We start from the raw sequence: 115,343 nt of genomic DNA on the forward strand, positions 1-115,343 counted from the left end.
GATTCTTTTTCAAAAGCAGCACCAGCTCCTTCAAACTTCAACAAAAGCTTTTTACCAGCGACTGGCGAAAATACTTTAACTTTAAAAACTTTATTAGTTGAGAAATCAACTGTGCTTCCCATCAAAAATTTGCTTCCGGCCCATGGTTGACCTGCACCTTTTACCATTTTGGCAACTTTAGAACTTGTATTAATTCCTGACATTTGTGGATTTGCAACTACTGTTGCAGCACCTCCATCGAAATCAGTGAATGCATAAGTCACAGTTGACGATTCAAAATCTAAAGGCAGTGTTTGTGAAAATCCTATCGAATAAACCAACAGGAAAATGATTAGAGTAATTTTCTTCATAATTTTGAGTAAATAGTTATTCTCAAATTTATGAATGTATTATGATGTAAGTTAAAATGTTACCTATCTAAAAACTATACAACATCCTAAAGAAATACCACAGTTAAAAATAGCCCTAAATCCTGCTATAACTGCTACTTACTTTTATTAAATGAGCTGCAAAGAAAGATTTGTACATCTGTTTAACGCGACAATGTTGTGGTAATGTTATGGTAAATCCTCGCTATAAGACCATTATTTTTAAACAAAATCTAATTTATTATAAAATAAAAAATCATAATCATAAAAAAAAGTAAAAATAATTACATATTTCTAAGTCAAGAATTGACCAAAAAAAATCCCGCCATGTTTCTGAACAAGGCGGGATTAAAATATTTCTCAGTAGGTTTGATAAATATCAATATTACAACTCTAATGCTTTTTTAGGATTGTTATCCATCAATAATTCTAATGGATTTTCTAACGCTTCTTTTACTGCAACTAAAAAACCAACAGACTCACGACCATCAATAATTCTGTGGTCGTATGAAAGTGCCACATACATCATAGGATGAATTTCCACTTTTCCGTTTACGGCAATAGGACGCTCGATAATGTTGTGCATTCCAAGAATTCCAGATTGTGGAGGATTGATAATCGGCGTACTTAACATACTACCAAAAACACCACCATTAGTAATCGTGAAAGTTCCACCAGTCATATCATCAACCGTGATTTGTCCGTCACGTGCTTTGATAGCTAATCTTTTAATATCAGATTCTACACCACGGAAAGTCAAGTTCTCCGCATTACGAACTACAGGAACCATTAAACCTTTAGGTCCGGAAACTGCAATTGAAATGTCGCAAAAATCGAAAGCAATCTTGTGATCACCATCCATCATTGAGTTTACATCCGGGAATAATTTTAAAGCTCTAGTTACGGCTTTAGTAAAGAACGACATGTATCCTAAACCAATTCCGCCATGTTTCGCTTTGAACGCATCTTTGTATTCATTACGCAAGTTGTTGATTGGCGTCATGTTCACTTCATTGAACGTAGTCAACATAGCTGTTTCATTTTTGGCAGCGACCAATCTTTCCGCTACTTTACGACGCAACATAGATAATTTAGTACGTTCAGTCCCACGAGATCCTCCTGTAGGAGTTCCCATAGATGGAACCGCATTTACGGCATCATCTTTAGTGATTCTTCCGTCTTTTCCTGTCCCTGATATGGAAACAGGCGCTATATTTTTTTCGTCTAATATTTTTCTTGCTGCTGGAGATGGTGTTCCAGAAGCGTAAGTTGTTGCTGCAACTGGAGTTGCTTTTGGTTCCGAAGTCTCGGGAGCTGCTTTAACTTCCGGTTTAACTTCCGCCTTTGGTCCCGAAGTCTCGGGATCAACTGCTTTTGTAACCTCTGCAGCTGGCGCATCACCAGATGGTTTAGCAGCATCTGTATCGATAAGACAAACCACTGCCCCAACTGCTACTGCATCACCTTCTTCTGCTTTTAGTGTAATAATCCCACTAGCTTCAGCTGGCAATTCCAGTGTTGCTTTGTCAGAATCAACCTCAGCAATTGCTTGGTCTTTTTCTACATAATCTCCGTCTTTCACTAACCATGTTGCAATTTCAACTTCTTTTATTGATTCCCCTGGTGATGGAACTTTCATTTCTAAAATCATCTTTTATAATTTTATTTGTGTGTTATTTTATTCTAATAAATTTTCAATTGAAATATCTTCATCAATCTCTTCCCAATGAACGCCTTCTCCTTTGCCGATGAATCTCCATTTTTTTAGTTGCTCTTCGGTTGCTTTTCTTAATCTTGGAAACCATTCTAACGGCACAGCTAATTCACGTCCATCTTCTAAAAAAACAATCATTTTAGATTCTGAAAAAACAATGTCTATTGCATTTTTTGATTTGCTAATTACTGAAAAACTCATCCCATTTATATATTAAAAGTTCTTGATTTCGTTCTACTAAATTACGTATTGTTTTTAATTGAGTGGAATTAAATCCTGATGATTTTACTAATTCTATATTTTCTAAATTAAATTTTGCTATTTTTTCGGCGTTTTCAACATGAATATGCTTTGGCAAATGTTCATTACTGTAAAAGAAAAAACGGAACCCATCAGTTATTAATACAGTTGGCACTACCTAAATAAATTTTTATCAAAAACCATTCGTATTGCATCCGCCTGACGACGTTTTGCTCTTGTATAACTTCCTGCAGCTGGAGCAGCATATGCTTTTAGCGAAGCCAATCTCCATTTTACTAAATTGAAGTTCATCAACATAAAACTGTAGGCTCCCATGTTTTTTGGTTCTTCCTGTGCCCAAACGTAATCATCGGCATTTGGATATTTCGCAATAATGGCGCTTAATTGTTCTACTGGTAGAGGGAACAATTGTTCAATTCTCACCACAGCAACATCTTTACGACCATTGATTTCTCTTTCGGCAGTAATATCATAATAGAATTTACCGGTACAAAAAACCAATGTTTTTACATCCGCTTTATTCACCGTTTCATCATCGAATGTTTCTTGGAAAGTTCCATTTGCAAATTCTTCAACAGTAGAAACTACTCTTGGATCACGCAACAAACTCTTTGGAGTAAACACAATAAGTGGTTTACGGAAAGTCGTTTTCATTTGTCTTCTAAGCAAATGGTAAAAATTCGCTGGCGTTGTACAATCGGCGACAAACATATTTTGTCTGGCGCAAAGTTGTAAATAACGTTCCATTCTGGCAGAGGAATGTTCCGCTCCCTGTCCTTCATATCCGTGAGGCAATAATAAAACAATTCCGTTTTGATTGTTCCATTTATCTTCCCCACAAGAAATATATTGGTCAATCATAATTTGGGCTCCATTACTGAAATCCCCAAACTGCGCTTCCCAAATTGTTAATGCATTTGGGTTAGTCAAGGCATATCCATAATCAAAACCTAAAACACCATATTCTGATAAAAGTGAGTTGAAAATATTGAATTTCCCTACTTTACCTTCTAAATTGTTTATCAAGACTACTTCCTCTTCGGAGTCTTCTACCTTAACTACAGCATGACGATGGGAGAAAGTACCACGTTCTACGTCTTGTCCGGAAATACGAACATCATATCCTTCTTGTAATAATGATCCATAAGCTAAATGTTCGGCCATTGCCCAATCCAACTTATTAGTTTCGAAAAACATTGTTTTTCTATCGTTGATTAGTTTTTGAATTTTACTAATAAACTTTTTATCCGCAGGCAAGTTACAAATCGCATTGGCCACTTGTGTAAGTCCTTCAATTGAATAAGTTGTATCTACTTTTTCAAGCATTTGTACGTCTGTAACCTGTTCAAAACCTCTCCATTCATTTTTCATAAATGGTGTGATAATAGTCAGGTCTTTTTTACGCGATTCTTCAAGATTTACTTCCAGATTAGATTTATATTCTTTCTCTAATCCGTTTACATAAGTAACGTCGATCACTCCTTCTGACAACAATTTTTCAGCATAAATATCTCTAGGATTTTGATGCTTTGCTATCAGTTTGTAAAGTACAGGCTGTGTAAAACGAGGTTCATCTCCTTCATTATGCCCGTATTTTCTATATCCTAATAAATCTATAAACACATCACGGCCAAATTGCATTCTAAAGTCTAATGCAAATGACATCGCATGCACCACAGCTTCCGCATCATCTGCATTCACGTGCAATACCGGTGAAAGTGTTACTTTGGCAACATCCGTACAATACGTTGATGAACGAGCGTCAAGATAATTAGTGGTAAATCCTACTTGATTATTTATTACAATATGAATCGTACCTCCCGTTTTGTATCCATCCAACTGAGCCATTTGAACAATTTCATAAAGAATTCCCTGACCAGCGATCGCTGCATCTCCGTGAACGGCAATTGGCAATACTTTTGAAAAGTCATTAGGGAAATATTTATCTTGTTTTGCTCTTGTAATTCCTTCGATTACAGCACCTACTGTTTCAAGGTGTGAAGGGTTTGGAGCCAAATTAATGTTTATATTTTTTCCTGATCTGGTTACTTTTTCAGCGGTAAGTCCTAAGTGGTATTTTACGTCACCATCAAAATATTCCTGATCGTAATCTTTACCGTCAAATTCTCCAAAAATATCTTGAGTAGATTTTCCGAAAATATTTGCTAAAACATTCAAACGACCACGGTGAGCCATTCCCATAACAAATTGTTCCACTCCTTTTTCAGCTGCTTTTTCAATTAAAGCATCAAGTGCAGGAATTATTGATTCTCCACCTTCAAGCGAAAATCTTTTTTGACCTACATATTTAGTGTGTAAGAAATTTTCGAAAGAAACGGCTTGATTTAATTTACCTAGAATTATTTTCTTTTCATCAGCAGAGAAGTTAGGTAGGTTGTCATTTATCCCTAATTTATCTTGCATCCATTGAATAACTTCCGGCTTTCTTATATACATGTACTCCACCCCAATATGTTGACAATAAATATTATCAAGGTGAACAATAATTTCTTTAAGCGTACATGGTTGAATTCCAATTACTTTTGCTGCGTCAAAAACAGTATTTAAATCTGCTGACGAAAGTCCGAAATTTACAATATCCAACGTTGGTGATGAAGTTCTTCTTTCTCTAACGGGATTTGTTTTTGTAAACAAATGTCCGCGCGATCGGTAGCTATCAATTAATTTCAATACGTTAAACTCTTTTTGAAGTTTATCAGAAACAGGAGCATGTTCAACATTACCAGCGGCAACATTTGCTATATAAGCAACTGGATTTTCATCATTATAGGTGGTCATTCCAAAGTCGAAACCTTGAAAAAAACTTCTCCAACTTGGCTCGACGCTATCTGGATTTTCTAAATATTGATCGTATAATTGTGCGAAGAATTCGGTGTGTGCTGCGTTTAAAAATGAAAACCTATCCATAATATTTGTGAATGTTTTTTTTTGTCAAATCGAGGGACAAAAGTACAATAAACCAATATATTTAATTCAGTTTTTTACGTACTTTTACGTTAATATTTGTTAAATTAACAACATAATCATGGAAAAGAATCAATTTCAGACTATTTATAAATATATTTTGATTTCTACAACCTTATTGTTTTCGAGTTTATTATTTGCACAGCAACAAACAGCATCTCCAAAAATGCAAAGTGATTTCTGGCGAAAAGTACAATTTGGTGGTGGAATTGGTTTGAGCTTTGGTTCTGGCTACACCGACATTTCTTTAGCACCAAGTGCCATTTATAATTTCAATCAGTATGTCGCTTTAGGCCTTGGTGCACAATATACCTACATAAAGCAAAAAAATTATTACGCGTCAAACTTATATGGTGGAAGTGTTATAGCACTGTTTAATCCAATAGAAGAAATCCAACTTTCGGCGGAACTGGAAGAACTGAGAGTTAATATAAATTTGATTGGCTCCAATAGCAATTCTCAAGATTACTGGAATACCGGTTTATTTCTTGGTGCAGGTTACAGAACTGGAAATGTGACTATTGGCGCACGCTACAATGTATTACGAGACACTAATGATGTTTATGGCAATGCATTCATGCCTTTTGTACGGGTTTATTTTTAAAAAACAAGGAAATTGGAGAAATGAAAAAAAATTCTCAATTGCTACTTCTAATATTATAACAGTTAATACTTATTGCGAAACCAAACTTTCTGCCATTCTCTTTTTAAAATTAAAAAAGCAACTTGCTCAGCCAAAACCACTAAATCCGAACCATCCAGCTTTTTTATTTGTTCTTCAGAAACATCAATTATATATAGCAGATTAAGATATTCGGCAAATTTATACTCAATCAGGCGATATATTTTGTCGTGTAATTGCAGTTTCAATTCAGCGGGAGAAATGCTTAAAGGAAAATCAATCGCTTCGTTGGCGAGGTTAAAATCCTTATTAAGTTGTTCAACTAACTTTAGATATAAGGTTTCTTTTCCGGCTTCCGATAGTAGTGAATCTGTATTTATTGGCGCTATGAACATTAGATTTCAGATTTTTGATTAACGAATTTAGATTTTTGATTTTAAGAAATTGCTCTAAATGTTTGATTTTTTTTTAAATTATACTGATTTTTGAAATTAACCATTATATATCCGAAGTAAAATTTCTGCAATCAAAAAATCTCTAATTTGAAATCAAAAATCTACACTTTTCGTCCCATTAAATTCTCCCCGAAGGCTCTCAATATTACTTTTTTATCTTCGTCAATATTCATTTTATCCACTATTTCAAATGCTTTAAAAGTGAATTCCTGTATAGCATCTTGCGTTGCTTTTGAGGCTCCAGAACTATTAAAAATTTCTTTTACTGCATTAATTTTATTTGAATTTTCGATAGGTTGATTGGAGAATAAATCTAATAATTGTTGGGCTTGCTCTTTTTTCGAAAATTCCAATGCTTTTAAATACAAATAGGTTTTTTTATTTTCAATAATATCTCCACCTACTTGTTTTCCAAAAGTTTCAGGATCACCAAAGGCGTCCAAATAATCATCTTGCAATTGAAAAGCCAAGCCTAAATTCAACCCAAAATCATAAATTAAATTAGCATTTTCTTTAGAAGTTTCGGCAATTATCGCACCCATTTTCATTGCTGCCGCTACCAAAACTGCCGTTTTATATTCAATCATTTTTAGATAATCGGCAATTGTAACATCGTCACGCGTTTCAAAATCAACGTCCCATTGCTGTCCTTCACAAACTTGAAGAGCCGTTTTGCTAAACAATTTTGCTAGTTTTCGAAATATCTTTGGTTGATATTGTTCAAAATACTGATAAGCCAGAATGAGCATCGCATCGCCAGATAAAATCCCAGTGTTTATATTCCACTTTTCATGAACGGTCGCCTGCCCTCTTCGTAGGGGTGCATCATCCATAATGTCATCATGAACCAACGAGAAATTATGAAAAACTTCAACGGCCAAAGCAGCCGGCAAGGCTTTTTTATAATCTGCACCAAAAATTTCAGTGGTCATCAAAGTAAGCACCGGACGGATTCTTTTTCCTCCAAGATCTAAAATATAATGTATTGGTTCATACAAATTTTTTGGCTCTTTAATTTCATATTGGGATTGCAAATAAGCTGAAATGAATTCCTGATACTGGTAAATGGTATGCATCATTTTTTTGTTTAAAGTTTAAAGTTTAAAAAGTTTTCATGAAAGTTCTGGCTTTTCGGACTTTATATACCACAAAGAAACTCAAAAAACTTTAAACTTTAAACTTTAAACTTTCTCAAATGTTAAATAAAAATAAAAACATTGGAAACTATTTTGGTATTCAAAGTTTCCGCTTTACATTTGCACTGAAAATTTTAACATCCTCTAACATATAATTATGACATTTCGAATCAATGCGAAATGAAATAATAATTACAAAATAATACTTAACCCATTATGAAAACAAAATGGACAATTGATTCAAGCCAATCCGATGTATTAATTAAAAACAGACACTCCACAATTGCGTTTATGGACGGTACAATCAACAAATTTACAGGTCACGTAGATATTGAGGATAATGAACTTGAAGATGCCTCGATCGAATTTGCTTTGGACGTAAATAATAAGCCAACAAAACTGGATCAAATTGACAGCTACTTGAAATTGAATGATTTTTTCAATACAAATGAATATCCAGTTATTAGTTTCAAGTCGACCTCATTTCAAAAAGTAAATAGAAACATTAATTTTTTGAAAGGGAATCTAACTATTAGAAACATCACCAAAGTTGTTGAATTAGATGCTGCATTTATTGGGATTAACACAGAAAATGGCGTTCAAAAAGCTGCTTTCGAAATAATTGGAAAGATAAATCGCAAAGATTTTGACTTACCGTTCAATTCCTATACACAAACCGGAGGTTTAGCAAAGGGACAAGATATCAACCTGATTGCTAATTTAGAATTCACCGCTTAAAAGACAAGGTTACAGAATTGTTAAATTTATGTCAATAATTTGGAAACTATTTTGGTGTTCAAAGTTTCCAAGTTATATTTGCATTCATAATTTTACTTATTTCTATAATTAACAGCAACTTACAAATCCCGGAATATTGGGAAAAGCACAAAAAAATGAAAGAAAAAATTATATCAAAAGCAAGCGACATGTTTTTAAAACTTGGTTTTAAAAGCATTACCATGGATGATATTGCAGGAGAAATGTGCATTTCTAAAAAAACAATTTATAAATATTTCTGTAATAAAGAAATCCTTATTGAAGAAAGTACAGAAGCAATTCACAAAGAAATTCATCAAATTATTGATAATATCATAGTTAAAAATTACAATGCCATTGAGGAAAATTTCGAGATAAGAAAAATGTTCAAAGAGATGTTTCAATCCTCTGATAATTCCCCTATTTATCAATTAAGAAAACATTATCCTGAAATATATGATAAGGTAATGGCACGAGAAATAAGCGAATGCAACAGTGTTTTTAGAATTAATATTGAAAAAGGAATTGAACAAGGACTGTACCGAGAAAGCATTCATATTGATCGCTACACCAATTTTTATTATCATCTTATTTTTAGCATTAAAGAAAGCACCAGTTCCGAAAAAGAATCACAAAAAATAGAACTTGAAGCTTTAGAATATCACACTAGAGCCATGGCTACACCAAATGGAATTATTGAATTGGAAAAAAATTTACTAAACCTTAATATATCATAATGAACAGATTAATATTAATAACCATCTTAGCTTTTGCGATTACAGCAAAATCTCAAGAAGCAAAGCCGTTGACATTGAAAGATGCAATCACCTATGCTTTAGAAAATAAATCAGATGCGAAAAAAGCGAAACTGAAAGTAGAAAACGGAGAATACCAAATACAAGAGGTACGATCTAGAGCATTACCTCAAATTTCGGCAAACGGAACATTAACGTACAACCCGATTTTGCAAACGACTTTTCTGGATGCAGGTTCTTTTGGTGGTGAAAAAGGAAAAACAATTCAGGCTACTTTTGGACAAAAATGGACTTCAACCGCCGGATTATCATTGACTCAAGCACTTTTTGATCAATCTGTTTTTACCGGTTTAAAAGCGGCAAAATCAACGAGGGAGTTTTATCAAATAAACGAACAGTTGACGGAAGAACAAGTAATTGAAAGAGTGGCGAATAACTATTATCAAGTATATGTTCAAAGACAAAAATTGACTGTTCTTGACAGTAATTATGTTAACACCAATAAAGTTAAGAACATTATTAAAGGACAATTTGATAATGGTCTGGCTAAAAAAATAGACTTAGACCGAATTTTAGTAAAAATATCGAACATCAGCACCCAACGCCAACAGGTTTTGAATGCCGTTCAGTTACAAGAAAATGCTTTGAAATTTTACATGGGAATGCCAATTGAAACAAAAATCATAATTCCCGTATCTCAATTTGAAGTTTCACCTCAAGCCTTATCTCAAGCCCCAAATACAGAGACTAGAACAGAGTATTTGCTTTTGAAAAAACAAGAACAGTTATTAACCTATCAGAAAAAAGCAGATCAAGCGGCTTATTACCCATCGCTTAACCTTTCTGCTGGTTACAATTACATAGGTCAAGGTCCAAAAATGCCTTGGGGTGCAAAACCAGCTGATGGCGTTTATTGGTCTGATTTCTCTTCGATTGGTTTGAACTTAAAAGTGCCGATTTTTTCAGGATTTGCAACACGAGCAAAAGTGAGACAAGCAGATGTAACTTTGAGATCTTTGAAAGAAGACATCGACGACACAAAATTAGGTCTTGATTTGGCTTATGAAAATGCCAAAATACAAATTGACAATAGCATAACTATCATTGCAAACCAAAAAGGTAATGCTCAATTGGCTCAAGATGTTTTAAACAATACCCGAAATAATTACGTGCAAGGATTGGCTTCTTTAACTGATTTATTGGATGCCGAAAACTCATTGACAGAAGCACAAAACAATTACACGTCTGCAATATTAGATTACAAACTAGCCGAAATTCAATTAATCAAATCAAAAGGAGAATTAAGATCACTTATAAATAACTAAGAAAATGAAAAAAAATATACTAACCGGAATAATCATATTAGGAGTACTGGCAATTATTGCTTTTACTTTAATGAATAATAAAAACGAGAATGAAGCAAAAACAGCCATTGTAGCAGAGAAAAACGCTACTGTTTCAGTTAAAACCGAAACCGTTAAAACGGAAGAAGTATCTCTGGATTTTACTGCTAATGGGAATTTTGAGCCACTACAGGAATTAAATTTTTCCGCAGAAAAACCAGGGAGAGTGGTTCGCGTTTTGGTTAAAGAAGGTGACAATGTTAGAATTGGACAAACTTTGGCAATTGTAAGAAGTGAACAAATTTCATCGGATTTGCAAACTGCTCAAGCTTCTTATCAAAATGCAGTAGCGGATTACAACCGTTTTGAAAATGCATATAAAACAGGTGGAGTTACAAAACAACAAGTAGATCAAGCCAGATTAGGCTTAGTGACTTCAAAATCAAGATTGCAACAAGCTAAAGTTAACATTGGCGATACAAACATTAAATCTACAATTAATGGGGTTGTAAATAAAAAATATATTGAGCCTGGTTCTGTACTGGGTGCTGCAACCCAAATGTTTGACATCGTTAATGTTTCAAAATTAAAATTGAAAGTTACCGTTAATGAAAATCAGGTTGCTCGTTTGAAAATAGGAAACAACACAAAAGTTACTGCCAGTGTCTATCCTGACCAAATATTTTCAGGTAAAATTACTTTCATCGCTCCAAAGGCGGATACTAGCTTGAACTTTCCTGTAGAAATAGAAATTGCAAATAATTCATCTAATGATTTAAAAGCCGGAATGTACGGGACAGCTGAATTTGCATCCAATCAACAAAAACAATCTTTGATGATTGTTCCTAGAAATGCATTTATAGGAAGTGTAAGCAGCAACCAAATTTTTGTAATTGAAAATGGAACTGCAAAACTGAAAACGGTAACAGCAGGTAGAATTCTTGGTGACAAAGTAGAAATTTTAAGTGGACTTTCTGAAGGGGAAACGGTTATTATTACAGGACAAATCAACTTGACTGACGGTACAAAAGTGGATGTTATTAAATAAGTCTTAAAGTCGAAAGTCTTAAAGTCATAAAGAAACAGCTTAGAGCTTAAAGCTTGAAGCCTAAAGCCAGATAAAAATATGAAATTAGCAGAAATATCCATAAAACGCCCTTCATTAGTTATCGTATTATTTACGATTCTAACATTGGGGGGACTGTTCAGTTACAGCCAATTAGGCTATGAGTTGATACCGAAATTTGAAACAAACGTAATTTCGATTGCAACTGTTTATCCAGGTGCATCGCCTAGTGAAGTTGAAAACACGGTTACTAAAAAAATTGAAGACGCGATTTCCTCCTTAGAAAACATCAAGAAAATCGACTCTAAGTCATTTGAAAGTTTATCCTCGGTTTCTATAACATTAACATCGAATGCTGATGTTAATATTTCGATGAACGATGCGCAGCGAAAAATAAATGCAATCATAAACGACTTGCCAGATGATGCGCAAGCCCCTTCCTTAAACAAATTTTCCTTAAGCGATTTACCAATTATGACAATTGGTGCCAATGGAAAAATGGACGAAGTTGAATTTTACGACTTAGTTGATAAAAAATTAGCACCAGTACTATCACGAGTGCCAGGAGTAGCACAAGTAAACATTACGGGGGGACAAGAAAGAGAAATACAAGTTAATCTCGATGCGGTAAAAATGCAAGCCTACGGACTTTCGGTCCCACAAGTACAGCAAAATATTTTATCCTCAAACTTGGATTTTCCAACAGGAAATATTCAAACCCGTGAGCAAAAAATATTAATCCGATTAGCCGGAAAATACAAGAATGTTGAAGAACTGAGAAACTTAATTGTTTCTTCTAGAAACGGTATTCAGATTCGTTTACGCGATATTGCTGATGTTCAGGATACTCAAAAGCTTACTGAAAAAGTAGCACGTGTCAATCAGAAAAGTGCCATTATTTTACAAATTATAAAGCAATCTGATGCCAATGCGGTTGCAGTAAGTGAAGAGTTAGTTAAGACAATTGCTAAATTAGAAGCGGAGTACAAAACGGAGGAATTAAAACTAAAAATTGCTAAAGACAGTACCATTTTCACCCTTGAAGCTGCTGATGCTGTAGTGCACGATTTGCTTATTGCCGTTCTTTTAGTGGCTTTTGTGATGTTATTTTTCTTGCACAGTATTCGAAACTCCTTGATTGTAATGGTTTCTATTCCTGCATCGTTAATTGCCACTTTTATTGGGATTTACTTAATGGGTTATACCTTGAACTTAATGAGTTTATTAGGATTGTCACTCGTTGTAGGTATTCTTGTGGATGATGCGATTGTGGTTCTTGAAAATATTTACAGGCACATGGAAATGGGCAAAAACAAAGTTCGAGCTGCCTATGATGGTACAGCCGAAATTGGTGGAACTGTAGTATCGATTACGCTTGTAATTGTGGTTGTATTTTTACCAATTGCATTGAGTTCTGGTCTGGTTTCTAATATTATTACGCAATTTTGTGTAACTGTAATTATATCTACTTTATTGTCATTAGTTGCTTCGTTTACTATTATTCCTTGGTTATCATCCAGATACGGAAAATTAGAACACATTGAAGGTAAAAACCTTTTTGGAAGAATCATTCTTGGTTTTGAAAGTTATTTAACCCGTTTCATCAACTGGATCTCTGGATTACTGACATGGTCTTTGGATCATTATAAAACAACACTTGCCATTGTTTTAGTTTTATTCTTCAGTTCAATTGCATTGGTACCAGCAGGATTTATTGGGGGTGAGTTCTTTGCAGCATCGGATAGTGGTGAGTTTTTAGTTCAAATCGAAATGCCAAAAGATGCTTCGCTAGAACAAACCAACTTCATGACGCAAAAAGCAGAAGCCTTTTTAGAGAAAGAAGATTTTGTTCACAGTCAATTTACTATTGTGGGTCAAACTAGTGGTGGTATGGGGGCTTCACAATCAACTGCATATAAATCAGAGATTAACGTAAAAATGGTTGAATTAGACCAGCGCGATGAACCTGCAAATGTGTATGCCGCAAAAACAAAGCGCAAATTACAAAAAATATTAGTTGGAGCCAAAGTAAAAACGGTTCCAGTAGGTATTTTAGGAACAGCTGAAGATGCTACTTTAGGACTTATTGTAACGGGTCCAGATGTAGAAAGTGCTATGAAATTTGCTATTGCTGCCGAAAAGGAATTGCGCACAATTCCCGGTGCAACAGAAATTGAACTATCGGTAGAGGACGGAAATCCTGAAGTAAGCGTAAAAGTAGACAGAGATAAAATGGCCGCACTTGGTTTGAGTTTACAAACCGTAGGTATGACTATGCAAACTGCTTTTAGTGGAAACACAGACGGGCGTTTTAGAGCTGGAGAATACGAATACGACATCAATATTAAGTATAATGCTTTCGACAGAAAAAGTATTGCTGATGTAAGCAACTTGATATTCATAAACGACTCTGGTCAACAAATCGAGTTAAATCAATTTGCAACTGTAACTGAAGGTTCTGGTCCAAGCCAATTAGAGCGAAGAGACAAAACAGCATCAGTAACGGTTAAAGGCCAAAATGTAGGTATTTCTTCTGGAACGATTGTATCACAATGGGAAGAAAAAATTAAAAAACTTAAAAAACCAGTTGGTGTAGACTATATCTGGGGTGGACAAAAAGAGAATGAAACCGAAGGTTTTGGAACATTAGGAATTGCTTTATTGGCTGCTATTATCTTGGTTTACCTAGTAATGGTTTCGTTGTACGATAGTTTTGTACACCCATTCGTAGTATTATTTGCTATACCGCTTTCGTTTATTGGAGCATTATTAGCCTTGGCATTGACGAATAATACGTTGAATATATTTACTATTCTTGGGGTGATTATGTTAATTGGTCTGGTTTGTAAAAATGCGATTATGCTTGTGGATTATACCAATCAGCGAAGAGCCGCCGGGGAAACAATACGAACTGCTTTGATTCAAGCGAATCACGCTCGTTTACGTCCAATTCTTATGACAACTATTGCGATGGTATTTGGTATGTTCCCAATTGCGTTAGCTTCAGGAGCCGGGGCCGAATGGAAAAATGGTTTGGCGTGGGTAATCATTGGAGGATTGATCAGTTCACTATTCCTTACCTTGATCATTGTTCCTGTGATTTATGAAATCATGGAGAAATTAATTTACAAATTCACAAAAGGAGAAAAAACAGATTACGAAGCTGAAATGGTAGCTGATTATGACCATAAAGAATTGAGCGAAGATGGATTTAATCCAAAACACACGATTTAAAAACTGAATTTATTATCAAAGACAAAACCTGTTCATTAATTTGAACAGGTTTTTTTGTTTTAACGTAATGCAGAAAAGGAATTAGAGCTAATAAACAAGATACTATAATTTTTTAAAACCGACGTTAAGCATCTTCTTTTTCCTTTCATATTAAAGCGAAAATCTAATTTTAATCAAAACTTGTCTTGGTCTTAGATCAAAGTTAGTTGCTACAAAACTAAAATCATTTGCGTTTACGGTTCTAAAATTCTTGGTGTCAAAAATATTAGAAACTTGCATTTCAAGATCAATCTTTTTCTTCTGAATTGTGTACCTGTATATCAAATCTGCAAATACGTTTTCATTTTTAACATTGAGCAGACTACTACTAATGAATTCTGATTTTAAACCAAGATATTGTTTGCTTTTCAGGTTAAAATTTAGATTCAAATGATGATTTTGTTGCGTAATATTAGCTTGTTTTTGGCTTTGAATTTGGTTGTGAGATAACGTCCAAGAACTCTCGTATTCTACATTGAACCAATCGGTAATATCGGTGTCTATTTTATTCCCAAAAACCCAATTTTGATTGGTGATAGTCGTTAGTTGGGAATTAATAATTTGCTGAAACTCTTGCATAGCAAAACTACCATTGAGCGTCACATTAGTCTTTATTTCAGAAATGTATTTGCCCATACGCGTAGAGAAATTATCTGATTTTCTGGTATTAGTTTGTTCAATTGCCTCTAGTGTGGTTGCTCCGTTTGCCATAATCGAGCTTTGATAAAGCAAATTATACTCACTTTGTACACGACCGTAACTCGCATTAAAAAAGAGCGCTTTTACAGGATTTCTATACGATAATCCAATGGAGTAATTCGCGACAGTTGATTGTGGAAGCGGAGAATTTACTCGCTTGATACTGCGGTAATTTTGCAAAATGTAACCATAATGCAATTGATTTATGGTGCCAAATTGATTCGAAATTCCTGCGGAAGTAGTAATTTTCCAATACGCACTCCAATCATACACTACTAATAAACGAGGTTCGAAAGTGGTTTTGTTGACATTTTCAGCTTCTTGCAATGGGCTGTCTTTTATTTTGTACGAATGCAAATTTATTGGGGTCGAAAGTTCGATACGCCAATCGTCTTTTTTAAACTGCGTTTGTAAATCAACATATCCTTTAGAACGCATCCAATTTAAGGTATTTGAAAATTCAGTACTTAAATCCCTATTCTCTGAGGTGAAAATGTCACTTTCTAGCTTTTGATTTTCTAATTGCAACCCCACTTTTGACTCGAATGTAAAATGTTTTACCGCCTTGGCCACCGAAAAAAAGTTGTTACTGTAATAAGTTAGTAAATCTATGTTTTGCGTTACAGCTTCGTACGGTATATTAGAATTGAGTAAATCTTCAAACTGTCCCGGATTTACCTGAAGTACTTGTGGTGTTTTGTTGAGTCCAACATACGAATTTAGTGTAACCATTTGTTTGCCAACAGGAAAAACCGATTTTAAGGTATTCGACAATCGAAAGAATTCATTGCTTAATTCTTGCTGAATCCCTTGGCTGTTTAAAACTATATTTCCGCGCTGACTATCCCAAAAACCTTGAAATTCGATACTATTCTTGAAGTAATTTTTAGAAACGTTTTTTTGTACAGTAAAATTGGTTTGCACCGAATTAAAAAAGGTTTGATTGTACTTTTCTTCCAATAAATCAATCCTGCCAGTTGGCGTTACAAACTGCGTATTGGTAAATCCTTTTTGTTGCTGATAATCATTTAAATAAGAGGTATTAATTCGCAGTTCATAGTCTTTTTTCAACCGCTGTAAATAGTTTGAAGACAGCAAATGAATGGAATTATCCAACCATCTTTTTTCATAAAATTTAGGATTCGTTATTTCTTGAATGGCAAGCCAATCTATTTTTTCGGAATTATTTTCAAATTGGTTTAGTACATCTTCAAGTGTTAATTTTTTGAGTTGCACAGCCACATTATCTCCCATATTATTCGTTTGATAGGTGCTTAACATCTGCCTTTTTTTTGTAAAAAGCATTGGCGTAACATTGACATCCCAAAGCAACGGATTAAAGCCACTACCCACACGTGCTTGACCTGTAAAAGTATAGGCTTTCCTAAGTTTGATATTAAGCGCCGTTCGATCCGAAAACTGCAAACTATCTAATGCTTTTATTGGTTGATGATTTTCTAGAATTTGCACTTGACTTACGGCCTGCAAAGGCAAGTTATCATTGGCTAGATTGTATTTGCCTTCTAACAAATCTAAACCCTCGATATAATATTTGTTGATGGCTTTGCCTTGATATAAAATTTTACCATCAGGAAGCACTTCAATTCCAGGCATTCTTTTTAACACATCACCAATACTTCTGTCCTGCACTTTCGAAAATGCATTTACGGAGTATTGCAGCGTGTCGCCTTTTTGAGTTATGGGCGCCGCTTTTACGGTAACTTCCTTAAGAATAAATGACTTTTCAGCAAGAACAAAATTCTTGGTTTGCGATGTATTTGTAATGGTATTCAAAGCAGTTTCGTAACCCATACAGCGTATCTGTAAATCCAGTTCAGCTTCGGGACTGTTGAACGAAATAGTGTAGAACCCATTACCATTCGTTATGGAATAAGCAATAATTGAAGTTGATGATTTTTTTTGAATCGAGACACTGGCGTTAGCAATTACTTTACCTCGCACATCTGCAACTTGTCCTTTGACAATAGATTGAGCATAAATACTTTTGCCAAGAAATAAAAGCAGCCAAATGATATTTCTCATTAATCAATCAGTTCCATCGGATTGTTCTCAAACTTCATTTTTTCTTTCGCTCGTTGATCGGCTAAATCAAGCATTTCCTTTGGAAAAGTCATTCCACCCGAATTAATCAAGGTCGATGGTTTTTCTTTATATCTCTTTCTTAGTTGTTTATACTCCTCGTAAGTTATTTGAGTAGGTTTTGGTAATTGTTCCCCTATATTACAAAAACTGGAACTATTTTTTATACTCGAAACAGTAAACTGAAAATGTTTATTGGTATCATAAATTGACAAAATTAAACCCGGTAAACCATGAAATTTGTATGGCCCATCGGCTATACTAATTTCTGTGGTATACCATGCCACATAGGTTCTGCCGGCAAACTCAGTAGTTGCTTTTTTACAGTTATAACCCAATATTTCTTTTTGCTCTTCTGTAAGTTTCCAGTCAAACTTATCTAAATTTTGATTGTATCTGTAAGTAATTTGTCCTATTTTATCACAAAAAATAATTTGGTCCTTAACATACTCTTTTACAATAGTATAATACAGTTTTGTTTTAGGTAACGATTTTCTATCAGGAAGACCATCGGACTCTTTCCAATTTTTCTCCAAATCCATTAATTTCATGCTATTCAAACTAACGTAAAAAGAAAAATTTTTAGCAACTTTCAATACCATTTGCTCCTTTTGTTTGCTGAGAGTATCCTCCTTGTTAACTTGATATGAATAATCATAGGTAATTTCATAGCGTAAAGTATCTTTTGGGAAATTTTGAGCGAACATTAAGTTTCCTATACCCAGATAAATAATTACTAGCAAAAGTGATTTTATCTTCATTTTTTTATTTTTTAAAAAATATGGCTGAAAAACAGCCATATTTCATCTTCTTTTCTTAACAACCTGAGATTTCAAAAATTAACTCTGACGCAGCACGGAACGCTGTGTATGGGGTATAATAAGTACTGTCATAACTTACTATCCACTCATTTCCGCAATCGTCAATAAACAAAAAAGATTTATCAAGTCTTACTAGAGAAACAATTTTTAATTTGCCCCTGTTTACCATTTCTGTAAATGTTATGTAATCAATTTTTGTAGAAGTTTTAGAATCTAAACTTTTTTCATTTTGTAAACTACTAACTAGTTTTTCATTGATTGTGCCATTATTTGCAAAAGCAAATGATCCGATCATAGCAAATGCTAATGTAAAAATTAATTTTTTCATAATGTATAGTTAAATAGATGCTCCATTAAGGACTTGAGCGGTTAGTTTGCGTCCTCGTAGGCAGTTTTTCGTGCTTTCCTCTCACTATTTTATTTTTATTTTCTTTGGAGAAACAAACAAACCTCCGCAATTCGTAGCTACTGAATATTTTTAAAACACTATAATTTAATATAATAGCGCCTTATTTGTCAGACAAATATGAAAAAAAAAAAAAACGATTTAAAAGATTAATGTAAAAATTAACAAATATTTAACAAGTTTAATACTTCTTTATATGTAATTGCCTTTTATAGAAAAGCCTACTATTTTAGTTTATGTGGAGGGGACTGATCCTGAAATAACATTACACAAAAAGCTTTTTAAAGAATAAGTGATTTCTCTTCTCTTGGAACTTTTTCTTGGTCAAAACCAAAAGAAAAACCATAAAACAAAACAGCAATCGTTTTAAAAAAATCTTACTATTAGCTGCTCAAAAAAATATTTTTTTTCTTTTTTTAATGAAATAAAATATTGGTTTTTAGCACTTTGAAAACAAAAAATCATTCCGTAATCCAAAAACCTAAAACCACACTATAAAACTTTGGCATACTACTTGAATATACCTAATCAAATAAGTAAAAAAGCGTAAGCCGAAAAGCTAAAGAGTAGGCAAAAAACACAAAATACATTTATCATGAAAAAAATTACCTTTTTAGTAGCTAGTATCCTTTTATTTGGAGGTGGTGTAGCGAATGCAACAGAGAAAAATAATTTTTCTCACGAGAGAAGATCTCCTGTTGATGTTAGAAATGCTGAGCCAATTGTGTTTACTGAAAGAGGAGTCGAATTCTTCGTGTTTCCTGACGGACAATTTGATTTTAATACGCGCCCTTCAACCGGCAACATGTACTACAAACAAAGTAGAACAAGTAATGTAAACAAGACCTATGGTGCGCCTTCCTCTTTTCGAGACCGAAATTATGGTGTGAAAGTGGAGCACGATAATATGGGTAAAGTAAGACGAATTGGAAATGTGTTTATCAACTATGATTCGGATGATAGGATTAAGCGAGTTGGTTCTGTATACATGACTTACAACCGTTACGCCTTGGAACAAGTTGGTGGATTGCAAATTATCTACAACCGTCGTGGTCAAATTATTGATATGATTGGAAATGTAAAAGGTGGAAGAGGTTATGAAAACGGCCCAAACAACAACTACAATAACGATTGTGATGATGATCATAACCACAATTCAAACAATCACAATAGTGATTATGATAGCGATCACAACTCAAACGACAAGGATCAATACTATTATAAAAACAACGGTGCTAAAGACCAAAAAGAAGAGGTTAAAGTAGTAGGAAGTTTAGATACACGAATAGATAGAAGAAATTAGTTTGTTATAAATGGTTGGTTAGAAAAAATCCCGTTGGTATTCGTATTAACGGGATTTTTGTATGCCAATAACAACTTTTATTTCATTTTAGTCACAACCATTAATGTCGCAACTATTCCCGGATGTAGTATCCAGCAAAGTCACTTTCGAATCAAATTTTCCTTCTTGCCATACTTTTTCTAAAGTTTCTAAAAAGGAAGTTGCCGGTTGCGCTCCGGAAATTGCATATTTATTATCGAAAACAAAAAACGGAACACCTTGAACGCCGATGGCATTTGCTTCTTCTTGGTCTTCTTTTACTTCTTCAGCATACTTATCAGAATTTAATACCTGCGCAATAGCTTCTGAATCTAATCCTACTTGTATCCCCAGTTCCGTTAAAGTATTGATATCATTAACATTTTTCCCTTCTGTCAGATAAGCTTTGAAAAGTAATTCTTCTAGATCATTAGCCAGACTGTGCTTTTTCGCCAAATGCAACAATCGGTGTGCGTTCAAAGAATTGGCAAGAACGGATTTTTCAAAATGAAAATCCAATCCAGCAGTTTTTGCGTTTTGGGTCATATTATCAAGCATATTTTGAGCCCAGTCATTATCTTTTCTGTATTTCGCTGCTAAATGTTCGACCATATTATCGTCCGTAGAGGCGATAAAGCTGGCATCCAGTTGATAACTTTTCCATTCAATTTCGACAGCCTCCTTATGTTCAAAAAGGTTCAGTGCTTCTTCAATTCTTCTTTTTCCTATATAACAAAACGGACACATAATATCCGACCAGATTTGTACTTTTAATTTATTATCCATTTTTAGTATTTATTTTGAAATTCTCAGTTGATTCTGTGATGCAAAAATAATCAATTCGGTTTTTAGCTGTTTTGGATTTAGGTTTTTATTGGGAATCCATTGAAACATCATTTAAGAACAGAACGGAATTCCTTACGATATAGTGAAGCGCTTTTTCCAGTAAATTCTTTGAATGATTTATTGAAATAGCTAAAGTTGTTGAAACCGCTTTCAAAGCAAATTTCAGTTATACTCACGGGTTTTTCTGCCAATAGTTTTGAAGCATGCACTAAACGATACTCATTTACGAACTTTGTGAGTGTTTTATGAGTTATCTTTTTGAAATACCTGCAAAAAGAAGGCACCGTCATACTTACCAAAACGGCTACTTCATCTAGAGTTATTTGTTCTTGAAAATTATCTTTTACATAATTAAAAACCATGTTGATGCGGTCATTATCCTGCATTTGCATTTCCAAAGAAAACCCTACAGCATTTAACACTTTGAATTCCTCGGATAGTTCTAATTCATTAAGAATATCTAACATAGTCAGCAACCTTTCGAATGGAGACTGTTTGTCCATGATTTCTATTTTACTGCCTATTCTCTTTTTTGTTTCGCCTTCAAAGGCAATTCCTGCTTTGGCTTGACTAAAAAGATTATTAATATTTTTCATTTCAGCAATATCAAAAAACCCATCTCCTAGGAAATCAGGTCTCATCTGGATAACCGTTTCGTTTTTATTTCCAGTTTGTTCATTGGTAAACCCGCAGTGCGGCAGATTACTTCCTATTAATATCAAATCACCCTCCGTGTAATAAGAAATATGACTTCCTACTTGACGTTTTCCAGACCCGTCGTTTACATATACCAACTCTATCTCAGGATGGTAGTGCCATAAATGAGATTTACTATTAGCATTCTCTACATATTTAGAAAAAGAGAAAGAACTTCCGAAAGAAGGTTTTATAATTTCAAACGTAGGAAGTATCGTTTTCATAACAACATGCTTTATAATTAGCACAAAATTAACCTATTTAGACACTTAATTATCTTTTTTAACCTCTATCGATTTCGTAAAAGGTAATATAGAACACAAATTGGAAAATCCTGTGCCGTCCAACAACAGTGTGTTAGCGTAAATTTACCACAGATAAATATTATTATAAATCTAAAAACTACAATTATGAAAAAGATTTTAAAAGTAAGTTTAATACTAGCAGGAGTATTAGCTGCAATGAATGTAAGTGCAGGTGAAATAGATTTTTCACTTAATGTAAAAAAAGAACAAGGAAAGACTGTAACTTTTGTTTTAAATGACATAAATAAAATCGATTTATCTATTTATGATGCAAATGAAAAATTAATTCATACTGAAAAGGTAACTTCAAACGGCACAATCAATAGAACATATGATCTAAATGCCTTACCCGAAGGAACTTATTTCCTAGACGCTGAATCAGAAATGAAAATTGCGAGATATGAAATTTCAGTTGTTGGTAAAACGGCTACTTTAACCTCTAAAGCAATTTCCGAAGTGTACAAGCCAGTATTTTTGAACAAAAACGGTTTAGTATCAATAAGTGTATTAAATTTAGATAAGTCTCCAGTGAGCATTAAAATTTATACTGAAGACGGAACGGAGGTCTATGCTACTACTGTGTTACAAGAACAGAATGTGGCTAAGTTTTTTGATATTAAAAACTTTCCAAATGATAAATACGCTTTTATAATGACGTATGACAATAAAGTATTTGAAAAAATCGCTGCGGCCAAATAACAATTAAGCAAACCTAATAGTTTAAGCCAGTTCCACTTTTTGGAGCTGGTTTTTTTTTGCTTTCCTTTTAACAAAAAAAATATACCAATTAAAAAAAGAAAGCACGACTCACATTAATTTCATGAATTCCATTGATAAATGATCAAATCTTCTGTTTCTTACTATCTTTCCAAAAAATTAGGACTAATAAATTACCAATGATAAAGAAGAAATTCACAGAATGGTTTCATCGCTATAAATATCCCGAATTAGCTGCTAGTTCTACGATTATTTTCATGGCTTTTCTCACCGGATTCTTACACATCAACAAGGTTGTAGAAGCTTTTATGATAACCTGGTCTGAATACCTGGCTTTTTACGCTACCGTTTTATATTTTAGATTGAAAGAAAGTAAAACAAAAAATCTAATCTTAACTCTCAAAATTTTACAACAGGAAATAACGGGTCTATTGATTGAATTTGGTCCTTCGGCTATCACTGATGCTTTGTTTATTCGTCCATTTTTTATGTATTCGGCTCCTATATGGATTGGAAGTCCAATTTTGGGAGTTATAGTTGGTAAACTCTGTGCAGATTTTTTCTTTTATGCCCAAACTATTATGAGTTATGAATGGTTGAAAAGACGAAGAGCTAAGAAGAAAGCAATAGAAAAAGAAAATAACGAATAGCAACTTTCAATTTAGATAGAAAAAATTCCTTACTCCAACCTGATTATTAAAATTTTGAATGGAGTAAGGAACAATATCCAATAATTAATTATTGTGAGAACCGTCGCAATATGGCGGGTTTTTTGTTTGCTTGCAGGCACATAAATAAACCTCTTTGGTTTCTTCTTCTGAAAATCTCAATGGAGATCCTCCTTCAGTTTTGTGAGCTCCATTGCACATCGGTTGGTTTTCTGCATGCCCACAAGTGCACCAGCCGTATGTTTTCCCTCCTTCTAATGTCATTTTTATTGGCGCGTCGCCTGCTCTTTTTGGTGTACTCATTGAATCAGTTTTAAAATTAACTCCAAATGTAAAGACAATTTTCTTCTAAATAATAAAAACGAACATCTGTAAATTAAAAAACCATCAAGATTGCTCTTGCTGGTTCTTCTATAAATTACTGAAAAGATATTATGCTAATAAATCCAAAACTAATGACGGAAACAAACCTAATGCGATATTCAAAACAATCGCTAGAATTGCAACCGCGTAAATTAAAAATGGTGTTCCTTTTCTTTCTTCATTTGGTTCTTTAGAATACATCGCCAAAATCAATTTAAAATAGTAACCAACGCTTATAATTGAGTTGATAACCGCAACAATTACTAATGCTAAATAACCTGCCTGAATCGTTTGATTGAACAAAACCAATTTAGCGAAGAATCCAGCGAAAATTGGAATACCAGCCATTGAAAGTAATGCTGCAGTAAGAATAGCTGCTAACAATGGATTAGTTTTTCCCAGTCCATGGAAGTTAGTAATATCTTCGTTATTTCTATTTTTGCAAACGTATAAAATCACACTAAAAGCAGCAATTCCAGATAAGGAATATGCCGAAGCGTAATACAATAAACTTCCTGCAGATGTGGAAAGACTCAATAAGGTCATCAGCATAAATCCAGCATGAGAAATACCTGAAAAAGCAAGCATACGTTTCACGTTAGTTTGTCGCAATGCCATAATATTTCCAACCGTCATCGAAGCCATAGAAATGACAACTACAACTATTTTAAATGCTTCTGAAACATCGGCATTCATAACGGATAACAATTTGTATAAAGTCGCCATTGCCACCACTTTTGCCAAAGTACTCATTAAAGCCGTTGTCAACGCTGGAGAACCTTCGTAAACGTCCGGTGCCCAGAAATGAAAAGGAACTGCAGCAATTTTAAATAACATTCCAATGGTTACCAATACTACTCCAATAGGAAACCAAACCGGCAGTTCAGCAGATTGTGATAATGCACTAATTTCGGAAACATCAAAACTTCCCATGGCACCATAAATCATACAGATACCAAACAAAATAATTCCTGAAGCAAAAGATCCCATAAGGAAATACTTCATTCCCGCTTCGTTACTTTTTAAGTTCATTCGGTCACTTGCTGCAAGAATGTACAGTGAAATCGATAATACTTCTATTCCTAAAAAGAACATCGCTAAGTTCCCAAAGGAAACCATCGCAACAGCTCCTGACAATAGGAAAACTTTTATGGCAATGAAATCAGAAATTTTAGATTGATGATTTTCGTAAAAATTATGACCTAAAGCCACTAAGAAAATAGTAAGTACAATAAACAAGCAGGAAAATGTACTTGAAAATTTACTCACAACAATCATATTGTTATAGTAACTTTCTGTCGAATTAAATTCAGATATGGTTAGACCAAGAACCCCCAACAACCCAATGATTGTTATAGGCACAATGGCTTTTCTTAAATTAAAAATTTCAAATAAAAGGCATAAAACACCTAATCCTATTATAGCTATTAATGTATTCATTTTTTGATTGTTTGATTTAGGATTTAGGAATTAGGATTTAAAAACCACTAATTCTTTATATCTGAAACCTAATTTTTAATATTATTTTTTTCTTTTATTGTTTTTATTCCTGCTGAAAAAATAGAAACCAATTCATTCGCTTCCTTGATTAATTTCTCAAGCTCACTTTTATCGCACTCTATTTCTAAACCTTGAATGAATTCTAACCAAAATAAACTTTCATCTGCTTCTTCATCTACCACTTTTAATTTATTCAGAAAATCGGCAGTAGATTTTCCTCTGCAAACCGCCCTGTAATTAGCTGCGACTGAAGAAGAGGATTTAAAAAGCTGAAATGATATTACATCAACTGCTTTATTTTTCTCTATCGACATTAGAAATTTGAAAATATTTAGAGCAAAGGTTTTCGTTCTGTTTTTAAGTTCTTCTTTTGTCATATCGGGAAATCCTAATTCACAAATCGTAATTCCTAAATTATTTTAACGATTAATTTGAGTTAAAATTTCTTGAAGACTTGGTGTGATCAAATCTATAATTGGTTTTGGATACATTCCAAAAAAGAATAAAACAGTAATGACAATTACCAAAGTTATTCCTTCGTTGATGGTTACATCTGCGAATATTTTCGAATTAGTTTCACCTAACATCACATGTTGAAACATTTTCAACATATAATAAGCTCCCAAAATTATTGTAGTTCCTCCTAAAATGGCAAACCAAATATTGATTTGAGAAAGGCTATATAAAACGGTGAATTCTCCAACAAAGTTAAAAGTAGATGGCAACGCAACCGACGCCAAAACCAAGATTAAAAACATCGAAGTGAACTTTGGTGTCTGAGAACGAATCCCTCCCATTTCAGCAATTACTCTAGTTTCAAATCTTCTGAAAATAATTTCAGCAACAAAAAACAAACCGACTACCACAAAACCGTGCGCAATCATTTGTAAAACAGCTCCACGAAATCCGTCTAATGTTAATGTATACGTTCCTGCAGCAATTAATCCTACGTGAGCAAGAGAAGAATAGGCTAATAATTTCTTTAAATCCTTTTGTCTCAATGCTACGATTGAACCGTACATCACTCCCGCTATTCCAATGGCAATAAAAATGCACCTGTATTCTTTTGCTGCAAGCGGAGCAAGCGGTAATTGCCAACGAATAACGCTGTACAATCCCATTTTTAACATGATACCTGATAAAAGCATGGTTCCAACAGTAGGTGCTTTTTGATACACATTTGCCTGCCAAGTATGGAAAGGAATTAATGGAATTTTGATGGCATACGCCAAGAAGAAAGCCAAAAATATCCATAATTGTTCAGTTGCAGATAAATTTACTTTATATAAATCTTCAATTAAAAAGCTTCCCGCTTTTTGATACAAATAAACAAAAGCGACCAGCATAAATAAAGAACCTGCAAGCGTATAAATAAAGAATTTAACAACTGCTTTTTTACGTTCTTCCGCATCTCCATTTCCCCAAATTAAGGCAATGAAGTAAATAGGTATAAGAGATAATTCCCAGAAAATATAATATAAAAGACCATCCGATGCTAAAAAGGTTCCCGCCATAGCAAATGACATGAAAAGGATTAACGCATAAAATGATTTTGAATTTTTATAGTCATTCCCAAAAGAAGAGAAAATGATGACAGGAGTCAATACCGTAGTCAATAAAAGCATTGCCATAGAAAGTCCGTCTGCTTTTAAAGCAACAGAAATATTAGGTTTTGAAATCCATTGGCAAACGAAACTAATGTTTTCACCTAAATTATAATGATTCAACAAAACAATCGAAAAGCCTGCAGCAGCCAAGCCAAAGAACAACGCTACTTTTGAAGCTAGTTTATCACCTGCGAGAAACGTGGCAAAGGCACCAACAAAAAGTATAATTAATATTAGAGATACATTCATAGTATATGATTATTGAGCTAAAAATAAATAAGAAACAATGGCACAAAGTCCTAAAACGAAAGCTAAAAAGTAAAGACCAATACTTCCATTTTGTATTTTTTTCCCTTGAAAACTTATTTCGTTGGTTACTTTTCCAAATCCAAAAACCAAAGCTGACAATGCAGTTTCAACATCATCTCTGAAAAATTTGGACATTTCATTCACTGATTTTACGAATAAGTAATTGTAGATTTCATCTACATAATATTTGTTGTAAAGTACTTTAGAAAAGCCTGTAATTGCAGCATCTTCACTCTGAACTGTATTTTGCTTGATGTATTTGGCATAAGCCAGACCAATTCCCACTAATCCGCCAACAACAGCAATTGCCATCAAGATATATTCAGTAGTACCTAAATGATGTTCTGCATTCGCTAAACTCGGTAAAATTGGAGTTAAATAGTCATTCAACCAACTGTTCCCCGGTAAACTAATCAAACCACCAATAGTTGCCAAAATAGCTAAAACTATTAAAGGGAATGTGATTAATGATGGGCTTTCATGCAAATGATGTTTTTGTTCGGCTGTTCCTCTGAAGTCATTGAAGAAAGTTAAAAACATTAACCTGAACATATAGAAAGCAGTCATTATAGAAGCTACAGAAGCAACAACCCAAAGCGGAATTGTATGCTCGAAAGCCACTAACAAGATTTCATCTTTTGAGAAAAATCCAGAAAACAATGGAACTCCAGAAATAGCTAATGAAGCGATTAACATCGTGAAAAAAGTAATTGGCATTGCTTTTTTCAAACCTCCCATTTTTCGCATGTCTTGTTCTCCGTCCAAAGCGTGAATTACAGATCCCGAACCCAAGAACAAACAAGCTTTAAAGAAAGCGTGTGTGATTACATGGAAAACGGCAACTTCGTATGCTCCCAAACCTAAAGCCAAGAACATTAATCCCAATTGTGAAACAGTAGAATAAGCCAATACTTTTTTAATGTCATTTTGAACCAATCCAATTGTTGCGGCTACCAAAGCGGTAACTGCTCCAACAATGGCAATAATAGTATTCACCAAATGCATACTTGGCAAATCAAGACTGTATAAAAAGTTTAATCTCGTAATCATAAATATACCCGCGGTAACCATGGTCGCAGCATGAATCAATGCCGAAACAGGTGTTGGACCCGCCATCGCGTCCGGTAACCAAGTGTACAAAGGTATTTGTGCTGATTTTCCACAAGCTCCTATAAATAAAGCAAAAGCAGCTAATCCAATCCAATAATTATTTAAAGAAGTTGTACCGGCAATCGCTGTTTTTAATGTAGCAAAATCTAAAGTCGAGAATAACATCCCCAAAATAAAAATCCCAATCAACAATCCTAAATCACCAATTCTGTTCATGATGAATGCTTTCTTTGCTGCATCATTAAATTCTTGGTTTTTATACCAAAATCCAATTAACAAATACGAACAAAGTCCAACGCCTTCCCAACCAATGAACATTACTAGTAAGTTACTTCCAATTACCAAAGTAATCATGAAAAACACAAACAGATTCAAATACGCAAAAAAGGAATGCACTTTCTTATCATCATGCATATAGCTAATCGAATATAAGTGAATCAAAGATCCAATCCCAGTTACAAATAGCAGCCATAAAATCGATAATTGATCTAAAAGAAAACCGAAACTTACTTTGAAGTTGCTGATTTGAATCCAATCAAACAAATCAATACTAATGGCCTGTTTGGTTTGGTTTATTTGAAAGAAAAAATAAAGTGTTACAACAAAAGAAACCGCAACAGAAAGGGTTCCAATAATTCCAGACAGCGATTTTCCTAAAGTCTTTCCGAAGAAAACATTTAGTAAAAATCCTAAAAAAGGAGCAAATAATAAGACTAAAGCTAAATTGGTATCCATTGAAATTTATCCTTTTAAGTTTTTTAGATTATCGATAGTAATTGAGCCTAAATTTCTAAATATTGAAACTAATATGGCTAATCCAACAGCAACTTCAGCAGCGGCAACTGCCATCGAGAAAAACACAAAAACTTGTCCTTGCGCATCTTGATGATAAGTAGAAAATGCTACGAACAAAAGATTCACTGCATTCAACATTATTTCGATTGACATAAATACGATAATGGCATTTCGTCTGTATAACACTCCAAAAACGCCAATACAAAAAAGTATTACGCTAAGGAATATATAATTTTCAATACCAATTTGGTTTAAAATATTGTTCATATTACTTTTCTAATTTTTCTTTTTTAGACAATAAAACAGTACCAATCATAGCAACCAAAAGTAATATAGAAGCAAATTCAAAAGGAACCATATATTCATTTAGGAGTATTTTTCCCAATACTTTTATAGATTGGTAATCTTCGCCCGTTGAAGTGTATTCACCAACAATAGGTTTTGAGTTGATAAAAATCGTGATCAAAACTAAACAGATCAAACAAAAAGAAACAATGGCACCCAGTCTTGTAATCCTAGGTCTGTGAACTTCTTTTTGCTCATTTAAATTCATCAACATAATGGTGAATAAAAACAGAATCATAATCGCACCGGAGTAAACAATAATGTGAACTATTGCCAGGAATTGCGCATTCAACAATAGATAATGACCTGCAATCGAGAAAAAACAAATCACTAAATAAATGGCGCTATGGATTGGGTTTTTACTAAAAATGGTCAAAAATGCCGTTATTAATGTTATAAATGCTAAAACACAAAATATAATTTGTATCGTTGTTGCATTTGCAAAATCAGGTATGTGTATCATTAATTAGCGTTTTTTAATTGAGCATTTTTCATTGCGATATCTAAAGGCATGACCAATTTATCTTTTCCAAAAATAAAATCTTCTCTTTCATAACTGGAAGGAACCAATACTTTCGATGTAGTTAAATAAATCGCATCTTTCGGACACGCTTCTTCACACAATCCACAGAAGATACAACGCAACATATTAATCTCATATATCGAAGCATATTTTTCTTCTCTATATAAATGTTTTTCATCTGCTCTGCGTTCTTCAGCCGTCATGGTAATAGCTTCTGCAGGGCAAGACAAGGCACATAAACCACAGGCGGTACAGTTTTCACGACCTTGTTCATCCCGTTTCAACTGGTGTTGACCGCGATAAACAGGACTCATCTCCCGCACTTGTTCTGGATATTGAATCGTAACTTTTCTGGTGAATAAATGCTGAATCGTAATTATCAAACCTTTGACAATCGCAACAAGATACATTCTTTCCCAAAAAGTCATCTCCTTGTTAGAGACTTGCTTTTTTCTTCCCGATAAGGATATACTTTCTATTGACATTTTTTATTTTTATTTTAAGCTTAATCCTGCTATCCGTTTCAATCTTATATGTTTTTAAAGAAAAAACATATAAGGATTTCCACTGCTATCAGGGCTAGGGCTTTTTCGGTACTAATTAAAATCCTAAATAAGCAGCGATATCTGCTCGCAAAATTACAATTCCGGTAATTATGATATTAATGATTGACAATGGAATTAATATTCTCCAACCCAAATGCATCAATTGATCGTATCTGAATCTTGGAATAGTCCAACGAACCCACATATAGAAAAAGATGAATCCGCATAATTTGATGAACAAAGCACCAAATCCCATAACATTCGCAATATTCACACCCCAATTTTCAACTACCCAGCTCATTCCAGGATAATTATACCCTCCAAAGAATAAAACCGCTAAAATTGTGGATGAGATAAACATATTCGCATATTCAGCAAATAAATAGAATCCCATTTTCATCGATGAATATTCCGTGTGATACCCTCCAATTAATTCACTTTCGCATTCTGCTAAATCAAATGGAGTTCTATTCGTTTCTGCAAAAGCACAAATTAAAAAGATAATAAAAGATAAAGGCTGATAAAAAACATTCCAATTCATCCCTGATTGTTGCGCTGAAATCTCTCTTAAACTCAAAGTTCCAGTCATCATCAACAAAGCAATCATCGAAAGTCCCATGGCAACTTCATAAGATACCATTTGCGAAGCAGCACGAACCGCTCCCATCAAAGAGAACTTATTATTTGATGCCCAACCACCAATCATGATTCCGTAAACACCCACTGAAACAACTCCAAAAAAGTATAACAATCCAATGTTTAAGTCGGTAGCTTGCAATAAAATATCTCTTCCAAACAAGTGTAACCTGTCTCCCCAAGGAATCACGGCGCTAGTCATTAATGCCGTACTCATTGCAATTGCCGGACCTACAAAAAACAAAAATCTGTTTGGTGTATTCGGTTCAAATTCCTCTTTCGAGAATAATTTTAAACCATCGGCAAGCGGTTGAAACAATCCAAAAGGACCCGCTCTGTTAGGACCAACACGATCTTGAAGCCAAGCGGCAACTTTTCGTTCAGCCCAAGTGGAATACATTGCCATCAACATTGTCAAAGCAAAAACTGCTACAATAATGATGCTTTTCTCTATTATAATAGTACTATCCATTATTGCCCAAACTTTTTTGATTTATAATATCTTCTTCGGTCAATGGAATTTCGGCCATACTAATTTTCTTACGGTCTTCCTCTCTACCAAGAAGAATATGTTCTTCGGTAGCGATTTCAACTTTCTCTAATTTTCTGTTGTATTTATTTTGGTTGATAACCGAATCTTTTTCGAATGCTCTCGGTCCTTCAATGGTCCAATCTGAAATTTCTTTGTGATCAAAACGACATCCATTACAAATAAATTCATCTACTTCATGGTATTCGTCTTTTCTTCCGGTAACACGCTGGATTTCATCACCAAACATCCAAACTGTAGTTTTTCCAGAACAAGTAGGACAATTTCTGTGTGCATTATAAGGCTTGCTGAACCAAACTCTAGATTTAAATCTAAACGTTTTATCCGTCAATGCTCCTACAGGGCATACGTCAATCATATTTCCAGAGAACTCGTTGTCGATTGCCTTAGAAATACAAGTCGATATATTTGAATGATCTCCTCTATCCATTACACCGTGCACGCGATCGTCAGTCAATTGATCTGCAACCATAACGCAACGATAGCAAAGGATACAACGATTCATGTGTAATTGAATGTTATCACCAATGTTTTCAGGCTCAAATGTTCTTTTTTCTTCTATAAAACGAGTTTCTGATTTCCCGTGTTCAAAGCTTAAATTTTGCAAATCACATTCACCAGCTTGGTCACAAACAGGACAATCTAATGGGTGATTGATCAATAAAAACTCTGTTACAGATTTTCTTGCTTCGGTTACCCTTGGCGAAGATTTGCTGTTCACTTCCATTCCGTCCATACAACCGGTTACACACGATGCCATTAATTTTGGCATTGGTCTTGGGTCGGCTTCACTTCCTTTTGCAACTTCCACTAAACAACAACGGCATTTTCCACCGCTTCCTTTTAGTTTAGAATAATAGCACATCGCAGGGGGAACTACTTCTCCACCTATCATACGTGCTGCCTGTAGGATTGTTGTTCCTGGTTCTACTTCTATTGACTGTCCGTCTATTGTTACTTTCATTTTCTGAAATTCTTGACTTTATACGATTACTTTAGAAACCAAATGCTTTACTTTTTCAAAAGGTTCAGCAACGAAATGATCTCTATTTTTTATTTTTTCCGGGAAACGAATGTGGTATTCAAACTCATCTCTAAAATGACGAATTGCTGCTGCTACTGGCCAAGCTGCCGCGTCACCTAATGGACAAATTGTATTTCCTTCAATTTTACTTTGAATACTCAACAACAAATCGATATCTTCTTCACGACCGTGACCATTTTCTATTCGGTGCAATACTTTTTCCATCCAGCCTGTACCTTCACGACATGGAGAACATTGTCCACAGCTTTCATGGTGGTAAAAACGAGAGAAATTCCAAGTATTACGAACAATACAAGACGTATCATTATAAACGATAAATCCACCTGATCCCAACATAGAACCAGTTGCAAATCCACCGTCACTTAACGATTCGTAGGACATTAAACGATCTTCACCGTTTGCCGTTTTATAAATTAAATGCGCAGGTAAAACGGGAACAGAACTTCCTCCCGGTACAAAAGCTTTCAAAGGTCTGTCAGAACTCATTCCTCCTAAATATTCATCAGAATTCATGAATTCGTAAACACTTAAACCCAATTCAATTTCATAAACACCAGGGTTTTTAATATGTCCTGAAGCCGAAATTAATTTGGTTCCTGTTGAACGTCCAATACCAATTTTAGCAAATTCAGCACCTGAATTATTTACAATCCAAGGCACAGCAGCAATTGTTTCGACATTATTTACAACCGTTGGATTTGCCCACAGCCCTGAAATAGCAGGAAATGGTGGTTTGATGCGAGGATTTCCTCTTTTTCCTTCCAAGGATTCAATCAAGGCTGTTTCTTCACCACAAATGTAAGCTCCGGCACCACAATGAACATAAAGTTCTAAATCATATCCTGAACCCAATATATTTTTACCTAAAAATCCAGCAGCTTTTGCTTCGTTTATGGCTCTTTCTAATATTTTATAAACCCACATGTATTCTCCACGAATATAGATGTAGGATAGGTTTGCACCCAAAGCATAACTGGAAGTAATCATTCCTTCGATCAATAAATGAGGAATAAATTCCATCAAATACCGGTCTTTGAAAGTTCCTGGTTCTGATTCATCTGCATTACAAACTAAATGTCTCGGTTTTCCTGACTTTTTATCAATAAAACTCCATTTCATTCCTGCAGGGAAACCTGCACCACCACGACCACGCAATCCTGAAGTTTTTACTTCTTCGACCACTTCGTCCGGTGTTAATGTTTTTAGGGCTTTTTCTACTGAAGCATAACCACCGTTTTGACGGTATACTTCGTAAGTTTTAATTCCTGGAATATTTATTTTATCTAATAATATTTTTTGTGACATATTATTTATCGTGTAATATTATTGTATCGTTTTTGCAATCTTCAATTAGCTGGTCGATTTTTGCTGCAGTCAAATGCTCTTTGTAAAAATCGCCTAATTGCATCATTGGAGCATAACCACAAGCTCCTAAACATTCAACACCTCTCACTTCAAAAAGACCGTCTGGAGTAGGCTCACCCACTTTTACACCTAATTTTTCACAGGTATAATCCATTAAATCCTCCACTCCATTCAAACAACAAGGAGAAGTTTGGCAAAATTCGAACATGTATTTCCCAATTGGTCTTTGGTTGTACATCGTGTAAAACGAAACAACTTCATATACCTCGATTGGCTTAATTTGAATAATTTCGGCTACTTTATCCATCAATTCGATACTCAACCAATTCTCGTGAGCATCTTGAACTTCATGTAAAACAGGCAACAAAGCCGATTTTCTTTTATCTTCAGGATAATGACTAATCAATTCATTGATGCGACTCATCAATGCTTCGGTTATATTTATTTCTTGTTTGTGATAGGTTCTTTCCATTCTTTAATTTTAGATTTTAGATTTTGGATTTTGGATTTTTCAATCCGCCTTCTTAAATCTGTATTCTGCAATCTTAATTTTTATGCGTCCAATTCTCCGGCAATAACATTTAAACTTGATAAAATAACAATCGCATCCGAGAGCAATGATCCTTTTATCATTTCTGGATACGCTTGGTAATAAATAAAACAAGGTCTACGAAAATGCAATCTATAAGGTGTTCGACTTCCATCAGTTACCAAATAGAAACCTAATTCTCCGTTTCCACCTTCTACAGGATGATATATTTCAGCAACTGGAACAGGAACTTCTCCCATTACAATTTTGAAATGATAAATTAAAGATTCCATATTGTGATATACATCTTCTTTTGGAGGAAGATAATAATCAGGAACATCAGCATGAAAGTCATTTCCTTCCGGCATTTTTTCCAATGCTTGACGAATGATACTCAAACTCTCCCAAACTTCGGCATTACGAACACAAAAACGGTCGTACGTATCGCCTGATTTTCCAACAGGAATAATAAAGTCAAAATCTTCGTAAGAAGAATACGGTTGCGCAACACGAACATCATAATCAACACCGGCAGCACGTAAATTTGGACCTGTAAACCCGTAAGCCATTGCTTGCTCAGCAGTGATTGCACCTACATTTACAGTTCTATCAATAAAAATTCTATTTCTTTCGAATAAGTTTTCAAATTCTTTCCAAGCAGCAGGAAAATCTGCTAAAAATGTATTTAATAATTCAAATGCTTTAGGTGACCAATCTCTTTCGAAACCACCAATTCTTCCCATATTAGTAGTCAAACGCGCTCCACAAATTTCTTCGTAGATCTCGTACACTTTTTCTCTAAATTGGAACACATATAAAAATCCGGTATAGGCTCCGGTATCCACACCAAGAATGGAATTACAGATGATATGATCTGTGATTCTCGCCAACTCCATTACAATTACTCTTAAATATTGCGCTCTTTTAGGAACTTCAATATCTAACAATTTTTCTAATGTCATCCACCAACCCATATTGTTTATAGGAGAGGAACAATAGTTCATTCTATCGGTAAGAGGTGTGATTTGGTAAAAAGGACGATTTTCAGCGATTTTTTCGAAAGCTCTGTGAATGTAACCAATGGTCGGCTCCGCTTCCAGAATTCTTTCTCCATCCATCAACAAAATATTTTGAAAAATACCGTGTGTCGCTGGATGCGTAGGCCCTAAATTAAGAATCGAAAGTTCGCTTCCGTCTTCGTTTAGTTGGGCTGCAATTCTTTTAGCATATCGATGCTCTGGTGGTAATAATAGTTCTGACATTTATTTAATGTGAAAAATTATAATAGTTTTTATTTAATAATTGTCGGTCGTTCTTCCAAAGAAACGGTCATCTTTATCCGTTCTTCCGCTGTCTTCCATTGGAAATTCTTTTCGCATTGGAAAAGAAATCATTTCATCCATATTCAAAATACGTTTCAATTGTGGATGTCCAATAAAATCTATACCATAAAAATCAAATGTTTCTCTTTCCATCCAATTCGAACTTAAGAAAATATTAGATATGGTTCTAATTTGAGGCTTTTCGCCATCAATAAACGCTTTGATTTTTATACGTTTGTTTTCATACCAATTGTGCAAATGATAAACCACCGCAAATTGTCTATTTACTTCATTATCTGGATAATGAACACCACATAAATCAGTTAAAAAATGAAAACGCAATTCTGGATCGTTTTTCAAAAAAAGAATTACCGCAGTGATGTTATCAGCTGCCACTTCAAATGAAAAAATGTCTTTTTCTTGATTGTAATGAGAAACATTTTCTCCAAATGTTTCCGTTAGTTTATCTTGAATTTGTATCGTTTCTAAAGCCATTATTTATTTGATATTATAAGACGCTAATAATTCTTGATATTCAGGAGAACTTCTTCTTCGCACAGATTCGCTTCTTACTAATTCTTGCAATTTCATAACGCCATCAACTATTTGTTCTGGTCTAGGAGGACATCCAGGAACATAAACATCTACCGGAATTACTTTATCTATCCCTTGTAAAACAGAATAGGTATCAAAAATACCACCTGAACAAGCACAAGCACCAACAGCGATAACCCAGCGAGGTTCTGACATTTGCTCATAAACCTGACGTAAAATTGGCGCCATTTTTTTCGAAATTGTTCCCATTACCATTAACATATCCGCTTGACGAGGAGAAAAACTCACTCGCTCAGAACCAAAACGTGCCAAATCGTAATGCGAAGCCATTGTTGCCATAAATTCAATTCCACAACAAGAGGTTGCAAAAGGCAATGGCCATAATGAATTAGCACGAGCCATTCCCACAACATCATTCAGTTTTGTAGCGAAGAAACCTTCCCCAACAACACCTTCTGGCGGCTCAACCATTTTTATATTTGAATCACTCATTTTAATTTTAGATTTTAGAATTAGAATTTCAAACTTTTAAAGTCTAAAAAATTAATTCAATTTTAAAAATCAATATTTATCAATTTGAGAAATCGTAAATCATAAATCTCAAATCGTAAATCCTTTTATTCCCACTCTAAGGCTTTCTTTTTGATAATGTAGAAAAAACCTACCAAAAGCAATAGCATAAAAATCACCATCTTAACCATTCCTTCCATTCCTAACTCCTTGAAATTGATTGCCCAAGGATAAAGAAAGATTACCTCAACATCGAACAAAACAAATAATATAGCTACAAGAAAATATTTTACTGAAAATGGAATTCTAGCGTTTCCAACAGATTCTATACCGCATTCGAAGTTTTTATCTTTGATTTCCGACGATCTTTTAGGACCTAATTTTCCAGAAACTATAATTGTACCAACTACAAATCCCACAGCCAAAATGAACTGCATTAAAATTGGGATATAATTAAATTGATCGGATTGCATATTACGTATATTTATGAATGAGAATAAGCCACAAAGATAGGTTTCAAGTATTTAAAACACAAGTTTAAAACAATTTTTAGTTTAAACGAAAATACAATTGTTAACTAATTTTTATTGATTATAAATAAGGCAATTTGTTGTTAAATTCTCCTCAGCTACTTCCCAAACTAGTAAAAATAAAAAAAACGTTTCGAAATAAATCGAAACGTTTTAAACATTCTTAACAAAAAAATAAATTTTTCTGCTTAGATAACTGCTACTTTCGCAGCAACTTTTCCTTTTCTTCCTTCTTCTTCTTCATAGCTAACTCTGTCACCTTCGCGCAATTCTTCCGCGTTGATTCCTGATGCATGAACAAAAATGTCTTTTCCTGTTTCTTCGTCTGTAATGAATCCGTAACCTTTAGATTCATTGAAAAATTTAACTGTACCTGTACGCATTGTAATAGTAATAATAATTTATAATGGAGCAAATGTAATCTTTAATGTAATACGAAAGATACTATTCTATTTTTTTTTTGTAAAAATATTGATATTCAACGTTTTCTAACAAATTTTATCGACAAACTACAGAATGTCTAATTTAATATGCAGCTCATTTAATTGTGATTCATCAATTATTGATGGCGCGTCAATCATTACATCTCTTCCGGAATTATTTTTTGGAAAAGCAATAAAATCACGAATAGTCTCTTGTCCCCCAAGAATAGCTACCAATCTATCCAATCCAAAAGCTAATCCTCCATGTGGTGGCGCACCAAACTGGAAAGCATCCATCAGGAATCCAAATTGTGCTTTAGCTCCCTCTTCGGTGAAACCTAAATATTTAAACATCAATTGTTGTGTTGCTTTATCGTGAATACGAATAGAACCACCACCAATTTCATTACCATTCAAAACCATATCGTAGGCATTGGCCCGAACTTTTCCTGGATCAGTCTCCAATAAATGCATGTCTTCTGGTTTTGGAGAAGTAAAAGGATGATGCATCGCATGATAACGACCACTTTCTTCATCAAATTCCAATAACGGAAAATCAACAACCCAAAGTGGTGCAAATTCCGTTGGTTTTCTCAAACCTAATCGTGTCGCCACTTCCATACGCAAAGCACTTAACTGAGAACGGGTTTTGTCAGCCGGTCCCGAAAGAACAAAAATCATATCTCCCGGCAAAGCTCCAGTTGTTTTTGCCCAATTGCTTAAATCAGCCTGGTCGTAAAATTTATCTACGGATGATTTATAGGTCCCGTCTTCATTACATTTCACGTACACCATTCCTGATGCACCCACTTGAGGACGCTTAACCCAGTCAATTAATCCATCTATTTCTTTACGAGTGTAGTTACCAACTCCTGGAACAGCAATTCCCACCACTAATTCAGCCGCATTAAATACAGGGAAATCTTTGCTTTTTGCTACTTCATTCAACTCTCCGAATTCCATTCCGAAACGAATATCTGGTTTGTCATTACCGTATGTTTTCATCGCATGCTCATAGGTCATTCTTGGGAATTTATCTAATTCGATACCTTTTATTTCTTTTAGTAAATGTCTTGTCAAGCCTTCAAAAATATTTAATATATCTTCTTGTTCCACGAAAGCCATTTCACAATCGATTTGTGTGAATTCAGGCTGTCTGTCTGCACGTAAATCTTCATCACGGAAACATTTCACGATTTGGAAATATTTATCCATTCCACCTACCATCAATAATTGTTTGAAAGTTTGTGGTGATTGCGGTAAAGCATAAAACTGTCCTTCATTCATTCGAGAAGGAACAACAAAATCTCTGGCTCCTTCCGGAGTAGATTTTATCAAGTAAGGCGTTTCCACTTCACAAAAATCTAAATCCGAAAGATATTTTCTAACTTCCATAGCTACTTTGTGACGAAAAAGCAAACTGTTTTTTACAGGATTTCTTCTAATGTCAAGGTAACGGTATTTCATTCTGATATCTTCACCACCATCGGTCTCGTCCTCAATTGTAAAAGGAGGCGTAAGCGATGCATTAAGAATATTCAATTCAGTAACTAAAATTTCGATATCACCCGTGGCCATGTTTTTGTTTTTGGCTTCACGCTCAATAACAGTTCCTTTTACCTGAATAACGAATTCACGACCCAAAGTTTTTGCTAATTCAAATACTTCTTTTTTTGAACGCCCTTCGTCAAATATTAATTGTGTAATTCCATATCGATCACGTAAATCGACCCAATTCATAAATCCCTTATCGCGAGATTTCTGAACCCAACCGGCAAGTGTAACTTCTGTATTAATATGTGAGGCATTCAATTCGCCACAGTTATGACTTCTATACATGATCCAAATTTTAGATTATTTAGCCCTTTGGGGGCGGGTGCAAATTTAAGACTAATTATGAATAATGAATTGAGAATAGTAAATATTTAGTACATATATATAGTTTCCGTTTCTTTCCAATGTTAAGTTTTTATTCAATGTTATTAAATTGTTATGTAAATGTGTTGTAATTGTAAAATATTTTATAATTTTGAAGAATAAATATGTAAAACATTAAAAACTAACGATATGAAAAATTATGTAATTTTAGTTGCAATATTATTCACAGGAATACTATTTGCTCAAGAATCAAAACCAGTTCTTGAACCTTTCGGTAAAAAAGTAAAAGCGACTTATTTTTATGAAAATGGTCAAATGCAACAAGAAGGTTTCTTTGAAAACGGAAAACTAGAAGGATTTTGGGTTTCTTACAATGAGGATGGAAGTAAAAAATCATCGGGGTTTTATGATAAAGGAATTAAAACTGGGAAATGGTTTTTTTGGAATGATAACAATTTAAGCGAAGTAGATTATTCCAAAAGCCAAATTGCTTCCGTAAAAACTTGGAAACGAGAAAGCATTGCGAATGTTGATTAACACATATCCAATAATAAACGCAAAGAAAACATACCTTTAAGTTATTCGCATTTATAAATACAATCCACAAAAGCAGAGCCACTAATAAAAATTAGTGGCTCTGCTTTTTTAAAATCAAGAAATTAATAGCTATTAAAGCAATAGAATCAACCAATACGATTTATGTTAAACCAAAAAAAACCGCTTCTTTCGAAGCGGTTTTTGTACCCGGAGCCGGAGTCGAACCGGCACGGTTTCCCACAGGTGTTTGAGACCAGCGCGTCTACCAATTCCGCCATCCGGGCTTAGCAGACATGAAATAACGACAGTTATTTCAACGCAATAAAAGATGTGATTGTGTTTAAATCAACCATCAATTCCTTTAACACGGTGCAAATGTAAAAAATAATATTAAATGTTCAACTAAAAATACTTAATTTTTTCCTTTCAGAGTTGAATAAATTTTATAAATTTGCACCTCGTTAAAAACACAACACACAACTAACTACAAAACAACAAATTAAATGTCACACCTAGAACCAGAAGCTAAAATTTTTGCTTGTTCACAAAGTGTATATCTTGCTGAAAAAATAGCGGAACAATACGGAATTCCATTAGGGAAAATAAGCATGTCGAAATACAGCGACGGTGAATTTCAACCTTCTTATGAAGAGTCAATCAGAGGATTACGGGTTTTTATTGTTTGTTCAACTTTTCCTACCGCAGATAATTTGATGGAATTGTTACTTATGATTGATGCAGCAAAACGCGCTTCGGCTCGACACATAACTGCAGTAATACCTTACTTTGGTTGGGCGCGACAAGATAGAAAAGACAAGCCAAGAGTGCCGATAGGAGCAAAATTAGTAGCTAATTTATTGGACGCTGCTGGAGCTACTAGAGTAATGACAATGGATTTGCACGCAGATCAAATTCAAGGCTTCTTTGAAAAACCAGTAGATCATCTTTTTGCATCGACTATCTTTTTACCTTATGTAAAAAGTTTAGGATTAGATAATTTAACGATTGCTTCTCCAGATATGGGTGGTTCCAAAAGAGCGTATGCCTATTCTAAATTTTTGGAATCTGATGTGGTTATTTGTTACAAACAAAGAAAAGAAGCCAATATTATTGACACCATGGAATTGATTGGTGAGGTAAGAGGTAAAAACGTGATATTAGTAGATGACATGATTGATACCGGAGGAACTTTGGCGAAAGCCGCTGATTTAATGATCGAAAAAGGAGCATTGAGCGTAAGAGCAATTTGCACCCACGCTATTTTATCAGGAGATGCCTACGAAAAAATAGAGAATTCTAAATTATTAGAATTAATAGTTACCGATTCTATTCCGTTGAAGAAAGAATCAAACAAAATAAGAGTGTTGAGTTGTGCACCACTTTTTGCAGAAGTTATGCACATGGTACACCACAACAATTCCATTAGTGGGAAGTTTATAATGTAATACACAAGTCTTAAAGTTGTAAGTCATAAAGTCGAAAGCCTTCATGTCCTAACGCTTAAAGCAATTAACAAGTAATATTATTTAATAACTATATTTTTTTTACAATGAAATCGATTACAATTAAAGGATCAGAAAGAGAAAGCGTGGGTAAAGTTGCGACTAAAGCCCTACGTAATGCTGGATTGGTTCCTTGCGTATTATACGGAGGAAATCAGGCAGTTCATTTCTCAGCAGAAGTTATGGCTTTCAAAAACTTGGTTTACACTCCAAACGCTCACACAGTTGAGATCGATCTTGGAAAAGGAAAATCATTTAACGCAATTTTACAAGACATCCAGGTTCACCCGGTGTCTGACAAGATTTTACACATTGACTTCTTTCAATTATTTGATGACAAAGAAATCACTATGGAAGTTCCTGTTAAAGTTGTTGGAACCTCTAAAGGTGTTCTTGCAGGTGGTGTTTTACGTTTGAACACTCGTAAACTTAAAGTAAAAGCTTTACCAAAAAATCTTCCAGATTTTATTGAAGCTGACATTACTCCACTTGAAATGGGGAACAAATTGTACGTTACTAAATTAGCAAACGACAATTACAAATTGATTCACCCTGACAACACTGTTGTTGCTCAAGTAAGAATCTCTCGTGCCGCTATGAAAGCAGCTCAAGAAGCAGCCAAAGCAGCGAAAGCTCCAGTAAAAGGAAAGAAAAAATAATCTTTTTTCCATCAAATTTAAAAGCATCAGTTGTAAAACTGGTGCTTTTTTTATTTAATCTGTCCCGAAAGCAATCGGGATTTTTCCCCATTCTTGAACTCGTTTCGCATTCTTGAATTTATTTCCCATCCTTAATAATTAGGAGCACAAACCCTCGTTTTACCACAGCAGTTGTCCCGCTTTCCATTGCAATCTTTTCATCTCGTTTTGACAACGAGATAAAAAGGATTTCCATTTCAATCGCGGCTAGTTTAGAACATTTAGTTTGGTCAAGACAATTTCAAATATCGTAGCGACACAAAAAAAGGCATCTTTGTCAAAGTTTCGAACTTTGACAAAGATTAAAAAACCAAAACCTTTTATGAAAAACAAGGAAGAAATACATTTTAGGCAAAAACATAAAATATTTCACTAATACCAAATTATCTAATTGACTAATTATCTAATTAAGTTTACTTTTGCAGCATGATAAAATGGATATACAACCTGTTTTCATCAAAGAAAATAGAAGACAATACAGATTATATGAAACCGGAGGTTCACGAACACCAAAAAAACAATATAAAAAACGTGAGTAATAAATTTTTAATAGTTGGACTCGGCAACATTGGTGCCGAATATGTAAACACCCGACACAACATCGGGTTTAAAGTAGTCGATTTCCTAGCCCGAAAGGAAGGAGTCACTTTCGAAACCGTAAAACTGGGTTCCCTTGCCGAATATAAGTTTAAAGGCAGAACACTTCTACTTCTCAAACCCAACACTTATATGAATTTGAGCGGTAAAGCGGTACAATATTGGATGGAGAAAGAGAAAATTCCGCTGGAAAACATCTTAATCATTGCCGATGATTTGAATCTTTCTTTTGGAAGTATTCGCATTAGATCTAAAGGAAGCGACGGCGGTCACAACGGACTCAAAAATATCAATTTGGTTTTAAATACTCAAAACTATGCTCGATTTCGTTTTGGAATTAGCGACGAATTCAAAAAAGGAAAACAAATCGATTACGTACTTGGAGAGTGGGATGATGCTGAAAAAACTGCACTTCCGGAAAGACTGGAAGTAGCTTCGGAGATTATAAAATCTTTCGGGACTGCCGGATTAGAAAATACCATGACGGCATTTAACGGGAAATAAAAAAAGGGAAACATGAACTCATGTTTCCCTTTTTGGTTATGTACTGTTTTTTATTTATTCGACCACTATTTTCTTAATTTGTTTTCGTTCTCCATCCACAACTGTCAATAAATAAATACCCGCTTGCGCATTTTTTAATTGAATATTTTCATTGAAATTAGCGTTGTTTTCAAACTCTTTTTCAAATATTTTTCTGCCCAACAAATCATTAACAAGGACTTTTATTCCAGTAGAAGATTTACTTGTAAACTGTACATTAAAATTTCCTTTGTTGGGATTTGGATATAAAACAAAATCATTGATTTCAAATTCAGGCGCCGCAAGCGTATAGGTTTGCGTGCAAATAGTTATCGATGCTGAATTTAAGGTTCCGACATCCCCTTTGAACGCATCACGAATTCTGAAAGTCCAAACTCCCGCGGGGTTTTGTCCATTAAAAACTGCTAAAGGCTCGTAGGGAGTTACATTTTGAACTGCAGTTTCGCTACAAGAAAGTGCGTTTCCTTGATCATCATAATTCAATAGTAATGTATTACTAGTGGTTCCACAACTTCTTTCAAACAATTTTACGGTTGGACCTTGTGGGCCGACAACATCAATTTGTACATCTGACAAATAGGAGTGAGTAAAACCAACAGCCAAACTTACGTTAGCTATTGCGCCCGTGGAAGCAGGAACAGTAATCGCTCTTGTTGTGTAACTTGCAGATTCCGGTATTGCAAAAGGAGCATTGAAAGTATATGTATTACAAGAAGAAGTTACCGAATATCCAATAGCAAAAGCTTTGCTGTTTAAAGCATAAAATATATTCCCCGTTGGCTCAATCAAAATTCTACAATTTTTAGCAATAAAATTTGGCACGGTGATAGTTTGAGAACCATCATTGGGCGTGGCCCCAGCCAAAGTAGTTGGAAAAGTCAAACCACCATCAGTAGAAAGTTTGATATTTACCGTAGAAGATCCGGTCAAAGCAGCTGAACCATTTACACTCCAAGTTACCGTTTGTGAGGTACCTTGAAACCAACTTAAATTATCGGTGTTTTGTGAAGTAACGGCAAATGGACCTACCGTTCCACTAACATTTACGATCATTTCATCGGTATTGGTTTGTGCATTGCCTTCTGCAGCATTATCTCTCCCGGTCAAAGTAAAATGCAATGTTCTTGCTACTGTAGCAACCGATTCCCATATTGTGGTTAATTTATTAGACAATACGGAACTGTAGGCAGGCATGTATCTAATTTTAGAACTGCTAGGCAAGATTGATCTAAATAATGGACCGTTAGGTTTAGTGGGTATTGCTGTACTGTTCGCTCCGCTTTGCGTAGTAGCAGAATCATTTTCTTCCCAGCAATAAGTCAATACATCACCATTAATGTCAGACCCAGTACCTTTTAAAATAAATGGAGTGCCATAAGGAATTGTCCAATCAAGGCCTGCATCAATAACAGGAGGACTATTTGTCGTTATTGTACTTACTGGACATGTTTTGGTTAAAAGATTCGTCTGGATTTGATTAATACTGGCATATGCAAAATAATCATCTGAATTAGGTTGAACATCATAATCAGTGGTAATTCCGGCATAACCCATAATAGTAGATCCACTTCCTGGTTCTACACTTACCCCAGTGTCTTCAATACTATATGAAAAAGTATGATTTGCACCTAATTGATGTCCCATTTCATGAGCTACAAAATCAATATCAAAGGTATCTCCTTCCGGTTTTGAATCACTGGGTGAGGTAAAAGCACTTCCTTTCCCTAAGGGTACGTCCAATGAAGGATTAACACAAACGCAACCAATACAACCCGCGTTACCGCCCCCACCTGCTGCGCCAAATAAATGACCTATATCGTATCCACCATTGCCTATAACGTTGCTTAAATTATCTTGCAATTCTTGATTCCAGGCCCCTCCAACACCTGCTGTTGAATCAGAATATGGATCTGTAATTGCATTTGTATACATTATGGAAGCATTATTGGAAATGATTTCTAATTTTACAGCTAAGTCTTTATTTAAGATTGCATTTACTCTAGTCATGGTTTTATTCATACCAGCCAAAGCCCCTGAGACGGTTCCTCCAAAATAAGTAGCATATTCTCCAGTGCAGGACAAAGCAAGTCTTAAGGTTTTAAAAACTCTATTATTTGCTGATATTTCGCTCGCTTTATTTAGCAGTTCCTTGCTCAAAGCCTTATCTTCAGTTGTACAACTAAAAGGCAAATCTCCTCTATTTCTGTTTTTAGAATAAAAAAGCACATACATACTCTTGTTCTCAGGATATGGTTCTATAAATTCAGAACCTTCATCAGCTCTTAAAACCATGGTTTGAATCCCATTTGGAGAGAAACTAAAATTTATCGAGGCTTTTTTGTCTGTGATACCAACTCCCGCATACGCTCTAATATCGGGATATTTAGCTTGCAATTCTGGTGCAAAATTAGAAGATTCCCACACTAAGAACTGTTCTAAGACTCCTTTTTTGTTCGGAATTAGTATCGTAATTCTATTTCCTTTCGCTATTTTATCCTGCAACGGAAGCAATGACTGCTTCATCGCCACCTCATCTAAAGAAAATAACAATTTATTATCGAGATTTGGCTTAACACCATTTCGATTTGAGATGGACAGCTTGTTCTGGTCCACTTTTTTCCAAGGAGAGTCGTTTTGAGCGTGGATTGTTGAACTAACAACTACAATCATCAGTAATAGTATAGTTTTTTTCATGGCCAAAAAATATTTAAACGTCAAAATTAAACCATTTATGTTAATGTATTAGTCCAAAGCTTAATAATTTAAAAGAATTAATACATTCGAACCGATGATTTTTTGTTTTTAAAGACTTTTTTGAAAATTCTATGCCAAATTCTATCGAAAATCAATTCCATTAGCGGTTGCATTTAAAATAGATAGTATAAATTTGCAGCATTATAAAAACAATTGCTTTGAAGATTTTTCATTCCATAAACGATTTCGCTTCCACAAAAAAAACAATCTTAACTTTAGGAACTTTTGATGGAGTTCATATTGGGCATAGAAAAATTCTGGAAAAAATAATTCAAAAATCACAAAACGGTACTTATGAAAGTCTGGTTCTTACTTTCTTTCCTCATCCCAGAATGGTTTTACAGGAACATTCCGATATAAAATTACTCAACACCATTGACGAAAAAATAGATTTGTTAAACCAAATTGGAATTGAGAACCTTGTTATCCATCCTTTTGACGAACAATTTTCCAGACTGACAGCAGAGGAATTTGTCAGTACTATTTTAGTTGATCGATTTCACATTCAAAAAATAATTATTGGTCATGACCATCGTTTTGGAAGAAATCGCACTGCAGATATTCAAGATTTGATCGCTTTTGGAGAACAATATGGTTTCGAAGTGGAACAAATATCAGTTCAGGAAATAAATGAGATTTCCGTAAGTTCGACCAAGATTAGAAAGGCATTATTACAAGGAGACATGGTTTTGGCAAATGAATATTTAGGATATGAGTATTTCTTGACCGGAATCATTGTTAAAGGAAAACAATTAGGCAGAACGATAGGTTTTCCAACTGCCAACTTAAAAGTTGAAGAAGATTACAAACTTATTCCACAAAATGGAGTTTATATTGTGAAAAGCCTAATCAATAATAAAACTGTTTTCGGAATGATGAACATTGGTTTCAATCCCACTGTTAATGGTCAAAATCAAACGATAGAAGTCAATTATTTTGACTTTAATGAAGATTTGTATGGTCAAGAAATCACCGTTTCTATTTTAAAAAGAATTCGTTCAGAACAAAAATTTGAATCTGTTTCTCTTTTACGAGAACAATTGCAAAAAGATGCAACAACCGCAAACACTTATTTGAACCAGCTATAATTTTAGTGAAAATTCTTTTAACACATTTTACGAAATATTACTATATTTTCTGTAAATTTGACATAATGTGATGTTTATCATACAGATATTTTTTTAATTGCTTAAAATCTAATCATATGAAACTACCAAAAGAAATTTCCAATGGCTTAATTATCTTCATCGGAATCGGAGCTTATTTTTTATTAATGGAGCTTTTGGGTTTAGCAGATCTGATTTTCTTACGATTATTTAATGTTTTATTTGTTATTTATGGTACCAATAGGACTTTACAATCCAATTTTATGGAAGGTGAAATAGCTTTGGTTTCCAATGGTGTTGCAGCACTTCTCACCTCTCTATCCGGAGTTTTTTTAAGCATCCTTGGACTCATTGGCTATAGTTATGCAAAAGGTGGCGACGCCTATGTGCAATCCTTATCTAAGACTTTTTTATTTGGTGGTAACCCGTCCGTTATGACGTATTCTATTTCTTTATTTTTTGAAGGAATCGTATCTGCGGTAATTGTTACCTTTATTTTGCTGTTAATCTGGGAGACCAAATACTCTTCTGATAAACATAAAATTTAAATATAAAATTCTTGTCTTTTTGGTCACTTTAAAAAAACAAGACGTTATTTTCTTGAAAATTTTCTTCATAAAATAAAAAAAGCACCATCTATGAAACTACCAAAAGAAGTATTAAACGGAAGCATTATTTTTATTGGAATTGGAATCTTTTTTTTACTAATGAACGTTTTAGGACTCGCTAATTTGTTTTATCTACGTTTGTTAAACGTTGTCTTCATTTTTTACGGTGTCAACAAAACCATCGAAATGAATATTGTTGAAGGCAAAAAAGAATTTGTTGCTAACGCTGTATCGGCTATGAAGACTTCTCTTGTCGGCGTGTTTTTAAGCATTTTGGCATTAATTATTTATAGCTACTCAAAAGGAGGTGATGCCTATGTTCAATCACTTTCAAAAACTTTTTTGTTTGGAGGAAACCCATCGGTAACTACATATTCCATTTGCTTGCTTTTTGAAGGAATGGCATCGTCAGTAATTGTCACCATGTTATTAATGTTATACTGGAACAATAAGCTTTCAACTGACTAATTTCCTCTTATAAAATTATTTTACATTGTCTTTTAAAAACTATTAAATTGATTCTTGGAACAATTTAACTACTTTTGGCGCATTAAAAAATTTGTATCAATGAGCATTACAAAACACAACTGGACGAAAGACGAAATTATCGCAATATATAAGAAACCTATGATGGATTTGCTTTTTGAAGCAGCTTCTATACACAGGGAACATCATGATCCTAATGTAGTTCAAGTATCTACCTTATTATCTATAAAAACTGGAGGATGCCCGGAAGATTGTGGCTATTGTCCGCAAGCAGCACGATATCATACTTCAGTTGAAGGGAATGACCTAATGTCTGTGAGTCAAGTAAAAGCTCAGGCTTTGCGCGCGAAATCAAGTGGTTCATCACGTGTATGCATGGGAGCGGCTTGGAGAAATGTAAAAGACGGACCTGAATTTGATCAAGTCCTTGAGATGGTTCGTACAATCAACAAACTGGACATGGAAGTGTGTTGCACGCTTGGAATGATTACCGAAAACCAAGCTCACCGTTTGGCAGAAGCTGGTTTATACGCTTATAATCACAATTTAGACACTTCAGAAGAATATTATAAAGAAGTAATCTCAACACGTGGATTTGAAGACCGTCTACAAACTATTGAGAATGTTCGTAAAACGAATGTTACGGTTTGTAGTGGAGGAATTATTGGGATGGGAGAAAGCATCGAAGACAGAGCAGGAATGCTAGTGGCACTTTCTACATTAAACCCGCAACCGGAATCAGTACCAATTAATGCTTTGGTTGCCGTAGAAGGAACCCCAATGGAAGAAGAAAAACCAGTGGAAATTTGGGAAATGATTCGAATGGTAGCGACTACCCGAATTATCATGCCCGAAACGCAAGTACGATTATCAGCTGGAAGAATGAATATGAGCCGTGAAGGTCAAGCGATGTGTTTCTTTGCTGGTGCCAATTCAATTTTTGCTGGAGATAAATTATTAACTACCCCAAATCCTGATGTAAATGAAGACATGAAAATGTTTGAAATGCTAGGTTTAAATCCTCAAAAAGCATTTACAAAGGTTTCTCAACCGCAAACAATCGAAGCGGCAGATTCACAATTTGCACCACTTGGCGAAAAACCAAAATGGTCAAGACCAGGGCATGAAATAGAAAGAAATGTGGAAGCATCAATAAAAGGAAAGTCATTATAAAAACTATTCCTGAATATTTCTTTACATTAACGTAAAGCTTTATTAACTTTGCTCCCAGTTTAAATACTGGGAGCAATTTTTTTTTAATACATATAATTTTTATTATGCCATTACAACTGAAAGAAATTGAACGTGTTAAAACTATTTCAAAAAAAGATTTCTACACCAATTTCGTCAAAAAACAAAAACCTGTTGTGGTAGAGCAGTTAACATCTGATTGGCCTGCTTACGAAAAATGGAATTTAGATTATATTAAAAAAATGGCTGGGGATAAAACAGTCCCGTTATATGATGACCGTCCCGTTTCCTTCAAAGATGGATTCAATGAAGCGCATGCCAATATGAAAATGGCAGATTACATTGACCTTCTCAAGTCTAAACCGACAAATTTTCGAATTTTTCTATATAATTTAATGAAAGAAGTTCCTTTATTAAAAAAAGACTTCAAATGGCCGGAACTTGGATTAAAACTTGTCAAACAGCTGCCAATGTTGTTCTTTGGAGGCGAAAATTCAAGAGTTTTCATGCATTATGATATTGATTATTCTAATATTCTACATTTTCAATTCAATGGAAAAAAGAGATGTGTTTTATTTGCACCAGATCAAACACCTTATTTATATAAAGTTCCATTCTCTTTAATTTCAAGAGAAGACATCGATTTTGACAATCCTGACTTCGATAAATTTCCCGCTCTAAAGCAATCCCAAGGATATGTTACTGAGTTAAAACACGGAGAAATGCTTTATATGCCGGAAGGCTATTGGCATTACATGAAATACCTTACTCCTGGTTTTTCTATGAGTTTAAGGGCTTTTCCAAGAAGCATTGTTAAACTGTCAAAGGCCGCTTATAATGTGTTTATTATGCGACACTTTGATAATTTCATGAAAAAAAGAAAAGGACAAGAATGGATTGATTACAAAAATGAAAAAGCTTTAATTACAACCAATAAGAATCTTTCTTAAGAGTTTATCTACTTTTATAAATATCATTAAACACTAAAAAATCCCATCCTGTTATAAACAAAATGGGATTTTTTAATGCATTATTAAATTTTCAATTATTTTTAATAAATAACTTTTTTTGAAATCACCTTACCATTGTTCAAAGTTACTTTTACTACTACTGTTTGATTATTCAAAGCAATACTTGAGGTATGAAACTCATTACTATTTATAACATCTTTCTCAAATATTTTTCTACCCAGAATATCAAAAACAGTGATTCGTTTTATTGTTTCCAGTTCTGATTTTATTTTTAATTCATTTTTATCTTTCGAAATAACAATTTGGTTATCCAGTTTGTCAAAATTATTCGTTCCTAAAGTTTTATTGGTGTAACGCAATACAAAACGGTCGTTGAATGTTCCTGCAACGGTAGAAAAAGTGTAGTCTCCGCTTTTCAAATCAAAAAGGGTATTATTTAATTTATCTTCAATAAAAACAGCCTGATCGTAAAGAAAACCATCAGCTTGACTAATTCTTATGGTAAAATCTCCATCAATAATAGTGCGATAACCTAAAGGAACCGCATCTGTTTCATCAAATGGCAAAGCCCTACCTTGAATCACTAAGTTTTTATCTTGGTTGATACTATAAAAATCGACATACTTATTACCATCAAAACTTTCACCATCAAAATTGTTATCATAATTATTTGTGGCATCAGAAATATAGCCAATTAAAGCTTGCTTAAAAGCGCCTTGCTCATTGAAAAAATCCAACCAAATCCGATTTTTCTCCATATCAATGGATGTTTTTGCTTTGGTATTGTTAAGTTTAAAAAACTGAGAGTTATTTAATGTCCCATCTGGCCCTGTCCCAAACACTCGCATATCATTAGTGAATCGAACTGTCCCATTATCAATTGCTGTTGCAAAAAAACCTTGCCCTGCCGCAATTATACCAGAAGGAACAGCACCTATTGGCCCAATTCCAACTGATCCAGTCGTGTTATACGACGCATAATCAGCATCCGTATAAATATTATTAGCAATAGCGGGACTATGGGTCCAAAAGTAAAGAGTTCCATCTAAAATGGTATTTGCAGCTAAAAACAAATCTGCATCAATGGCAGATGGATAAGGGTTCCCTAGAAGATATAATTTTCCTGCATTTGGATCAGTTACAGGTAAAGGTGGTACACCTGTAATTGCGATAGGATAAGATCCATTATTTGGCGTCCCGATAAATGAGGCCTGGAAGAGACTTGGCGCCGAATTACTTTTAGGTCCAAGAATACTATAGCCCACACCTATGTCCATTAGCTTTGTTGGTGATTCTTGTTTCCAATTTTCTGTGGTATCAAAAGAGTAAAAAAGATTTGTATTAGGGGATACATCAGATAATTTTGGGCCTGAAAAGCCCGAAACTGTAACTGGTGAAGACCAAAAGACAGAATCACTATTAAGGATAGCGGTATTAGTTAGTCTTTTGTAGGTTATATTTCCCGTATTTGCTCCCGTATAAGTTGTTTGCACTAAACTGGCACTGTTTTCGAACGTAAGGCTTCCAGGAACCGTTACAGTGATTACATCATCTGCTGTAGTTACAACACCATCTTTTACTGTAACAGCACCATTAGTCACCGTAAGTTTGGTAACATTTATATCGTTAGCAATACTATAACTACCTCCAAGGCCCGAGAACAAAAGATTATTATAATCACCCCCAGCAACTGTTTGCGCTGCACCATAATAGTCAACCGTACCTGTAGGAACATAAAGTCCGTTTGTTGCACCAGAAAAGCGTACTGTTCCATTCATAGTAGATGCAGATAATACACTATTATCATATAGTAAATTTCCTGATTGCATGTCCAATACCGCATTTGTGGGCGTCATATTTAAAATCCCCGCAGCTAGATTAAATCCATTCATATTAAAAATAGGAGCACCTCCATTATCTATATTCAATTGATTGCCAACTGTTATATGGCCGGAAGCGGTTTGGGTCCCAGAAATATTATTGAGTTGCAGAGAAGGAATGGCATTATAAATTCCACCTACGATGGTTTGTCCTCTTGTTGAACTAGCATAATTGATGGTATTGGTCCAAATTTTACCTGAAGGAATTGGATTAGTTGAAAGGTTCGATGATATAATTTGTCCTGAACCTGAATTAGTAAAAGCAGCTCCTCCTGTCAATGCAAAAGTGGAGAGGTCAAATACAGAAGTGGCAGAACTGTTATTGAGTATGCCATTTACTATTATATCCTTTGTTGTATAAAGAGTAGAAAGAACATTGGAGTTACTAAGATTATTGAATGTATTGGTTGACAAACCTCCAATTGATTGATCTGCAGTCCCTGTAAAATTTACTGTACCAATACCTGCTGTAAAAATCCCATTGTTAATCCAGTTCCCGCTTACAGCTAGTGTAAAATTAGCTAAAAAGCTTAAAGACGCCCCATTATCAATAGTGATAGTTTGACACAAAGCATCGGCAAGAGTTATTATTGGCTTTCTAGTAGGTGCGGCTGGTATAATTACATCAGTCGTAGCGTTTGGAATGCTTAGTCCACACCAGTTATTAGCAACATTCCAATCAGAACTAATAAGACCAGTCCATGTGCCTGGAACACAAATTACACCAACATTTAACACACCAGTTGTTGTGTTGCCAAAGTAAGTCACGTTTTTATTGCTAGCTGAAGATAATGCTCCTCCATAAGAACCTAAAGGTTGAGAAACTGCTATAAAAGTAAGCGCTGTGGAAGTCGAAACAGACCCACCAGACAAAATCGATACTGTGCCAGTACCTAAAGACAAATTACCCGAAATAACAGTTGCCCCTGCAAAAGTCTTATTGCCAATACCACTAAGTGCAAGATTCCCATAATTTTGGATGGCGACTGTTTGTCCTGTACCACTATACTTAACCGTACTCGTTGCGCCTAATGCATTTGTTGCAAAACCTGAGGGAAAAGTACTTGTTCCACTCAAATTTAAGGTTCCTCCATTAGCAAGGCTAAAAGTTCCTACTCCAGATAGTAAAAAACCACCATTATCTAAACTTCCGTTTGTGCCATTTCCAACAGTGAGAGGTACTGAAGCATTAAAAATTTTAGCACTATTAGCTGTGATTGTTCCTGTACTGATGACACGAACCCCACCAGTTGCTGTAAATGGAGTAATCCATTCAAAGCTTGATAATCTAGGTGTAGTTGTATTGTATTGTAGTTTAGCGGCAGGTCCATAAGTAGGCGCTGCAGAAACCGTAGCAGTTCCCTCCATAGAGAGCGTGCCATTAACTAAAGGGACTTTTGTTAAAGATTTAAGCCCTGATGCGGAAACGGTTAAGTTATTAAAGGATGTAACTAATGTCCCTGTAAGGAACTGGGCTCCTGCTCCCCCAAAATTTACTGTTCCTGTACCGGGAACAAATACTCCTGCCGTGTTCGTCCACGCTGGGTTAGCTACTAGATTTGCGTTGATAGTGCTTGAACCGGCATTCAGTGTTCCAGCAATAAGTGTGACAAGTCCTGAAAAAGTATGTGTTAATCCTATTCCTAAATTTAATGTACCTACAGATCCGTTAATGGTCAATAGACCTCCCGTTACATTACCTGTTAAAGTAGCAATACCTGCAGTTTTTGTCATACTGACAGTTCCTGCGGTATTAAAAGCACCAATACTTTGAGTTGCCAAAACATCCGTAATTGTTATAGGTGAAGCATTAGCGGTGAGGATACCTCCATTATTTATAAAATTACCTCCAAAAGTCAAGCCCCAATTACTTCCACTTGTATTTAATTTAGCATTCAGACCTATTGTTAATGGCGCTGTAGGATTAAAAACTTTAGCCTCATTCAATGTTATTATACCTGTATTAGCAATAACCACTCCGCCAGTTGAAGCAAATGGAGTAATCCATTCTTCTGAAGTAGCTGCATAAGCTGCGGCTTTGTTATATTGTAATGTCGCATTTGCTCCATAAGTCACAGCTCCTGTGGTAACAATAACTGCAGCAGTAGTACCTGCCATATAGAGAGTACCATTTACAGTTGGTGGCGTTGAAAATGTCTTGTTTTTTGTGCCAGAAATAATTAAATTATTATAGTTTACAACAGCTGCCGTTTGCGCAGCTCCATAATATTCTACTGTTCCAGTACCTGGGCTAAATGTTCCAACGCCAGTACCTGCTATGCTAGCTCCAATTCTTAACAAACTAGAACCACAATTAAGCGTTCCATTGGTTCTCGTCCAAGTTCCATTAAAGGTATGCGTCCCTGATACTAAATCTAAAGTCCCTCCAGCTCCACTTATAGTTAATCCACCGGCGCTGACATTTCCCGTTAAAGTAGCCGTCCCACCTATTTTTAGCATACTTACTAATCCTGTGGTGGTAAATCCCTGAATCGATTGATTGGCAGAACCTGTAAACTGAACTTGTGCTATGAATAGCGTAAAAATTCCTGAATAAGTGAAATTTCCTCCTAATTTTAAAAAACCTGCATTAGTAAATATAAATGAACTGGTACTATTAAAATTCCCTGTGGAAACAGCTACCTGACCTGTGGAAAGTGTAAACGTTCCGGTATTACTAAAATTACCTGTCGATAGATTTACTTGTGCCGTTGTTCCTGAGACCTTTCCATTATTGATGAAATTACCGTTAACCGAAATTACCCTATTCATAGTACTCAATGTTGCGCCTACATTAACGGTCACATCAGTAACTATTGTATTTGCTCCAACAGTTATCGTATTTGTACTGAACCCATTACCAATTATAATAGAAGGCGGCACCCCAGTTAGTGTTAAAATTCCAAAGCTAGTTGTGCCGGTAAACAAAATCGTTCCAGGCCCGTTAACTCCATTAGTGGTAGTTCCACTATTTGCAAAAGTTCCTATAACGGTAAATGTCTGACTGCTGTTAATAATTAATTTACTAGTGGTTGTACTTAAATTAAGATTAGTAATACTCGCAGAAACTGTAACCGTAACGGCATGACCAGCGCCAATAGTTACATTATCTGAAGCCAAAGGAACAACACCTCCAACCCAAGTTGATGGCGTTGACCAAGAACCACTTCCTGCACTTATTATTGTAGCCGCATTAGTTAAAGAGAAAGAAAATAGGGCTATTAAAACAAAAATTACTTTAAATTCATTTAATTTACGAACCGAAAATGATTGTACTAATTTTAAATACGAATTTAAAAGCGTAGACGAATTACTTTTTGATGATTCTTTATAAATGGCTTTTTGTGCCGAAATCCCAAATTGAAACAAAATTAGAAAAAAAGGAGTGAGTAGTTTTTTTATCATAATTTTTGGGATGTTAAAGAAAATTAGTAGGCATTAATCTGCAAAAACATCTAAAAACAACTAGAAAACAAAATAAAACCGTTTAAATGCATTTATATCTGTTTAAATACATCTTTTATTGATTTTAATTTTAAAATTTGTGGAGAATAACAAAAATTCTAAAAAACGAAAAGACACATACAAATGAAGGAATGCATAATTTGATGTTTTAAAGTCTTTTAATAAGCAATTTTATCAGTGAACGTCTGTCCATTTTGCAATAGAATCTTAACCAGTAAAGTTTGATGAGCAGAAGCTAAATTTAGAATGATGAATTCATTTGTATTCACGTTCGTTTTTTGATAAATGGATCTACCCCATAAGTCGTACACTTGAACTTTGTTAATCATTTCGACCGATGAGTTTATCTTTATTTGTTTATTTTTATTCGAGACTAAAACTGTATTGTCGAGTTTATCAAAATTATTGGTTCCTAAAGTTTTATTGGTATAACGCAACACAAAACGGTCGTTGAATGTTCCTGCTTCAGTACTGAAATTATAAGCTCCTTCTTTTAAATTTTTAATAATCTTGGCGTTTTTATCTTCAATAAATACATCTTGATTTACAAATAACCCATCTGTTTGATCAATCGCAATTGTAAAATCACCAACAATAGTAGATCTATAACCGATAGAAACAACATCAGTTTCATTAAAGGGTAAAGATCTACCTTGAATCACCAGGTTTTTATCTTGGTTGATACTATAAAAATCTAAAAACTCATTCCCATCAAATGTCTCTCCATCATATCCATTATCATAGTCATTTGTGGCTCCGTCCACATAGCCTACCAAAGCTTGTTTGAATACACCTTGATTATTGTATAAATTTAGCCATACTCTATTTTTTTCAAAGGAGTCAGCCATTTTTGATTTTGCGCTAAATTTAAAAAACTGCGAGTTGTTTCCCGTAATACCTCCTACTCCTACTCTCATATTATTATTGAATACTACAGTTCCAGCGGCAATACTAGTTGCAAAAAATGCCTGCCCTGATCCAATTTTCCCCGACGGAGCATCGACATTAACTCCTGTATTTACGGCACTAGTTTTAACTCCACCAACAAGGTTATAAGAAGCGTAATCACCCTGCGAATACAAATTACCAGTAATAGGTGTATTATGCGTCCAAAAATAAATAGTCCCATCTAATACCCCGCTATTTGCTATTAAAAACGCATTGGCATCTAAAGCGGAAGGATATGGATTCCCTAAAAGATAAGATGCTTCGACAGAGGGAATGATGGATACTGTTATATTTCCATTATTTGGCACTCCACTAAAAGACGCTTGATAAGGACCTGGAGGTAAAGGTGCCGTAAAATTCTGCGGTCCCCTAATGATATAACCAATCCCTTTCCCCATAACAGTACTTGAACTTTCCTGTTTCCAAGCATCGGCCACTGCATCAAAAGAAAAAAACTTGTCTGCGGCTGTATTCGAAGAAACATTGTATAATGTTTGTGGCGAAACTGGCGAAGACCAATAAGTATAATCAAATTTACTTATCGGCGTAGTTAATCGCTTGTAAGTAATATTGTCTGCATTGGCGACATTGTTTAGCTGTACCAAACTAGCGGTATCCTCAAAAGTTAAAGACCCTGAACTGGCAACAGTAACTTCATTTGCGACAGTCAGCGTATGACCAGAATTAATAATTACATTTGCACCACCCGAAACATAGCATGAACAACTCGAAAGGTCACCAGTTGAATTATAACTACTGTTAAAAATAATTTTTTGATTAATGGTTGGTACTCCATCTGACCAAGACCCACTCCAAGTTGTTGTCGCAGAAGATAAATTAACTGCGGTTGATGATGATATGCATCCCGCAATATTTTTTATTAGCACAATGTAATTTCCTGCCGCTAATCCTGATTTAGTATTACTTGATTGATAAGTCCCGCCATTATCAAAACTATAAATATCACTTGCGCTTTGAACTGTAATATCAATTGTTCCTGTCGGTGTTACACAATTAGGTTGCGTTATTGAAGTAATTGTCGGGGCTGTTAACAGCGGGAGAAAAGTGATTTGACGTTCTCTGGTTGAACTATCTACCGAGCATTGAGTCGTTGAATTATTAAAAGTGATGTATACACGGTATGCAGCAGATTCTGAAGGCGTTCCTCCCGTAATGTTTAATGAGGCTGTTGTCGCTCCAGAGTATTTTCCAACATTATCTACGACTGTCCAGACACCTGACGTAATAGATTTTTTCCACTGATAAGAAACAACATTTGGTATGGCAGTAACCGAAACTGAAGCCGTTAAAGCATAATTTGTTCCATAACATTGAGTAACTAATGGACTACCTGTTATTCCTGTTATTTCATTTACAGAAAGAGTCGCAATACTCGAACTAACACTACATGTGCCATTAAAAACAATTACTTGAAATTGTGTACCATCAGGAAATTGTGCACTACCCACTTTTGCTACTGTAATTTTGCTAATTGTAGGGTAAGTTACATTGGTAACCGGCATAGTTGCAAAACTTCCTCCAGGTAATTTGTACTTCCAAGTATAAGTCGTTGCTCCAGAGGCTACAACATTAAAACTAACAGAAGCCCCCTCGCAATCTAACTGACTTACCGGTTGTGAAGCAATAACTGGTAAAGAATTTACAGTGATTGTAATTTGAGAAGTAATTACGGTACATGTACTTTTTACTTTCAATCGATAATAAGTAGTTTGAGATAATGGGGCAGAGAAAGAATATGTTGGACTCGTTGCTCCGTTAATATCTGCAAATCCACCGCCAGAAATTATTGATGATTGCCATTGATACTCTGGGGAACTTGCATTCGTTGTACTAGATAATGTAGAAGGTGTTACATTTGAACAAACGGTTTGATTACTTGATATACTCGTTGTAAACCCACAAAGACTACCTCCACTACATGGTCCGGTAGAACAATTACCATCTGAGCCAAAAATGGCACCACTATTGTCTGTTATAATTGTACCAGTTGCTTCTAACGTCCCTGTACCAACAATTGTTGATCCATTCCCTCCAGTTACATTTCCAAAAATCTTAACCGTACCATTAAATGAAATACCAGTACTATTATTACTGTTGTTCAATAGACCATAAACAATTAACGTAGCTCCAGCATTAATAGTAACAATACTATTATTCGCGAAGTCAACTACTTGGTTTGAAAAAGCATTAGTTGAGATACCAACTGTTAATATATAAGGAGAATTAACGATTAAAGTGCCAGATCCCTTTACTGTAATTGTATTTAATTGAGCGTCACTATTTATAGTAAAAGTACCCCCACTTGCAATTATAATATCATCTCCAGCATAAATTGCATTATAAATCACCGCTGAGTTAATGGTGACCTGGGCTGCATCCATATTTCCGGAAATAGAAAAAAACATCAATGTGAAAACAAAATAATTAAATTTGTGTAAAAGTATTTTCATATTTATCTCGTAGGAATCTAATATAGGTTTTAGCCTACAAATAAAAATATAAAAAACCAAGATGCCAGCCAAATTAAGTCGATTAAGTACGCATATTTCAGTTATAATGCAGCAATCATATACTTCAAATCCTGTTTTTAGAAAAAATCATATGTTTTAGAAAATTTATACAGTGATGATTGGGTACTATTGTAAGTTAATTTCATTATTTACGCAATACTCTATGAATGGAAAATCTGCCGAAAAACATTAATTCCCACAATCAAATTTTAAACGTAATCTTTAAGCACCAAAAATTTTATGTCATCACATATTATCCAATGGATTCAAAAACAACTACATTACAATTATAAAAGTCATTATATTGCAAAACGGCGCTTTTTTGAATAAGCATTCTTTTAAAATTTGTTTTAATAAACAATTTTATTTGCGACGATTTGCCCATCATGAAGCAAAATTTTAATCAGCAGAACTTGGTGCGTTAACCCTAAATTTTGAACAATAAAGTCATTGTTATTTACATTTGTTTTTTGAAATAGTACTCTTCCAAATAAATCATAAACTTGAATTTTATAAATCATTTCATTTGGCGAGTTTATTGTTATTTCTTTATTTGTATTATACACTAAAACTGTATTTTCGAGTTTTTTAAAGCTTTTAGTTTCTAGAGTTTTATCTGTATATCGCAATACAAAACGATCATCATATGTTCCCGATTTGGTGGTAAAACTATATGGAGATTCTTTCAGATTATGAATAACGCCAGTCAATTTATCTTCGAGCAAAACAGCATTGTTGATACTGCTAAACACTCCCTCTTTAGAGTCGATGTTTATATTGAAAATCCCATCAACGGCGCTAGAATAACCAAGACGGACCTCATCACTACTTTTGTAAGCTTCCCTCCCTTGTATTTTGTAGGCACTATCACCTATTAAAGAGTAAAAATTAACATAATTACCCCCATCATTTAGCATCCCGTCATAGCCATTATCAAAGTCATTTGTAGCATTCTTAAAATACCCAACGAGCTGTTGACTAAACATCCCATCTTTATTCTCTAAATTTAGCCAAATCCGATCTTTGACTTCGGTTATTTCTTTAACAGGCATCGTTCTGAAAAATTGTGTGTTCGATGTTGGTGTTGTAGAACCGACACGCATATCGTTATTAAAAAGTAAATTAACATTACCATTTTTTGCCTCGACAAAAAAACCTTGGCAAGACGCAATATATCCAAGCGGTACTGAATTTACGGATGAATCTGAACTTCCGGTTGTTGAAATCGTTTTAGCTGCCATTGTTGAAACGGTAGCCGTGCCTCCTGTCAAATTGTATATCGCGTAATCAGATTGAGAATAATTATATGCATCGGGACCAAGATTTGCACCACCTCCTAGATTAGCCTTATGAGTCCAAAAATATAAGGTACCGTCAATGTTTGCACTATTTGCATTAATGAATTTATTTGCATCGATTGCGCAAGGATACGGGTTACCTACCAAATTCCAATCATCATCTGCAATTGTTCCCGGAGTTAATTGTATTGGAACATTTATACTACCTGTGTTTACTTTATTTACGGTAGAACTAGCATTAAAAACTACAGATTCTACTGCAGGGTAAGAAGTTAACCAAGTTGGACCCATGATGATGTATCCCTTTCCTGGAACATCCATATTGCTAGCCCTTACCCAATCATCATGATTATCGTCAAAACCATCATCGTCTGAATCTAAAAAATTAGCAGGATTAAAATAGTAAGCATGATCAGTTCGCCAGTTTGCAAACGTAGTCCCTGCAGTATAAGAGATTGGTGTACTCGTAATTGGACTTGACCAATACGTATAGTCCGACTTTTCAAAAGGAGTGGTCGTTTTATTTACCCTCATGGTCCCGTTATTTATCACCGTGCCTGAATCACTTATCATTACTAAAGATCCTTGGTTTGCGATATTTAAGGTCCCATTAACAACTAAATTATTCTGAATAGTTACAAATTTTTGATCACTAATAGTAAGAACTTTTCCAGAATTTACCGTTAAGCTACACGCAGTAATATTAGGCAACAAATTGGTATCGTAGTCTGCTGCAATAATTACATTGGTGGTGATATCAGGAATACCGTTGCTCCAACTTCCAGTCCATGTAGAAGACGATTTATCAGTAATTACAATACTCCCGGTTGTTGCTGGTGAAACACAACCAAATTGATTCGTCACAGAAAAAGAATAGGAATTGCCAACCATTAATCCAGTTACTGTTCCTGTAGAACCGGAACCCGTAATGTTTCCAGGATTAATTGTCCAAGTGCCTGATGGCAAACCACTGAGAACGACACTACCGGCTGAATTACAATCAATTGGCTTTATCGCACCTATTATAGGAACTGTTGGTGTGGGGTTCACTACTACATTAATGGTTTCGGAATTAGTATAGGAATTACTGCTATACGTGGACGTACATTTAAGTGTCGCCTTATAATTCCCAACAATAGGTGAATTGATAATTGGATTTCGTGCCGTAACTCCTGCAGTAACTATATTATTATTAGGATCAACAATTGTCCATAAATACGTGATGGCATTATTTCGCCCAAGCCCAGCATAATTTCCAAATAAATTAATAGGACTGCCTTGACAAACGGGAGTATTTGACGTAGGCACAGCATTAGGGGTACCTCCGTCAGCTTCTACATAGGCAAATTTTAAATTTCCTGAACAATCAATAGTTATAGGAGTAGTGTATCCCAGAATGATAGTCTGATTATTACTGCAATTACCACCATTCATTCCTGCGTTAGATGTTTCGATAACAGAATTATCGATCGGCACGTACAAGGTAACTTTATTTACCATTGATATTAAGCCGGCACCCAGAGTAACGACAATAAGAGGCGTTTTAATTGTACTGACGACCCCGCTAGTATCTCCTAAAAAATATAATGTACCAGTAATTGTTATAGTACCAAGTAATTGAGTTGAAATACCCGTCAAGCCAACTGAAATGGTATGACCTGATTGTATTAAAACAGACCCGGCCGTGACAGCATATTGACCGGGATATCCTTGCGGTGATGTAGTTAAAGGAGTAACCCAAGCAGTTCCATTGTAGTACTCCCAGCTTACCACACTATTCCATGGGCCAGAAGTTGTAGATCGGTAGTCTCCAGTAGTTTGCGAATACACCAAAGTTTGAGACAACACTAATAAAAGCGTAGGTAGTAATTTTATTTTCATAACATTTAAGATTTGGGGGAAATCATTTAAATATGTTACTCTAAGTAAATAATAATAAAAAACATACAAAAATTAAATCGATAACAAGCATCTATATCTGTTAAAATACTGTTTTTAAGCAATTTGCACATTCATTTTCGCAATAAACTAAAATATTAGGTAAAAAGTGGTCTTGAATCCATTACATTCATTTTCAATAATAAAATCCCTCTATAACTAATAATAATTACCTAAATTTCCAACTTTTAAAAAATAATAAATGAATCCAGTTTATTCCGTCAAAGAAGCTATTAGAAAAATCGAACATTTTTGCGCCTATCAAGAACGCTGTCACGAAGAAGTAGTGGCTAAATTGCGAACCATGAAAATGGACTCTGATGAAATTGATCAAATTTTAGTAAAACTTATCGCTGATAATTTTCTAAACGAAGAACGTTTTGCCTGCAGTTTCGCCCGAGGCAAACACCGTATCAAACAATGGGGGAAAATCAGAATTGTAAACGAGCTGAAGTCAAAAAGAATAAACCAAACATTAATTAATATTGCTTTAAAAGAAATTACTGCAGAAGAATATGCCACAACATTTCACAAGCTCGCCGAAAGACATTGGGAATCCATACGAGAAACAAATTCGCTAAAAAAGAGAAAAAAATTTTGTGATTATTTACTCCGTAGAGGTTTTGAGAGTAATTTGGTTTACGAAAAAGTAAAGGAATTGGAAGTTTTATAGAGGAACTATTTTAGAGGGACAACAAAACACTAACCGCATTTCCTCCAAAACCAACTGCATTTATCAACACTTTTTTGATAGGTTTTGTTTGAGTTTGTGCTTTTGCAAAAGGAACTCCAATGAAGGTATTGTGTTGCATCATCATCACGGCCAATTCTAAACTCAATATTCCAGAGGCGCCAAAAGTGTGTCCTATTTTCCATTTATTGGTAGTTAGCAAAGGAAGATTCGAACCAAAGACTTTTTCAATTGCGCGATATTCGGTTAAATCACCTTTTATAGTTCCGGGAGCATGCATAACGATTGCATCCACTTCAGAAGGATCTACATCTTGCAAAGCCATCTTCATTGATTTCTGGAAACAAGTCGCTTCTGCAGAAATCGAAATATTATGTTCCAGAATTTCTGTGGCATATCCTATCCCTTCGATATAAGCCAAAACGTTTTCACTTGCGCCTATTTCGAGACAACAAACTCCAGCGCCTTCTCCAAGAATCATCGTGCTTTGTTTTTTTTCTAAATCTAATGCTCGATTTGGGTACTTTTCCTCACTAGTGGAATAAATCTTTAGCGCTCGCATTTGAGCAATTGTAAAATCGGTTAACGGAGCCTCACTCCCTCCTACCAAAAATTTATCAGACATTCCGGCTTTGAGCCAAGCCACTCCATTTAATACAGCATGTAAAGCAGTCGAACAAGTAATAGAATGTGAAATTTCCGGACCTGAACTTTGTAAATCATGCGAAACCCAAGAAGAAATATTCCCCAAGGTTGTTGTAGGCGAAGCTAAAGTATGTGCTTTTCCATTTTCTAAATATTCCTGATGGTGTTTTTCGAATAAGTCAGTTGCACCGCGAGACGAACCAATATTGATTCCAAAAACATCATTTTGAGTCCAGCCCGCATTTTCTATAGCTTTACGCGAAGCTGCCATAGCATATAAAACCGATTTATCTAACGATTTATATTTATTATCTGATTGTCGCAAGGCTTCAATTATTTGTCCCGAATCAGTATCGAGCACAGCAACTAGTGTTTTTTTATGGTCTAAATTGTGTTCGGTAAAACAATGCTCGCTCTTCAGATAATTTTCCCAAATAGTTTCTGGCGAATTACCTAATGGCGAAATGGAAGCGATGGCTGTTATTGAAATTTTTTTGGACAAGATGTTTTTTATTTTACCGCAAAGGTCGCAAAGTTTTTCGCAAAGTTCACAACCGTTTATAAAAATTATGGGTACGACAAACTTCTTATTATTATAAAAATTTAAACTATATCTAATGCTTTTTCGACCACTTGATACACTTTTTGCAACTGTTCATCAGTAATAACATACGGTGGCAAAATGTAGACAATATTACCAACCGGACGCAAAATCACTCCGTTTTCAATAAAGAAATCGTAGAGTTTATTACGCAGTGTTCCATAATAACTAGCAGCACTTTCGGTTTTTATTTCTAATGCAAAAATAACTCCTAGCACTCGGGTTGTAGTAACTTTTGGATGTTTCTCTATTCTTTTTTGAAAGGCCAAATGGCTTTTATTTACCCCAGAAATATTTTCTTGCATTTCATCGCTTTGCAACAATGCTAAACTTGCTAGTGCTGCTGCGCAACCCGTTGGATTTGCAGTAAATGTATGCCCATGAAACAATGCTTTATTAATATCGTCATCATAAAAAGCATCGAATAAATCCTGAGTAAAAGTTGTAATTGCCATAGGAATTGTTCCTCCGGTCAATGCTTTGGACAAACACATCATATCCGGATTTTCATTCAAATAATCCATTGCAAACGTTTTTCCCGTTTTACCAAAGCCCGTCATAACTTCATCGGCAATGGTAAGGACATTATTCTCCTGACAAATTCTTATTAATTCATCCAAAGCTTCCGGTTCGTACATCACCATTCCTGCGGCTCCTTGAACCAAAGGCTCAAAAATAAAACCAGCACAATTGTTGTTTTTTATAACCGATTGTAACGTGTCATAACTTTCTTGCTCCATTCCTTTAACCGGAACCGGAATCCGCACCACATCAATAAACATTCCCTGAAAAGCCTGGGTATAAAATGAAATTCCGCTTGCTGCCATCGCTGCAAAAGTATCACCATGAAAAGCATTTTCAAAAGCAATAATGGTAGTCTTCTTTTCTCCTTTATTGAAAAAATACTGCAATGATACTTTTATCGCTACTTCAACTGCGGTAGAGCCATTGTCCGAAAAAAATATTTTTTGTTGGTTTTCTGGCAAAATTTCAATCAGCTTTTCAGCCAAAATAACAGCAGGTTCATGTGTAAATCCGCCAAATAAAACGTGCTCTAAAGTAGTGAGTTGCTTATAAATTGCATCGGCAATAAATTTATTCGAATGTCCGTACGGATTAACCCACCAAGAAGCAATTGCATCAATATATTCTTTATCATTTTCATCCCAAAGCAAAGCGCCTTTTCCTTTTTTGATGGCAATTGGTAAAGCTGCCGTTTTATGTTGGGTATACGGATGCCAAAGATATTGGCTGTCTCTTTCTATAAGCCCCCTAGCCCCCGAAGGGGGAATATTTGTACTACTCATAATTATAAACTCAAAAGATTTTCACGAAAATTGTCTGCATATTCTTTGATTACATTTGGATCAATATACGGCTCTTCTTCAATTCTACCGATGCATTTTACGCCGGTTTTACTCAAAATAATGCTTTCTGTAGCTTTATTTTCATCACCATTAAAAATAATTCCTGCGATTTTAATATTTCGGTTTCGCATGGCTTCTATCGTAAGCAATGTATGATTGATACTTCCCAAATAATGTCTGGAAACCACAATCACTTTATAATCGGGCTGTATCAGATCAATAACACAATCATTCTCATTTAATGGCACAAAAATACCTCCCGCACCTTCGATCACTAAATGATTAGCTGTTTTCGGTTCTACAATTTTCTTCAAATCGATGGTAATCCCGTCTAATTCTGCCGCGAGATGTGGACTAGCCGGTGTGTTCAAAGCATAGCTATTCGGATGAATCACCGTCTTTTTATTAGACAAAAACGATTTGACTTTATGACTGTCAGAATTTTCTAAATCACCCGCTTGTATGGGTTTCCAATAATCAGCTTCTAAAGCCTCTGTTATAATGGCCGAAGCAATGGTCTTGCCCACGTCGGTTCCAATTCCTGTAATAAATAGTTTCATAGTATTAGCCACGGATAAAACGGATTGAACGGATTATCGCTGATTTTTTATATTAATTTTTCTATCGTTTGTAAAGATTAGTCTTTTAAACTCCGGTTCTTCTCCAAAATTTAATAACAATCCAACTTCAATTGATGTTGCCTTTAAATAATTCATTATTTGAGCAATATGAATATTCATCAGTAATTCTGTTAGTTTCAATTCTACAATTACTTTGTCTTCAACAAGTAAATCAGAATAATATTCTCCAACCAATTGATTTTTAAAATATACTTTAATTTGTTTTTGAGCTTCAACTTTATATCTTAAAGATATTAATTCAAAATACATGGCCTTTTGATATACTTTTTCGAGAAATCCGGAACCCAATTCATTATAAACTTCATAATAAACTTTTAAAATTACATTTGTAATTGATTCGTGAAGCAAATTTGCCATATTAGACATGTGTTAATCCGTTAAAATCCGTTTCATCTGTGGCTAAAAAACAAAAGTAATCAACAAAGCTAAGACTTCCGAAATTTCCTTCTTTGAATTATAGCTATGCAAACAAAAGCGCAGACGTTCTTGACCTTCTGGAACAGTAGGCGAAAGTATGGCTTTTACATCAAATCCTTTTTCTTGGAACTGGCTAGCAATTACTTTTACTTTTTCATTTCCAGGAATAATAGCTGATTGTATTGTTGATTTGCTTCTGACAAACAATGGCTTTAATCCAAATAAATTCTTCTCCTGATTGAAATGAATAATATTTTCTCTAAGCGTTTGAATATTTTTTTTATCTTTTTCTAAAATTTGATAAGCAACCAAAATCGTGGCAACCGAATGTGGCGACAGCCCTGTGGTATAAATAAAACTTCGGGCAAAATTTACTAAATAATCCCTCAATTCAACCGAGCCTAAAATCGCGGCTCCATGACATCCCAATCCTTTCCCGAAAGTCATAATTCGGGCAAAAACGTGATCGTGCAATCCCAGCATTTGAACGAATCCTTCGCCTGACGAACCAAAAACTCCCAAAGCATGCGCTTCATCAACAACTAGATAACATTTGTGTTTAGTTGAAACCGAAACCAATTCTTGTAGATTTGGACAATCACCATCCATCGAAAAAACAGACTCGGTGACGATATAAATAGTGGTGTCTGGATTCCTAGAAATCAATTTTTCTAAATCCTCAAAATCGTTATGATTGAACTTATACGCTTTCGCATTCGACAGTAAGATTCCGTCCCTAATAGAGGCATGACACAATTCATCGTATAGAATCAAATCTCCTTTTTGCGGAAGCGAACTAAAAAAACCAACATTGGCATCATAGCCAGAATTAAAAATTAAAGCCGATTCTGATTTGTGAAACTGAGCAATATAGCTTTCTGTCTCTTGATATAGGCGGTGATTTCCGGAAAGCAAACGCGAACCTGTCGCCCCATTTATTTTTAAATTCTTACCTAACAAATAGTGATGCGTTTCATCAAAAATGGCTTCCGACTTGGACAATCCCAAATAATCATTCGAAGCAAAATCAATTAAATCCGAAGTCAAAGACAATTGCCTCAAAGATTTATTTTCTTTTCGAGTTGCAAGTTTAGCGGATAGATTTTTTGGAAATTGTTTCATACGCATCAAAAATAAGCATCTTTTTCGGTTTATAAATTTTATCAATATTCTTTGCTGATTTTGGCAAATAATCAGCGATAAAGAATCATTTTAATTCTAAAAACAAAATTACACTTATAAAAACAAAATTCTCCAAAAATTAACAATCAAACCAATAGTAATCAAAATAATACTGATAAATTTTTACGAAAACGGTTTCGATTTTAACCATTGTTAAACTTATGTTAAAATCATCTTAATTTTTCAATTAAACCCATTTGAGTACAAAATAGTTTTCTACTTTCGGCACATATGAAACGAATTGCATCACTTTTCTTATTAGCTACGTTGTTTTACAATGTGCTTGGATACTATGCGATGTTTGCCTACCAAAAAGAGCAAACGTGGGTATCCAATATGGAAAAAATGCCCAGTTCAGAGCTTCAAGTAATTCAATTAAATGCCTCTTTATATTCGTTTGTTGAAGACACCGATTTTGAATACGTAAATGAAAATGTAATTATAAATAACAAAAGCTATCACATTTTTAAGAAAAGAATTCAAAACAACATACTGAGTTTATATTATTTACGTAATTCTTACGGCGACGTAATCGGCAAAGATTTAAAAGAAATTGTTGACAATCAATTATTCAATAGCGCACCTTCAAAAGAAGGGCCTTCAAAAAAACTACTCAAATCTTTTCTTCCAGATTATATCCCGAACAGCACGATTTGTGTCGATTTTTCAGCAAAAACAGATTTGAATTCAATTGCACTTATCATTACACCAAATAAGGCTTTGGATTCCGGATACCTTTCTTTATCGTATACTCCACCGGACGTCGCTTAATTCCACTTATTGTTTACGCAAAATCAAAACTTTTAGAAAACTGCAAATTCACGATAATTCATGAATTTTGTGAAGCTAAAACAAACGATTTATTCTAAAAATTTATTGAAATTTTTACTTTTAGAAATACAAAATAATATTTTGTGTTTATTTCCCAATCCATTATTTTAATGGAGGAAACGAAAGTGTATTTTTATATTTTTAATTAGATTATTGACCTTTAGCTTTTAAAATCAAGACTTATTTTGATTATACCTTTAAAATAGATTTTAAAAAGTAATATTTCAAATTCTATTTGTCTTGTAAAAATCATGATTCCCATTTTACGGCTTGCGCCAAAAAAAGCTCTGCCTTTTACAACAGTAAGATCTACAACTCACTTAATTTGATTGTGCACATCACCTTCTCTATCTTGAAGAAGTTGAGGTCATCCTTCTTTACATTCCATTTAACTATTAAAACAAAACCTTTGAAAACTTCATTCTCATTATATTCGGCATTCATTTTTATAGCATTCATTTTAATTACTCTTCAAACTGAAAAAATAACCGCCCAGGGTTGCGTCGCTGTTCGCCAAATGGGAGGCCAAAATATGAACTCCTCTAATTCTTATAATTTAGATAAAGGAGAATTCCAAGTAGGGGTAAATTATCGTTATTTTCACTCATGGAGACATTTTGTTGGGAAGGAAGAACAACCGCAACGCCAGTTAACCGGTGGCGGTTTTGATGAAAACGGAAAAGAGCGTGGTAATGCCGTAAATATATATTCCCACGCGGTCGATTTAAACATCTCCTATGGATTAACGGACCGCATTCAATTAAACGCCACATTACCATACGTAAACAATGAACGTTCACAAGTCTTAAAGCAAACAACGCCTGTAAAAAACACATTCCGTTATAGTGTATACGCGCAAGGTATTGCCGATGCTAGATTGAGCGTCAATTACTGGGTTTTTGACCCTAAAAAAAAAGAAAAAGGAAATATAATGGTTGGCCTAGGTGTAAAATTAAACACCGGTAATCATGACAAAACAGATGACGCTCCACAAGCAGACGGAACTACTAAAAATGTGGTTATGGACCAAGCCATTCAGCCCGGTGACGGAGGAATTGGTATCTCAGTAGAATTACAAGCATTCCGAAAATTAACAGGCTCTTTATATGGATTTGCAAATGGGTATTATTTATTTAATCCACGAGAATCCAATGGCAGTTTTAAATCGGCTCCAACAGTTGTTAAGGATAAAAACGGAAATACACTTGGGGTTTTAAATGGCTATAATATTTATGCTTCTCCAGATCAGTATTTTGGCCGTGCAGGATTAATGACCACAGTAGATAAGCAACAGAACTTAACCGTTTCGTTAGCAGGTCGTTTTGAAGGAATTCCTGCTTACGATGCATTTGGAGGACAAGTGGCTTATCGCCGTCCCGGATATGTAATTGCCGTTGAATATGGTTTTTCATATCGATTAGGCAATCATGGTTTCAGTTTGTTCATTCCTTACAATGTTGTTAAAAACCGCGTTCAAAGTGCTGCAGATATTGCAAGCCAGGATTTACAAAATTCCGTAATCACGGACCCAGCTAAATATGTTCATGTACAAGGTGATGCCGCTTTTGCTGATTATTCTCTAAATTTTGGATACACGTATCGATTTAGTTTAGCTAAAAAAATGAAAGTTACAATGCATCCAAAAATATAAATTAATTACTGAATTCTTTCAATTAATCCAAAAAGACAAAGGCAAAAATATTACAATACTAAATTTCAAGTAATTGCATTAAAATAGTCTAGTTTCTGTCACGGCGACGAAATACGATACGGAATAAAGTTAATTAATACGTTGATAATTTGTTCAAATGGTTTGTTTTAATTTATCAACAATAAACCTAACAGACGTTGGAAACCTGTTAGGTTTACTATTTAAAAAATGTCAATTATTAAATACAATAACTACTTTCATTTTTGATAAAAAATTTAATATGAAAATTTCTTTCCATTCTCTATATTTTCTATTTAGTAAAAAAATGGAAAAGCACAGCGTAAATTTTATGCGCGTCGCACTGGCAGTAGTTTACATCTGGTTTGGCGGTCTAAAAATCTTCGGAATGAGTCCTGCCGGTGAACTTGTCGAACAAACCGTCTATTGGTTTCGACCAGAAATATTTATTCCAATACTTGGGGTGTGTGAAGTAATAATCGGACTTGGTTTACTCATAAAAAAATTCATCCCCTATGCTATTGTATTGCTATTGCTACATATGACAGTTACTCTTTTTCCAATCTTTATTTTAAAAACAATTTGTTTTGACACCTTTCCTTTTTGCCCCACTTTGATTGGACAGTATATCATCAAAAATCTCGTTTTAATTTCTGGAGCGCTCGTAGTTGCAGGAAAATACAATGAAAATTATTATGCTGAAACCAATTTAAAAATGGAAAGAGACTAAAAAAATTGCATTTTTTAGTATTTTCAATATTGCAATCTGACGAAAATTAACTAGTATGAAATCTATAATTTATAAAAGAGCCGCAAATCTAAACGAGTTGCAACAAATCAGAAGTTTACAATTAAACAACAGCTCGCAGATTATCACTACCGAAGAAAAGCTACGAGAAGGATTTGTTACCGTTCAACATACCGTTGCATTATTAGAACAAATGAATACTGCTTGCGCTCATATTATTGCCAAAGAAGAGGAGAAAGTGGTGGGTTTCGCATTAGTTATGCTTTCCAGTTTTAGAAATGAAATTCCAGTTCTTATTCCAATGTTTGAAAGAATTGATTCTTTATTACCAAGTGACAAATCATACGTAATAATGGGACAAGTTTGCGTAGATAAAAACTATAGGAAACAAGGAATATTTCGAGGATTATATGACTTTTACAGAACGCAACTTCAACATGAATTTGATTATTTAATCACAGAAGTTGCCGAGATAAATCAACGCTCCATGAAAGCCCATGAATCTATAGGTTTCAAAACGATAGAAAGTTATGAAGAAGAAGGTGTTATTTGGAATATTATGCTTTGGGATTGGACATAAAAAAAGCCCAACAGTAACGTTAGGCTTTAAATTTAAATTATCGAAATTATTTTAGTCGGCTAAAATAATAACTTTATTGTCTTTCATTTCAATTGTTCCTGAAACAATAGCCAGTGTGTAATTTTGCTCATCTATTTTAGTAAACTTACTAGCTACATCTTTGCCAAAATGAAAGCTTGAAGCTGCAATTTTAACTACTCCTTTTCCTAATATAGAAACAATTGGAGCATGATGATTCAATATTTGGAAACTTCCGTCGATCCCAGGTAAGGTAACTGAAGTTACTTCTCCTGAAAATAATTTTGCTTCTGGTGATACTATTTCTAATAACATAATTATGAGTTTTGAATTATGAGTTATGAGTTTTCAAAAATTGAAATAACTCATAACTCATAACTTATAATTTTTAAGCTTCCGCTAACATTTTTTCTCCAGCTTCGATAGCTTCTTCAATAGTTCCTTTAAGGTTGAAAGCTGATTCTGGCAAGTGATCTAATTCACCATCAATAATCATGTTAAATCCTTTGATAGTGTCTTTAATATCAACTAACACCCCTTTCAATCCTGTAAATTGCTCAGCAACGTGGAAAGGTTGAGATAAGAAACGTTGTACACGACGCGCTCTTGAAACGGCTAATTTATCCTCTTCTGATAACTCTTCCATACCAAGGATCGCAATGATATCTTGTAATTGTTTGTATTTTTGCAAAATTTCTTTTACTCTTTGAGCACAGTCATAGTGCTCATCACCTAAAATTTGAGGAGTAAGGATTCTTGAAGTTGAATCCAATGGATCAACTGCAGGATAAATACCTAACTCAGCAATTTTACGAGACAATACAGTAGTAGCATCAAGGTGAGCAAAAGTTGTAGCCGGAGCCGGATCCGTTAAATCATCCGCAGGAACGTAAACCGCTTGTACAGATGTAATAGAACCTTTGTTTGTTGATGTAATACGTTCTTGCATTGCACCCATTTCAGTAGCCAATGTTGGTTGGTAACCTACCGCAGATGGCATACGACCTAAAAGTGCTGATACCTCAGAACCTGCTTGTGTAAAACGGAAGATATTGTCCACGAAAAACAAAACGTCTTTCCCTTGATCAGTTCCTGCTCCATCACGGAAATATTCAGCGATAGACAATCCAGAAAGTGCTACACGAGCACGAGCTCCTGGTGGCTCATTCATTTGTCCGAAAACGAAAGTAGCTTTAGACTCTCTCATTCCTGGCATATCCACTTTAGATAAATCCCATCCTCCATTTTCCATAGAGTGCATGAATTCATCTCCGTATTTTATAATTCCTGACTCTAACATCTCACGAAGCAAGTCATTTCCTTCACGTGTTCTTTCTCCTACTCCTGCGAATACGGAAAGTCCACCGTGACCTTTTGCAATATTGTTAATCAACTCCTGAATCAATACTGTTTTACCAACTCCAGCACCACCGAACAATCCAATTTTACCCCCTTTTGAGTAAGGCTCAATTAAATCGATTACTTTAATACCTGTAAATAAAACTTCAGATGAAGTTGACAAATCTTCGAATTTTGGCGCTTGTCTGTGAATAGACATACCGTTTTCTCCTGTTTTTGGTAAATTACCTAAACCATCAATGGCATCTCCAATTACGTTAAACAAACGACCGTAAACATCGGCACCGATTGGCATTTGGATAGGATTTCCTGTTCCAACTACTTCATAACCTCTACTCAAACCATCTGTTGAGTCCATCGAAATGGTACGAACGGTATTTTCACCGATGTGAGATTGTACTTCAAGTACTAATAATGTACCATCTTTTTTTGTGATTTCTAATGAATCATAAATTTTTGGAAGTTCAACATCCTTACCGTTGAAAACAACGTCAACTACTGGGCCAATGATCTGGGCAACTTTTCCTATTACTTTTGACATTACTTATGTATTTATTAAATAGCTATTTAGGTTTATGAAATATAACCAATCGAAACTTATCGATTAGACGCTTTTTTCAGTTTGCAAAGATAATTTTTTAAAATAAAAAATCAACACCTTTTGCTATAAAAAACATGAAAAAATTAAAGGATTGTTTAAAAACCTATTCGAAACAAATAAAAGCAACGAATCAACACTAAAAATAAAAAACCACCACGTTTTAAAAACGGGTGGTTTCATTTAATTTAACAAAGCTTTTTTTATAAAGAAGCAGGATATAATATTGCGTATAACCCTAAATCCACTTTTGGTAATGTTGAAGAATATTTGGCATTAATGGCAGCACTAAAAGCATTTGCAATTAAAGCATATCCTCTTGGACTAGGATGTACCCCGTCAAGTGAAAATGATCCTCCAGTAACGTAGGTAGAAGTCAAAGTAAAACTGTTACTAACTATTCCAACAGTTGACAATTGCGTCATGATTGTTTTTGTGTCTACGAAAGCCAATCCTTTTGCATCTGCAATTGCTTTTATAGTTACATTATACGCATCCGTCGCTACTTTTATTTCCGCAACCTCAGTTGGTATTAAAACATGTTTGTCTTGAAGCGGGAAAGTAATTCCAAATTTATTTAACGGAGATGGCGGCGCAAAACCCACTCCTGAATCAGTAGCAGTTGGAGCAGCACCAATTGCAGATTGTGCTGGCAAAACCACTAAGTCAGTAGCGGTAGCTTGTCTAGCTTGACCGAAAACCGCTCCGTAAAACGCTGCTGTTTGAGCTCCAAGGGAAGGAGTAAAAGCAGCAGTCAATTGGGCTGATAAATTAGTTAATGATTCATCTTTAATCAACAAAGGATTCGCAGCAGTTGTTGAAAGTAAATTAATTCTAGTACCGGCACCAAAAGCGGTTAAGGCAGCTTTCAATGGCCCGTATAGTTGTGCATTAAGCGCATTTATAGTTGCATCTCCAACAGCAATACTACCACCACCTAAAACTTTTGATGTTAAAGGATTAAAAGGGACAGTAGTAAAGTAAGGAAGAGTATTCACATAAGGAAGATTAGCTACTACTCCTTTTGCACCATTCGCCGTTAAATTAGTAACCATTCCCGAGTAAACACTTGCAAAAACATTAGGATCTGTGATGTCATTTGCTCCATAAGTAGCCGGATTCAAATTTCCCGTTTGATTTACACCAATACCTCCTGAGGTAGCATAACCCAAAACATCATTCCCACCGATCCACAAGGAAAAGAAAGTAGGAGCTTGCACCAAAGCATCCGCAAGGACTGTTGTCCCGGAAGTTGTTGCAAATCTAGCAAAATATGGATTTGCAGCACCAGTCGCCACACCAGCAACATTTCCATAACCTGGCGCTACTAAATGATAACTTTTTGCGCCTGGAACTCCTAAATTATTAAAAGGTCCCGTAATGCGTGTTGTTACTTCAGTTGTTGGAGTACCGCTAACAGCAACTGGTCCAACACCATTAAAATACAAGCGTGTTCCTGCAATTACATTCCCGCCAAGAAGCAACCCTCCTTTATTATCCGACGTAAGAGGAGTTTTAAAGTCTCCTCCTCCTGCCAATGCAAATTGTTGCGACAATATATTAGCATAAGAGCCTTGTTGCCCTTTGATAAAGAGTGCTCCATCGCTGTATCCCGCAGCAAATGAATCTCCTAATGCAACATATTTAGTAAAACTTGCTGTACCGGATGTTACAGCTACCTCTGCAGGCGCCATGTTTTCATCATTATTACATGCTACAAAGCTTAAAGAAACTAATAGTAGCCATTTGAAATTTTTTATCATCGTTATATGTGTTTTTTATTAATGACTCTATTTATTAAGGGTTGATAGTCCAAGAAGCAAAAAATTGCTGTCCAATTAATCCAGCTCCTAATACTTGAGTATACTCTTTACCACCAATGTTTGAAGCTCCTAACTTAATTGTTGATTTCAATTTTAAAATATTATAATTGATTTGAGCATCAATAACCGTTGCAGCAGCTATCATACCATCAACCATTGTAGATTGCCATAAATATTCGCTATTCCATCTTCCGCTTACATTAAATCCAAAGTTGTCAAATAATTTTTCGTTTCCGAATGACGCTTTTACTCTATGTTTTGGAGTGTTGAAACCTGCTTCAAAACTTGGATCTTTTTCTTGATCAAATTTAAATTCAGCAAAATTATAATTCACACCTACTTCAAAATCTTTATATACTTTTTTAGAAAGCCCAACACCAAAACCAAGAGATTTAATTTCTAGGTTAGTATTTGTATATAGTTGAAAAGCTCTAAAATTTCCAGTAGAAAGTGCATGTACAGTTTGAAAGCCAGGATCAGCACTAGGAGTCATACTTGGAGAATCTTGTGCTGTACCATATAAAGGGGCTACTACATTTAAATTTCCAATAAAATCATTATAAATGTTATAATAGCCGTTCAAATCAACTGAAAAACCATCAATAAAAGAACGGTATCCTAATTCAAATGCTTTTACTTGCTCTGGTTTAACATAGTCAATGTTTGTTTTTCTTAAAACCGAAGCGTTTCCAGTGGCTGAAAAAGCGCCAACTGATGTAGCCGTATAGGAGTTATTGTAAGCATTCAAACCATTTATTGTTACGGAAGTTCCTCCTGCAAAAGCCTGCCCAACAGCAGTAGAAACAGGCAAAACTTCAGTATATCGAGTTAAATTATCAGGAGCTGATCCTAATAATATTGCACTCCCTACATTAAATCCAATGTATTGATCTTGAGTTGAAGGATTTCTGAAACCAGTTTGATAAGATGCTCTGAAATTATGATTTTTTCTTTCTCCTCCTGAATACACAAATGATACTCTTGGCGAAATATTACCGTCGAAATTTTTTGATTTATCGTAACGAACAGAACCTGTAAATTTCAATCTGTCATCCAATAATTTTTTTGTTATTTGAGTATATGCTCCATAGTCATTGTAATGTATAGGACCATTGGCATCAGTATAAATTCTTCCATGAGAATTCAATTCATATTCTCTAAATGAACCTCCAACTTGAATTTCAGCAAATTTTATAAGATCTCTAAAATTATAATTCACATCTGAATGGTATATTTTAGAATTATCAACCAATTTCGAACCCGAAAGTACACTTTCTTCATCAATCACTTTATTAAATGCCGATGTAAATCCTGGAGTTCCCGGAATCAATCTACCAGTATCAGCTACATTTCTAGCAGCAATATGTGCTTGCTCTGGAGTTGCTCCTCCTAATGTAGATGAAATGTATTGACCCGCATATTGACCAAACCATGTTTTGTCATCTTTCCATGCTCTGTTAATGTTGATACCAGTAAAAAGCATGTCATACGATTTTCCGCCATCTTCGTTTGTTGTATAGCCTCTAACGAAAAAGTTCTTTCCTTTAATTTCTAATTTATGCTGTTGCATAAAAAAATTGTTCAGGTAATATCTGTTGGCACCTTGATAAACTGCGTTTCCAAAACCAAATTTACTTTGCCAAATAATTTCGAAATCATTTACAAAAGGCTTGAAATGAAGCGAGAAGTCAATTTTTGTATTACTAGCTTTATTATCCGTCAAATTCACTTCATTATATCCCGTTCTACTTACGTTATAGTTAGGTAATAAATTTACAGCTCCAGCTGGTATTAAACCTAAAGAAGCCAAAGATTGCCCAACTCCCTTAATGTTTGTAGATACTTCATCGCCATAAACATTTATCCCATCATAATTTGGGTTACTTCTATCCCTTCCTTGAACAGTTTTATCATTATAGTTTGTTGCAAACCAATCTGTTCCGTGCATGTAAGTAAAGTTTGCTTTCCCAGCGAACCAAGGAGCAAATGCATGCGCAACTCTTACGCCATAATCAACAAAATCATTTGTTCCTGCTGCTTCTTGGCTAGTTTTACCATACTTTGCATAAGCCGTAATTCCCTGACTAGTAAATGGACTTTTACTATTCATAAATAAAATACCATTGAATGCATTTGCGCCATACAAAGCCGAAGATGCACCTGGCAATAGCTCCACACTTTGAACATCAATTTCTGAAACTCCAATCAAGTTTCCTAACACAAAGTTTAACAGTGGAGAAGAATTGTCCATTCCATCAACTAATTGCATAAAACGAGTATTCGCAACAGTAGCGAATCCACGAGTATTAATAGATTTGAAAGACAAACTACTGGTGTTCATTTGTACCTCTTTCAAATTTTCTAAACCATCATAAAAGGAAGGAGAAGCTGTCTTTTTAATCTCAGCGATACCCATTCTTTCAATAGTTACTGGCGATTCTAAAACTCGCTCAGGAGTTCTTGAAGCCGAAACCACTATTTCATTTAATTTAGTTTCTTCGTCAACAAGTTTAACCGATACTTTCTGGTTATTCGATGAAACGGTTACTTTTTGCGATCCATACCCCACACTAGTGACATTGATAGCATAAGGAGGTTTTTTTGATGATTGTAAAGTAAACGCACCATCGACACCAGTAATTGTACTAGCGGTTTCACCAACAATTTTTATGTTGGCCCCAGGAATAGGTTGATTGTTACTATCTGTAACAATACCTGAAATTGTATTTTGAGCAAATGTTAGGCTACAAAAAAACAATGACAAAAAAAGTAAATACATTCTCATTTGGTTAAAATTTTTTGATTTATGTTACCAAAGTACAATTAATTTTAATATTATTAAAAAATGGCGTTAAATTTTTCATAATTATCAATGAATCCGCATCAATCAGTGCAATTCCTTATTTAATATTTATCATATTGTGTTAAATTTTAAGTCTAAATAACAAAAATTCACTATGCATGCATATTAAAATTGCATTAATCTCAGAATTTTTATTAATTTTTAGATATTTAATAAAAGTTAATAAAATCCAAATTTTTAAATGAATTTCTTATTAAATCTAGCAATTTTTAAAGCAAAACTTGTCCAAAACAAAAAACCCCGAAAGAAAAATCTTTCGGGGTTGTACTATATCTTTTCGTTCAATTATTCCACAGTAACAGACTTAGCCAAATTACGGGGTTGATCAACATTACACTCTCTCATGACAGCAATATGATAAGACAAAAGCTGCAAAGGTATAGTAGTAATTAGCGGAGACAAAGCGTCTGAGGTTTCAGGAATTTCAATCACATAGTCTGCCAGATCACGAACTTGAGTATCCCCTTTAGTAACTACTGCAATAATTCTTCCGCTTCTGGACTTAATTTCTTGAATATTACTAACTATTTTATCATAATGACCTTGTTTTGGAGCAATAACCACAACTGGCATATGTTCATCTATCAAGGCGATTGGACCATGTTTCATTTCAGCAGCTGGATAACCCTCTGCGTGAATATAGGATATTTCTTTAAGTTTCAAGGCGCCTTCTAATGCTACAGGGAAATTATAACCTCTTCCAAGATACAAACAATTAGGAGCATCTTTAAATGTAGCAGCAATTTCTTTTGCTCTATCGTTCGTTTCCAAAGCTTCTTTAACTTTCTCGGGAATTAACTCCAACTCTTGCAAATACATATGAAAATCAGAAAGAGATAATGTTCCTTTGGCTTTAGCCAAACGCAAAGCAATCATTGTCAACACGGTAATTTGAGTAGTAAATGCCTTTGTTGATGCAACACCAATTTCTGGTCCTGCATGAGTATATGCCCCTGCGTGAGTTTCTCTTGAAATAGAGGATCCAACTACATTACAAACACCAAACACAAATGCACCATTTTCTTTGGCCAACTTAATAGCTGCCATAGTATCAGCAGTTTCACCAGATTGCGAAATCGCTATTACTACATCTTTACTGTTTATAATTGGATTTCTATATCTAAACTCAGAAGCATATTCTACTTCAACCGGAATTCTCGCAAATTCTTCAAATATATATTCAGCAACTAAACCAGCATGCCATGAAGTCCCACAAGCCACAATAATAATCCTATCTGCGTTCAGAAATTTCTCTAAATTATCTTCAACACCAGCCATTTGGATTATTCCTTCGTTTGCATGAAGTCTTCCACGATAAGTATCTTTTATAACACTTGGTTGTTCGTAAATTTCCTTAAGCATAAAATGGTCATATCCTCCCTTTTCAATTTGCTCTAAGTTCATTTGAAGTTCCTGAATAGTAGGATTAACTAAAGTATCATCTTTAATCTTACGAACTTTCATTTGTTTATGCAATCTAATAATTGCCATTTCACCATCTTCTAAATAAATGGCATTAGACGTATATTCTATAAATGGAGATGCATCAGATGCTATAAAAAATTCTCCTTCACCAACACCAATTGCCAACGGACTTCCCAAACGGGCTGCCACAATTTCGTCTGGATTATTTTTATCGAAAACTGCTATAGCATAAGCACCTACCACTTGGTTTAATGCAATTTGAACCGCCTTCCCTAATTTTAGTTTTTCTTTTTTCTGTACTTCTTCAATAAGATTGACTAAAACTTCCGTATCTGTGTCAGAATAAAAGACATATCCTCTTTTAATCAACTCTTCCTTCAAGGGTGCATAATTTTCAATAATTCCATTATGAATTATTGCCAAATTCCCTGAATTGGAAAGATGGGGATGAGAATTTACATCGTTTGGAACTCCGTGTGTAGCCCAACGTGTATGTCCTATTCCGATAGTTCCATTTGTAGTAATATCCTTGGCTGCTTTCTCTTCAAGATCAGAAACCTTCCCTTTGGTTTTGCAAAGTTTTATGTTCTCACCATCATACAACATCACCCCAGCACTATCATAACCTCTGTACTCAAGTCTCTTCAGACCTTTAATAACTATAGGGTACGCTTCTCTATAACCTATGTATCCAACAATTCCACACATAATTTCTACTTAATTAGGTTTTGTATAAAAAATTTCAAGCTTCAATCTTTTGTCCTCAGGAACTGTAGATTTTCCTCCATAAAGAATAGTCCCTAAAGGATTCATAACACTAGCTTTTGGTACTTGAGAGCTAAAAGAATTTGGAGTTTTCAAATAATGCGAAGTGCTTGTATTTATATCTTCTGTAACTACAAGACCTAACTTTACATTTGTTGAATCTGCATTTTTTATCAAATTTCTGATCTGATTCGTAATTCTGATTTTATAAGTCAATCCCTTACCGCTAGTTTGTTTATTTATATAACCGCCGTAAATAGTTTTTCCATTTTTTGCATTGGTACCAGTCGTCGCATCATTAAAATAATCAACAACCGGTCTATTATTAGTCAAGTCATACAAATAAATCCGGTTAGGTTCAAAACTATTCGCCATTGCAGCGGCATCAATATGAAACACAAGATTTGCTTCATTAATTAACCAATTGTTGGCTCTTATGGTTGCAAGTTCCCCTGGAGTACTAAATAAATTTAAAATTGCCATTGAACCTTCTCCTCCTTTTAAATATAACTTTTCGTCACCAAGAGTAGCATCCGGAGTAGCTGTCGCGTTAGCATATGCTGTATTTGTATTACTTTGCTCCAGCAGACTTACTGAATTTCCAGTCATGTTAAGCACAATTGACTTATCCACTCTTGTAGGTGCTCCGCCTACAGTTGTTGATGCTAAATCTTCCTTGTATTTAATGGTAATTTTTCCTAATTTAAAATTAAGCATCGCTAAGTTACCAGTACTTCCCGAGTTTTCTACTTTAAAATACAAACCTCTAAAATAATTTTTAAAAACATCATTGGTAGCTAACTTGTCAGCTGATGCATGTATAATTTTTGCGTCAAAAAAACTTTTATTTAAGCTCAATCGCATTCCAGGAGCCGTACGCGTAGTAGTTTCTACATTTGTAGTTGCATCTTTAGTGGTCTCTGTAAATTCATTAGCATCAAAAGAAAAAGCATCGTTTTGAGCAACACTGCTATCATCGTTCAAGCGATTTCCAACTTTTACATCGTTAAAATCAGTACTTTGATTGGTGTAATATCTTTGTGCTTGTTGAAATCCACCGGCAGGATCTAAATCCCTCATATAATATCCAGATTCGTAAACACTTAATTTAATTTTTGCATCACTAGGTCCGTAGATAGAATCTAACTCATAAACATGGCTGCCATCAGTATTAGTAGTTTTTATAGTACTATAATACGGAACTGTCAAAACAACACTTTCAATTACCGGATTGGCTCCAATTACAGGGCTTAAAGTTCCCAAACCTAATTGGGTCACAAAACTGGCGGTTGTTGTACCAAAAGCAGGATTTGCATATATTCCCAACCCGTTTACAGCAAGATTATTAGACTGAACAGCGTTGATTTTCTGATTGAAAGCTGTTACATTTGATGTGTAAGTGCTAAGATCAAAATGATTATCCCCAATTAAATCTCCACCAATCGTATTGTAATCTTTATCACACGAATACAAAAAAATTACGCTTGTTAAAACTAGCATTTTCTTAAAAAAAGAAGTATTGTACATATTTATTAATAAAAGTTGAATTTAAAGAACCTCGTTTTTGTAGAAATTAGTATACGCTTCCGCGAATTTATCTTTCGGGGCGAAAGGTAAAAAAGGTTTCCCTGAAGATTCTATAAATTTTGTTAAACTTGAAGATAGGTTATCTGAGGCAATAATTACAGCATCAGAATGCAAAATCGTCGCCTTCATAATGTGTTCGTAATCCGGAACTTCTAACTCAACGACTGCATCATTAGGAATGCCGTCAAATTTCACTTTATTGATCATTTCAACATCCAAGACTCCTTCAAAAGACTGACTATAAACTGAAGTAACTATCTTAGTTTCGGAAAACAAAGCTTCATTTTTATAATAATGTTTCAAATAAATAGGCAACATAGCTGCCATCCATCCGTGAACATGAATAATATCAGGAACCCAATTCAGTTTCTTAACGGTTTCCACAACTCCTTTTGCAAAGAAAATGGCACGTTCGTCATTATCCGGGTACATCACACCTTCTTCATCCGCAAAGGTTGCTTTCCTCTTGAAATATTCGTCATTATCGATAAAATAAACCTGAATTCTTTCTTTTGGAATCGAAGCCACTTTAATAATCAACGGCATATCCAAGTCGTTCACTACCAAATTCATCCCTGAAAGTCTAATTACTTCGTGTAATTGGTGTCTTCTTTCATTAATATTCCCATATCTCGGCATAAAAATTCTTATCTGTCCTCCTTGATCATTGATCATTTTCGGAACGTCATAAGACATTAAAGAAACCTCATTTTCAGCGAGATAAGGCACCACTTCAGATGATACATATAATATCCTCTTATCTTTCATATTATAATTTACTTAGTTTATTGGTAATAAAAACCACGCAAAATTACAAAAATTTATGCAGTTATTAACTAAAATATTATGTTTGCATTTAATTTTAATAATACCATCATGCATATATTCTACGGAAAAGCAGCTTTGATAGACTTTTTGAAATCTATTAAAACTACTCATTCCACTATTGGGTTTGTTCCAACTATGGGCGCTCTGCATCAAGGTCATCTAGCATTAATGCAAAAATCATTATTGGAAAATGAAAATACCGTTGTAAGTATTTTTGTAAATCCAACCCAATTTAACAATCCGGAAGATTTAGCAAAATATCCAAGGACATTAGAAGAAGATGTAAAAAAACTTACAGCTTTAAGTCCAAAAATTATTTTATACGCTCCAACAGTGGAAGATATCTATGATGGACAACCCGTTTCTCATTCTTTTGATTTTGATGGATTGGAAAACCAAATGGAAGGAAAATTCAGACCTGGTCATTTCAATGGTGTTGGCACCATCGTAAAACGTCTTTTTGAGATTGTAGAACCTACTAAAGCTTATTTTGGCGAAAAAGATTTTCAACAATTGCAAATTGTAAAAAAAATGGTGGCTAAAAACAACTTAAATGTTAACATTGTTGGTTGTCCAATTTATAGAGAATCCAATAATTTGGCCATGAGTTCCAGAAACGAACGCTTATCTATCCAAGAAAGAGATGAAGCCGCCATTATCTTTCAAACATTAAATATTGCTAACGAAAAATTTAAAAAGAATAGCGCCAATTCAGTAAGTGAATGGGTACAAAAATCATTTGAAAAAAATTCAATGTTTACTTTAGAGTATTTTGTAATTGCGGATGAAGCCACGCTATTGCCTTGTCTAAGAAAAAATAAAAATAAAAAATACCGTGCTTTTATCGCTGTGCTTGTCAATAACATTCGTTTGATTGACACCATATCATTAATTTAATTTACTTTTGTCGCATGCAAATTCAAGTCGTAAAATCAAAAATTCATCGAGTAAAAGTAACTGGGGCCGATTTAAATTATATCGGAAGCATTACCATCGATGAAGCCTTATTAGATGCTTCTAATATAATTGAAGGTGAAAAAGTTTCTATCGTAAACATTAACAACGGAGAACGTTTTGACACCTACGCCATTAAAGGCGAAAAAAATTCTGGCGTAATAACCCTAAATGGTCCGGCAGCAAGAAAAGTTCAAAAAGATGACATCATCATCATCATTTCGTACGCTACCATAGAATTTGAAGAAGCAAAAACCTTCAAACCTTGGATTATTTTCCCTAATGAAAACGACAATTCTTTAACGTAATATTTTAGAAATAAAATTTTACATTAAGAATCTCATTCCATATTTTTAGAAGAATTCGATTGAATCACTTTATAAAATTTAGCGCTTTCGGCATAAATTTCATAATGCGTGTTTTTATGTGTCCTGTTTTTAATAAAAGTAAATAAAGTATTATATTGGTACTCCCTTTAGAATTATTTAATTCCTAAAACAACTAAAATTATGAAACAGATACTACTCTTGTTATTCTTTTCTATTTCAGTATTTTCACAAAAAACCGTAGAAGCATTCGATTCAAAAAAATTAGGCGAAAGTCGGGAAATCACAATTGGATTGCCCGCATCCTATGAAAAGAATCCAAACAAAAGATATCCAATTCTCATTTTACTAGACGGAGATTACCTTTTTGATCCTTTTAATGGCGCTTTGAGTTACGGCGCTTATTGGGACGATTTGCCGGAAACGATAATCGTTGGTATAAATCAAAATAAAAAAGACGAACGAGTAAATGACAGTAATTATGATGAAACCGATGCGATTCCCTCTGGAAAAGGCGCGCAGTTTTTCGAATTTATAGGAGGTGAACTACTGCCATATTTAGAGAAAAAATATCGGGTGGCACCTTTTCGAATTATCGCTGGACACGACACTACTGCAGGTTACTTAAACTTTTTTCTTTACAAAGATTCGCCACTATTTAACGCCTATATTTCATTGAGTCCTGAACTTGCCCCAGAAATGGAAAACCGTATTCCGGAAAAACTTTCTAAACTTAAACAACCTATTTTTTATTACCAATCCACATCGGATGGTGATGTAAAAAAGCTGCAAGAACCTATAAAAAAACTAGACGAAAACATAAAACTGGCAAACAATCCTTTACTCAATTATAAATTTGATTACTTCAAAGGAGCTTCCCATTATTCTTTAGTTTTATACTCCATACCGAGCGCATTGTATCAGTTTTTTGATTCGTACAAACCAATTTCATCAACTGAATATACCGATAAAATTGCCATACTCCCATCTGGACATGTTGATTATCTGACTACTAAATACGATTTAATATCAAAAAATTTAGGGCTAAAAATCCCCATTCGAATAAATGATTTCAAAGCAATTGAAGCTGCTATTTTAAAAAATAAAGACTATCAGGAATTAGATAAATTAGCTGCTATTGCGAAAAAAAGTTACCCTAAATCGATGCTAAGTGATTACGAATTAGGCTTGATGTACGAGAAAACAGGCGATGCTAAAAAAGCAGCAAAAATGTATCAAAACGCCACCCAATTGGAAGAAATTGGAAATTTAACCAAAGACATGATGTTTCAAAAACTTGATGACATGAAAAGTCTAACACCAAAAAAATAATGTCAAAAGTAAAAACTACTTTTTTTTGTCAGAATTGTGGAGCTCAATATTCCAAATGGCAAGGACAGTGCAATTCCTGTAAAGAATGGAATACTATAGCGGAGGAAATTATCCAAAAACAAGAAAAAGTGGCTTGGAAGAGCGAATCCGTTTCTAGCAATAAAGCACCGAAGCCTTTGCGAATAAACGAAATTGATTCGGCTCAAGAGATCCGGATGGACACAACAGATGGCGAATTGAATCGTGTGCTTGGCGGAGGAATTGTTCCCGGTTCCCTAATCCTTTTGGGCGGTGAACCCGGAATTGGAAAAAGCACCCTTTTACTTCAAATTTCTTTAAAATTACCCTATAAAACCTTATACGTATCCGGTGAAGAAAGCCAGAAACAAATAAAAATGCGTGCCGAAAGAATCACGCCCAGCGGAGACAATTGTTACATCCTTACCGAAACCAAAACTCAGAATATCTTCAAACAAATTGAAGCCATCGAACCTGAAATCGTCATTATCGATTCAATTCAGACACTTCACACGGATTATATTGAATCCACACCGGGAAGTATTTCGCAAATACGTGAAACCACTGCCGAACTGATAAAATTTGCCAAAGAAACTAATATTCCCGTAATTCTTATTGGGCATATTACCAAAGACGGAACTATTGCGGGTCCCAAAATATTGGAACACATGGTCGATACCGTTTTGCAATTTGAAGGTGACCGGAATCATGTGTATCGTATTTTAAGGTCTTTGAAAAATCGTTTTGGTTCCACTGCCGAAATAGGAATTTATGAAATGCTAGGAAGCGGATTGCGAGAAGTTTCGAATCCTTCGGAAATATTAATTTCACACAAAGACGAGGAATTATCCGGAACTGCCATTGCCTCCACACTAGAAGGAATGCGACCACTGATGATTGAAATCCAATCGCTGGTAAGTACCGCCGTTTATGGAACTCCACAACGAAGCACGACGGGTTATAATGCCAAACGATTGAATATGATTTTGGCGGTTTTGGAGAAGCGGGCCGGTTTTCGCTTGGGAGCAAAAGACGTTTTTCTAAATGTAACCGGAGGAATTTCCGTAGACGATCCCGCAATAGATTTAGCAGTTGTAGCTGCCATTTTATCCTCTAATGAAGATATTCCGGTGAACAAAGATTTCTGTTTTGCTGGCGAAGTGGGACTTTCAGGGGAGATTCGTCCGGTAAACCGCGTGGATCAGCGTATTCAGGAAGCCGAAAAATTAGGTTTCTCTACCATTTTTGTTTCAAAATATAATAAAATCTCGTTAAAAAATACAGGAATTAAAATACGATTAGTTGCAAAAATTGAAGACGTAGCCAGTGAATTGTTTGGATAGCGTCCTTAAAACCATCGTATATAGAACAATCTTTAATCATTTGTAATGAGCACTTTATATTCAAAATCCCGACCAGATTTATAACTTAATCTGCTCGGGCTTTCATTATTTTTTTGTAAATTTATAAAGCTCAAAAATTCTCTATAAAAATGAAAAAATGAAGCCATCCGACCAAACAATGATTCATTTCTACCAATTACTCGGTAAAGTGTTTTATAGCATTGCAGCCATAGATAAAACTGTCCGAAAAGAAGAAATTGAACAGCTTAAAAAAATTGTCAAAACCGAATGGATACCGCTCGAAAATGCTTTGAATGAATTTGGCGATGATGCGGCTTATCAAATCGAGATTGTTTTTGAATGGTTAGTAGAAAACGAATGGGATCTTGAACAAGCGATTCCCGACTTCAAAATTTTTAGAAAAGAACATGAAAGTCTGTTTACTCCAGAAGTACGGATTTTAATCCTAAAAACAGCAATTGCCATTGTTGCCGCATTCTCGGGGGAAAACAAATCGGAACACATTATAATAAGTCAACTAAAAAGTATTCTTCAACCATTAAATTAATAGCTTATCCTAATTCAAAAATCAAGGTTCTTTAAAATAATTTATTTACTATAAAAATATAAAAACATGAAAAGACAAACCGGCATTTGGATAGACACCTCAAAGGCAATTATTGTAACTCTTGAAGGTGGTAAAGATGAAAAGATTTCCGAAATAGACTCTGACGTTGAAAACCGTGTTTACCACGACAAGGAAGGCAACAAAGGAACCTTTTCTGGCGTTCATCATGGCAGCAGCGAAACAAAATTTGACAACCGAAAAAAACAAGAAATCGATTTTTTTGTCAAATCAGTGCTAGACTATGTGAAAGGAGCGGATGAACTCTTCGTCTTTGGTCCAGCAGAAACAAAAATAAGACTCGAACAAAAAATTCAAGATGAAAAATTATTTGCCCATAAACTAAAAGCAGTTGAAACAGCAGACAAAATGACCTTAAATGAGATTGTGGCCAAGGTTAAGAAATTCTATGTGACTCCAAAATAAATTTCAGCACTTTGGGTTAATTAATAAGAGATATTTTAATTTACAAAACCATAATTCAAACATTATGGTTTTTTTATGCTTAAAATAGTACGAAACACTTAAAAAAGTGATAAATAATAACGGATAAAGATTCGACTGCTCCTTTTTTCCTTTTCTTTACCGATAAAACAACAAAGAGATTACTATCAAATGACCCACTATTCATGAGGACTGGAAAACAAAAAATAATTCTAGCAGTAAAAATTCTTGCTGTGCTTTTTGTAATTATGGTTATTACTTTTTTTGTTTTTAGGAAGTCTCTCTTACAACAGGTAATCACAAAAACGACCACCAAATTAAGCCGAGATTACGATAGTGATTTTTCGGTAAAAAAAGCTTCTTTTGACGGGTTTTCGGGTGTGAATATGTCTGAAATAGCATTAGTTCCAAGAAATGCCGACACGCTTTTTAAAATACAAAAATTGAAAACTAGTATCAATTTCTGGCGTTTATTAGTTGGTGATGTTCAATTAGGAACTTTAGAAATTAAAAATGGATATGTTCAGTTGGTAAAAAAAGGCGAAGTAAAAAATTTCGAAGCTTTTCTAAAAAAAGATAAGAACTTAAAAACATCCAACGACAAACGAGATTATGCCGAGTTTGCCTATCGAATTATCTCAAAAGCACTGAATTTAGTACCGACAGACATGAGTCTGGAAAATCTTTCTTTCCGCTTGGATGATAACGGGAAAAAAGCGACCATCAATTTTCAAAAACTGCGATTGGTCGATAAAGAACTCGAAACTTCAATAAAGGTTCAAACTAATACTTTTACCCAAAGATGGAAAATAAAAGGTTTTGCTGATCCAAGAAATAAAAAAGCGGACATTCGGTTCTTCAATATTGATACCGGCGCCATCAAAGTCCCTTATTTTGATGAACGTTATAACCTGAAATCGAGCTTTGACTCCATTCGATTGAATATTCAAAACATAGATCGAGATGGGGATAAACTGCATATCGATGGTTTCACTTCCATTAAAAATTTAAAAATCAACCATCCAAAAATTGCCAGTAAAGATGTAGTAATTAAGAACGCTCGTTTTGACTACCGATTCTTGCTGGGTTCTGATTTTATTTCGATTGACAGTAGCTCAACCGTTCAATTTAACAAAATAAAATTCCATCCTTATGTGGCTTATGAAACCGAAAAAGATACGGTTTACAAGCTCAAAGTAGCTATTCCAAAGATGAAAGCACAGGATTTCATCTCTTCGCTTCCTGACGGTTTGTTTACCCATTTTCAAGGAATGGAAGCCGAAGGTAATTTTGATTACAATTTGAACTTTTCTTTCAACAAAAACAAACCTGATCAACTCGTTTTTGACAGCAAAATAAACAAAGAAAATCTAAAAATTATTAAATATGGCGAAGCCAATCTCAACAAGCTAAATGGCGAATTTATTTATCGCGCTCTAATAAAAGATATGTTGCAACGTCCTATTTTAGTTGGCTCAGCCAATTCAAACTATACTCCTTTAAACCAAATTTCGCCTTATTTAAGAAAATGTGTTTTGACGACAGAGGATCCTTCGTTCTTTTCGCATCACGGTTTTATCAATGAAGCGTTCAAGCAATCCATTATAAAAAATATTAAAACCAAAAAATTCTCACGCGGTGCCAGTACCATAAGTATGCAGTTAGTGAAAAATGTTTTTCTGACCCGAGAAAAAACTTTGTCGCGCAAACTCGAAGAAATACTGCTGGTTTACATCCTTGAAAACAACAGAATCGCAAGTAAAGAACGCATGCTTGAAGTGTATTTTAATATTATTGAATGGGGTCCAAACGTTTATGGAATAGGCGAAGCAAGTCGGTTTTACTTCCAGAAAAGCCCATCTGAATTGTCGCTAAATGAATGCTTATATCTTGCCCGAATTATTCCAAGTCCAAAGAAATTCATGTATCAGTTTAATGATCAGGGAATGCTAAAAGAATTTGCCACAAGACAAGAATCTTTTTTAACGAATATCATGTTTAGAAGAGGACTTTTGAGCACTGATGACACTATTTATAAATCACAACGCATCATTATTTCCGGGCCGGCAAGATCTTTTATTAGAATAAGAGCGCAAGAAACTACAGAATTAAAAATAGATTCAACAGCAGTTGATGAAGAATTTGATCTTTAACCCAATAAATCACCAAGTCAATTTTTGAAATTCACAGCACTATATTTTCATTCCGACGAATGAGGAATCTATTGCTGAGATTCCTCATTCGTCGGAATGACAAATAGTATGGTTAGTTTTCCTTATGGTGCCGGATCTGGAATTATAGCCTGCACTTCGTCAATTGCTTTTAGAATTTCCTCCGAAAGTGATACCGTAGTAGTATCAATATTTTCAATTAATTGCTCCATTGTTGTTGCTCCAATAATTGTGCTGGTCACAAACTGCTGTTGCTCTATAAATGCTAATGACAATTGGGTTAAAGTCAATCCGTTTTTCTTTGCGATTTCCTGATACAATCTTGTTGCTTCCGTACATTGCTCGCTATTGTATCGCGAGAACTGCGGAAACAATTTAATCCTGGCATCTGGATGACTTTCACCCGTTAGAAATTTGCCGGACAAAACACCAAAAGCCATTGGAGAATACGCCAATAAACCCACGTTTTCTCTTAAACAAGCTTCGGCAGAACCGTTTTCAAAAAGTCTATTCAATAAGGAATAAGGATTTTGAACCGTTTTAATTCTTGGCAAATTATTGTACTTACTTTCTTCCAGAAAACGCATGATTCCCCATGGAGTTTCATTTGAAAGTCCAATGTGATTTATTTTTCCTTCTTTCACGAAACCATCTAAAGTCTCCAGAACGTTATGAATATTATCTTCCCAGGCATCGTCTTGCACTTTGAAACCGCGTTGTCCAAAAAAATTAGTTTTGCGCTCCGGCCAATGCAATTGATACAAATCGATATAATCTGTTTGCAGTCGTTGCAAACTTTGGTCTAAAGCAAATTTGATACTTGCAGGCGAGAAATCATTTTTTTCACGCATGTAGGTGAAATTGGGATTTGGTCCGGCAATTTTTGAAGCCAAAACTATTTCCTCTCTTTTTCCTGATTTTTTGAACCAAGTTCCAAGAATTTTCTCGGTACTTCCGTAAGTTTCTTGACGTGCAGGAACAGAATACATCTCGGCAGTGTCAAAAAAATTGATTCCATTTTCGAATGCATAATCCATTTGCGCATGACCTTCAGCTTCTGAATTTTGTTGTCCAAAAGTCATCGTGCCAAGGCAAATTTTACTCACTTTTATAGCGGTATTCGGTAAAGTCGTGTATTTCATATTTAAGGAAATTGTATTTTATTTTTTCGAAAACAAAGATAAAACTTGTTTGCTGTTTAGATTTACTGTTAACAGAAAATTGAGAAACGTTTACAGAATGTTAAAGAAAAATATAACCGCTAATTCGCGAATTAAAAACCCCTCAATTGAAAGATAGAATTAGCGTATTAGCGGTTAAAAAAAGGTTTTTTAAAACCATTAAGAAATTAAGCTTTTTAAGAATCAATACTTAATTTGATGGTGAAACTTATAATTACTGGATATTTTAACCTTAATTAATCTCATTCAACATTTTAGAAATTTCATCTAATCTTGGGGTGAGAATAATCTCGATTCTACGATTTTTTGCTTTTCCTTCGGCAGTTGCATTACTTACTAAAGGGGAGAATTCCCCTCTTCCGGCAGCGGTAAGATTTTGTTTGTTGATTTTCTTGTTTTCACTTAAAATAGCAACAATTGCAGTAGCTCTTTTAGTAGATAAATCCCAGTTATCAGTAATAGGACCAGCAGCTGCAAAAGCATCATCATCCGTATGTCCTTCTATTAGCACTGAAATATCAGGGTTGTCACCCAATACTTTTCCTACTTCAATAACCGCCTTTTTCCCTTCGGAACCTACTGCCCAACTTCCTGAATTGAAAAGTAATTTGTTTTCCATGGAAACATACACTTTTCCGTTTTTTTGTTCGACTGTCAACCCTTTACCTTCAAAACTATTCAAGGCTTTTGACAGCGTTTCTTTTAGTTTTTTCATGCTGGCTTCTTTGGCGGCAATCAAATTTTCTAATTCTTGCAAACGTTGTGCGCTTTTATTCAAACTTTCTTGTTCTAATGCCAATGCTTTGCCTTTCTCTTCCAATTGTTCCAATAAATCGCGATTTTTCTTCATGTTGCTTTGCAAAGCATCGCTACTGTTCTTCTCTAATGCAACGTAAGAATCTTGTAAAACCTTAAATTTATTTTGAGCGGACGCATAATCCATTTTCAGTTTTTCCAGTTCTGATTTTGATTTATTTAAATCCGATTTTAAAGTCTCACCATCTAGTTCCAACTGACTTTTTGCTTTTAACAAATCGGCATTTTCATCCGATATGCTTCTGTTTTCTTTCTTTAAATCGGCGAATTTACTTTCTAAATCATTGTATATTTTTTTGGACACACAAGAAGTTGAAAGTGCTACTATTAACAATCCGGTGGAAATTCTTTTTATCATTTTTGTTTCTATTTATTGTTATTTCTATTTTTATTTTGAATTCAAAACTTGAATTATAATGGGATTAAGTAGCCCTGATAGAAGCGACATCCTTTTCTTGTCTTGTCTCGTTTTTTGGAACGAGACAAGACAAGAAAAGATATAGCGAATAGCAGGAAACAGCTCCAAATACTGCTATAAATTCAGCACAAACTACTACTCGATTTCTACCAAAATAGGGCAATGATCTGAGTGCACAGCATCTGATAAAATAACGGCTCTTTTGAGTTTATGTTTTAAGGAATCGCTGACTAAATTGTAATCAATACGCCATCCTTTGTTGTTGCCTCTTGCTCCGGCGCGGTAACTCCACCAAGAATACTGATGCGGCTCGCTGTTGAAATGACGGAAACTATCTACAAATCCAGACTTCATAAATCCATCGAGCCACGATCTTTCCTGCGGCAAAAATCCGGAAACATTTTTGTTTCGGACTGGATCGTGAATATCGATTGCTTCGTGGCAAATGTTGTAATCGCCGCAGATAACAAGATTTGGGATTTCTTTTTTCAATTCGGTAATATAATTTTGAAAATCATCCATGAACATGAATTTATGATCCAATCGATCTATATTTGTTCCGGATGGTAAGTACAAACTCATTACAGAAAACGCATCAAAATCAGCACGGAGGTTTCTACCTTCAAAATCCATGTGGTGAATTCCAGTTCCATGAACCACGTTGTTGGGTTTAATTTTAGAAAGTATAGCCACACCGCTATATCCTTTTTTGGTCGCTGAGTAATAATACTGATACGGATAGCCTGCTTTTGTAATAGCATCTACCGGGATTTGGTCTTCGGTCGCTTTGATTTCCTGCAGACAAATAATATCTGGATTTGCGAGTTGCAACCAGTCGATAAACCCTTTTGAAATGGCGGCTCTGATTCCGTTGACGTTATAGGAAATAATTCTCATTAATTTTATTTTTGTGTTCCAAAAGTAATAAAAAAGTATAAGTTTGATTCAGAAAAACAAAGAAAATGGAGTTTTTTGCTATCTTTGTTTCTTGCTCTAAAAACAATAAATTACATGGGTCTAGTTACCGCTAAAGAAGTTGCGAAGGCAATAAATACTGACAAGTACGGAGTTTTAGGTACTTTTTCAGGCTGGTTGCTTATGAAGGTTCTAAAAATTTCTACGTTAAACACCGTATACGACCGAAATAAACACTTGAAGGATGTTGCCTTTTTAAATGGCATATTAGATGATTTACAAATAAAATTCGAAATTCCGGAAGAAGACCTAAAACGTTTACCCAAAGAAGGTGCTTATATTACCATTTCTAACCACCCTTTGGGAGGGATTGATGGTGTTTTGTTGTTGAAATTAATGCTCGAAAGAGAACCTAATTTCAAGATTATTGCTAATTTTCTTTTACATCGAATTGAGCCACTGAAGAAATACATCATGCCGGTAAATCCATTCGAAAACCACAAAGATGCAAAATCGAGTGTCGTTGGGATCAAAGAAACATTGCGTCATTTAAGTGACGGAAAACCTTTGGGGATGTTTCCTGCAGGAGAAGTTTCTACCTATAAAGACGGAAAATTAGTTGTAGACAAAGCATGGGAAGAAGGCGCCATTAAAGTAATCCGCAAAGCACAAGTGCCCGTTGTCCCTATTTATTTTCATGCCAAAAACAGCAGGTTGTTTTATTTGCTTTCGAAAATCAGTGGAACTTTGCGAACTGCCAAATTACCTTCGGAAGTATTCAGTCAAAAGCGACGCGTAATAAAAGTTCGTATAGGAAAACCAATTTCAGTAAACGAACAAAACGAATATAAAACTATAGAGGAATACTCTGAATTTTTGAGGAAGAAAACCTACATGTTAGCGAATCCTTTCGAAAAAGAAAGTAAACTATTGAATACTCCAACTTTAAAAATTCCGAAAAGTCCAAAGACAATCGCAACACCGGCTAATCAACAAAAAATGATTTCCGAAGTGGACTTTTTAAGAGACCATGATTGCCGACTTTTACAGAGTAAAAATTATGAAGTCTTTTTTACCGAAGCCAATAAAATTCCAAATGTACTGCACGAAATTGGTCGATTACGAGAAATTACTTTTAGAGAAGTAGGAGAAGGAACCAATGAATCTATAGATCTTGACAAATTTGACAAGTACTATCACCATATGTTTTTATGGGATGATGATGCCAAAAAAGTTGCCGGCGCTTATAGAATGGGGTTGGGTTCTGAAATTTATCCAAAATATGGAATGGACGGTTTTTACCTGAACGACCTTTTCCGATTTGAACCAGAATTGCACGATATGATGCACAAATCGATTGAAATGGGTCGTGCCTTCATCGTTAAAGAGTACCAACAAAAACCAATGCCCCTTTTCTTGTTGTGGAAAGGAATCATTCACACCACACTTCGGTATCCTGAGCATAAATTCCTGCTCGGCGGCGTGAGTATTAGCAATCAATTCTCTGATTTTTCGAAATCGCTGATGATTGAATTTATGAAATCAAATTATTACGATCCATATATCGCACAATACATCCATCCCAAAAAAGCATTTAAGGTAAAACTGAAAGATGCCGATAAAGATTTTATTTTTGATGAGGCCGAATCTGATTTGAATAAATTTGACAAAATCATTGATGAACTGGAGCCAGGAAGTTTACGTTTGCCGGTTTTGATTAAAAAATACATTAAACAAAACGCGAGAGTAGTCGCTTTCAATGTGGATCCTTTATTCAACAATGCCGTTGATGGTTTGATGTATATTCGGATTGCCGATATTCCGGAAAGCACCATGAAACCTGTTATGGAAGAATTTCAAGCAGAACTGGAGCGAAAATTAAATGAAAAAGAAGAAGCCGAAAATGAAGAATTGGAATAATATCCAAATTTTATAAAAGACAAAAATCCCGTTTGCTGGGCAAACGGGATTTTTTTTATGTTTTAAAACCAGCCTTTTTTACCAACCTGATAGGTCTGGTAAAACTCTTCGTCTGATTTTGTTAAATATATTACTCCTTCAATAAGACCTAATATAGCGGTTACCGTTCCACAGGTACAAAGACTGATGATTAACCATATTATTCCTTCCGACGTATAGCCTAAAAGAAATTTATGAATACCGAATGGACCTAAAAGTATGGCCAAAATACCGGCTGGTAATTTTTTATTATCCCGGTAAACTGGCTGGGGATTATTCCATGCTTCTTGTTTTGAATTTTCCATTAGTTGATAGTTATATAGTTGGTTTAGTTAATAACAGTTGATTTAAATTATTATAATGCATTGTCAATTGGCTCCCAAAGTTCGATTTTGTTTCCTTCGATATCCAAAATCATAAGACTCTATTTCAACAAAAATGTTACATTGACTGTAAATAAATTTAATCCTACACAACTTATATTTTGGCTTGACCAAAATAAACAGATTTAATTTTGTCGACAATTACCTGTGCCAATCTTTCATGGCTTTCGAATGTCCAACCGGCAATATGTGGCGTCAGAATCACATTCTTGGCATGCAACAAATATTGAAATGCTTCCGGAGTATTCCCATCATGGAACAGCGTTTCAAAAGATAATTTCTCGTATTCCAATACATCCAAACCAGCGCCAAGAATTTTCCCGGATTGCATTGCCGCAACTAAATCAGCCGTCACAATGTTTTTGCCTCGAGACGTATTTATAATCCAAAATGATTTTGCAAAAGCGTTGATAAATTCCTCATTTACCATTTTATCAGTTTGTGGTGTCCACGGAATATGTAAACTCAGCACATCCGCTTTTAATTGCAATTCTTCTAAAGAAACCTGCTTGGCATTGTTATCGCCCACATTTTCCAGAATATCATAACATAATACCTCAACATCAAAACCGCGAAGTTTTTTGGCAAACCATTTTCCCATATTTCCGTAGCCAATAATCCCAACGGTTTTACCGTCCAGCTCATGACCCCGATTACTTTCTCTGTTCCAATGGCCGGATCGTATCTCCTGATTTGCTTGGTTCAATTTATTAAAAAGCGACAAAATCATACCCAAAGTATGTTCGGCAACTGCATTTCTATTGCCTTCGGGTGCGGCAATAAGTTCAACGTTTTTTGACAACGCATAGTCACAATCAATACTTTCCAGTCCTGCTCCAACACGCGCAATGAATTGCAAATTTGTCGCTTTGTCTAGAAATGTTCTATCAATATTAAATCGGCTCCGAATTACAATTCCCTGATAATCCTGAATTTTAGCTTCGATTTCTTCTTTTGAGGATGAAAAATCTTCGTGGTTTGTAAACCCCGCTTGCTGCAATTGTTCCATAAGAATAGGATGATTGCTATCGATATGAAGTATTTTGATAACCATAAATAATTATTGTTTTTGCTATCCAAAATTAACAAAAAAAAGATGGTATTTTATTTTAAGAAAAAAGATTCCGTAAAAAAGTTGTAAATTTGTATCCTTAAGAATTTGCTACTTACTGAAGCAATTTATTACAAATATAATCCAAAATGAAATTATCGAAACCTTTTAAGGCCTTTTTCAATAGTGAGAAAGCAGGAGGACTCCTTTTGCTCTTTGTGACGATTCTCTCGCTATATCTCGCAAATTCCCCAATACATACTCAATATATTGCCTTTTGGAAAACGCAAGTTAACCACCACTCGATTAGTCATTGGATTAATGATGGACTAATGACCATCTTTTTTCTGTTAATAGGCTTAGAATTAGAGCGCGAAATTTACAAAGGGGAATTATCTAGTATTAAAAACGCGGCATTACCAATTTTTGCTGCGTTAGGAGGAATGATTATTCCGGCCGGAATCTTTTTATTATTAAATTTTGGAACAGATACACAAAATGGTGCAGGAATCCCAATGGCGACCGACATTGCTTTTGCGATTGGAATTTTATCTCTTTTAGGAAGTCGGGTTCCGAAATCGTTAAAAGTATTTTTGACCGCTCTTGCTGTAATAGATGATTTAGGAGCTATCATCGTCATTGCCATATTTTATACAAAGACAATTGTCTTCGTCAATTTATTTTTTGCTTTCGTTGTCATGGGTATTTTATTTATGCTAAACCGAAAGAAAGTTCATAATTTAATTCCTTACCTCCTTGGAGGAGCTTTAATGTGGTATTTCATGCTTAATTCAGGAGTTCATGCTACTATAACAGGAGTACTATTGGCATTTGTCATTCCGTTTGGCGGCGGAGAAAAAAAAACATCGTCCTATAAACTACAGCACTTTTTACACAAACCTGTAGCTTTTATAATATTACCTTTATTTGCAATGTCCAATACTTGCATCGCTATTAGCTCAAACTGGCAAGAAGGGCTCAATCATCCCAATACCATCGGTATCATATTAGGATTAGTGATAGGAAAGCCATTAGGGATTTGGCTTTTTTCATTCTTAGCTGTTAGTATAGGAATTTGTGCATTACCTGATGACTTAAAATGGAAAAACATTCTAGGCGCAGGAATTTTGGGGGGAATAGGTTTCACAATGTCAATTTTCATAACCTTGCTTGCTTTCAAAAATGAAGGTGAAGAAGTAATTCCATTCTCGAAAATTGCCATTCTTATTGCTTCAGTTATTTCTGGATTAGTTGGTTTCTTTTGGTTAAAATTTACTTTAAAAAAATCGAGAAAAAACAAAAAGGAGATTACGTAATAAAAAACCACAATTCTTTTAAAAGCTTCACTATCTCTAAAAAATTTTACACAGTCGCCAAAAATGAATATACTATGGCTAGTTGCAATTCCATGTCGAGGAAAATAAAAAAACCCATTTCTAAATTAAAAAATTAGAAATGGGTTTCTTATTAAACAATTTGTGTAAAGTACTGTTTTTTCATACGTTTTTTTTAAAAATTACAGTTTTCAGTTAAAACGGCAACACCTTTTTGCCTCCGAATAAAAAAATTGAAATTTTGTCGTAAAAATTGTAAAATAACTTTTTCATAATAATGTTTATTAATCGTTAGACTTAATTTAACACATTACTAGGTAAAAACAGTAGATTTGGATTGCTATACAAAATTACGTATAATCGGTCTTAATATACAAAAAAAATCCATTTTTTTTCGACTAACTACATATAAATCAGTGTCCTTGTACAAAATAGACTACGTTAATTATTTTTAAATAAACTTCTTAATCGGTTTCGAAAAATAAAACATTTCAATGATTCAGAATTTGAAACTATCCTTTTATTTGCTTCAAAGAAGTTTTGATTCCTCGTATCAAGGACGAACTGAATCCATGCATTTCCATTTCGTTCAATCCCGCGATGGTACAGCCTTGTGGCGTGGTGACACGATCAATTAATTGTTCTGGGTGAATTTGTTCTTCCATAATCATTTCGGCAGCTCCTTTTACGGTTTGTGCTGAAATAGCTAGTGCAGTTTGCCAGTCAAATCCTATTTCGATTCCGGCTTGCATCGACGCCCGAATGTAACGCAAGGCAAAAGCCGTTCCGCTGGCCGCAAGAACCGTTGCCGCATCCATTAATTTCTCGTCAATAATAGGAGCGGTTCCTAAATCTTGGAAAAGAGCTACCACGTTTTGCGCTTTCGCTTTGTCTTTTTCATGGAAAGCAATACAAGTTGCCGATGCGCCAAATTGCGATGCGATATTCGGCATGATTCGGATAGCACTATTCGAAGCACCTATCTTATTTTGTAAATTTTCGATAGACAATCCACTCACCGCCGAAGCGATTACTTTATTTCTAATCACAGGAAGGATTTCTGCTAAAACGGTATCTACTTGGTACGGTTTTATGGTAAGAATAATAATATCTGCATCTTGAATTTCATGTTTATTATCAGACGAAACTGTAACGCCTAATTTATCCAAATAAAGAATGCTCGTTGTATTTCTTCGGGTTATGGTGATTTGATTTCCTTGCGAAAATTTCGACAATCCTTTTGCAATAGCGACACCTAGGTTACCTCCGCCAATTATGTGAATTTTCATTTTATTTTTAGTTGTTGTGGTTATTTAATAGCTCGAATGGTGGTTATTCATTCGGTTTTTTCTAAAATTAAAATCCTAAAATCAGATTTGCAATTCCGAAGTAAATCATAATTCCAAATACATCATTTGTTGTTGTGATAAATGGCCCTGTGGCAATAGCGGGATCAATGTTATTTTTATGCAGAAAAAGAGGCACCAAGGTTCCTAAAATTGCTGCAAATAAAATGACTACCACTATCGATATTGATATTGCCATTCCTACTTGAAACTGCCCGTACATAAACGTATGATAGCCCAAAACCATCATAGCGATTATAGTTCCGGAAATCATGGCAACGGCTATTTCCTTACTAAAATAACTACGACTAAATTCTTTCAATGTACCATTAGCCAAACCTTGAACAATAATTGCCGATGCTTGAACCCCAATATTTCCAGCCGTTGCCGATAGCAAAGGCATAAAAATAATAAGTGTGTAAAATTTTTGAGAAGTCGCTTCATTACCTTTTATAACATAAGATGCTATCAGCTCAATTAACATACCCATCAACAACCAAGGCAAACGCGCTTTAGTATGCTCGTAAATACTGTCATTCGTTTCAACATCCTGGGTAATACCCGCAGCCAATTGGTAATCTTTATCGGCTTCGTCCTTGATTACATCTATAATATCATCAATCGTAATTCGACCAACAAGTCGCCCCAGTTCATCAACCACAGGAATCGCTTCTAAATCGTATTTCTGCATGATTCGGGCAACCTCTATATCTTCAGTATCTACATTTACTGAGTTTAGCTTTCGAATATAAATATCATTAATAGGCGTTTTTGTTGACGTCGTCAATAAATCCTTGAGCGACAAACGTCCTTTTAACCTATTTTCATCATCTATCACATAAATAGAATGCACTCTGGAGATATTTTCGGCCTGAATACGCATTTCTTTTACACAAGTAAGGACATTCCAATTTTCATTGACCTTAACCATTTCCTTGTGCATGATTCCACCAGCGGTGTCTTCTTTATAACGAAGCAAATCAACAATATCCTTGGCATGCTCAACATCTAGAAGTTCTGATATTACCTCTGCTTTCAAATCTTTCGAAAGCTCTGCGATAATATCTGCCGCATCATTCGTCTCTAATTCATCCAGCTCTTCAGCAATTTCCTTTGGCGAAAGCCTGCTTAGGATATTTTCACGCAAATCATCTTCTAATTCAAGAAGAATTTCGGCGGTTTTATCACTGTCTAATACTTTAAAAATATAAGTCGCTTCGTCAAAATCAAGCTCGTCCAGAATTTCGGCAATATCAGCGTGGTGCATATCATTCAGTAAAACCTCCAATTGCTTGTCGTTTTTACTTACAATAAGTTGCTCCAATTCATGGATTAGTTCTTTGCTGATTTTAAACTCCATCGGCTTCTATTTTTTGGGTAAGTTCTATGAACTGTTCTACATTAAGTTGTTCTGGTCGAAGATCAAAAACAGGGTCTTCTCTCAGTTTATCTGACAAATTTAAGGTTTTTAAACTGTTACGCAAAGTCTTTCTGCGTTGTTGAAAAGCAGTTTTAACCACCGTGAAAAATAATTTTTCGCCACAAGGCAAACTGTAATCTTTCTTTCTACGCAAACGCAAAACCCCTGATTTTACTTTTGGTGGCGGTATAAAAACATTTTCATCCACCGTAAATAAATATTCAGCGTCATAAAATGCCTGCACTAAAACCGATAAAATCCCATACGCTTTGGTTCCCTTTTTTTCACAAATACGCTGCGCCACTTCTTTCTGGAACATCCCTGCAAATTCAGGAATTTGATTGCGATATTCCAACGCTCTAAATACAATTTGAGTCGAAATGTTATAAGGGAAATTCCCAATTATTGCGAATTGCTTTCCTTCAAAAATTTCGTTGATGTTGTATTTCAAGAAATCTTTAGAAATGATTTTATCCTTTAATTTTGGATAATTTTCATCCAAATAAGTCACTGATTCCGGATCGATTTCTATAACGTATGTATTGATTGGCTTGTCCAATAAATATTTCGTCAAAACACCCATTCCCGGTCCTATTTCTAATATATCATCGTATCCTTCTAGATTCAAAGTGTCGGCAATGTCTTTTGCGATGCTTTCATCTTTCAAGAAATGTTGTCCGAGGTGTTTTTTGGCTTTTACTTTTTCCATTTTTATGCTGAATTTATTTCAGTATCTTTCTTTTTTGCCATGAATTCCAAAGTTTCGGAAACAAAGGTGCAAAGTGTTTTTTATGTATTTTTTTTATTTGGAACTCCCAAATTGTGATCTCCAATTATAACTATTTTTACAACCCCATCTTAAAATTGCAAATTGAGAATTCAAGATTGTGATTCAATATGATAAACTGAATGTGATTGCTTCGTTCCTCGCAATGTCTCTAATAATCCGAAATCAACTCCAGCTCCGTTCTAAAAGCAAGCATTTTGTCTCCAAATAATTTCAATCCTTCTTCACGAAATCTAGGTGCATCTTCTTGGTAATATTTCTCCAAGGTTTCCTTGCTATCCGTGGTGTATTGAACGGAATAGGTTAATCCTCCCATTTCTTCTTCAATTAAAACCCGAACCATTCTTGCCGATGAGAATTTCCCCGTAGCCAAAATTTCAGGAATGTGTTTGTGTTGCATCCAAATCATCCATTGATCGTGAACGCTTTCATGTATGTTTGTGGTAACGTTGTATATTATCATATTATGTTTTGTATTATAAATTTAAAATAGATTACTGATTTTTCTTTCTTTCTAAATCTGCAATCTAAAATCGTTAATCTAAAATCTTCTTTAAAGATTCGTATCGCCTCGCAATTGCCTGAATGTCTTTCTGGCATCAACAAAATAAATACTGTCCTGATGATTGAAAATTATCTTTTCGTATAATGGCTTTGCCTTTTCGGGCAACTTCAATTGCTTGTTATAAATTTCTGCCGAAAAAAACAATGCTTCATCAATATAAATTCCGTCGCTGTGATGGTCTATAATATTTTGGTATTGGCTTAAAGCCAAATTAAAATCTCCCAGTTTTTCATAAACCTTTCCTAAACGCAACAAGGTTACCGCCTCAATTTCCTGTCCCTTATAATTCTTCAATATCAACTGGAATTGAGTCACCGCTTCCTGATTTCTATTTTGATATAAAAGATAATCGCCTTTTGCAAATTGTTTCAATGCCGTTTGTGTTGAATCGGCAACCGTATTGTCATTTATTAGAAGAAAATATTCCAAAGCATCATTGGCAATCAACTGTGTATTCGCCGATTTTAATTCCTTGAATTGTTTCAATGCCCAGGCAAAATCAGTTTTGAAATAACTCGTTTTAGCCGATTTCAAACTTGCTTCATGAGCCACCACATCATTTTTTAAATCCAATTCTATCTGCGAATAATAAATCAACGCTTGATTAAATTTTTCTTCGTAAAGCAAAATATCCGCCAATTCCATTTTGGCTTCAGCCACTTGATAATCGTCCAATTGCAATTCGAGGGCTTTTTTAACTATTGCCTTCCCATCTTCCGGTTTTTTTAAATTAAAAGCAACAAAATGGGCTTGAATTAGCTGCAAAGATAAGGTAAAAGGACTTATTTCATATTGTTTCAACAAACCGACTAATTCTGTATTGATGGTGGCAAAATCTTTTTCCTTAGCTTTCTCTATTTTCATCTTCATCAAATAGGAATTTGCTTGCACCAGAAGTTCCAATTCTTTGGTGTTTTCCAAAACAAAACCCAGTATTTCCTTAGCCGCTTCTTGATTATCTTCTTCTATGGCAAGCTGTCCCAAATTCACGATGTTAGAAAGTGATTCCGGATCGCGTTTATAAATGGCTTTTTCTTGAATAAAGGCTTTTTCAAATTCTTTTTGCTGCACATAATACCAGCTTAAATAACGATTCCAAAAAATATCTTGGTTTTTTTGAGCCCTTATAATTAGTGCCTTTCGCAAGGTTTCATTAAAGTTGGCGTCTCCCTCATCAACCATAAAACGAGCCAATTGATTCTGGATCATTATCGAATTCTGAGGATTTGCAGACGCTTCATTCAAAAATGTCGCAATCATCATTTCAGTATTACCCAATTGTCCGTAGAGCAGTGCTACTTGATAATTAAAATTAAAATTTGGGTCTAATTGAGAAGCGCTTTGATAGGATTTCAAAGCATATTCCAGCAACACTTTTCTCTCAAAAGAGCTCGCAATACCATAAACCTCGTTTGGATTTCCCTTAATGCGTTCCAGTGCCTGATCGTAGTAATTTTTGGCTTTGGCCTCATTTTTTTGCAATTGAAAATTATAGCCTAATTCCACCAGAAGATTTCCTTGCTTGTATTTATCAAATCTCGACTGAATTGCTCTCTCAGCAACATCAAATTGTTGTAACTGCTGATAACAGTCTACCGTTCTGAGAAAATATTGGGTGTTTTGAGGTACATTTTGCAGTAATTCCTCATAGCTAATTTTAGCTTTTTCAAAATCACCTTTGTCATAATAATACTGCGCCAATTGCTCGTTTTGGGCGAAAGCAAATAGTGAGAAAAATAAATTGATATAGAGAAAAAAGTGCTTCATGTTAAAAGTGTTCAGTATTCAGTGTTCAGTTTGCCAAACGGTGTGTTGTCCAAAAAGCTAACTGAACACCGATCACTGAGGACTGAACACTAGTTAGTCTATAATATCAAACCCACAATACGGACGTAAAACCTCAGGAATTACAATCCCTTCTGGAGTTTGGTAATTTTCTAAAATTCCCGCCAAAACTCTTGGCAAAGCCAATGCACTTCCGTTAAGGGTGTGTGCCAATTGGTTTTTTCCGTCTTTGTCTTTGAAACGCAATTTCAAACGATTCGCTTGAAAAGTTTCAAAATTAGAAACCGAACTGATCTCTAACCAACGATCTTGTGCCGTTGAGAAAACTTCGAAATCATACGTCAATGCTGATGTGAACCCCATATCGCCACCACAAAGACGCAAAATACGGTACGGTAATTTCAATTCCTGCAAAATACTTTTTACATGTTCTACCATTCCGTCTAAAGCTTCATACGATTTATCAGGATGTTCTACACGAACGATTTCGACTTTATCAAATTGATGCAAACGGTTTAATCCACGTACATGCGCACCGTACGAACCCGCTTCACGACGGAAACATGGCGTGTAAGCCGTAGTTAAAACAGGTAACTCATTTTCGTTTAAAATGACATCACGAAATAAGTTGGTTACTGGAACCTCGGCCGTTGGGATTAAGTATAAATCATCGGTTTTATCATGGTACATTTGTCCTTCTTTGTCCGGCAATTGTCCCGTTCCATAAGCAGAGGCTTCGTTTACCATGTGCGGAACCTGAACTTCATTATAACCGGCTGCCGTGTTTTTATCCAAGAAATAATTGATCAAGGCGCGTTGTAATCTCGCCCCTTTTCCTTTATAAACCGGAAATCCTGCACCAGTGATTTTTACACCCAATTCGAAATCGATGATGTCGTATTTTTTTACCAATTCCCAATGCGGTTGCGCGCATTCGTGCAAAACTGGAATTTCACCTTCTTCAAAAACGTTTAGGTTTTCCTCTGGCGTTTTCCCTATTGGAACAATATCCGCAGGAAGATTGGGTAATGTATATAATTTTTCTAAAAGTTCTGCGGCAAGCACATCAGCAGTTTCGGCTAATTTCTTGCTTTTCTCTTTTAATAAAACTGTTTTTTCTTTTAAAATAGCGGCTTTTGATTTCTCTCCTGCTTTCATCAATTCGCCAATATCTTTGGATAACTTATTAGATTCGGATAAAATTCCATCTAACTCCACTTGCGCAGCGCGACGTTTTTCATCCAGTTGTACCACTTCTTCAACAACACTTGTAGCATCGATGTTTCTCTTTGCTAAAGCGGTGATTACTTTTTCTTGATTCTCTCTAATAAATGCGATTTGTAACATAGTTGATTTTTTTAACGCTAACTTATATAATAATGGAAGCAAATTTAAGGAAATGTTTGGGACTTATAAGACAAAGTTTTAAGGAAAAGGAGAATATCCTAATTCAAATGCATTGGGCTTTTTTTAAACACATAGAATCATAGAAAAATTAAGAGCGAGAAGAATTTGATAGCATTTCATTTTCACATAGCTATGCATTCTAGCTAAAATGAAATGCCTTTTTAATAAACTCAATACTATGTTTCTGTGTGTTTAAAAAATAAATTTGCTATTCTCTTTTGATTTCATGCCCCACAAACTCTTCTAAGACAGCAAACATATCGTCTACGGAAAGAGCTTCGAAATCTGGATGTGATTTTAAGAAATCAGCGTTCAAAGTAACTATATTTTCTTCAATTTCAAAAAAAGTATCGTTGTTGAGCAAATCTCGCGTTGGATTTACGCCATCTAATTTTCCTTTCAAAAACTTATTCAGCTTTACGCTGCTCATTAATTTAATTTTTTTGGATTGCTGTTGGAACAATTCCAGATGCTTTTCTGCACCAACTAATGCCAAAGCTTCTTCTAATAATTCATTTAATTCTTTATCCCAACCAGAATTATATACAAACTGCGCAAAATTGCCTTCCGTATATTGAGAAGTATAATAATCTAAATAATAACTCATCAAGGCATCCTCGTGAATCAAATCATCGTCAATTTTTTCCTCGCGCATTAAGTTAATCACCGAAATATTAGAGTTGATTACGTCTTGTGGGTTTTCGCTAATCATCGCGGTTTCTGAAATAATTATTCTACCAAATTCCATGGGTTTTGTGTTTAAGGAGTTTGAGGCAAATTTCGGGGAAAATAATGAGAGATAAATGTTTTTAAACACGGATTTCACAGATTAGCACAAATTATTTTTGTGTTACAGATAACGGTTTACGAGTCACATAGGAATAATGAAAACCGAATAATTTATTCTCAAAAAAATAAGTAACTTAGCAATATGAAAATGAAAGAGGCAATACAATTGAAATATGCTGAGTTTTTAACCTTATGCAAAAGCCATAATGTTAAAAATATTTATGCTTTTGGCTCTGCTGTGACGGAAAATTTCAATGATGAATCCAGCGATATTGATTTATTAATCGAAATTGACACTGAAGACCCTATTGAGCGTGGCGAAAACCTAATGAATCTATGGGACAAACTGGAAGATTTTTTCCAAAGAAAAGTTGATTTATTGACCAATTCATCCATTAAAAATCCAATTCTCAGAAAAAATATAGACTCTACAAAAATTTTACTTTATGACGGAAAAGAGCAAAAAGTATCTTTCTGATGTCTTAATGGCGATAACCTTAATTCGCGAATTTACTGTTGACATTACTGATTTCAATGCGTATGATAAAGACCAAAAAACTCAAAGTGCCGTTGAAAGACAGCTGGTAATTATTGGAGAAGCGCTCAATAAATTAAGATTGATTGAGAATGAATTTGTAATTAAAAATGACAATCAAATTATCGGTTTTCGTAATCGTTTGGTTCATGCTTATGACAATATTGATAATTCGATAGTTTGGGCTATTTTAAAGCGTCACTTAGAAAATTTAAAAATTGAAATCGAAAATTTAGAATACTAAAATTGTAACGGCAGCCAATCAAAACAAGGTCAAGTTTTTATTAACCAAAAACTTCACTAATTATCAAAAAAATTTTGAGATTTAGATAGCCTCAGATTCGTCACTATTCTTTATCTGATTCATTTTTGTAACCAAAGCTTTCAAACGTGCTGCTTTTTCTTTTTTCTCTTCTTGTAGTTTAGACTTTTTTCTATTGAGCAATTTGGTATGTAAAGCCTTATTTTTAGTGTTTTTTTCGGGTCCTTTAGCCATAATATACATTCTTCTTTAATTAGGTTTATAGTTTCAGACTGAAATCACATCTTCAACGTTGGAAACTTTGCGGAGGAAACCATTCTTTCTCGCTTTATATTCCGAAGAATGAGGAATCTCATCAAGTTGCTCACGTAATGGAGATTCTTCCTTCGTCAGAATGACACGTTTGGGGATAAATATTTTGGAAATAATGAATCCCTTATAATCGATAAAAGTGAAAATCCTCTTTCGTACAGTTCTATTTTTTTTCTGACAGAAAAGAGCGACCAAAGGAAGCTCCTTTTATGCCTTGAAAAAAAAGGGTTGCGGGTGAGAGATTGCAATGAATAGCGGGATTAGCTCCCTATAAAAGCCCTAAATAAACTTACGAAGACTCATTATAATCCCGATATGTAGCCCTTCATGAAAATAGTTAAAAGCCATAGCGTCAGCAGCACTTTTTAAAACAAAACCGGTCGATGTGGGATATTCACTGTAATTTTTGAAGTATTCATTACTGAAATCCGCTTCGGTCTGGTCGATTGTTTGAGAAAGCAACGATAGAATTTCATCTACCTCGGCTTGAGTAGCGATGTGTTCCGGTTTGGTTCCTTTTTTGTATTTTTCTACCATTTCGTCCGAAATCATCATTGGCAAACCCGATAATTTGTACGTCAACATTTGCTGCACGACAACGACGTGGGCGATATTCCAGATGAGATTATTGTTATATCCTTCCGGTATTTTATTTAATTGTTCCAAAGTGTAATTTTGCAACATTTGGGACAAGATTTTTCTACTTGTTCTGGTAATATCGAATGTTTGATTCATTTTTATATGATTTGGAATTTTTTGATAAAAATAATCATTTTCCGCATCAAATGATTTTTCTTTGCACAAAGAAATCATACTCTATTATGGATAAAATATATTATCTCGCTTCCTGCGATACGTGTCGAAAAATTATAAAATCATTACCGAAAGAACATGAATTTAAGTTTCACGACATCAAACAAGATCCAATTACTGTGGAAGAGCTGGAACAAATGCGTGAGCTTTCTGGAAGTTATGAAGCGCTTTTCAGTAAAAAAGCAGTCCTTTATAAATCGATGGATTTAAAAAATAAATCCTTGACCGAAGATGATTACAAAAAATACATTCTGGAACATTATACGTTTTTGAGTCGTCCCGTTTTCATCATCAACGATAAAATCTACATTGGAAATACCCAGCAAAATATGCTTCAGGTAACGAAAGCTTTGAGTTAATGTCAAGAAGAAATCTCGCGCTGCTTGGCGCCACATTAGTTTCCTTGATTTATGGCGTTACGTTTACTATCGCCAAAGATGTGATGCCATTGTATATTGACGCCTACGGCTTTATCCTATTACGTGCTGGTGGTTCCATGATTTTGTTTTGGCTGGTTTGGCTTTTTATGCCAAAAGAAAAAATAACACTCAATGATTTTCCTCGAATTATTGCCGCTGCATTCTTTGGTGTGGCTTTTAATATGCTTACTTTTTTCAAAGGGTTAAGCCTTACTTCTCCTATTAGCGCTGCGGTAATTATGGTTTCAACACCAATGATTGTTTTAGCGCTTTCGGCAATTATCATGAAAGAACGCATGAAAAACCGTATGGTTTTGGGAATCGTTCTTGGCTTAATAGGAACGGCTTTTCTTATTCTTTATGGAAAATCCATCGGCAGCGCCACCAATGCAGGTTTGGGAAATTTCCTGGTTTTGGTCAACGCTATTTCCTATGGATTTTACCTGATTATCGTCAAGAAATTAATGGATAAATACAATGCATTTACCTTTGTGAAATGGATTTATTTATTCGGATTTATTATGGTTTTACCTTTTGGCTGGAGCCAATTTGATGCTGTAGATTGGGCAATAGTCCCAACAGTTATTGGCTGGAAAATAGCATTCGTAGTAGTTTTTTCTACCTTTCTGACCTATCTGCTCAATTTGCTTTCGATGAAAGAATTAAAACCAACGACTGTTGCCGTTTTTATTTATTTACAACCGCTATTCGCAACTATTTTTGCGATAAGCTTGGGCAAAGACGAATTGAGTTGGGTGAAAATTGTTTCGGCTGTTTTAATATTCGCGGGAGTTTATCTGGTATCCTCCCCACAGTCCCCCACGAAGGAGGGGATACTGGACGTGAAAACTGAGACTGCGACTGAAAACTGAGTACTGAACACTGAATACTTTTCATTATCTTTGACCTCTTTTAGAAAATTATATGATACAATCAATGACGGGTTTTGGGAAAGCAACTTTGCAATTACCAACCAAAAAAATCACGGTAGAAGTAAAATCCTTAAACAGTAAAGGTTTGGATTTAAATGTGCGGATGCCTTCACTGTACCGTGAAATGGAATTAAGTTTAAGAAACCAAATAGCCTTAAAACTGGAAAGAGGAAAAGTAGATTTTTCTATTTTTATCGAAAGTACCGCGGAACAAACTTCTACGAAAGTGAATGTGCCAATTGTTAAAGGCTATATCAATCAGTTGAGAGAGGTATATGCTGACGCTGATGAAACCGAATTGATGAAAATGGCAATTCGCATGCCGGATACCATGAAAATAGAACGTGATGAAATCGATGAAAACGATTGGATACAAATCCAAACCGTTATCGAAGAAGCGTTGCAAAACATCTTGACTTTTAGAAGAGATGAAGGAATGTCATTAGAAAAAGAATTTCAATTGCGAATTGGCAACATTCGTCAATATATGACGGAAGCTTTAGCTCTTGATCCAGAACGCGTTCAAGCGATAAAAGACCGTTTGCAAACTGCAATCTCAGAACTTAAAGTGAATGTAGATGAAAATCGTTTTGAGCAGGAATTGATTTATTATTTAGAGAAATTAGACATCACCGAAGAAAAAGTGCGATTGACCAATCACCTGGATTATTTCTTGGAAACCATCAACGGAACGGAAGCCAACGGAAGAAAATTAGGTTTCATCACCCAAGAAATGGGACGTGAAATCAACACTATGGGTTCTAAATCCAACCATGCACAAATGCAGAAGTTAGTCGTTCAGATGAAAGACGAATTGGAAAAAATAAAGGAGCAGGTTTTAAATGTTTTATAAAAATAGTAAGTAGAGACGCGATTCATCGCGTCTTTTTGCATAAAAATTAGAAGTGATTGATCACATCTAAAAAAATAACAACAATGAGCACAGGAGGAAAATTAATAGTGTTTTCGGCACCTTCGGGGTCTGGAAAAACGACCATCGTTAGACATTTATTAGGAAAAGAAGATTTGAATCTTGAATTTTCGATTTCGGCAGCATCGCGCGAATCGCGAGGTGAAGAGGTAAACGGAAAAGATTATTATTTCATGTCTACCGAAGAGTTCAAAAAACACATCAAGAACGAAGACTTTCTGGAATGGGAAGAAGTGTACCGAGATAATTTTTACGGAACGCTAAAAAGTGAAGTGGAACGCATCTGGGCCAAAGGAAAAAATGTAATTTTTGATATTGATGTATCTGGCGGATTGCGAATTAAACACAAATTTCCTGATGAAACGTTAGCCGTTTTCGTTAAACCACCAAGCATTGATGAATTGAAAATTCGTTTGAAAAAACGCTCTACTGAAAGTGACGATAAAATCAATATGCGTATTGCTAAAGCCTCTGTTGAATTGGCAACTGCACCTCAGTTTGATGTTGTTATAAAAAACTACGATTTGGACATTGCTTTAGAAGAAGCCTATCAATTGGTGAAAAACTTTGTGAAAGAATAAACACGACTTTCACCCGTCAGCACCGTTTTCTTTAATTTGCGGAGATCATTGTTATTTCAAATAATTACTGTTTATGAAAATAGGATTGTATTTCGGAACGTTTAACCCCATTCATGTTGGGCATCTCATTATTGCCAATCACATGGCAGAGCATGCTGATTTAGACCAAGTCTGGATGGTGGTTACGCCCCACAATCCTTTAAAGAAAAAAAGTACTTTGCTCGATGACTACCACCGTTTACAAATGGTCTATCTTGCCACAGAAGACTTTCCGAAAATCAAACCTTCGGATATTGAATTTAAGTTATCGCAACCTAATTATACGGTGAATACATTAGTTCATTTGCAGGAGAAATATCCCAATTATGAATTTTCCTTGATTATGGGCGAAGACAATTTAAAGTCGTTGCACAAATGGAAAAACTACGAAGCTATTTTAGCCAATTACGATATTTATGTTTATCCTAGACTCGACGCCAAAGTACGAAAAGGTGAAGCAATATCATTGGAAACAGAAAATTTGGAATTCAGAAACCATAAGAGAGTTCACATGATTGATGCTCCTGTTGTAGAGATATCATCCACTTTCATTAGAGAAAACATTAAAAACGGGAAAAATATTCAGCCGCTTTTACCTAATAAAGTTTGGGAATATATTGACCATAATAATTTTTACAGGAGGTAACTATTTCAAAGTATCTTTTAATTCCACTTCAATTTTTTCGAAAATCGCACTTAAATTATCATTTTTACCAGATAATAGGAAAACTTCCGTGGTAGGCATTTGCTTGCTGTTCCACAACAATTGTATTTTTTTATCTCGAATAAAAGGTTGTGCATTAATATCCCAAACAACCGCAATTCCTGTATTTTCAGCAAGTATGTTTATCATTTCGTATTCAGAAGGAATAATATAATTTGGAACCATCGAAGGTCTTTTTTTGTTAAACACATGCAGCCAAAATAATTTGATATGCGGAATTCTGGCATCATAACTAAACCATTTTTGTTCGTTTAACCATTGTTCGATGGCTACAAAATCTTTACTTCTGATTTTTGTTTTTAATTCCGAAGCATCAATATTGCTAGAACCCACGATAATTTGTTTGATTTCACCGACTTTTTTTTGAATGGTGTCAAAAGTGTCGTATTGTTTAGTAACTATGGCAAAATCGAGTTTTTTAGAATCGACCAATTCAAAAAGCGTATCGTTTTCATGAAAACTGAAATCTATAAATTCAAATTTTGAAAGCAAGGCACTTCCTAAGCTAATCATGAAATGTTTGGAGATTCCGATAGAAATTAATCTGTTGGCATTGAACGCTTTGGCCCGAAAACCGTTTTCTACATTTTCTAATCGGTCTAATGCCTCAATGATTAAATTATTTAGTAACTTAGCGTATTCCGTTGGTTCAACGCCTTTAGACTTTCGATTGAAAAGTTTATAACCTACATGCGCTTCCAACATTGATATTTGCTGACTAACAGCAGGTTGACTAATAAAAAGTTCTTTGGCTGCCAAAGAAAAATTTCCATTTTTATAAACTGATTTAAATGTTCTGTACCATTCCAAATTGACCATGATATAAATATATTTATCACAAACATAATTTAAATTATTTTTACTAATAACATATTCGCCGTAAATTTGTATAAACATAATAAGAAATGAAAAAAATTGCATTATTTACCATTATAACATTAACCGTAAGTTGTATCACTGCAACTGCACAGAAACAAAATAAAAAAGTTATGAAAAAAGTATTATTTGTTCTTACCAGTCACGATAAACTAGGTAACACAGGGGAAAAAACAGGATATTGGACAGAAGAATTTGCAGCTCCATATTACGAACTAGCCGATAAAGGAGTTTTGATTGATATTGCAACTCCGCTAGGAGGACAACCTCCAATCGATCCAAAAAGCGAAGATCCATCTGCAGCAACAGAAGACACAAAAAGATTGGATAAAGACACAGCAGTTCTTGCTAAACTGAAAGACACAAAAAAATTAGCTGATGTCAATCAAGCTGATTACGATGCTGTTTTTTATCCTGGAGGTCATGGACCACTTTGGGATTTAGCCGAGGATAAAAACTCAATCGCATTAATTGAATCTTTTTATACTAACAAAAAACCAGTGGCTTTTGTTTGTCATTCCCCAGGAGCGCTTAAAAATGTAAAAGTAAATGGCGAATTCTTAGTAAAAGGTAAAAAAGTAACTGGTTTTTCTAATACAGAAGAAGAAGCAGTTGGATTAACTAAAGTTGTTCCGTTTTTATTAGAAGATGCATTACAATCGAATGGGGCGACTTATTCAAAAATAGGAGATTGGCAGCCTTACGCAGTTGAAGATGGTTTACTGATTACCGGTCAAAATCCAGCTTCCTCTAAATTAGTAGCTGAGAAATTATTACTACAATTGAATTCAAAAAAATAATACCATGTTAAATTTCGAATTATACAATCCTACCAACTTGGTTTTTGGGAAAGGGCAGATTGAAAAATTATCGACTTTAGTTCCAAAAGGAGCAAAAATATTATTGGCGTATGGTGGTGGAAGCATTTTTAAAAATGGAATCCACGAACAAGTACTTAATAATTTAAAAGGTTTTGAAATCGTGGAATTCAGCGGAATCGAAGCAAATCCTCATTTTGAAACATTAATGAAAGCGGTAGCAATTGTTAAGGAACAAAAAATTGATTTTATCCTTGCTGTTGGTGGTGGTTCTGTAATTGACGGTACGAAATTCATTTCGGCAGCTGCTCATTTTGATGGTAATCCAATGGATATTCTTCAAAAAAGATTGCTGATTAAAGACCTATCTAAAGTGATTCCGTTTGGAACAATTCTAACTTTACCGGCAACGGGGAGCGAAATGAACTCCGGAGCGGTTGTAACTATTGAAGCGACACAAGAAAAATTAGCGTTTGGTGGAAGTGCTTTGTTTCCAAAATTCTCTATATGCGATCCAACAGTTATTGCTTCGTTGCCAAAAAGACAATTGCAAAATGGTGTTGTTGATGCTTACACACATGTTTTAGAACAGTACTTGACTTATCCGCATGAAGGTTATCTTCAGGATCGATTTGCTGAAGGAATTCTACAAACTTTGATCCAAGTAGGTCCAGAAGTGGTGAGAAACCCAACAGATTATGCTTTAGCTTCTAATTTTATGTGGAGTTGTACCATGGCTTTAAATGGATTAATCCAAAAAGGCGTTCCTCAAGATTGGGCAACACATATGATTGGTCATGAACTAACGGCTTTATACGGAATCGATCACGCCAGAACTTTAGCAGTAGTTGGACCCAACTTATACCGAGTAATGTTTGAAACCAAAAAAGGAAAATTAGCACAATACGGAAAACGTATTTTTAATTTAACTGGAACTGACGATGAAATCGCTAAAGAGGCAATCAATAAAACAGTTGAATTTTTCCATACCATGGGCATGGACACTAAATTATCAGACTACACAAAAGACTTTGAAAAAACAGCTGATTTTATTGTAAATCGTTTTGAACAAAGAGAATGGAAAGCTTTAGGTGAAAAACAGAATGTCACTTTAGAAAAAGTAAAAGAAATTGTGGAAATGAGTTATTAATTCTATTGCATAGAGACTGATTTAACTTTAATCAGAATCAAATTAAAAAGGCGTTCTCCTATATAATGGGGAACGCCTTTTAAAATAATAAAACAAAACTAACTAACTCAATTTTCATTATATTCGTTAAATAACTAAT

At 34.8% G+C, this 115,343-nt stretch carries 101 protein-coding genes, 1 tRNA gene and 1 pseudogene; 41 read left to right on the plus strand and 62 right to left on the minus strand.

Annotated features, from left to right (window positions below):
- The 5 genes and pseudogenes from IWX84_RS08200 to IWX84_RS08220 form a co-directional block, all read right to left on the minus strand.
- Positions 1–350: pseudogene (locus IWX84_RS08200) on the minus strand (hypothetical protein); the annotation flags it as partial.
- 403 nt (positions 351–753) lie between these two features.
- Positions 754–2,019, minus strand: coding sequence for a 2-oxoglutarate dehydrogenase complex dihydrolipoyllysine-residue succinyltransferase (gene odhB / locus IWX84_RS08205; RefSeq protein ID WP_196850259.1), 1,266 nt, complete (start codon positions 2,017–2,019; stop codon positions 754–756).
- A 27-nt stretch (positions 2,020–2,046) separates the two neighbouring features.
- The gene (locus IWX84_RS08210; protein WP_196850260.1) at positions 2,047–2,283 is read right to left on the minus strand and encodes a DUF2442 domain-containing protein; all 237 of its coding nucleotides are present in this window, start codon (positions 2,281–2,283) and stop codon (positions 2,047–2,049) included.
- Positions 2,264–2,497: a DUF4160 domain-containing protein gene (locus IWX84_RS08215; protein WP_196850261.1), complete on the minus strand. Its 234-nt coding sequence runs from the start codon at positions 2,495–2,497 to the stop codon at positions 2,264–2,266. The genes IWX84_RS08210 and IWX84_RS08215 overlap by 20 nt, the downstream gene beginning before the upstream one ends.
- Entirely contained in the window at positions 2,497–5,271 is a 2,775-nt protein-coding gene (locus IWX84_RS08220) for a 2-oxoglutarate dehydrogenase E1 component (RefSeq protein ID WP_196850262.1), read from the minus strand. Before IWX84_RS08220 ends, IWX84_RS08215 begins: the two co-directional genes overlap by 1 nt.
- A 118-nt stretch (positions 5,272–5,389) precedes the next feature.
- On the opposite strand from IWX84_RS08220, the gene IWX84_RS08225 reads away from it, so the two are divergent.
- Positions 5,390–5,932 carry a hypothetical protein gene (locus IWX84_RS08225; protein ID WP_196850263.1) on the plus strand — a complete coding sequence of 181 codons (543 nt, stop codon included), beginning with the start codon at positions 5,390–5,392 and terminating at the stop codon, positions 5,930–5,932.
- A gap of 62 nt (positions 5,933–5,994) precedes the next feature.
- On the opposite strand, the gene IWX84_RS08230 is transcribed toward IWX84_RS08225, so the two are convergent.
- Positions 5,995–6,345, minus strand: a complete 351-nt coding sequence (locus tag IWX84_RS08230; protein ID WP_196850264.1) for a hypothetical protein — start codon at positions 6,343–6,345, stop codon at positions 5,995–5,997.
- Positions 6,346–6,506: 161 nt separating this feature from the next.
- Complete coding sequence (locus IWX84_RS08235) at positions 6,507–7,481, minus strand: polyprenyl synthetase family protein (protein WP_196850431.1); 975 nt, start codon at positions 7,479–7,481, stop codon at positions 6,507–6,509.
- Positions 7,482–7,757: 276 nt separating this feature from the next.
- On the opposite strand from IWX84_RS08235, the gene IWX84_RS08240 reads away from it, so the two are divergent.
- From IWX84_RS08240 to IWX84_RS08260, 5 genes are all read left to right on the plus strand, one after another.
- Positions 7,758–8,279, plus strand: coding sequence for a YceI family protein (locus tag IWX84_RS08240; protein ID WP_196850265.1), 522 nt, complete (start codon positions 7,758–7,760; stop codon positions 8,277–8,279).
- A gap of 155 nt (positions 8,280–8,434) precedes the next feature.
- Positions 8,435–9,034: a TetR/AcrR family transcriptional regulator gene (locus tag IWX84_RS08245; RefSeq protein WP_196850266.1), complete on the plus strand. Its 600-nt coding sequence runs from the start codon at positions 8,435–8,437 to the stop codon at positions 9,032–9,034.
- The gene (locus IWX84_RS08250; RefSeq protein ID WP_196850267.1) at positions 9,034–10,377 is read left to right on the plus strand and encodes a TolC family protein; all 1,344 of its coding nucleotides are present in this window, start codon (positions 9,034–9,036) and stop codon (positions 10,375–10,377) included. Before IWX84_RS08245 ends, IWX84_RS08250 begins: the two co-directional genes overlap by 1 nt.
- A gap of 4 nt (positions 10,378–10,381) precedes the next feature.
- Positions 10,382–11,443 (plus strand): efflux RND transporter periplasmic adaptor subunit, encoded by a 1,062-nt coding sequence (locus IWX84_RS08255; RefSeq protein ID WP_196850268.1) that lies wholly within the window; start codon positions 10,382–10,384, stop codon positions 11,441–11,443.
- A 78-nt stretch (positions 11,444–11,521) separates the two neighbouring features.
- Entirely contained in the window at positions 11,522–14,695 is a 3,174-nt protein-coding gene (locus IWX84_RS08260; protein ID WP_196850269.1) for an efflux RND transporter permease subunit, read from the plus strand.
- 150 nt (positions 14,696–14,845) lie between these two features.
- On the opposite strand, the gene IWX84_RS08265 is transcribed toward IWX84_RS08260, so the two are convergent.
- From IWX84_RS08265 to IWX84_RS08275, 3 genes are read right to left on the minus strand one after another with little or no spacing between them, the layout of a single operon-like run.
- The gene (locus tag IWX84_RS08265; RefSeq protein ID WP_196850270.1) at positions 14,846–17,476 is read right to left on the minus strand and encodes a carboxypeptidase-like regulatory domain-containing protein; all 2,631 of its coding nucleotides are present in this window, start codon (positions 17,474–17,476) and stop codon (positions 14,846–14,848) included.
- Positions 17,476–18,294: a GLPGLI family protein gene (locus tag IWX84_RS08270; RefSeq protein WP_196850271.1), complete on the minus strand. Its 819-nt coding sequence runs from the start codon at positions 18,292–18,294 to the stop codon at positions 17,476–17,478. Before IWX84_RS08270 ends, IWX84_RS08265 begins: the two co-directional genes overlap by 1 nt.
- A gap of 55 nt (positions 18,295–18,349) precedes the next feature.
- Positions 18,350–18,682, minus strand: a complete 333-nt coding sequence (locus IWX84_RS08275) for a hypothetical protein (RefSeq protein WP_196850272.1) — start codon at positions 18,680–18,682, stop codon at positions 18,350–18,352.
- Between the two features lie 673 nt (positions 18,683–19,355).
- Here IWX84_RS08275 and IWX84_RS08280 point away from each other — a divergent pair.
- Positions 19,356–20,063 (plus strand): hypothetical protein, encoded by a 708-nt coding sequence (locus IWX84_RS08280; RefSeq protein WP_196850273.1) that lies wholly within the window; start codon positions 19,356–19,358, stop codon positions 20,061–20,063.
- A gap of 87 nt (positions 20,064–20,150) precedes the next feature.
- On the opposite strand, the gene IWX84_RS08285 is transcribed toward IWX84_RS08280, so the two are convergent.
- Both IWX84_RS08285 and IWX84_RS08290 read right to left on the minus strand, forming a co-directional pair.
- Entirely contained in the window at positions 20,151–20,867 is a 717-nt protein-coding gene (locus IWX84_RS08285; RefSeq protein WP_196850274.1) for a DsbA family protein, read from the minus strand.
- Between the two features lie 107 nt (positions 20,868–20,974).
- Positions 20,975–21,847, minus strand: coding sequence for an AraC family transcriptional regulator (locus IWX84_RS08290; protein ID WP_196850275.1), 873 nt, complete (start codon positions 21,845–21,847; stop codon positions 20,975–20,977).
- Between the two features lie 186 nt (positions 21,848–22,033).
- Between IWX84_RS08290 and IWX84_RS08295 the strand changes: the two genes are divergently transcribed.
- A complete protein-coding gene (locus IWX84_RS08295) occupies positions 22,034–22,627 on the plus strand; it encodes a hypothetical protein (RefSeq protein ID WP_196850276.1) in 594 nt (197 codons plus the stop codon).
- 197 nt (positions 22,628–22,824) lie between these two features.
- Positions 22,825–23,295: a hypothetical protein gene (locus tag IWX84_RS08300; protein WP_196850277.1), complete on the plus strand. Its 471-nt coding sequence runs from the start codon at positions 22,825–22,827 to the stop codon at positions 23,293–23,295.
- Between the two features lie 84 nt (positions 23,296–23,379).
- Here the strand turns inward: IWX84_RS08300 and IWX84_RS08305 are convergent, their stop codons facing one another.
- From IWX84_RS08305 to aspS, 18 genes are all read right to left on the minus strand, one after another.
- Entirely contained in the window at positions 23,380–23,616 is a 237-nt protein-coding gene (locus IWX84_RS08305) for a CDGSH iron-sulfur domain-containing protein (RefSeq protein ID WP_196850278.1), read from the minus strand.
- A gap of 129 nt (positions 23,617–23,745) precedes the next feature.
- A complete protein-coding gene (locus IWX84_RS08310; protein WP_196850279.1) occupies positions 23,746–25,116 on the minus strand; it encodes an NADH-quinone oxidoreductase subunit N in 1,371 nt (456 codons plus the stop codon).
- Positions 25,117–25,184: 68 nt separating this feature from the next.
- Positions 25,185–25,553, minus strand: a complete 369-nt coding sequence (locus IWX84_RS08315; RefSeq protein ID WP_196850280.1) for a four helix bundle protein — start codon at positions 25,551–25,553, stop codon at positions 25,185–25,187.
- A gap of 42 nt (positions 25,554–25,595) precedes the next feature.
- Entirely contained in the window at positions 25,596–27,032 is a 1,437-nt protein-coding gene (locus tag IWX84_RS08320; RefSeq protein ID WP_196850281.1) for a NuoM family protein, read from the minus strand.
- Between the two features lie 9 nt (positions 27,033–27,041).
- Positions 27,042–28,937 (minus strand): NADH-quinone oxidoreductase subunit L, encoded by a 1,896-nt coding sequence (gene nuoL / locus IWX84_RS08325; RefSeq protein WP_196850282.1) that lies wholly within the window; start codon positions 28,935–28,937, stop codon positions 27,042–27,044.
- 6 nt (positions 28,938–28,943) lie between these two features.
- Entirely contained in the window at positions 28,944–29,264 is a 321-nt protein-coding gene (gene nuoK / locus IWX84_RS08330) for an NADH-quinone oxidoreductase subunit NuoK (RefSeq protein WP_073205053.1), read from the minus strand.
- 1 nt (position 29,265) lies between these two features.
- Positions 29,266–29,805, minus strand: coding sequence for an NADH-quinone oxidoreductase subunit J (locus IWX84_RS08335; protein ID WP_196850283.1), 540 nt, complete (start codon positions 29,803–29,805; stop codon positions 29,266–29,268).
- A complete protein-coding gene (locus IWX84_RS08340; protein WP_196850284.1) occupies positions 29,805–30,350 on the minus strand; it encodes a NuoI/complex I 23 kDa subunit family protein in 546 nt (181 codons plus the stop codon). Before IWX84_RS08340 ends, IWX84_RS08335 begins: the two co-directional genes overlap by 1 nt.
- Before the next feature lie 115 nt (positions 30,351–30,465).
- Positions 30,466–31,518 carry an NADH-quinone oxidoreductase subunit NuoH gene (nuoH, locus tag IWX84_RS08345; RefSeq protein WP_196850285.1) on the minus strand — a complete coding sequence of 351 codons (1,053 nt, stop codon included), beginning with the start codon at positions 31,516–31,518 and terminating at the stop codon, positions 30,466–30,468.
- Positions 31,511–32,560: a 2Fe-2S iron-sulfur cluster-binding protein gene (locus IWX84_RS08350; protein ID WP_196850286.1), complete on the minus strand. Its 1,050-nt coding sequence runs from the start codon at positions 32,558–32,560 to the stop codon at positions 31,511–31,513. The genes nuoH and IWX84_RS08350 overlap by 8 nt, the downstream gene beginning before the upstream one ends.
- A gap of 18 nt (positions 32,561–32,578) precedes the next feature.
- Positions 32,579–33,946 carry an NADH-quinone oxidoreductase subunit NuoF gene (gene nuoF, locus IWX84_RS08355; protein WP_196850287.1) on the minus strand — a complete coding sequence of 456 codons (1,368 nt, stop codon included), beginning with the start codon at positions 33,944–33,946 and terminating at the stop codon, positions 32,579–32,581.
- 1 nt (position 33,947) lies between these two features.
- The gene (locus IWX84_RS08360; protein ID WP_196850288.1) at positions 33,948–34,478 is read right to left on the minus strand and encodes a complex I 24 kDa subunit family protein; all 531 of its coding nucleotides are present in this window, start codon (positions 34,476–34,478) and stop codon (positions 33,948–33,950) included.
- A gap of 80 nt (positions 34,479–34,558) precedes the next feature.
- Positions 34,559–35,797, minus strand: a complete 1,239-nt coding sequence (locus IWX84_RS08365; protein WP_196850289.1) for an NADH-quinone oxidoreductase subunit D — start codon at positions 35,795–35,797, stop codon at positions 34,559–34,561.
- A gap of 33 nt (positions 35,798–35,830) precedes the next feature.
- The gene (locus IWX84_RS08370) at positions 35,831–36,352 is read right to left on the minus strand and encodes an NADH-quinone oxidoreductase subunit C (protein ID WP_196850290.1); all 522 of its coding nucleotides are present in this window, start codon (positions 36,350–36,352) and stop codon (positions 35,831–35,833) included.
- A gap of 3 nt (positions 36,353–36,355) precedes the next feature.
- A complete protein-coding gene (locus IWX84_RS08375) occupies positions 36,356–36,904 on the minus strand; it encodes an NADH-quinone oxidoreductase subunit B (protein WP_196850291.1) in 549 nt (182 codons plus the stop codon).
- A 125-nt stretch (positions 36,905–37,029) separates the two neighbouring features.
- Entirely contained in the window at positions 37,030–37,395 is a 366-nt protein-coding gene (locus IWX84_RS08380) for an NADH-quinone oxidoreductase subunit A (protein ID WP_196850292.1), read from the minus strand.
- A 245-nt stretch (positions 37,396–37,640) separates the two neighbouring features.
- The gene (locus tag IWX84_RS08385; RefSeq protein WP_007137066.1) at positions 37,641–37,835 is read right to left on the minus strand and encodes a cold-shock protein; all 195 of its coding nucleotides are present in this window, start codon (positions 37,833–37,835) and stop codon (positions 37,641–37,643) included.
- A 126-nt stretch (positions 37,836–37,961) separates the two neighbouring features.
- Positions 37,962–39,713, minus strand: coding sequence for an aspartate--tRNA ligase (aspS, locus tag IWX84_RS08390; protein ID WP_196850293.1), 1,752 nt, complete (start codon positions 39,711–39,713; stop codon positions 37,962–37,964).
- Between the two features lie 228 nt (positions 39,714–39,941).
- Between aspS and IWX84_RS08395 the strand changes: the two genes are divergently transcribed.
- The gene (locus tag IWX84_RS08395; RefSeq protein ID WP_196850294.1) at positions 39,942–40,289 is read left to right on the plus strand and encodes a toxin-antitoxin system YwqK family antitoxin; all 348 of its coding nucleotides are present in this window, start codon (positions 39,942–39,944) and stop codon (positions 40,287–40,289) included.
- 204 nt (positions 40,290–40,493) lie between these two features.
- Here the strand turns inward: IWX84_RS08395 and IWX84_RS08400 are convergent.
- A tRNA-Leu gene (locus IWX84_RS08400) sits at positions 40,494–40,573 on the minus strand.
- 219 nt (positions 40,574–40,792) lie between these two features.
- On the opposite strand from IWX84_RS08400, the gene IWX84_RS08405 reads away from it, so the two are divergent.
- The 3 genes from IWX84_RS08405 (at position 40,793) to pth (ending at position 43,590) form a co-directional block, all read left to right on the plus strand.
- Positions 40,793–41,734 (plus strand): ribose-phosphate pyrophosphokinase, encoded by a 942-nt coding sequence (locus tag IWX84_RS08405; RefSeq protein ID WP_196850295.1) that lies wholly within the window; start codon positions 40,793–40,795, stop codon positions 41,732–41,734.
- A 104-nt stretch (positions 41,735–41,838) separates the two neighbouring features.
- The gene (locus IWX84_RS08410; RefSeq protein ID WP_196850296.1) at positions 41,839–42,450 is read left to right on the plus strand and encodes a 50S ribosomal protein L25/general stress protein Ctc; all 612 of its coding nucleotides are present in this window, start codon (positions 41,839–41,841) and stop codon (positions 42,448–42,450) included.
- A gap of 465 nt (positions 42,451–42,915) precedes the next feature.
- A complete protein-coding gene (gene pth / locus IWX84_RS08415) occupies positions 42,916–43,590 on the plus strand; it encodes an aminoacyl-tRNA hydrolase (protein WP_196850297.1) in 675 nt (224 codons plus the stop codon).
- Positions 43,591–43,644: 54 nt separating this feature from the next.
- Here the strand turns inward: pth and IWX84_RS08420 are convergent, their stop codons facing one another.
- Positions 43,645–46,323, minus strand: a complete 2,679-nt coding sequence (locus tag IWX84_RS08420; protein WP_196850298.1) for a reprolysin-like metallopeptidase — start codon at positions 46,321–46,323, stop codon at positions 43,645–43,647.
- A gap of 218 nt (positions 46,324–46,541) precedes the next feature.
- On the opposite strand from IWX84_RS08420, the gene IWX84_RS08425 reads away from it, so the two are divergent.
- From IWX84_RS08425 to IWX84_RS08445, 5 genes are all read left to right on the plus strand, one after another.
- A complete protein-coding gene (locus IWX84_RS08425; protein ID WP_196850299.1) occupies positions 46,542–47,471 on the plus strand; it encodes a bifunctional riboflavin kinase/FAD synthetase in 930 nt (309 codons plus the stop codon).
- A 116-nt stretch (positions 47,472–47,587) separates the two neighbouring features.
- A complete protein-coding gene (locus IWX84_RS08430) occupies positions 47,588–48,037 on the plus strand; it encodes a hypothetical protein (RefSeq protein ID WP_196850300.1) in 450 nt (149 codons plus the stop codon).
- A 90-nt stretch (positions 48,038–48,127) separates the two neighbouring features.
- On the plus strand, positions 48,128–48,565 hold the full coding sequence (locus IWX84_RS08435) for a hypothetical protein (RefSeq protein ID WP_196850301.1): 438 nt from the start codon (positions 48,128–48,130) through the stop codon (positions 48,563–48,565).
- Between the two features lie 99 nt (positions 48,566–48,664).
- Entirely contained in the window at positions 48,665–49,756 is a 1,092-nt protein-coding gene (gene bioB / locus IWX84_RS08440; RefSeq protein ID WP_196850302.1) for a biotin synthase BioB, read from the plus strand.
- A 104-nt stretch (positions 49,757–49,860) separates the two neighbouring features.
- Complete coding sequence (locus IWX84_RS08445) at positions 49,861–50,724, plus strand: cupin-like domain-containing protein (RefSeq protein ID WP_196850303.1); 864 nt, start codon at positions 49,861–49,863, stop codon at positions 50,722–50,724.
- 101 nt (positions 50,725–50,825) lie between these two features.
- Here IWX84_RS08445 and IWX84_RS08450 read toward each other — a convergent pair whose 3' ends face one another.
- The 3 genes from IWX84_RS08450 to IWX84_RS08460 all read right to left on the minus strand — a co-directional run bounded on the left by IWX84_RS08450 (position 50,826) and on the right by IWX84_RS08460 (position 62,748).
- Positions 50,826–56,030, minus strand: a complete 5,205-nt coding sequence (locus IWX84_RS08450; RefSeq protein ID WP_196850304.1) for a T9SS sorting signal type C domain-containing protein — start codon at positions 56,028–56,030, stop codon at positions 50,826–50,828.
- 218 nt (positions 56,031–56,248) lie between these two features.
- Positions 56,249–59,509: a T9SS sorting signal type C domain-containing protein gene (locus tag IWX84_RS08455; RefSeq protein WP_196850305.1), complete on the minus strand. Its 3,261-nt coding sequence runs from the start codon at positions 59,507–59,509 to the stop codon at positions 56,249–56,251.
- A gap of 410 nt (positions 59,510–59,919) precedes the next feature.
- The gene (locus tag IWX84_RS08460) at positions 59,920–62,748 is read right to left on the minus strand and encodes a T9SS sorting signal type C domain-containing protein (RefSeq protein WP_196850306.1); all 2,829 of its coding nucleotides are present in this window, start codon (positions 62,746–62,748) and stop codon (positions 59,920–59,922) included.
- Between the two features lie 259 nt (positions 62,749–63,007).
- Here IWX84_RS08460 and IWX84_RS08465 point away from each other — a divergent pair, with 259 nt between their 5' ends.
- Positions 63,008–63,478, plus strand: a complete 471-nt coding sequence (locus IWX84_RS08465; RefSeq protein ID WP_196850307.1) for a regulatory protein RecX — start codon at positions 63,008–63,010, stop codon at positions 63,476–63,478.
- 10 nt (positions 63,479–63,488) lie between these two features.
- On the opposite strand, the gene IWX84_RS08470 is transcribed toward IWX84_RS08465, so the two are convergent.
- From IWX84_RS08470 to IWX84_RS08490, 5 genes are all read right to left on the minus strand, one after another.
- Positions 63,489–64,643, minus strand: a complete 1,155-nt coding sequence (locus tag IWX84_RS08470) for a beta-ketoacyl synthase N-terminal-like domain-containing protein (protein ID WP_196850308.1) — start codon at positions 64,641–64,643, stop codon at positions 63,489–63,491.
- Between the two features lie 101 nt (positions 64,644–64,744).
- Positions 64,745–66,049, minus strand: coding sequence for an adenosylmethionine--8-amino-7-oxononanoate transaminase (bioA, locus tag IWX84_RS08475; protein ID WP_196850309.1), 1,305 nt, complete (start codon positions 66,047–66,049; stop codon positions 64,745–64,747).
- A gap of 2 nt (positions 66,050–66,051) precedes the next feature.
- Positions 66,052–66,669 carry a dethiobiotin synthase gene (gene bioD / locus IWX84_RS08480; RefSeq protein WP_196850310.1) on the minus strand — a complete coding sequence of 206 codons (618 nt, stop codon included), beginning with the start codon at positions 66,667–66,669 and terminating at the stop codon, positions 66,052–66,054.
- 33 nt (positions 66,670–66,702) lie between these two features.
- Complete coding sequence (locus IWX84_RS08485) at positions 66,703–67,107, minus strand: GxxExxY protein (RefSeq protein ID WP_196850311.1); 405 nt, start codon at positions 67,105–67,107, stop codon at positions 66,703–66,705.
- A gap of 42 nt (positions 67,108–67,149) precedes the next feature.
- A complete protein-coding gene (locus IWX84_RS08490) occupies positions 67,150–68,289 on the minus strand; it encodes an aminotransferase class I/II-fold pyridoxal phosphate-dependent enzyme (RefSeq protein ID WP_196850312.1) in 1,140 nt (379 codons plus the stop codon).
- Positions 68,290–68,580: 291 nt separating this feature from the next.
- Between IWX84_RS08490 and IWX84_RS08495 the strand changes: the two genes are divergently transcribed.
- The 4 genes from IWX84_RS08495 (at position 68,581) to IWX84_RS08510 (ending at position 72,177) form a co-directional block, all read left to right on the plus strand.
- A complete protein-coding gene (locus tag IWX84_RS08495) occupies positions 68,581–69,120 on the plus strand; it encodes a hypothetical protein (protein WP_196850313.1) in 540 nt (179 codons plus the stop codon).
- Between the two features lie 469 nt (positions 69,121–69,589).
- Entirely contained in the window at positions 69,590–70,831 is a 1,242-nt protein-coding gene (locus IWX84_RS08500; RefSeq protein ID WP_196850314.1) for a hypothetical protein, read from the plus strand.
- A 325-nt stretch (positions 70,832–71,156) separates the two neighbouring features.
- Positions 71,157–71,579, plus strand: a complete 423-nt coding sequence (locus IWX84_RS08505) for a DoxX family membrane protein (RefSeq protein WP_231385448.1) — start codon at positions 71,157–71,159, stop codon at positions 71,577–71,579.
- 55 nt (positions 71,580–71,634) lie between these two features.
- Positions 71,635–72,177 (plus strand): GNAT family N-acetyltransferase, encoded by a 543-nt coding sequence (locus IWX84_RS08510; protein ID WP_196850316.1) that lies wholly within the window; start codon positions 71,635–71,637, stop codon positions 72,175–72,177.
- Positions 72,178–72,228: 51 nt separating this feature from the next.
- Here IWX84_RS08510 and IWX84_RS08515 read toward each other — a convergent pair whose 3' ends face one another.
- The 7 genes from IWX84_RS08515 to IWX84_RS08545 form a co-directional block, all read right to left on the minus strand.
- Complete coding sequence (locus tag IWX84_RS08515; RefSeq protein WP_196850317.1) at positions 72,229–72,510, minus strand: FoF1 ATP synthase subunit delta/epsilon; 282 nt, start codon at positions 72,508–72,510, stop codon at positions 72,229–72,231.
- Positions 72,511–72,583: 73 nt separating this feature from the next.
- Positions 72,584–74,095 carry a F0F1 ATP synthase subunit beta gene (gene atpD / locus IWX84_RS08520; protein WP_073204939.1) on the minus strand — a complete coding sequence of 504 codons (1,512 nt, stop codon included), beginning with the start codon at positions 74,093–74,095 and terminating at the stop codon, positions 72,584–72,586.
- A 260-nt stretch (positions 74,096–74,355) separates the two neighbouring features.
- Entirely contained in the window at positions 74,356–75,915 is a 1,560-nt protein-coding gene (locus tag IWX84_RS08525; protein WP_196850318.1) for a G-D-S-L family lipolytic protein, read from the minus strand.
- Positions 75,916–75,949: 34 nt separating this feature from the next.
- Positions 75,950–78,760 carry a TonB-dependent receptor domain-containing protein gene (locus IWX84_RS08530; RefSeq protein ID WP_196850319.1) on the minus strand — a complete coding sequence of 937 codons (2,811 nt, stop codon included), beginning with the start codon at positions 78,758–78,760 and terminating at the stop codon, positions 75,950–75,952.
- Positions 78,761–79,123: 363 nt separating this feature from the next.
- Positions 79,124–80,971, minus strand: coding sequence for a glutamine--fructose-6-phosphate transaminase (isomerizing) (gene glmS / locus IWX84_RS08535; protein ID WP_196850320.1), 1,848 nt, complete (start codon positions 80,969–80,971; stop codon positions 79,124–79,126).
- Positions 80,972–80,980: 9 nt separating this feature from the next.
- The gene (locus IWX84_RS08540) at positions 80,981–82,528 is read right to left on the minus strand and encodes a DUF4270 domain-containing protein (RefSeq protein ID WP_317192113.1); all 1,548 of its coding nucleotides are present in this window, start codon (positions 82,526–82,528) and stop codon (positions 80,981–80,983) included.
- 48 nt (positions 82,529–82,576) lie between these two features.
- A complete protein-coding gene (locus IWX84_RS08545; protein ID WP_196850322.1) occupies positions 82,577–83,383 on the minus strand; it encodes a glycogen/starch synthase in 807 nt (268 codons plus the stop codon).
- A 78-nt stretch (positions 83,384–83,461) separates the two neighbouring features.
- Between IWX84_RS08545 and panC the strand changes: the two genes are divergently transcribed.
- From panC to IWX84_RS08580, 7 genes are all read left to right on the plus strand, one after another.
- A complete protein-coding gene (gene panC / locus IWX84_RS08550) occupies positions 83,462–84,340 on the plus strand; it encodes a pantoate--beta-alanine ligase (RefSeq protein ID WP_196850323.1) in 879 nt (292 codons plus the stop codon).
- A gap of 14 nt (positions 84,341–84,354) precedes the next feature.
- On the plus strand, positions 84,355–84,705 hold the full coding sequence (gene panD, locus IWX84_RS08555) for an aspartate 1-decarboxylase (protein WP_196850324.1): 351 nt from the start codon (positions 84,355–84,357) through the stop codon (positions 84,703–84,705).
- A gap of 201 nt (positions 84,706–84,906) precedes the next feature.
- Entirely contained in the window at positions 84,907–86,055 is a 1,149-nt protein-coding gene (locus tag IWX84_RS08560) for an alpha/beta hydrolase (protein ID WP_196850325.1), read from the plus strand.
- Complete coding sequence (gene radA / locus IWX84_RS08565; protein WP_196850326.1) at positions 86,055–87,416, plus strand: DNA repair protein RadA; 1,362 nt, start codon at positions 86,055–86,057, stop codon at positions 87,414–87,416. Before IWX84_RS08560 ends, radA begins: the two co-directional genes overlap by 1 nt.
- 157 nt (positions 87,417–87,573) lie before the next feature.
- Positions 87,574–87,984 carry a hypothetical protein gene (locus IWX84_RS08570; protein ID WP_231385449.1) on the plus strand — a complete coding sequence of 137 codons (411 nt, stop codon included), beginning with the start codon at positions 87,574–87,576 and terminating at the stop codon, positions 87,982–87,984.
- Between the two features lie 66 nt (positions 87,985–88,050).
- Positions 88,051–88,467 carry a hypothetical protein gene (locus IWX84_RS08575; RefSeq protein WP_196850327.1) on the plus strand — a complete coding sequence of 139 codons (417 nt, stop codon included), beginning with the start codon at positions 88,051–88,053 and terminating at the stop codon, positions 88,465–88,467.
- 203 nt (positions 88,468–88,670) lie between these two features.
- On the plus strand, positions 88,671–90,638 hold the full coding sequence (locus tag IWX84_RS08580) for a transglycosylase domain-containing protein (RefSeq protein WP_196850328.1): 1,968 nt from the start codon (positions 88,671–88,673) through the stop codon (positions 90,636–90,638).
- A gap of 122 nt (positions 90,639–90,760) precedes the next feature.
- On the opposite strand, the gene IWX84_RS08585 is transcribed toward IWX84_RS08580, so the two are convergent.
- The 3 genes from IWX84_RS08585 to IWX84_RS08595 form a co-directional block, all read right to left on the minus strand.
- The gene (locus IWX84_RS08585; protein WP_196850329.1) at positions 90,761–91,798 is read right to left on the minus strand and encodes an aldo/keto reductase; all 1,038 of its coding nucleotides are present in this window, start codon (positions 91,796–91,798) and stop codon (positions 90,761–90,763) included.
- A 271-nt stretch (positions 91,799–92,069) separates the two neighbouring features.
- Entirely contained in the window at positions 92,070–93,011 is a 942-nt protein-coding gene (locus tag IWX84_RS08590) for a flagellar motor protein MotB (protein WP_196850330.1), read from the minus strand.
- Between the two features lie 195 nt (positions 93,012–93,206).
- Entirely contained in the window at positions 93,207–93,968 is a 762-nt protein-coding gene (locus IWX84_RS08595; RefSeq protein ID WP_196850331.1) for an exodeoxyribonuclease III, read from the minus strand.
- A 114-nt stretch (positions 93,969–94,082) separates the two neighbouring features.
- Between IWX84_RS08595 and IWX84_RS08600 the strand changes: the two genes are divergently transcribed.
- Positions 94,083–95,906, plus strand: coding sequence for a GNAT family N-acyltransferase (locus IWX84_RS08600; protein ID WP_196850332.1), 1,824 nt, complete (start codon positions 94,083–94,085; stop codon positions 95,904–95,906).
- A 62-nt stretch (positions 95,907–95,968) separates the two neighbouring features.
- On the opposite strand, the gene IWX84_RS08605 is transcribed toward IWX84_RS08600, so the two are convergent.
- Together IWX84_RS08605 and IWX84_RS08610 are read right to left on the minus strand one after the other, a co-directional pair.
- On the minus strand, positions 95,969–96,250 hold the full coding sequence (locus tag IWX84_RS08605; protein ID WP_196850333.1) for a TM2 domain-containing protein: 282 nt from the start codon (positions 96,248–96,250) through the stop codon (positions 95,969–95,971).
- Between the two features lie 172 nt (positions 96,251–96,422).
- Positions 96,423–97,382, minus strand: coding sequence for a 2-hydroxyacid dehydrogenase (locus IWX84_RS08610; protein ID WP_196850334.1), 960 nt, complete (start codon positions 97,380–97,382; stop codon positions 96,423–96,425).
- A gap of 146 nt (positions 97,383–97,528) precedes the next feature.
- Here IWX84_RS08610 and nhaA point away from each other — a divergent pair, with 146 nt between their 5' ends.
- Positions 97,529–98,695, plus strand: a complete 1,167-nt coding sequence (nhaA, locus tag IWX84_RS08615; RefSeq protein ID WP_196850335.1) for a Na+/H+ antiporter NhaA — start codon at positions 97,529–97,531, stop codon at positions 98,693–98,695.
- Positions 98,696–99,225: 530 nt separating this feature from the next.
- Here nhaA and proC read toward each other — a convergent pair.
- From proC to IWX84_RS08650, 7 genes are all read right to left on the minus strand, one after another.
- Positions 99,226–100,002 carry a pyrroline-5-carboxylate reductase gene (gene proC / locus IWX84_RS08620; protein ID WP_196850336.1) on the minus strand — a complete coding sequence of 259 codons (777 nt, stop codon included), beginning with the start codon at positions 100,000–100,002 and terminating at the stop codon, positions 99,226–99,228.
- 67 nt (positions 100,003–100,069) lie between these two features.
- Positions 100,070–101,419: a magnesium transporter gene (mgtE, locus tag IWX84_RS08625; protein WP_196850337.1), complete on the minus strand. Its 1,350-nt coding sequence runs from the start codon at positions 101,417–101,419 to the stop codon at positions 100,070–100,072.
- Positions 101,409–102,188, minus strand: coding sequence for a 16S rRNA (adenine(1518)-N(6)/adenine(1519)-N(6))-dimethyltransferase RsmA (gene rsmA, locus IWX84_RS08630; protein ID WP_196850338.1), 780 nt, complete (start codon positions 102,186–102,188; stop codon positions 101,409–101,411). The genes mgtE and rsmA overlap by 11 nt, the downstream gene beginning before the upstream one ends.
- Before the next feature lie 229 nt (positions 102,189–102,417).
- A complete protein-coding gene (locus IWX84_RS08635; RefSeq protein WP_196850339.1) occupies positions 102,418–102,729 on the minus strand; it encodes a DUF4286 family protein in 312 nt (103 codons plus the stop codon).
- Positions 102,730–102,819: 90 nt separating this feature from the next.
- Positions 102,820–104,598: a tetratricopeptide repeat protein gene (locus tag IWX84_RS08640; RefSeq protein WP_196850340.1), complete on the minus strand. Its 1,779-nt coding sequence runs from the start codon at positions 104,596–104,598 to the stop codon at positions 102,820–102,822.
- Positions 104,599–104,691: 93 nt separating this feature from the next.
- On the minus strand, positions 104,692–105,963 hold the full coding sequence (serS, locus tag IWX84_RS08645; protein WP_196850341.1) for a serine--tRNA ligase: 1,272 nt from the start codon (positions 105,961–105,963) through the stop codon (positions 104,692–104,694).
- Positions 105,964–106,231: 268 nt separating this feature from the next.
- Positions 106,232–106,771: a DUF4375 domain-containing protein gene (locus IWX84_RS08650; protein ID WP_196850342.1), complete on the minus strand. Its 540-nt coding sequence runs from the start codon at positions 106,769–106,771 to the stop codon at positions 106,232–106,234.
- A gap of 189 nt (positions 106,772–106,960) precedes the next feature.
- Between IWX84_RS08650 and IWX84_RS08655 the strand changes: the two genes are divergently transcribed.
- Positions 106,961–107,290: a nucleotidyltransferase family protein gene (locus IWX84_RS08655; RefSeq protein WP_196850343.1), complete on the plus strand. Its 330-nt coding sequence runs from the start codon at positions 106,961–106,963 to the stop codon at positions 107,288–107,290.
- Positions 107,259–107,591 carry a DUF86 domain-containing protein gene (locus IWX84_RS08660; protein WP_196850344.1) on the plus strand — a complete coding sequence of 111 codons (333 nt, stop codon included), beginning with the start codon at positions 107,259–107,261 and terminating at the stop codon, positions 107,589–107,591. Before IWX84_RS08655 ends, IWX84_RS08660 begins: the two co-directional genes overlap by 32 nt.
- Before the next feature lie 81 nt (positions 107,592–107,672).
- On the opposite strand, the gene IWX84_RS08665 is transcribed toward IWX84_RS08660, so the two are convergent.
- Positions 107,673–107,843 (minus strand): hypothetical protein, encoded by a 171-nt coding sequence (locus tag IWX84_RS08665; protein WP_196850345.1) that lies wholly within the window; start codon positions 107,841–107,843, stop codon positions 107,673–107,675.
- Positions 107,844–108,200: 357 nt separating this feature from the next.
- Entirely contained in the window at positions 108,201–108,656 is a 456-nt protein-coding gene (locus IWX84_RS08670) for a DinB family protein (RefSeq protein ID WP_196850346.1), read from the minus strand.
- An 86-nt stretch (positions 108,657–108,742) separates the two neighbouring features.
- Here IWX84_RS08670 and IWX84_RS08675 point away from each other — a divergent pair, with 86 nt between their 5' ends.
- The 5 genes from IWX84_RS08675 to nadD all read left to right on the plus strand — a co-directional run bounded on the left by IWX84_RS08675 (position 108,743) and on the right by nadD (position 112,282).
- Positions 108,743–109,093, plus strand: a complete 351-nt coding sequence (locus IWX84_RS08675; RefSeq protein ID WP_196850347.1) for an arsenate reductase family protein — start codon at positions 108,743–108,745, stop codon at positions 109,091–109,093.
- The gene (locus IWX84_RS08680; RefSeq protein ID WP_196850348.1) at positions 109,093–110,025 is read left to right on the plus strand and encodes a DMT family transporter; all 933 of its coding nucleotides are present in this window, start codon (positions 109,093–109,095) and stop codon (positions 110,023–110,025) included. The genes IWX84_RS08675 and IWX84_RS08680 overlap by 1 nt, the downstream gene beginning before the upstream one ends.
- A gap of 52 nt (positions 110,026–110,077) precedes the next feature.
- Positions 110,078–110,938, plus strand: a complete 861-nt coding sequence (locus IWX84_RS08685; protein WP_196850349.1) for a YicC/YloC family endoribonuclease — start codon at positions 110,078–110,080, stop codon at positions 110,936–110,938.
- 83 nt (positions 110,939–111,021) lie between these two features.
- A complete protein-coding gene (gene gmk, locus IWX84_RS08690; RefSeq protein ID WP_196850350.1) occupies positions 111,022–111,597 on the plus strand; it encodes a guanylate kinase in 576 nt (191 codons plus the stop codon).
- Positions 111,598–111,670: 73 nt separating this feature from the next.
- The gene (gene nadD, locus IWX84_RS08695) at positions 111,671–112,282 is read left to right on the plus strand and encodes a nicotinate (nicotinamide) nucleotide adenylyltransferase (protein ID WP_196850351.1); all 612 of its coding nucleotides are present in this window, start codon (positions 111,671–111,673) and stop codon (positions 112,280–112,282) included.
- Here nadD and IWX84_RS08700 read toward each other — a convergent pair whose 3' ends face one another.
- Complete coding sequence (locus tag IWX84_RS08700) at positions 112,283–113,257, minus strand: LysR family transcriptional regulator (protein WP_231385450.1); 975 nt, start codon at positions 113,255–113,257, stop codon at positions 112,283–112,285.
- Between the two features lie 8 nt (positions 113,258–113,265).
- Here IWX84_RS08700 and IWX84_RS08705 point away from each other — a divergent pair, with 8 nt between their 5' ends.
- Positions 113,266–114,036 carry a type 1 glutamine amidotransferase domain-containing protein gene (locus tag IWX84_RS08705; RefSeq protein WP_196850352.1) on the plus strand — a complete coding sequence of 257 codons (771 nt, stop codon included), beginning with the start codon at positions 113,266–113,268 and terminating at the stop codon, positions 114,034–114,036.
- 4 nt (positions 114,037–114,040) lie between these two features.
- Entirely contained in the window at positions 114,041–115,204 is a 1,164-nt protein-coding gene (locus tag IWX84_RS08710; protein ID WP_196850353.1) for an iron-containing alcohol dehydrogenase, read from the plus strand.
- The last annotated feature ends 139 nt before the right edge of the window (positions 115,205–115,343 follow it).

The organism is Flavobacterium sp. CG_9.10 (assembly GCF_015752245.1).
In the GTDB taxonomy this organism is placed as follows: domain Bacteria; phylum Bacteroidota; class Bacteroidia; order Flavobacteriales; family Flavobacteriaceae; genus Flavobacterium.

What these genes read in the sequence shown, in the direction of transcription:
- odhB (WP_196850259.1), bottom strand. Translation starts at nt 2,019, where the DNA reads ATGATTTTAGAAATGAAAGTTCCATCACCAGGGGAATCAATAAAAGAA.
- IWX84_RS08210 (WP_196850260.1), bottom strand. Translation starts at nt 2,283, where the DNA reads ATGAGTTTTTCAGTAATTAGCAAATCAAAAAATGCAATAGACATTGTT.
- IWX84_RS08220 (WP_196850262.1), bottom strand. Translation starts at nt 5,271, where the DNA reads ATGGATAGGTTTTCATTTTTAAACGCAGCACACACCGAATTCTTCGCA.
- IWX84_RS08225 (WP_196850263.1), top strand. Translation starts at nt 5,390, where the DNA reads ATGGAAAAGAATCAATTTCAGACTATTTATAAATATATTTTGATTTCT.
- IWX84_RS08230 (WP_196850264.1), bottom strand. Translation starts at nt 6,345, where the DNA reads ATGTTCATAGCGCCAATAAATACAGATTCACTACTATCGGAAGCCGGA.
- IWX84_RS08235 (WP_196850431.1), bottom strand. Translation starts at nt 7,481, where the DNA reads ATGCATACCATTTACCAGTATCAGGAATTCATTTCAGCTTATTTGCAA.
- IWX84_RS08240 (WP_196850265.1), top strand. Translation starts at nt 7,758, where the DNA reads ATGAAAACAAAATGGACAATTGATTCAAGCCAATCCGATGTATTAATT.
- IWX84_RS08245 (WP_196850266.1), top strand. Translation starts at nt 8,435, where the DNA reads ATGAAAGAAAAAATTATATCAAAAGCAAGCGACATGTTTTTAAAACTT.
- IWX84_RS08250 (WP_196850267.1), top strand. Translation starts at nt 9,034, where the DNA reads ATGAACAGATTAATATTAATAACCATCTTAGCTTTTGCGATTACAGCA.
- IWX84_RS08255 (WP_196850268.1), top strand. Translation starts at nt 10,382, where the DNA reads ATGAAAAAAAATATACTAACCGGAATAATCATATTAGGAGTACTGGCA.
- IWX84_RS08260 (WP_196850269.1), top strand. Translation starts at nt 11,522, where the DNA reads ATGAAATTAGCAGAAATATCCATAAAACGCCCTTCATTAGTTATCGTA.
- IWX84_RS08265 (WP_196850270.1), bottom strand. Translation starts at nt 17,476, where the DNA reads ATGAGAAATATCATTTGGCTGCTTTTATTTCTTGGCAAAAGTATTTAT.
- IWX84_RS08270 (WP_196850271.1), bottom strand. Translation starts at nt 18,294, where the DNA reads ATGAAGATAAAATCACTTTTGCTAGTAATTATTTATCTGGGTATAGGA.
- IWX84_RS08275 (WP_196850272.1), bottom strand. Translation starts at nt 18,682, where the DNA reads ATGAAAAAATTAATTTTTACATTAGCATTTGCTATGATCGGATCATTT.
- IWX84_RS08280 (WP_196850273.1), top strand. Translation starts at nt 19,356, where the DNA reads ATGAAAAAAATTACCTTTTTAGTAGCTAGTATCCTTTTATTTGGAGGT.
- IWX84_RS08285 (WP_196850274.1), bottom strand. Translation starts at nt 20,867, where the DNA reads ATGGATAATAAATTAAAAGTACAAATCTGGTCGGATATTATGTGTCCG.
- IWX84_RS08290 (WP_196850275.1), bottom strand. Translation starts at nt 21,847, where the DNA reads ATGAAAACGATACTTCCTACGTTTGAAATTATAAAACCTTCTTTCGGA.
- IWX84_RS08295 (WP_196850276.1), top strand. Translation starts at nt 22,034, where the DNA reads ATGAAAAAGATTTTAAAAGTAAGTTTAATACTAGCAGGAGTATTAGCT.
- IWX84_RS08300 (WP_196850277.1), top strand. Translation starts at nt 22,825, where the DNA reads ATGATAAAGAAGAAATTCACAGAATGGTTTCATCGCTATAAATATCCC.
- IWX84_RS08305 (WP_196850278.1), bottom strand. Translation starts at nt 23,616, where the DNA reads ATGAGTACACCAAAAAGAGCAGGCGACGCGCCAATAAAAATGACATTA.
- IWX84_RS08310 (WP_196850279.1), bottom strand. Translation starts at nt 25,116, where the DNA reads ATGAATACATTAATAGCTATAATAGGATTAGGTGTTTTATGCCTTTTA.
- IWX84_RS08315 (WP_196850280.1), bottom strand. Translation starts at nt 25,553, where the DNA reads ATGACAAAAGAAGAACTTAAAAACAGAACGAAAACCTTTGCTCTAAAT.
- IWX84_RS08320 (WP_196850281.1), bottom strand. Translation starts at nt 27,032, where the DNA reads ATGAATGTATCTCTAATATTAATTATACTTTTTGTTGGTGCCTTTGCC.
- nuoL (WP_196850282.1), bottom strand. Translation starts at nt 28,937, where the DNA reads ATGGATACCAATTTAGCTTTAGTCTTATTATTTGCTCCTTTTTTAGGA.
- nuoK (WP_073205053.1), bottom strand. Translation starts at nt 29,264, where the DNA reads ATGAACAATATTTTAAACCAAATTGGTATTGAAAATTATATATTCCTT.
- IWX84_RS08335 (WP_196850283.1), bottom strand. Translation starts at nt 29,805, where the DNA reads ATGATACACATACCTGATTTTGCAAATGCAACAACGATACAAATTATA.
- IWX84_RS08340 (WP_196850284.1), bottom strand. Translation starts at nt 30,350, where the DNA reads ATGTCAATAGAAAGTATATCCTTATCGGGAAGAAAAAAGCAAGTCTCT.
- nuoH (WP_196850285.1), bottom strand. Translation starts at nt 31,518, where the DNA reads ATGGATAGTACTATTATAATAGAGAAAAGCATCATTATTGTAGCAGTT.
- IWX84_RS08350 (WP_196850286.1), bottom strand. Translation starts at nt 32,560, where the DNA reads ATGAAAGTAACAATAGACGGACAGTCAATAGAAGTAGAACCAGGAACA.
- nuoF (WP_196850287.1), bottom strand. Translation starts at nt 33,946, where the DNA reads ATGTCACAAAAAATATTATTAGATAAAATAAATATTCCAGGAATTAAA.
- IWX84_RS08360 (WP_196850288.1), bottom strand. Translation starts at nt 34,478, where the DNA reads ATGGAAAGAACCTATCACAAACAAGAAATAAATATAACCGAAGCATTG.
- IWX84_RS08365 (WP_196850289.1), bottom strand. Translation starts at nt 35,797, where the DNA reads ATGTCAGAACTATTATTACCACCAGAGCATCGATATGCTAAAAGAATT.
- IWX84_RS08370 (WP_196850290.1), bottom strand. Translation starts at nt 36,352, where the DNA reads ATGGCTTTAGAAACGATACAAATTCAAGATAAACTAACGGAAACATTT.
- IWX84_RS08375 (WP_196850291.1), bottom strand. Translation starts at nt 36,904, where the DNA reads ATGAGTGATTCAAATATAAAAATGGTTGAGCCGCCAGAAGGTGTTGTT.
- IWX84_RS08380 (WP_196850292.1), bottom strand. Translation starts at nt 37,395, where the DNA reads ATGCAATCCGATCAATTTAATTATATCCCAATTTTAATGCAGTTCATT.
- IWX84_RS08385 (WP_007137066.1), bottom strand. Translation starts at nt 37,835, where the DNA reads ATGCGTACAGGTACAGTTAAATTTTTCAATGAATCTAAAGGTTACGGA.
- aspS (WP_196850293.1), bottom strand. Translation starts at nt 39,713, where the DNA reads ATGTATAGAAGTCATAACTGTGGCGAATTGAATGCCTCACATATTAAT.
- IWX84_RS08395 (WP_196850294.1), top strand. Translation starts at nt 39,942, where the DNA reads ATGAAAAATTATGTAATTTTAGTTGCAATATTATTCACAGGAATACTA.
- IWX84_RS08405 (WP_196850295.1), top strand. Translation starts at nt 40,793, where the DNA reads ATGTCACACCTAGAACCAGAAGCTAAAATTTTTGCTTGTTCACAAAGT.
- IWX84_RS08410 (WP_196850296.1), top strand. Translation starts at nt 41,839, where the DNA reads ATGAAATCGATTACAATTAAAGGATCAGAAAGAGAAAGCGTGGGTAAA.
- pth (WP_196850297.1), top strand. Translation starts at nt 42,916, where the DNA reads ATGATAAAATGGATATACAACCTGTTTTCATCAAAGAAAATAGAAGAC.
- IWX84_RS08420 (WP_196850298.1), bottom strand. Translation starts at nt 46,323, where the DNA reads ATGAAAAAAACTATACTATTACTGATGATTGTAGTTGTTAGTTCAACA.
- IWX84_RS08430 (WP_196850300.1), top strand. Translation starts at nt 47,588, where the DNA reads ATGAAACTACCAAAAGAAATTTCCAATGGCTTAATTATCTTCATCGGA.
- IWX84_RS08435 (WP_196850301.1), top strand. Translation starts at nt 48,128, where the DNA reads ATGAAACTACCAAAAGAAGTATTAAACGGAAGCATTATTTTTATTGGA.
- bioB (WP_196850302.1), top strand. Translation starts at nt 48,665, where the DNA reads ATGAGCATTACAAAACACAACTGGACGAAAGACGAAATTATCGCAATA.
- IWX84_RS08445 (WP_196850303.1), top strand. Translation starts at nt 49,861, where the DNA reads ATGCCATTACAACTGAAAGAAATTGAACGTGTTAAAACTATTTCAAAA.
- IWX84_RS08450 (WP_196850304.1), bottom strand. Translation starts at nt 56,030, where the DNA reads ATGATAAAAAAACTACTCACTCCTTTTTTTCTAATTTTGTTTCAATTT.
- IWX84_RS08455 (WP_196850305.1), bottom strand. Translation starts at nt 59,509, where the DNA reads ATGAAAATACTTTTACACAAATTTAATTATTTTGTTTTCACATTGATG.
- IWX84_RS08460 (WP_196850306.1), bottom strand. Translation starts at nt 62,748, where the DNA reads ATGAAAATAAAATTACTACCTACGCTTTTATTAGTGTTGTCTCAAACT.
- IWX84_RS08465 (WP_196850307.1), top strand. Translation starts at nt 63,008, where the DNA reads ATGAATCCAGTTTATTCCGTCAAAGAAGCTATTAGAAAAATCGAACAT.
- bioA (WP_196850309.1), bottom strand. Translation starts at nt 66,049, where the DNA reads ATGAGTAGTACAAATATTCCCCCTTCGGGGGCTAGGGGGCTTATAGAA.
- bioD (WP_196850310.1), bottom strand. Translation starts at nt 66,669, where the DNA reads ATGAAACTATTTATTACAGGAATTGGAACCGACGTGGGCAAGACCATT.
- IWX84_RS08485 (WP_196850311.1), bottom strand. Translation starts at nt 67,107, where the DNA reads ATGGCAAATTTGCTTCACGAATCAATTACAAATGTAATTTTAAAAGTT.
- IWX84_RS08490 (WP_196850312.1), bottom strand. Translation starts at nt 68,289, where the DNA reads ATGAAACAATTTCCAAAAAATCTATCCGCTAAACTTGCAACTCGAAAA.
- IWX84_RS08495 (WP_196850313.1), top strand. Translation starts at nt 68,581, where the DNA reads ATGAAACGAATTGCATCACTTTTCTTATTAGCTACGTTGTTTTACAAT.
- IWX84_RS08505 (WP_231385448.1), top strand. Translation starts at nt 71,157, where the DNA reads ATGGAAAAGCACAGCGTAAATTTTATGCGCGTCGCACTGGCAGTAGTT.
- IWX84_RS08510 (WP_196850316.1), top strand. Translation starts at nt 71,635, where the DNA reads ATGAAATCTATAATTTATAAAAGAGCCGCAAATCTAAACGAGTTGCAA.
- IWX84_RS08515 (WP_196850317.1), bottom strand. Translation starts at nt 72,510, where the DNA reads ATGTTATTAGAAATAGTATCACCAGAAGCAAAATTATTTTCAGGAGAA.
- atpD (WP_073204939.1), bottom strand. Translation starts at nt 74,095, where the DNA reads ATGTCAAAAGTAATAGGAAAAGTTGCCCAGATCATTGGCCCAGTAGTT.
- IWX84_RS08525 (WP_196850318.1), bottom strand. Translation starts at nt 75,915, where the DNA reads ATGATAAAAAATTTCAAATGGCTACTATTAGTTTCTTTAAGCTTTGTA.
- IWX84_RS08530 (WP_196850319.1), bottom strand. Translation starts at nt 78,760, where the DNA reads ATGAGAATGTATTTACTTTTTTTGTCATTGTTTTTTTGTAGCCTAACA.
- glmS (WP_196850320.1), bottom strand. Translation starts at nt 80,971, where the DNA reads ATGTGTGGAATTGTTGGATACATAGGTTATAGAGAAGCGTACCCTATA.
- IWX84_RS08540 (WP_317192113.1), bottom strand. Translation starts at nt 82,528, where the DNA reads ATGCTAGTTTTAACAAGCGTAATTTTTTTGTATTCGTGTGATAAAGAT.
- IWX84_RS08545 (WP_196850322.1), bottom strand. Translation starts at nt 83,383, where the DNA reads ATGAAAGATAAGAGGATATTATATGTATCATCTGAAGTGGTGCCTTAT.
- panC (WP_196850323.1), top strand. Translation starts at nt 83,462, where the DNA reads ATGTTTGCATTTAATTTTAATAATACCATCATGCATATATTCTACGGA.
- panD (WP_196850324.1), top strand. Translation starts at nt 84,355, where the DNA reads ATGCAAATTCAAGTCGTAAAATCAAAAATTCATCGAGTAAAAGTAACT.
- IWX84_RS08560 (WP_196850325.1), top strand. Translation starts at nt 84,907, where the DNA reads ATGAAACAGATACTACTCTTGTTATTCTTTTCTATTTCAGTATTTTCA.
- radA (WP_196850326.1), top strand. Translation starts at nt 86,055, where the DNA reads ATGTCAAAAGTAAAAACTACTTTTTTTTGTCAGAATTGTGGAGCTCAA.
- IWX84_RS08570 (WP_231385449.1), top strand. Translation starts at nt 87,574, where the DNA reads ATGAAGCCATCCGACCAAACAATGATTCATTTCTACCAATTACTCGGT.
- IWX84_RS08575 (WP_196850327.1), top strand. Translation starts at nt 88,051, where the DNA reads ATGAAAAGACAAACCGGCATTTGGATAGACACCTCAAAGGCAATTATT.
- IWX84_RS08580 (WP_196850328.1), top strand. Translation starts at nt 88,671, where the DNA reads ATGAGGACTGGAAAACAAAAAATAATTCTAGCAGTAAAAATTCTTGCT.
- IWX84_RS08585 (WP_196850329.1), bottom strand. Translation starts at nt 91,798, where the DNA reads ATGAAATACACGACTTTACCGAATACCGCTATAAAAGTGAGTAAAATT.
- IWX84_RS08590 (WP_196850330.1), bottom strand. Translation starts at nt 93,011, where the DNA reads ATGATAAAAAGAATTTCCACCGGATTGTTAATAGTAGCACTTTCAACT.
- IWX84_RS08595 (WP_196850331.1), bottom strand. Translation starts at nt 93,968, where the DNA reads ATGAGAATTATTTCCTATAACGTCAACGGAATCAGAGCCGCCATTTCA.
- IWX84_RS08600 (WP_196850332.1), top strand. Translation starts at nt 94,083, where the DNA reads ATGGGTCTAGTTACCGCTAAAGAAGTTGCGAAGGCAATAAATACTGAC.
- IWX84_RS08605 (WP_196850333.1), bottom strand. Translation starts at nt 96,250, where the DNA reads ATGGAAAATTCAAAACAAGAAGCATGGAATAATCCCCAGCCAGTTTAC.
- IWX84_RS08610 (WP_196850334.1), bottom strand. Translation starts at nt 97,382, where the DNA reads ATGGTTATCAAAATACTTCATATCGATAGCAATCATCCTATTCTTATG.
- nhaA (WP_196850335.1), top strand. Translation starts at nt 97,529, where the DNA reads ATGAAATTATCGAAACCTTTTAAGGCCTTTTTCAATAGTGAGAAAGCA.
- proC (WP_196850336.1), bottom strand. Translation starts at nt 100,002, where the DNA reads ATGAAAATTCACATAATTGGCGGAGGTAACCTAGGTGTCGCTATTGCA.
- mgtE (WP_196850337.1), bottom strand. Translation starts at nt 101,419, where the DNA reads ATGGAGTTTAAAATCAGCAAAGAACTAATCCATGAATTGGAGCAACTT.
- rsmA (WP_196850338.1), bottom strand. Translation starts at nt 102,188, where the DNA reads ATGGAAAAAGTAAAAGCCAAAAAACACCTCGGACAACATTTCTTGAAA.
- IWX84_RS08635 (WP_196850339.1), bottom strand. Translation starts at nt 102,729, where the DNA reads ATGATAATATACAACGTTACCACAAACATACATGAAAGCGTTCACGAT.
- IWX84_RS08640 (WP_196850340.1), bottom strand. Translation starts at nt 104,598, where the DNA reads ATGAAGCACTTTTTTCTCTATATCAATTTATTTTTCTCACTATTTGCT.
- serS (WP_196850341.1), bottom strand. Translation starts at nt 105,963, where the DNA reads ATGTTACAAATCGCATTTATTAGAGAGAATCAAGAAAAAGTAATCACC.
- IWX84_RS08650 (WP_196850342.1), bottom strand. Translation starts at nt 106,771, where the DNA reads ATGGAATTTGGTAGAATAATTATTTCAGAAACCGCGATGATTAGCGAA.
- IWX84_RS08655 (WP_196850343.1), top strand. Translation starts at nt 106,961, where the DNA reads ATGAAAGAGGCAATACAATTGAAATATGCTGAGTTTTTAACCTTATGC.
- IWX84_RS08660 (WP_196850344.1), top strand. Translation starts at nt 107,259, where the DNA reads ATGACGGAAAAGAGCAAAAAGTATCTTTCTGATGTCTTAATGGCGATA.
- IWX84_RS08665 (WP_196850345.1), bottom strand. Translation starts at nt 107,843, where the DNA reads ATGGCTAAAGGACCCGAAAAAAACACTAAAAATAAGGCTTTACATACC.
- IWX84_RS08670 (WP_196850346.1), bottom strand. Translation starts at nt 108,656, where the DNA reads ATGAATCAAACATTCGATATTACCAGAACAAGTAGAAAAATCTTGTCC.
- IWX84_RS08675 (WP_196850347.1), top strand. Translation starts at nt 108,743, where the DNA reads ATGGATAAAATATATTATCTCGCTTCCTGCGATACGTGTCGAAAAATT.
- IWX84_RS08680 (WP_196850348.1), top strand. Translation starts at nt 109,093, where the DNA reads ATGTCAAGAAGAAATCTCGCGCTGCTTGGCGCCACATTAGTTTCCTTG.
- IWX84_RS08685 (WP_196850349.1), top strand. Translation starts at nt 110,078, where the DNA reads ATGATACAATCAATGACGGGTTTTGGGAAAGCAACTTTGCAATTACCA.
- gmk (WP_196850350.1), top strand. Translation starts at nt 111,022, where the DNA reads ATGAGCACAGGAGGAAAATTAATAGTGTTTTCGGCACCTTCGGGGTCT.
- nadD (WP_196850351.1), top strand. Translation starts at nt 111,671, where the DNA reads ATGAAAATAGGATTGTATTTCGGAACGTTTAACCCCATTCATGTTGGG.
- IWX84_RS08700 (WP_231385450.1), bottom strand. Translation starts at nt 113,257, where the DNA reads ATGTTTATACAAATTTACGGCGAATATGTTATTAGTAAAAATAATTTA.
- IWX84_RS08705 (WP_196850352.1), top strand. Translation starts at nt 113,266, where the DNA reads ATGAAAAAAATTGCATTATTTACCATTATAACATTAACCGTAAGTTGT.
- IWX84_RS08710 (WP_196850353.1), top strand. Translation starts at nt 114,041, where the DNA reads ATGTTAAATTTCGAATTATACAATCCTACCAACTTGGTTTTTGGGAAA.